103 protein-coding genes, 1 tRNA gene and 1 pseudogene (2 of these 105 cut by a window edge) are annotated in these 112,770 nt (G+C 72.3%); 73 read left to right on the top strand and 32 right to left on the bottom strand.

The window, feature by feature from the left end; genetic code table 11:
* On the bottom strand, window positions 1-624 hold the 5' portion of the coding sequence (locus tag DCW30_RS21080) for a DMT family transporter (protein ID WP_167552454.1). It extends 345 nt beyond the left edge of the window; 624 of the gene's 969 nt are visible here — the first part of the coding sequence; the start codon lies at window positions 622-624; its stop codon lies beyond the left edge, outside the window.
* Window positions 625-805: 181 nt separating this feature from the next.
* Here DCW30_RS21080 and DCW30_RS21075 point away from each other — a divergent pair, with 181 nt between their 5' ends.
* The 3 genes from DCW30_RS21075 to DCW30_RS21065 all read left to right on the top strand — a co-directional run bounded on the left by DCW30_RS21075 (window position 806) and on the right by DCW30_RS21065 (window position 5,227).
* On the top strand, window positions 806-2,461 hold the full coding sequence (locus DCW30_RS21075) for an FAD-binding dehydrogenase (RefSeq protein WP_076687004.1): 1,656 nt from the start codon (window positions 806-808) through the stop codon (window positions 2,459-2,461).
* Between the two features lie 169 nt (window positions 2,462-2,630).
* On the top strand, window positions 2,631-3,593 hold the full coding sequence (locus DCW30_RS21070; protein ID WP_076687005.1) for a hypothetical protein: 963 nt from the start codon (window positions 2,631-2,633) through the stop codon (window positions 3,591-3,593).
* A 44-nt stretch (window positions 3,594-3,637) separates the two neighbouring features.
* On the top strand, window positions 3,638-5,227 hold the full coding sequence (locus tag DCW30_RS21065) for an APC family permease (protein WP_076687006.1): 1,590 nt from the start codon (window positions 3,638-3,640) through the stop codon (window positions 5,225-5,227).
* Between the two features lie 19 nt (window positions 5,228-5,246).
* On the opposite strand, the gene DCW30_RS21060 is transcribed toward DCW30_RS21065, so the two are convergent.
* The gene (locus DCW30_RS21060; protein WP_062772240.1) at window positions 5,247-6,644 is read right to left on the bottom strand and encodes a GntP family permease; all 1,398 of its coding nucleotides are present in this window, start codon (window positions 6,642-6,644) and stop codon (window positions 5,247-5,249) included.
* A 94-nt stretch (window positions 6,645-6,738) separates the two neighbouring features.
* Entirely contained in the window at window positions 6,739-7,254 is a 516-nt protein-coding gene (locus DCW30_RS21055; protein ID WP_062772305.1) for a gluconokinase, read from the bottom strand.
* A 138-nt stretch (window positions 7,255-7,392) separates the two neighbouring features.
* On the opposite strand from DCW30_RS21055, the gene DCW30_RS21050 reads away from it, so the two are divergent.
* The 3 genes from DCW30_RS21050 (at window position 7,393) to DCW30_RS21040 (ending at window position 8,764) form a co-directional block, all read left to right on the top strand.
* On the top strand, window positions 7,393-8,094 hold the full coding sequence (locus DCW30_RS21050) for a FadR/GntR family transcriptional regulator (protein ID WP_076687007.1): 702 nt from the start codon (window positions 7,393-7,395) through the stop codon (window positions 8,092-8,094).
* Window positions 8,095-8,135: 41 nt separating this feature from the next.
* Window positions 8,136-8,537 carry a YchJ family protein gene (locus tag DCW30_RS21045; protein WP_076687008.1) on the top strand — a complete coding sequence of 134 codons (402 nt, stop codon included), beginning with the start codon at window positions 8,136-8,138 and terminating at the stop codon, window positions 8,535-8,537.
* A 101-nt stretch (window positions 8,538-8,638) separates the two neighbouring features.
* Window positions 8,639-8,764: a hypothetical protein gene (locus DCW30_RS21040; RefSeq protein WP_309032187.1), complete on the top strand. Its 126-nt coding sequence runs from the start codon at window positions 8,639-8,641 to the stop codon at window positions 8,762-8,764.
* Between the two features lie 197 nt (window positions 8,765-8,961).
* Here the strand turns inward: DCW30_RS21040 and DCW30_RS21035 are convergent, their stop codons facing one another.
* Window positions 8,962-10,020 carry a helix-turn-helix domain-containing protein gene (locus DCW30_RS21035; protein ID WP_076687009.1) on the bottom strand — a complete coding sequence of 353 codons (1,059 nt, stop codon included), beginning with the start codon at window positions 10,018-10,020 and terminating at the stop codon, window positions 8,962-8,964.
* Between the two features lie 166 nt (window positions 10,021-10,186).
* Here DCW30_RS21035 and DCW30_RS21030 point away from each other — a divergent pair, with 166 nt between their 5' ends.
* The 6 genes from DCW30_RS21030 to DCW30_RS21005 all read left to right on the top strand — a co-directional run bounded on the left by DCW30_RS21030 (window position 10,187) and on the right by DCW30_RS21005 (window position 16,152).
* A complete protein-coding gene (locus tag DCW30_RS21030) occupies window positions 10,187-10,561 on the top strand; it encodes a cupin domain-containing protein (protein WP_062772308.1) in 375 nt (124 codons plus the stop codon).
* 54 nt (window positions 10,562-10,615) lie between these two features.
* Complete coding sequence (locus tag DCW30_RS21025; RefSeq protein ID WP_076687010.1) at window positions 10,616-11,338, top strand: bleomycin resistance protein; 723 nt, start codon at window positions 10,616-10,618, stop codon at window positions 11,336-11,338.
* Window positions 11,339-11,549: 211 nt separating this feature from the next.
* Window positions 11,550-11,639, top strand: coding sequence for a K(+)-transporting ATPase subunit F (gene kdpF, locus DCW30_RS21020; protein WP_062772255.1), 90 nt, complete (start codon window positions 11,550-11,552; stop codon window positions 11,637-11,639).
* A 7-nt stretch (window positions 11,640-11,646) separates the two neighbouring features.
* Window positions 11,647-13,311, top strand: coding sequence for a potassium-transporting ATPase subunit KdpA (gene kdpA / locus DCW30_RS21015; protein ID WP_076687011.1), 1,665 nt, complete (start codon window positions 11,647-11,649; stop codon window positions 13,309-13,311).
* Window positions 13,308-15,437 carry a potassium-transporting ATPase subunit KdpB gene (gene kdpB / locus DCW30_RS21010; protein ID WP_076687012.1) on the top strand — a complete coding sequence of 710 codons (2,130 nt, stop codon included), beginning with the start codon at window positions 13,308-13,310 and terminating at the stop codon, window positions 15,435-15,437. The genes kdpA and kdpB overlap by 4 nt, the downstream gene beginning before the upstream one ends.
* Before the next feature lie 37 nt (window positions 15,438-15,474).
* On the top strand, window positions 15,475-16,152 hold the full coding sequence (locus DCW30_RS21005; RefSeq protein WP_076687013.1) for a potassium-transporting ATPase subunit C: 678 nt from the start codon (window positions 15,475-15,477) through the stop codon (window positions 16,150-16,152).
* A gap of 68 nt (window positions 16,153-16,220) precedes the next feature.
* Here the strand turns inward: DCW30_RS21005 and DCW30_RS21000 are convergent.
* Window positions 16,221-16,308: transfer RNA gene (locus tag DCW30_RS21000), tRNA-Leu, on the bottom strand.
* 170 nt (window positions 16,309-16,478) lie between these two features.
* On the opposite strand from DCW30_RS21000, the gene DCW30_RS20995 reads away from it, so the two are divergent.
* The 3 genes from DCW30_RS20995 to DCW30_RS20985 all read left to right on the top strand — a co-directional run bounded on the left by DCW30_RS20995 (window position 16,479) and on the right by DCW30_RS20985 (window position 19,208).
* Window positions 16,479-17,822, top strand: a complete 1,344-nt coding sequence (locus DCW30_RS20995) for a M20/M25/M40 family metallo-hydrolase (protein ID WP_107117623.1) — start codon at window positions 16,479-16,481, stop codon at window positions 17,820-17,822.
* A 190-nt stretch (window positions 17,823-18,012) separates the two neighbouring features.
* The gene (chpH, locus tag DCW30_RS20990) at window positions 18,013-18,246 is read left to right on the top strand and encodes a chaplin ChpH (protein ID WP_062772267.1); all 234 of its coding nucleotides are present in this window, start codon (window positions 18,013-18,015) and stop codon (window positions 18,244-18,246) included.
* Between the two features lie 140 nt (window positions 18,247-18,386).
* Window positions 18,387-19,208: a chaplin gene (locus DCW30_RS20985; protein WP_076687014.1), complete on the top strand. Its 822-nt coding sequence runs from the start codon at window positions 18,387-18,389 to the stop codon at window positions 19,206-19,208.
* A 144-nt stretch (window positions 19,209-19,352) separates the two neighbouring features.
* Here the strand turns inward: DCW30_RS20985 and DCW30_RS20980 are convergent, their stop codons facing one another.
* Window positions 19,353-19,541, bottom strand: a complete 189-nt coding sequence (locus tag DCW30_RS20980) for a DUF5703 family protein (protein WP_062772273.1) — start codon at window positions 19,539-19,541, stop codon at window positions 19,353-19,355.
* Between the two features lie 47 nt (window positions 19,542-19,588).
* Here DCW30_RS20980 and DCW30_RS20975 point away from each other — a divergent pair, with 47 nt between their 5' ends.
* On the top strand, window positions 19,589-20,422 hold the full coding sequence (locus DCW30_RS20975) for a hypothetical protein (RefSeq protein WP_079250185.1): 834 nt from the start codon (window positions 19,589-19,591) through the stop codon (window positions 20,420-20,422).
* A 569-nt stretch (window positions 20,423-20,991) separates the two neighbouring features.
* Here the strand turns inward: DCW30_RS20975 and DCW30_RS20970 are convergent.
* Together DCW30_RS20970 and DCW30_RS20965 are read right to left on the bottom strand one after the other, a co-directional pair.
* Window positions 20,992-23,499 (bottom strand): helix-hairpin-helix domain-containing protein, encoded by a 2,508-nt coding sequence (locus tag DCW30_RS20970; protein ID WP_418347319.1) that lies wholly within the window; start codon window positions 23,497-23,499, stop codon window positions 20,992-20,994.
* Window positions 23,496-24,476: an aldo/keto reductase gene (locus tag DCW30_RS20965; protein WP_076687015.1), complete on the bottom strand. Its 981-nt coding sequence runs from the start codon at window positions 24,474-24,476 to the stop codon at window positions 23,496-23,498. Before DCW30_RS20965 ends, DCW30_RS20970 begins: the two co-directional genes overlap by 4 nt.
* Window positions 24,477-24,811: 335 nt before the next feature.
* Here DCW30_RS20965 and DCW30_RS20960 point away from each other — a divergent pair, with 335 nt between their 5' ends.
* Both DCW30_RS20960 and DCW30_RS20955 read left to right on the top strand, forming a co-directional pair.
* Window positions 24,812-25,867, top strand: a complete 1,056-nt coding sequence (locus tag DCW30_RS20960) for an LLM class F420-dependent oxidoreductase (RefSeq protein WP_076687016.1) — start codon at window positions 24,812-24,814, stop codon at window positions 25,865-25,867.
* 242 nt (window positions 25,868-26,109) lie between these two features.
* Window positions 26,110-26,895: a ferritin-like domain-containing protein gene (locus tag DCW30_RS20955; RefSeq protein ID WP_076689506.1), complete on the top strand. Its 786-nt coding sequence runs from the start codon at window positions 26,110-26,112 to the stop codon at window positions 26,893-26,895.
* Window positions 26,896-26,912: 17 nt separating this feature from the next.
* Here DCW30_RS20955 and corA read toward each other — a convergent pair whose 3' ends face one another.
* Complete coding sequence (gene corA / locus DCW30_RS20950; protein ID WP_062779980.1) at window positions 26,913-27,911, bottom strand: magnesium/cobalt transporter CorA; 999 nt, start codon at window positions 27,909-27,911, stop codon at window positions 26,913-26,915.
* A gap of 98 nt (window positions 27,912-28,009) precedes the next feature.
* Between corA and DCW30_RS20945 the strand changes: the two genes are divergently transcribed.
* The 4 genes from DCW30_RS20945 (at window position 28,010) to mshC (ending at window position 31,574) form a co-directional block, all read left to right on the top strand.
* A complete protein-coding gene (locus tag DCW30_RS20945; protein ID WP_076687017.1) occupies window positions 28,010-28,696 on the top strand; it encodes a histidine phosphatase family protein in 687 nt (228 codons plus the stop codon).
* A gap of 133 nt (window positions 28,697-28,829) precedes the next feature.
* A complete protein-coding gene (locus DCW30_RS20940) occupies window positions 28,830-29,420 on the top strand; it encodes a DUF3090 domain-containing protein (RefSeq protein ID WP_062779984.1) in 591 nt (196 codons plus the stop codon).
* Window positions 29,384-30,205 (top strand): SCO1664 family protein, encoded by an 822-nt coding sequence (locus DCW30_RS20935; RefSeq protein WP_076687018.1) that lies wholly within the window; start codon window positions 29,384-29,386, stop codon window positions 30,203-30,205. The genes DCW30_RS20940 and DCW30_RS20935 overlap by 37 nt, the downstream gene beginning before the upstream one ends.
* 139 nt (window positions 30,206-30,344) lie before the next feature.
* Window positions 30,345-31,574, top strand: coding sequence for a cysteine--1-D-myo-inosityl 2-amino-2-deoxy-alpha-D-glucopyranoside ligase (gene mshC, locus DCW30_RS20930; RefSeq protein ID WP_062779988.1), 1,230 nt, complete (start codon window positions 30,345-30,347; stop codon window positions 31,572-31,574).
* 83 nt (window positions 31,575-31,657) lie between these two features.
* On the opposite strand, the gene DCW30_RS20925 is transcribed toward mshC, so the two are convergent.
* From DCW30_RS20925 to DCW30_RS20880, 10 genes are all read right to left on the bottom strand, one after another.
* Window positions 31,658-32,692 carry a PAC2 family protein gene (locus DCW30_RS20925; protein ID WP_076687019.1) on the bottom strand — a complete coding sequence of 345 codons (1,035 nt, stop codon included), beginning with the start codon at window positions 32,690-32,692 and terminating at the stop codon, window positions 31,658-31,660.
* 175 nt (window positions 32,693-32,867) lie between these two features.
* Window positions 32,868-33,539, bottom strand: coding sequence for a FadR/GntR family transcriptional regulator (locus tag DCW30_RS20920; RefSeq protein WP_076687020.1), 672 nt, complete (start codon window positions 33,537-33,539; stop codon window positions 32,868-32,870).
* A 92-nt stretch (window positions 33,540-33,631) separates the two neighbouring features.
* Window positions 33,632-34,402, bottom strand: coding sequence for a ferredoxin reductase (locus DCW30_RS20915; RefSeq protein ID WP_076689508.1), 771 nt, complete (start codon window positions 34,400-34,402; stop codon window positions 33,632-33,634).
* A 1-nt stretch (window position 34,403) separates the two neighbouring features.
* Window positions 34,404-35,033 carry a sulfite oxidase-like oxidoreductase gene (locus tag DCW30_RS20910; protein WP_076687021.1) on the bottom strand — a complete coding sequence of 210 codons (630 nt, stop codon included), beginning with the start codon at window positions 35,031-35,033 and terminating at the stop codon, window positions 34,404-34,406.
* Window positions 35,030-36,391 (bottom strand): amidohydrolase, encoded by a 1,362-nt coding sequence (locus DCW30_RS20905; protein WP_076687022.1) that lies wholly within the window; start codon window positions 36,389-36,391, stop codon window positions 35,030-35,032. Before DCW30_RS20905 ends, DCW30_RS20910 begins: the two co-directional genes overlap by 4 nt.
* A gap of 22 nt (window positions 36,392-36,413) precedes the next feature.
* On the bottom strand, window positions 36,414-37,217 hold the full coding sequence (locus DCW30_RS20900) for a nucleoside phosphorylase (RefSeq protein ID WP_076687023.1): 804 nt from the start codon (window positions 37,215-37,217) through the stop codon (window positions 36,414-36,416).
* Window positions 37,218-37,311: 94 nt separating this feature from the next.
* Window positions 37,312-38,922, bottom strand: coding sequence for a glycerol-3-phosphate dehydrogenase/oxidase (locus tag DCW30_RS20895; protein ID WP_062780001.1), 1,611 nt, complete (start codon window positions 38,920-38,922; stop codon window positions 37,312-37,314).
* Between the two features lie 4 nt (window positions 38,923-38,926).
* Window positions 38,927-40,471, bottom strand: a complete 1,545-nt coding sequence (gene glpK / locus DCW30_RS20890; RefSeq protein WP_062780080.1) for a glycerol kinase GlpK — start codon at window positions 40,469-40,471, stop codon at window positions 38,927-38,929.
* A 68-nt stretch (window positions 40,472-40,539) separates the two neighbouring features.
* Entirely contained in the window at window positions 40,540-41,331 is a 792-nt protein-coding gene (locus DCW30_RS20885) for an MIP/aquaporin family protein (RefSeq protein WP_076687024.1), read from the bottom strand.
* A gap of 410 nt (window positions 41,332-41,741) precedes the next feature.
* Window positions 41,742-42,506, bottom strand: a complete 765-nt coding sequence (locus DCW30_RS20880) for an IclR family transcriptional regulator (protein ID WP_076687025.1) — start codon at window positions 42,504-42,506, stop codon at window positions 41,742-41,744.
* A 268-nt stretch (window positions 42,507-42,774) separates the two neighbouring features.
* On the opposite strand from DCW30_RS20880, the gene metH reads away from it, so the two are divergent.
* From metH to DCW30_RS20865, 3 genes are all read left to right on the top strand, one after another.
* The gene (gene metH, locus DCW30_RS20875; protein WP_076687026.1) at window positions 42,775-46,314 is read left to right on the top strand and encodes a methionine synthase; all 3,540 of its coding nucleotides are present in this window, start codon (window positions 42,775-42,777) and stop codon (window positions 46,312-46,314) included.
* A gap of 101 nt (window positions 46,315-46,415) precedes the next feature.
* Window positions 46,416-47,111: an HAD family hydrolase gene (locus tag DCW30_RS20870; protein WP_062780010.1), complete on the top strand. Its 696-nt coding sequence runs from the start codon at window positions 46,416-46,418 to the stop codon at window positions 47,109-47,111.
* A 339-nt stretch (window positions 47,112-47,450) separates the two neighbouring features.
* Window positions 47,451-49,058 (top strand): ABC transporter substrate-binding protein, encoded by a 1,608-nt coding sequence (locus tag DCW30_RS20865; RefSeq protein WP_076687027.1) that lies wholly within the window; start codon window positions 47,451-47,453, stop codon window positions 49,056-49,058.
* Between the two features lie 112 nt (window positions 49,059-49,170).
* Here the strand turns inward: DCW30_RS20865 and DCW30_RS20860 are convergent, their stop codons facing one another.
* Together DCW30_RS20860 and DCW30_RS20855 are read right to left on the bottom strand one after the other, a co-directional pair.
* Window positions 49,171-49,842 (bottom strand): response regulator, encoded by a 672-nt coding sequence (locus DCW30_RS20860; protein WP_062780015.1) that lies wholly within the window; start codon window positions 49,840-49,842, stop codon window positions 49,171-49,173.
* Window positions 49,843-49,856: 14 nt separating this feature from the next.
* Window positions 49,857-50,738, bottom strand: coding sequence for a RecB family exonuclease (locus DCW30_RS20855; RefSeq protein WP_076687028.1), 882 nt, complete (start codon window positions 50,736-50,738; stop codon window positions 49,857-49,859).
* Window positions 50,739-51,572: 834 nt separating this feature from the next.
* Here DCW30_RS20855 and DCW30_RS38255 point away from each other — a divergent pair.
* The 3 genes from DCW30_RS38255 (at window position 51,573) to DCW30_RS20840 (ending at window position 54,514) form a co-directional block, all read left to right on the top strand.
* Window positions 51,573-52,703, top strand: a complete 1,131-nt coding sequence (locus DCW30_RS38255; RefSeq protein ID WP_418347320.1) for a site-2 protease family protein — start codon at window positions 51,573-51,575, stop codon at window positions 52,701-52,703.
* Between the two features lie 95 nt (window positions 52,704-52,798).
* Window positions 52,799-53,701, top strand: coding sequence for a tRNA (adenine-N1)-methyltransferase (locus DCW30_RS20845; RefSeq protein WP_062780022.1), 903 nt, complete (start codon window positions 52,799-52,801; stop codon window positions 53,699-53,701).
* A 231-nt stretch (window positions 53,702-53,932) separates the two neighbouring features.
* Entirely contained in the window at window positions 53,933-54,514 is a 582-nt protein-coding gene (locus DCW30_RS20840; RefSeq protein WP_076687029.1) for a hypothetical protein, read from the top strand.
* A gap of 32 nt (window positions 54,515-54,546) precedes the next feature.
* Here the strand turns inward: DCW30_RS20840 and DCW30_RS20835 are convergent, their stop codons facing one another.
* Window positions 54,547-54,861 (bottom strand): ferredoxin, encoded by a 315-nt coding sequence (locus DCW30_RS20835; RefSeq protein WP_062780027.1) that lies wholly within the window; start codon window positions 54,859-54,861, stop codon window positions 54,547-54,549.
* 255 nt (window positions 54,862-55,116) lie between these two features.
* On the opposite strand from DCW30_RS20835, the gene arc reads away from it, so the two are divergent.
* From arc to prcA, 6 genes and pseudogenes are all read left to right on the top strand, one after another.
* Window positions 55,117-56,883: a proteasome ATPase gene (gene arc, locus DCW30_RS20825; RefSeq protein ID WP_062780029.1), complete on the top strand. Its 1,767-nt coding sequence runs from the start codon at window positions 55,117-55,119 to the stop codon at window positions 56,881-56,883.
* Window positions 56,884-57,096: 213 nt separating this feature from the next.
* Window positions 57,097-58,608 carry a depupylase/deamidase Dop gene (gene dop, locus DCW30_RS20820; RefSeq protein ID WP_338400583.1) on the top strand — a complete coding sequence of 504 codons (1,512 nt, stop codon included), beginning with the start codon at window positions 57,097-57,099 and terminating at the stop codon, window positions 58,606-58,608.
* A 123-nt stretch (window positions 58,609-58,731) separates the two neighbouring features.
* On the top strand, window positions 58,732-58,950 hold the full coding sequence (locus DCW30_RS20815) for a ubiquitin-like protein Pup (RefSeq protein WP_062780032.1): 219 nt from the start codon (window positions 58,732-58,734) through the stop codon (window positions 58,948-58,950).
* 105 nt (window positions 58,951-59,055) lie between these two features.
* Window positions 59,056-59,244, top strand: a pseudogene (locus DCW30_RS20810) (endonuclease domain-containing protein); the annotation flags it as partial.
* Complete coding sequence (gene prcB / locus DCW30_RS20805; RefSeq protein WP_062780034.1) at window positions 59,196-60,044, top strand: proteasome subunit beta; 849 nt, start codon at window positions 59,196-59,198, stop codon at window positions 60,042-60,044. The pseudogene DCW30_RS20810 and the gene prcB, both read left to right, overlap by 49 nt.
* Before the next feature lie 49 nt (window positions 60,045-60,093).
* Window positions 60,094-60,843 carry a proteasome subunit alpha gene (gene prcA / locus DCW30_RS20800; RefSeq protein WP_076687030.1) on the top strand — a complete coding sequence of 250 codons (750 nt, stop codon included), beginning with the start codon at window positions 60,094-60,096 and terminating at the stop codon, window positions 60,841-60,843.
* A gap of 69 nt (window positions 60,844-60,912) precedes the next feature.
* Here prcA and DCW30_RS20795 read toward each other — a convergent pair whose 3' ends face one another.
* The gene (locus tag DCW30_RS20795; protein ID WP_076687031.1) at window positions 60,913-61,935 is read right to left on the bottom strand and encodes a LacI family DNA-binding transcriptional regulator; all 1,023 of its coding nucleotides are present in this window, start codon (window positions 61,933-61,935) and stop codon (window positions 60,913-60,915) included.
* Between the two features lie 128 nt (window positions 61,936-62,063).
* On the opposite strand from DCW30_RS20795, the gene DCW30_RS20790 reads away from it, so the two are divergent.
* The 17 genes from DCW30_RS20790 to DCW30_RS20710 all read left to right on the top strand — a co-directional run bounded on the left by DCW30_RS20790 (window position 62,064) and on the right by DCW30_RS20710 (window position 79,227).
* Window positions 62,064-63,323 carry an MFS transporter gene (locus DCW30_RS20790; protein ID WP_076687032.1) on the top strand — a complete coding sequence of 420 codons (1,260 nt, stop codon included), beginning with the start codon at window positions 62,064-62,066 and terminating at the stop codon, window positions 63,321-63,323.
* Window positions 63,324-63,332: 9 nt separating this feature from the next.
* Window positions 63,333-64,694 (top strand): Pup--protein ligase, encoded by a 1,362-nt coding sequence (gene pafA / locus DCW30_RS20785; RefSeq protein WP_055567245.1) that lies wholly within the window; start codon window positions 63,333-63,335, stop codon window positions 64,692-64,694.
* Between the two features lie 158 nt (window positions 64,695-64,852).
* Window positions 64,853-65,851, top strand: coding sequence for an FKBP-type peptidyl-prolyl cis-trans isomerase (locus DCW30_RS20780; RefSeq protein WP_076687033.1), 999 nt, complete (start codon window positions 64,853-64,855; stop codon window positions 65,849-65,851).
* Window positions 65,852-65,909: 58 nt separating this feature from the next.
* Window positions 65,910-66,284, top strand: coding sequence for an FKBP-type peptidyl-prolyl cis-trans isomerase (locus DCW30_RS20775; RefSeq protein WP_062780044.1), 375 nt, complete (start codon window positions 65,910-65,912; stop codon window positions 66,282-66,284).
* A 205-nt stretch (window positions 66,285-66,489) separates the two neighbouring features.
* Entirely contained in the window at window positions 66,490-67,443 is a 954-nt protein-coding gene (locus DCW30_RS20770; RefSeq protein ID WP_062780046.1) for a helix-turn-helix transcriptional regulator, read from the top strand.
* Window positions 67,444-67,458: 15 nt separating this feature from the next.
* A complete protein-coding gene (locus DCW30_RS20765; RefSeq protein ID WP_076687034.1) occupies window positions 67,459-68,499 on the top strand; it encodes a helix-turn-helix transcriptional regulator in 1,041 nt (346 codons plus the stop codon).
* A gap of 11 nt (window positions 68,500-68,510) precedes the next feature.
* Window positions 68,511-68,771, top strand: coding sequence for a hypothetical protein (locus DCW30_RS20760; RefSeq protein WP_076687035.1), 261 nt, complete (start codon window positions 68,511-68,513; stop codon window positions 68,769-68,771).
* A gap of 9 nt (window positions 68,772-68,780) precedes the next feature.
* On the top strand, window positions 68,781-68,978 hold the full coding sequence (locus DCW30_RS20755) for a hypothetical protein (RefSeq protein ID WP_062780052.1): 198 nt from the start codon (window positions 68,781-68,783) through the stop codon (window positions 68,976-68,978).
* A gap of 206 nt (window positions 68,979-69,184) precedes the next feature.
* On the top strand, window positions 69,185-69,469 hold the full coding sequence (gene tatA, locus DCW30_RS20750) for a Sec-independent protein translocase subunit TatA (RefSeq protein ID WP_062780053.1): 285 nt from the start codon (window positions 69,185-69,187) through the stop codon (window positions 69,467-69,469).
* 92 nt (window positions 69,470-69,561) lie between these two features.
* Window positions 69,562-70,455, top strand: coding sequence for a twin-arginine translocase subunit TatC (gene tatC, locus DCW30_RS20745; protein WP_062780081.1), 894 nt, complete (start codon window positions 69,562-69,564; stop codon window positions 70,453-70,455).
* A gap of 22 nt (window positions 70,456-70,477) precedes the next feature.
* Window positions 70,478-71,368 carry a diacylglycerol kinase gene (locus DCW30_RS20740; RefSeq protein WP_076689510.1) on the top strand — a complete coding sequence of 297 codons (891 nt, stop codon included), beginning with the start codon at window positions 70,478-70,480 and terminating at the stop codon, window positions 71,366-71,368.
* Window positions 71,369-71,454: 86 nt separating this feature from the next.
* Window positions 71,455-74,265 (top strand): DEAD/DEAH box helicase, encoded by a 2,811-nt coding sequence (locus DCW30_RS20735; protein ID WP_076687036.1) that lies wholly within the window; start codon window positions 71,455-71,457, stop codon window positions 74,263-74,265.
* Window positions 74,266-74,626: 361 nt separating this feature from the next.
* The gene (locus DCW30_RS20730) at window positions 74,627-76,270 is read left to right on the top strand and encodes a sensor histidine kinase (RefSeq protein ID WP_076687037.1); all 1,644 of its coding nucleotides are present in this window, start codon (window positions 74,627-74,629) and stop codon (window positions 76,268-76,270) included.
* Window positions 76,267-76,674, top strand: coding sequence for a roadblock/LC7 domain-containing protein (locus DCW30_RS20725; RefSeq protein ID WP_062780056.1), 408 nt, complete (start codon window positions 76,267-76,269; stop codon window positions 76,672-76,674). The genes DCW30_RS20730 and DCW30_RS20725 overlap by 4 nt, the downstream gene beginning before the upstream one ends.
* Window positions 76,671-77,081 carry a DUF742 domain-containing protein gene (locus tag DCW30_RS20720; RefSeq protein WP_076687038.1) on the top strand — a complete coding sequence of 137 codons (411 nt, stop codon included), beginning with the start codon at window positions 76,671-76,673 and terminating at the stop codon, window positions 77,079-77,081. The genes DCW30_RS20725 and DCW30_RS20720 overlap by 4 nt, the downstream gene beginning before the upstream one ends.
* Complete coding sequence (locus DCW30_RS20715) at window positions 77,062-77,676, top strand: GTP-binding protein (protein WP_076687039.1); 615 nt, start codon at window positions 77,062-77,064, stop codon at window positions 77,674-77,676. The genes DCW30_RS20720 and DCW30_RS20715 overlap by 20 nt, the downstream gene beginning before the upstream one ends.
* Before the next feature lie 69 nt (window positions 77,677-77,745).
* Window positions 77,746-79,227 (top strand): cytochrome P450, encoded by a 1,482-nt coding sequence (locus DCW30_RS20710; RefSeq protein WP_076687040.1) that lies wholly within the window; start codon window positions 77,746-77,748, stop codon window positions 79,225-79,227.
* Here DCW30_RS20710 and DCW30_RS20705 read toward each other — a convergent pair.
* The gene (locus DCW30_RS20705; protein WP_076687041.1) at window positions 79,208-80,164 is read right to left on the bottom strand and encodes an RluA family pseudouridine synthase; all 957 of its coding nucleotides are present in this window, start codon (window positions 80,162-80,164) and stop codon (window positions 79,208-79,210) included. The genes DCW30_RS20710 and DCW30_RS20705 overlap by 20 nt on opposite strands.
* A 101-nt stretch (window positions 80,165-80,265) precedes the next feature.
* Between DCW30_RS20705 and DCW30_RS20700 the strand changes: the two genes are divergently transcribed.
* Complete coding sequence (locus tag DCW30_RS20700; RefSeq protein ID WP_076687042.1) at window positions 80,266-80,859, top strand: GNAT family N-acetyltransferase; 594 nt, start codon at window positions 80,266-80,268, stop codon at window positions 80,857-80,859.
* A 147-nt stretch (window positions 80,860-81,006) separates the two neighbouring features.
* Here DCW30_RS20700 and DCW30_RS20695 read toward each other — a convergent pair whose 3' ends face one another.
* Window positions 81,007-81,843, bottom strand: a complete 837-nt coding sequence (locus DCW30_RS20695) for a siderophore-interacting protein (protein WP_076687043.1) — start codon at window positions 81,841-81,843, stop codon at window positions 81,007-81,009.
* Window positions 81,844-81,885: 42 nt separating this feature from the next.
* Window positions 81,886-82,833, bottom strand: a complete 948-nt coding sequence (locus tag DCW30_RS20690) for a 5'-3' exonuclease (protein ID WP_241743539.1) — start codon at window positions 82,831-82,833, stop codon at window positions 81,886-81,888.
* Between the two features lie 268 nt (window positions 82,834-83,101).
* On the opposite strand from DCW30_RS20690, the gene DCW30_RS20685 reads away from it, so the two are divergent.
* The 5 genes from DCW30_RS20685 to DCW30_RS20665 all read left to right on the top strand — a co-directional run bounded on the left by DCW30_RS20685 (window position 83,102) and on the right by DCW30_RS20665 (window position 89,473).
* Window positions 83,102-84,235: a quaternary amine ABC transporter ATP-binding protein gene (locus tag DCW30_RS20685; protein ID WP_076689512.1), complete on the top strand. Its 1,134-nt coding sequence runs from the start codon at window positions 83,102-83,104 to the stop codon at window positions 84,233-84,235.
* Window positions 84,228-86,837: an ABC transporter permease/substrate binding protein gene (locus DCW30_RS20680; RefSeq protein WP_076687045.1), complete on the top strand. Its 2,610-nt coding sequence runs from the start codon at window positions 84,228-84,230 to the stop codon at window positions 86,835-86,837. The genes DCW30_RS20685 and DCW30_RS20680 overlap by 8 nt, the downstream gene beginning before the upstream one ends.
* 174 nt (window positions 86,838-87,011) lie before the next feature.
* Window positions 87,012-88,007 carry a hypothetical protein gene (locus DCW30_RS20675; protein ID WP_076687046.1) on the top strand — a complete coding sequence of 332 codons (996 nt, stop codon included), beginning with the start codon at window positions 87,012-87,014 and terminating at the stop codon, window positions 88,005-88,007.
* A 154-nt stretch (window positions 88,008-88,161) separates the two neighbouring features.
* Window positions 88,162-88,737, top strand: a complete 576-nt coding sequence (locus DCW30_RS20670; RefSeq protein ID WP_062780067.1) for a helix-turn-helix domain-containing protein — start codon at window positions 88,162-88,164, stop codon at window positions 88,735-88,737.
* A 1-nt stretch (window position 88,738) separates the two neighbouring features.
* Window positions 88,739-89,473 (top strand): helical backbone metal receptor, encoded by a 735-nt coding sequence (locus DCW30_RS20665; RefSeq protein ID WP_076687047.1) that lies wholly within the window; start codon window positions 88,739-88,741, stop codon window positions 89,471-89,473.
* Here the strand turns inward: DCW30_RS20665 and DCW30_RS20660 are convergent.
* Window positions 89,442-90,584: a TDT family transporter gene (locus DCW30_RS20660; protein WP_076687048.1), complete on the bottom strand. Its 1,143-nt coding sequence runs from the start codon at window positions 90,582-90,584 to the stop codon at window positions 89,442-89,444. The two genes, DCW30_RS20665 and DCW30_RS20660, sit on opposite strands and share 32 nt — an antisense overlap.
* A gap of 70 nt (window positions 90,585-90,654) precedes the next feature.
* Here DCW30_RS20660 and DCW30_RS20655 point away from each other — a divergent pair, with 70 nt between their 5' ends.
* Together DCW30_RS20655 and DCW30_RS20650 are read left to right on the top strand one after the other, a co-directional pair.
* Complete coding sequence (locus tag DCW30_RS20655; protein WP_076687049.1) at window positions 90,655-91,620, top strand: LysR family transcriptional regulator; 966 nt, start codon at window positions 90,655-90,657, stop codon at window positions 91,618-91,620.
* A gap of 189 nt (window positions 91,621-91,809) precedes the next feature.
* Window positions 91,810-92,760, top strand: coding sequence for a phosphotransferase family protein (locus DCW30_RS20650; protein WP_076689514.1), 951 nt, complete (start codon window positions 91,810-91,812; stop codon window positions 92,758-92,760).
* Here the strand turns inward: DCW30_RS20650 and DCW30_RS20645 are convergent.
* From DCW30_RS20645 to DCW30_RS20635, 3 genes are all read right to left on the bottom strand, one after another.
* Window positions 92,744-93,427, bottom strand: coding sequence for a gamma-glutamyl-gamma-aminobutyrate hydrolase family protein (locus DCW30_RS20645; protein ID WP_076687050.1), 684 nt, complete (start codon window positions 93,425-93,427; stop codon window positions 92,744-92,746). The two genes, DCW30_RS20650 and DCW30_RS20645, sit on opposite strands and share 17 nt — an antisense overlap.
* A gap of 67 nt (window positions 93,428-93,494) precedes the next feature.
* Entirely contained in the window at window positions 93,495-94,970 is a 1,476-nt protein-coding gene (gene eat / locus DCW30_RS20640) for an ethanolamine permease (RefSeq protein ID WP_076687051.1), read from the bottom strand.
* A 154-nt stretch (window positions 94,971-95,124) separates the two neighbouring features.
* Entirely contained in the window at window positions 95,125-95,934 is an 810-nt protein-coding gene (locus DCW30_RS20635; protein ID WP_232626636.1) for a FadR/GntR family transcriptional regulator, read from the bottom strand.
* Between the two features lie 75 nt (window positions 95,935-96,009).
* Between DCW30_RS20635 and DCW30_RS20630 the strand changes: the two genes are divergently transcribed.
* The 5 genes from DCW30_RS20630 (at window position 96,010) to DCW30_RS20610 (ending at window position 101,988) form a co-directional block, all read left to right on the top strand.
* Window positions 96,010-97,419 (top strand): glutamine synthetase family protein, encoded by a 1,410-nt coding sequence (locus DCW30_RS20630; RefSeq protein WP_076687052.1) that lies wholly within the window; start codon window positions 96,010-96,012, stop codon window positions 97,417-97,419.
* A gap of 15 nt (window positions 97,420-97,434) precedes the next feature.
* The gene (locus tag DCW30_RS20625) at window positions 97,435-98,850 is read left to right on the top strand and encodes an aldehyde dehydrogenase family protein (RefSeq protein WP_079250188.1); all 1,416 of its coding nucleotides are present in this window, start codon (window positions 97,435-97,437) and stop codon (window positions 98,848-98,850) included.
* A gap of 5 nt (window positions 98,851-98,855) precedes the next feature.
* Window positions 98,856-99,638, top strand: a complete 783-nt coding sequence (locus tag DCW30_RS20620) for a 3-oxoacyl-ACP reductase (RefSeq protein ID WP_062780074.1) — start codon at window positions 98,856-98,858, stop codon at window positions 99,636-99,638.
* Between the two features lie 66 nt (window positions 99,639-99,704).
* A complete protein-coding gene (locus DCW30_RS20615) occupies window positions 99,705-101,003 on the top strand; it encodes an HAD family hydrolase (protein ID WP_076687053.1) in 1,299 nt (432 codons plus the stop codon).
* Between the two features lie 28 nt (window positions 101,004-101,031).
* On the top strand, window positions 101,032-101,988 hold the full coding sequence (locus tag DCW30_RS20610; RefSeq protein WP_103557524.1) for a DUF2510 domain-containing protein: 957 nt from the start codon (window positions 101,032-101,034) through the stop codon (window positions 101,986-101,988).
* Window positions 101,989-102,006: 18 nt separating this feature from the next.
* Here the strand turns inward: DCW30_RS20610 and DCW30_RS20605 are convergent, their stop codons facing one another.
* Entirely contained in the window at window positions 102,007-103,209 is a 1,203-nt protein-coding gene (locus tag DCW30_RS20605; protein ID WP_076687055.1) for an amino acid deaminase/aldolase, read from the bottom strand.
* A gap of 595 nt (window positions 103,210-103,804) precedes the next feature.
* On the opposite strand from DCW30_RS20605, the gene DCW30_RS20595 reads away from it, so the two are divergent.
* The 3 genes from DCW30_RS20595 to DCW30_RS20585 all read left to right on the top strand — a co-directional run bounded on the left by DCW30_RS20595 (window position 103,805) and on the right by DCW30_RS20585 (window position 107,078).
* Complete coding sequence (locus DCW30_RS20595; RefSeq protein WP_237283457.1) at window positions 103,805-105,001, top strand: hypothetical protein; 1,197 nt, start codon at window positions 103,805-103,807, stop codon at window positions 104,999-105,001.
* Window positions 104,998-106,212, top strand: a complete 1,215-nt coding sequence (gene mycP / locus DCW30_RS20590) for a type VII secretion-associated serine protease mycosin (protein ID WP_076687056.1) — start codon at window positions 104,998-105,000, stop codon at window positions 106,210-106,212. The genes DCW30_RS20595 and mycP overlap by 4 nt, the downstream gene beginning before the upstream one ends.
* Before the next feature lie 83 nt (window positions 106,213-106,295).
* Window positions 106,296-107,078, top strand: coding sequence for an SseB family protein (locus DCW30_RS20585; protein ID WP_076687057.1), 783 nt, complete (start codon window positions 106,296-106,298; stop codon window positions 107,076-107,078).
* Window positions 107,079-107,094: 16 nt separating this feature from the next.
* Here the strand turns inward: DCW30_RS20585 and DCW30_RS20580 are convergent, their stop codons facing one another.
* A complete protein-coding gene (locus DCW30_RS20580; protein ID WP_062779364.1) occupies window positions 107,095-107,472 on the bottom strand; it encodes a DUF1844 domain-containing protein in 378 nt (125 codons plus the stop codon).
* 393 nt (window positions 107,473-107,865) lie between these two features.
* On the opposite strand from DCW30_RS20580, the gene infC reads away from it, so the two are divergent.
* The 6 genes from infC to pheS form a co-directional block, all read left to right on the top strand.
* Window positions 107,866-108,528 (top strand): translation initiation factor IF-3, encoded by a 663-nt coding sequence (gene infC, locus DCW30_RS20570; RefSeq protein WP_198504946.1) that lies wholly within the window; start codon window positions 107,866-107,868, stop codon window positions 108,526-108,528.
* 107 nt (window positions 108,529-108,635) lie between these two features.
* Complete coding sequence (gene rpmI, locus DCW30_RS20565; RefSeq protein ID WP_007829094.1) at window positions 108,636-108,830, top strand: 50S ribosomal protein L35; 195 nt, start codon at window positions 108,636-108,638, stop codon at window positions 108,828-108,830.
* 96 nt (window positions 108,831-108,926) lie between these two features.
* Window positions 108,927-109,313, top strand: coding sequence for a 50S ribosomal protein L20 (gene rplT, locus DCW30_RS20560; RefSeq protein WP_062779369.1), 387 nt, complete (start codon window positions 108,927-108,929; stop codon window positions 109,311-109,313).
* A 178-nt stretch (window positions 109,314-109,491) separates the two neighbouring features.
* Entirely contained in the window at window positions 109,492-110,337 is an 846-nt protein-coding gene (locus tag DCW30_RS20555) for a TrmH family RNA methyltransferase (protein WP_062779371.1), read from the top strand.
* 151 nt (window positions 110,338-110,488) lie between these two features.
* Window positions 110,489-111,631, top strand: coding sequence for a sensor histidine kinase (locus tag DCW30_RS20550; protein WP_076687059.1), 1,143 nt, complete (start codon window positions 110,489-110,491; stop codon window positions 111,629-111,631).
* A 148-nt stretch (window positions 111,632-111,779) separates the two neighbouring features.
* Window positions 111,780-112,770 carry the 5' portion of a phenylalanine--tRNA ligase subunit alpha gene (pheS, locus tag DCW30_RS20545; RefSeq protein ID WP_076687060.1) on the top strand. Its footprint extends 143 nt past the window's final position, so 991 of the gene's 1,134 nt are visible here — the first part of the coding sequence; it begins with the start codon at window positions 111,780-111,782; the stop codon falls past the right edge of the window.

Genomic DNA, 112,770 nt, shown 5'->3' with positions numbered 1-112,770 from the left:
GCCGAGCGCGAGCACCCCGTACGGCTGCCACCCCGTGAGCACCTCGGGCAGCCCGCCCGCGGCGAACCGGTCGCCGGTCACCCGCGTCAGCGCGTCCTGCACGCCGTAGAGCAGCCCGGCGGCCAGCGCGAGCAGCACCGGGCCCGCGCCGAGCCGCGACCTCTTGGCGCACGCCGTGAGGACGAGCGCCCCGCCCACCATCACGCCGACGATCAGCCAGTGCCGCAGCGGACTCGTCTCCGCGTCGCCGCCGCGCGGCTCGCCCGCCACGATGAACGCGCTCACGCCGCCCGCGAGCAGCGCGAGCCCCGCCCACCCCTGGCGGCCCAGCGGCTGCCCGGTCTGATACCGGGAGAGGGCGAGGGCGAACAGGAGCTGGGTGGCGAGCAGCGGCTCGACGAAGGAGATCTCGCCCCGGCCGAGCGCGAGCGCCCCGAGCACCATCCCGCAGACCATCAGGCCGATCCCGGCCAGCCAGCGCGGCACCTTCACCAGGTCGATCAGGAGCCGGAAGGAGAGGAAGTCGCTCAGCGGCGCCTGCCGCGCCACGTTCTGCTGGAGCACGAAGCCGAGACCGAGGCAGCAGGCCGCCCCGATGGCGAGGGCGAGAACCAGGACCGACACGTCACACACCTCGGGGCTCGGGCACGAAATGGGACTTCGCCGACGATAACCGCCCATCGCCCGTGCCGCGCACCGGAGCCCGGTGAGTTCGTCCCGACTGCCGGTTGACGTGCGTCATCCCGCTGCCCAGGATCTGACCCATCGGTAACTTCACGGGCCCCTGTCTAGGAGGACGACCCCCATGGCGTACGACGCGGACGTGATCGTGATCGGAGCGGGGCTCGCCGGGCTCGCGGCCACCGCGGAGCTGGTGGACGCGGGCCGCCGGGTCGTCCTCGTGGACCAGGAGCCCGAGCAGTGCATGGGCGGTCAGGCGCACTGGTCCTTCGGCGGCCTCTTCTTCGTCGACTCGCCCGAGCAGCGACGCCTGCGGATCAAGGACTCCCACGCGCTCGCCCTCCAGGACTGGATGGGCACGGCCTCCTTCGACCGTCCGGAGGACCACTGGCCGCGCAAGTGGGCCGAGGCGTACGTGGACTTCGCGGCCGGTGAGAAGCGGTCGTGGCTGCACGGCCAGGGCGTACGGTTCTTCCCCGTGGTCGGCTGGGCCGAGCGCGGCGGCTACGACGCGCAGGGCCACGGCAACTCCGTGCCGCGCTTCCACATCACCTGGGGGACCGGGCCCGGCCTGCTCGCGCCGTTCGTCGAGCGGGTGCGCTCCGGGGTCGCGCGCGGCCTGGTCCAGCTCCGGTTCCGGCACCGCGTCACCGGCCTCTCGCGCAGCGCGGGCGCCCTCGACACCGTCACCGGCGAGGTCCTCGAAGCCTCCGGGATCGAGCGCGGGCAGGCCAGCAGCAGGGAGGTGACCGGCACCTTCGAGTTCCGCGCCCAAGCGGTCATCGTGACCTCCGGCGGCATCGGCGGCAACCACGACCTCGTCCGCGCCAACTGGCCCGCGCGGCTCGGCACGCCTCCCGAGAAGATGATCTCCGGGGTCCCCGCACACGTCGACGGCAAGATGCTCGGCATCGCCGAGCGCGCCGGGGCGCGCCTGATCAACCGCGACCGCATGTGGCACTACACCGAGGGCATCGAGAACTGGAACCCCATCTGGGACCGGCACGGCATCCGCATCCTGCCGGGCCCCTCGTCGCTCTGGCTCGACGCGCGCGGCGACCGGCTGCCCGTGCCGCTCTTCCCCGGCTTCGACACCCTCGGCACGCTCGAACACATCATGGGCACCGGGTACGACCACACCTGGTTCGTGCTCAACCAGCGCATCATCGGCAAGGAGTTCACCCTCAGCGGCTCCGAGCAGAACCCGGACCTGACCGGCAAGTCGGTGCGCGGCGTCCTCGACCGGGCGCGCTCGGCGGTGCCGGGACCCGTCAAGGCGTTCATGGACCACGGCGGGGACTTCGTCGTCGAGAAGGACCTCGGAGCCCTCGTGCGCGGCATGAACGCGCTCACCAAGGAACCCCTCATCGACGAGGCGGCGCTGCGCCGCACCATCGTCGCGCGCGACCGCGGGATAGCCAACCCCTTCACCAAGGACCTCCAGGTCACGGCCATCCGGGGCGCCCGCAAGTTCCTCGGCGACCGCCTCGTCAGGGCCGCCGCCCCGCACCGGATCCTCGACCCCGGGGCGGGGCCCCTCATCGCCGTGCGCCTCAACATCCTCACCCGCAAGACCCTCGGCGGCCTGGAGACCGACCTCTCCGCACGCGTCCTGACCGACGGCGGCCGGCCCCTCGACGGGGTGTACGCGGCCGGGGAGGCCGCCGGGTTCGGCGGCGGGGGAGTGCACGGCTACCGCTCGCTGGAGGGCACCTTCCTCGGCGGCTGCCTCTTCTCGGGGCGCACGGCCGGCCGCGCCGCGGCCCGCCAGGTGGGGTGACGGGGCCGCGCCGGAGCGGCGTCCTCGCACACGAGGTGTGAAGTCCGTGCAAGTCGAGACGAGTTGGTGAAGAAGGCAAGGGCAGGCTGCCCTTGACGGGGAGGGGCCCCTACCGGTTTGCTGTCCGTGATCATCCGCTCGCTGACCGCGCCGGGGAGGACGTCCCGCGGTGTCACCACCCCCACCCCCACTGGGCCGCTCCCGCAGGAAAACGGCCGTACAGGCCTTTGACGCCGCGCTCGACGACAGCGAACTCGTGGCGGCGCGTTCGGCGTTGGCCCAGGGCCGCTGGACCGAGGTCCGCGAGCTGCTCGCCGCCACCGGCGACGACTGGGACCGCAGGGGGCACCGCTTCGACGTCCTCGGCCAGGAACCCGCCACCTCCGCGTGGGCCCGCGACTGGCGGCTCGTCGAGCCCGAGAGCCATGACGCCGAGCTGCTGCTCGCCTTCGCCGCCGTGCACAAGGCGCTGCGGGGCAAGGCGCGTTCGGACAAGGTGCGCGCCCAGTGCCGCGAGGCGGCCACCCGCGTCCCCGCCGACCCCACGCCGTGGCTCGCGCTGCTCGTGCTCGAACGCTCCCTGGGCCGCGAGGAGGACGTCGTACGCCTCTTCGACGAGGTCAGGCACCGCCACCCCGAGCACCACCACGCCCACCACCTGATGATCGCCCGGCTCGCCGAGCGACGCCCCGGCGCGGGCCAGGACCCGCTGCACGAGGTGTACGACTTCGCGTCCTGGGCCGCCGAGCAGGCGCCGCCCGGGTCGCCGCTCGCGGTCCTGCCCGTGATCGCCCACACCGAGCGCTACCGCGTGCTCGCGGGGGCGGGCCTCGAATCCACCGACCCCGCGGCCTCGCGCCACTGGGCGGGGCGGCGCGCCCACGGTGTCATCAAGGCCGCCTTCGACTGGTGGCTGGAGTGGGAGACGCCCGCCCGGGCGTCGCACCCCCGCTGCCACGTGGACCTCAACTTCCTCGCCCACGCCAAGTTCTGCGAGGGCAGGGCGGCCGAGGCCGCCGCGCTCTTCCACCGCATCGGACGGCACGCGACCCCGGCCCCGTGGTCCTATCCGGACCGCGAGCCGCACGAAGCGTTCACGGCCGCGCGCGCCACGGCGCTCGGATCGGCCTGACCACCGAAACCCCCCGACGTACCCCCTGAAAGGACGACCGCGCCATGGCGACGGGCAGTTCGAGCACGAGCGGAACGAGATCACTCGGCGAGCCGGAGGACGGCGGGGGGATCAGCACGTACAAGGGCGAGGAACGCGCGCTGCGGGCCGGCCGGCTCGGCACGGCGGGCCTGCTGCTCTCCGTGCTCGCCGCGACCGGGCCCCTGATGGTCGTCGCTGGTGTCATGCCCACCACATACGGCGTGATGGGCGTGGTCGGACAGCCGCTCCTCTTCCTCATCCTCGGCGTCGTCCTCGCGCTCTTCAGCCTCGGATACGCCGAGATGAGCCGCCACGTGCACAACGCGGGCGCCTTCTACGCCTACATATCCCGCGGGCTCGGCGGCACCGCGGGCGCGGGCGCCTCGCTGGTCGCCCTCGTCGCCTACAGCTCCCTGCAGGCCGGCCTCTACGGACTGCTCGGCTTCGAGGTGTCCGGGCTCATCGAGACGTACTTCGACGCCGAGGTCGCCTGGTGGATCCCCGCGCTCGTCGCCGTGGCCGTCGTCGCCGTCCTCGCCTGGCTGAAGATCGACCTCAACGCGCGCGTGCTCGGCGTCCTGCTGATCGTCGAGGTGGTGCTCGTCGTCATCTTCGACATCGCGGCCGTCGCCGACCCGGCCACGGAGGGCCTGTCGCTGCACGCCTTCAACCCGGACACGCTCACCGGGGCGGGCGTCGCCACGTCCCTGTGCTTCTGCATCGCCGCCTTCACGGGCTTCGAACAGGCCCCCGTGTACGCGGAGGAGACCAGCCGCCCGCAGGTCGTCGTGGCGCGCGTGATGTTCTTCGCCGTCGGGTTCGTCGCCGTCTTCTTCGCGCTCAGCTCCTGGGCGCTGACCGTCGCCGCCGGCCCCTCGGGAATCGTGCCCGCCGCGCGGGAGCAGAGCGCGGGGCTGCTCTTCGGCCTCACGGAGTCGCGGCTCGGCGGGACCTTCACCGACGTCATGCACGTGCTGTTCGTGACGGGCATGTTCGCCGCGATCCTCAGCTTCCACAACGTGGTCGCGCGCTACGCCTTCGCGATGGGGCGCGAGGGGCTGCTGCCCGCCGCGTTCGGGCGCACCAACACCTCCACGGGCGCGCCGGGCACGGGTTCGCTGCTCCAGACCGTCGTCTCGGTCGTGGTCGTCGTGGGCTTCGCCGTCACGGACGACGGCCCGGCCGGCGACCCGACCGCGCCCGTCCTGCACCTCTTCACCTGGGGCGGCAACATCGGCGCCCTCGGCGTGATCCTGCTGATGGCCACGGCGTCCGTGGCCGTCATCGTCTTCTTCGCCCGCAGGGGCGCCGCCCGCGCCCAGGCCTGGCGCATCGCGGCCTCCGCGCTGGCGGCGGTCGGGCTCCTGGTCATCGCCGGCTACACCGTCAAGGACTTCGACGTCCTGGTGGGCGCGGGCCCCGACTCCGCCCTGAGCTGGGCGCTGCCGGGGATCATCTTCGCCGCGGCGGTGGTCGGCGTGGCGTACGGGGCGATCCTGCGGGCGAGGAACCCCGCGGCCCACGCCAGGATCGGCCTGGGCAACGAGGCCTTCCAGCTGGAGAAGGCCTCGGGTTCGCCGGAAGGGCCGGGGAAGGGCCCCTCCGGCGACTGAGCGGTACCTCGGCGGGGGGCTAGATGATCAGGGACAGCAGGAGCACCAGGCCCCCCGCCACCACGGAGATGATCGTCTCCATGATGGACCACGTCTTGATCGTCTGGCCGACGTCCAGCCCGAAGTACTCCTTGACCAGCCAGAACCCGGCGTCGTTGACGTGCGAGAAGAACAGCGAGCCGGCGCCGATCGCGAGGACCAGCAAGGCCGTGTGCGAGGTCGACATGTCGGCCGCCAGCGGGGCCACCAGGCCCGCGGCCGAGATCGTCGCCACCGTCGCCGAACCGGTCGCGAGGCGGATGGCCACCGCGATCAGCCAGGCGAGCAGCAGCGCGGGGATCGACCAGTCCTTGGAGAAGTCCAGGATCATCTGGCCCACGCCCACGTCGATGAGCGTCTGCTTGAAGCCGCCGCCCGCGCCCACGATCATCAGCACGCCCGCGATCGGGGCGAGGGACTTCTCCACCGTGCTCGACAGGCGGTCCTTGGCGAAACCGGCCGCGCGGCCCAGCGTGAACATCCCGACGATCACCGCGGCGAGCAGGGCGATCAGCGGCGAGCCGATGACGTCGAAGACCCGCTGCACGGTGCTCTCGGGGTCGTCGACCACGATGTCCACCAGGGCCTTGGCCAGCATCAGGACGACCGGCAGCAGCACGGTGGCGACGGTCGCGCCGAAGCCGGGGCGCTTGTCCAGGTCCTCCGAGGGACGCTGCGGGATCATCTTCTCGGGGGCCGGCACGTCGACCCAGCGCGCCGCGACCTTGGAGAACAGCGGCCCGGCGATGATCACCGTCGGGATCGCCACGAGGACGCCGAGCGCCAGCGTCACACCGAGGTTGGCCTTGACCGCGTCGATGGCGACGAGCGGGCCGGGGTGCGGCGGGATGAGGCCGTGCATCACGGAGAGCCCGGCGAGCGCGGGGATGCCGATCCGCATCAGCGAGTAGTTGCCGCGCTTGGCGACCATCAGGACGACCGGGATCAGCAGCACGATGCCGACCTCGAAGAAGAGCGGCAGACCGATCACCGAGGCGATGAGCACCATCGCCCAGGGCATGGCGCGGCCGCCCGCCTTGGCGAGGATCGTGTCGACGATCTGGTCGGCGCCCCCGGAGTCGGCGAGCAGCTTGCCGAGGATCGCGCCGAGCGCGATGAGGACGCCCACGCCCGCGACGGTCGAGCCGAGCCCGTCGGTGAAGCTCGTGATGGCCTTGTCGAGCGGCGCGCCCGCGAAGGCGCCCAGCGCGAGCGACCCCACGGTCAGCGCGAGGAACGCGTGCAGCTTGAACTTGGTGATGAGCAGGACGATGACGGCGATGCCCGCGAGGACGGCGATCCCCAGCTGGGCATGGCCCGCCGAGGTGATCGGCTCGACGGGGTCCGCTGCCAGCATCTCGACGCTGAGATGGGTCACGGTGCTTTCCTTGTGACGAGGCCCCGGGAGGGGCGCGGGGAACTGCGCGACCGCCATGGGCGGCCCGCAGTCGGAGAACTACTGGCGGGAGCGCTCAGCCCAGACGGCTGAGCGCCTCGACGGCCCGGTCGGCGATCTCCTCCGGGCTGCCGGCGACGTCGACGGCGACACCCGCCTCGTCCGCCCCGAGGGGCTGGAGCGTGGCGAACTGCGAGTCGAGGAGCGCGGTCGGCATGAAGTGGCCCTGCCGGTGCGACATCCGGTCCTCGATGAGCTTCCGGTCACCGGTGAGGTGGACGAAGACGGCCTCCGGGGCCGCGGCGCGCAGCCGGTCGCGGTAGCTGCGCTTCAGCGCGGAGCTGCTGACCACACCGCCCTTGCCGGCCCGGCCGTCCGCCCAGGCGCCGATCGCGTCGAGCCAGGGCCACCGGTCGTCGTCGGTGAGCGGCGTCCCGGCCGACATCTTCTCGATGTTCGCCGGGGGGTGGAAGTCGTCGCCCTCGGCGTACGGCACGCCGAGCCGGTCCGCGAGCAGGGGCCCGACCGTGGTCTTGCCCGTCCCTGCCACGCCCATGATCACGACGACGTGGGGGGTGCGCCGTTCCTTCATCGCGTCCTGCCTCGCTGTCTTCATCGACATCGGTCCTTCGTTCACGTCACTGAAACCTATTAGGTCTGACGAATTCAAGAGTCTGTGACATAAAAGTCTGACTTATTGTTCACGCCGCATCCCTCGTAGGCTTCCCTCATGACCGATCGGGCCCGAGGGCTGCACTCCCGCGTACTGGAAAGCCTCGGGCCCGCCATCACGGCCGGCGAGTACCCGGCGGGCAGCGTCCTGCGCACGGACGAGCTGGCCCAGCGCTTCGAGGTGTCGCGCTCGGTGATGCGCGAGGCGGTCCGGGTCCTGGAGTCCATGCGCCTCGTCGCGTCCCGACGCCGCGTGGGCGTGACCGTCCTGCCCATCGAGCAGTGGAACGTCTACGACCCGCAGGTCATCCGCTGGCGCCTGGCCGGGGCCGAGCGCCCGCGCCAGCTCCGCTCGCTGACCGTGCTGCGCTCCGCCATCGAGCCGGTCGCCGCCGGACTCGCCGCCCGGTACGCCACGGCCGCCCAGTGCGCGGAGCTCACCGAGTGCGCGCTCGGCATGGTCGCCCACTCGCGCGGCCACCAGCTGGAGGGCTATCTGCGCCACGACGTGGCCTTCCACCGGGTCATCCTCAACGCCTCGGGCAACGAGATGTTCGCCCGGCTCGGCGACGTCGTCGCCGAGGTCCTGACCGGACGCACCGCCCACCAGGTGATGTTCGAGGACCCTGACCCGCCCGCCGTGACCCTGCATCTCAAGGTCGCCGAGGCGGTCAGGGAGGGCGACGTGGCCCGCGCCGAGGCCCTGACGCGGGAGATCGCCCTGGGCGCCCTCGAAGAGCTGGACATCCTGGCGCCCTGACCGAGGGCGAGGTGCGCGCGCGGGTCGGCGACAATGGACGCATGTCCCGACGCGCCACACGCCCCACGCCCTGCCCCTGCGGCCACCTGCGGCCGTACGACACGTGCTGCGGCAGGCTGCACCGGGGCGAGGCCGCCGCGAGCACGCCCGAGGAGCTGATGCGCTCGCGCTACAGCGCCTTCGCCGTGCGGGACGAGGGTTACCTGCTGCGCACCTGGCACCCGCGCACCCGCCCGCCGCGCGTGGAGTTCGACCCGGCGCTGCGCTGGACGGGCCTGGAGATCGAGGAGACCACCGAGGGCACCGCGTTCCACACCACGGGCACGGTGACCTTCCGGGCGCGCTACACCGACGGTGGCCGCCCCGACTCGCTGCACGAGCGCAGCCGCTTCGAACGGCTCGACGGGGCGTGGGTGTACGTCGACGGCGCGTTCATCGACTGAGGTCCCCGGAGCCCCGCCCGGAGTCCCGCCCCATCCTGACGGCCGACTTCCGCCCCGGGATCTCCACCCCGCTCGGCATCGACCGGGTGCAGAAGGGCGGCATGAACACCGTCCTGCTGCGGCACTGCCCCGAACTCGCCGGCCTCCTCCCGCGCGGGGCCGGCGCCGTCGCGCCCTGGCGGCACGTACAGCCGGTGACCGGCGGCGACGGCCGCGCCCAGGGCTGAGGGCGGCCGAGACGGGCCGTCCGGGACTCACGGCCCGGGCGGCCCCGGGCGGGCGTGACGGCGGGTCGGCGGCCGAGCGGTGGCGGCCGGCAGGCGGTGAGCGGCGGTCCCGGCTCCGTGGGACCCCGCTCCAGGGGCGCCGCGAACTCCTCCGCCGCGGCCGGTGCGCGGGGCAGGCCGGTCCTCACGGCCGGTCTTCACGGGGTGCGGGCCGCGACGGCAGCCGCGATCCGCCCGGCCGCCGGGGTCCCGCCGGGGCCGAACCTGCGCCGGTAGTCCGTGGGGCTGAGGCCCGTCTCGCGGCGCAGCCTGGCCCGCAGGTTCGCGGCGGTGCCGAGGCCGCTGCGGTGCGCGACGACGTCGAGGCGTTCCTCGCCCCGTTCGATCAGGCGGCAGGCCAGGGCCACGCGCTCGCCCGTCAGCCAGGCCAGCGGGGTCGTGCCGAGCTGGGCGCGGAAGCGGCGGTGCAGGGTGGCCGGGCTGACCCCGGCGCGGGCCGCGAGGCCGGCCACCGTCAGGCCGGAGCCGAGCCGCTCCTGCGCCCACCCGAGCAGCGGCGCCAGCGAGGCGTCGGGCACCGGCGGAACGGGCCGCTCCACGAACTGCCGCTGGCCGCCGTCCCGGTGGGCGGAGAAGACGAGTCGCCTGCTCACGGAGTTGGCGACCTCGGCGCCGAAGTCCTTGCGGACGATGTGCAGGCCCAGGTCGAGCGCGGCGGCGCTGCCCGCGGCGGTGAGGATGTCGCCGTCGTCCACGAAGAGCACGTCCGGTTCGAGCCGCACGGCCGGAAACCGCTCCCGGAAGGAGTCCGCCCACTGCCAGTGCGCGGTGGCCCTGCGTCCGTCGAGCACCCCCGCCTCGGCCAGGGTGAACGCCCCGCTGCAGAAGCCGACCAGGCGGGCGCCGCGCGCGTGCGCCCTGCGGACGGCGGCGAGGACGGCGGGCCGCCGCGGCACGTCGGTGTCCGGCCGGTTCGGCACGATGACCGTGTCGGCCCGGTCGGCCGCGTCGAGTCCGGCGACCCCGCTGAGCGTGAAGAACCCGTCCCGCATCAGCGTGGCGGGCTCGGCGGAGCAGAGCGCGAAGTCGTACAGGTCGCGGCCGAGTTCGGGCCTGCGGAGCCCGAAGACCTCGGTCGCGCAGCCCAGCTCGAAGGGGTTGGAGTTCTCGTCCACGATGACGGCGACGCGGTGCGGGCGTTCGGGGGCGGACGCCGGTCCGTGGCCGGGCTCCGGTTGAGAGGATTCTTGCGGCATGTGCGATTTCTAGCACTCGCGGGCACCGCCCGTCACGGCCGAGGATCGGTCCATGACCACCGAATCCCCCGCCGCCGAGCGGAACCCCGTCCAGGCCCAGGCCGCCGCCGAGCAGCCCCCGGCAGCCGCCGAGCGGCCCCGCGCCGCCGCGCCCGCCGCGCGGCCGATCGACCTCGGCGAGGCCCTGGCCTCCTTCGACGCCCTGTGGAGCCCCCGCATCGTCACCTCCGTCAACGACTACGACGTCCGCGTGACCAAGGTGCGGGGCGAGCACGTCTGGCACGTCCACGACGACACCGACGAGTTCTTCCTCGTGCTCGACGGCGAGCTCCACATCGACCTGCGCGAACCGGCGGGCGAGCGCAGGGTCACGCTGCCCCGGGGCTCGGTCTTCACGGTCCCGCGCGGCACCGAGCACAAGCCGTGCGCCCCGGACGGCGCCCGCATCCTGCTCTTCGAGCCCACCGGCACGCCGACGGTCGGCGACCGCCACGAGGAGGTGCCGGACCACGTGGACGTGACGACGGGCCACGCGCTGTAGGGCGCGAGCCGCGAGGGCCTGCGCCGCTACTCAATTTTGACTAGACTGCGGCGCATGCCCGAGAAAACGATCCCGCTCCTCCCGTGTCAGACGATTCAGCCGGTGGTCGACTTCTACACCGCCCTCGGCTTCGAGACGACGTACCTCCAGAAGAGCCCGTACGCCTACGCCGTGGTCGAACGCGGCGCGATAGAGCTCCAGTTCTACGGCATGAAGCAGTACGAACCCACGGAGTCCCACTCCGGCTGCTACGTCGTCACCGACGACGTCGAGGCCCTGCACACCGCCTTCCGCGCCGGGCTCAAGGCGGCGTACGGCAGGATCCCGACGCGCGGCCTGCCCCGCATCGGACCGCTCAAGGACATGTCGTACGGAGTGCGGCAGTTCCTCATGACCGACCCCGGCGGCAACAGCATCCGCGTGGGGCAGCCCATCAGCGACGACTTCTCGATGCGCCCCGTCCCGAAGGAGACCTTCGCGCGGGCGCTGCACCTGGCCGACCTCTTCGTCGACTCCAAGGAGGACCTGCCGGGCGCCGCGAAGATCATCGACAAGGCGCTCGACCGCACGGACGAGCGGCCCACCCCCGAGCAGGAGCTGCGCCTGCTGGTCCTGCGCGGCGACGTCGCCCAGCGGCTCGGCGACACCCGGCTCGCCGGGACACTGCTGGCCAGGGCCGCGGCGCTCGCGCTCACGGACGCCGAGAGGGAGGCGGCGCGCGACGCCCTCGCACGCCTCGCCGAGCTGACGGCACGGCCGGAGGCGGGGCTGTCGTAAGAGACCCGTCAAGAGGCCCACCGGCGTCGTATGGACGGCGTCAACGGTGGCCGGATGTGGCGTGAACAGCGGTTTCCTTCAACCGTCAGACCAAGCGACCCATCCGTCCACTTCTTCTTCGGGAGCTCACGATGGCCGACGTGGCCTTCGTCGTCACCACACTCGCGGTCTTCGCGCTGGTGGCACTCGTCGCCAAGGGGGTGACGAAGCTGTGACCACCGAGAACATCGTCGGTCTCGTCGTGGCCTTCGCCCTCCTCGGCTACCTCGTCCTCGCCCTCCTCTTCCCGGAGAGGTTCTGAAGCCGGCATGAGCCCAGTCCTCGCCGGGGTGCTCCAACTGCTCGCCCTCATGGCGGCGCTCGCCCTCGCACACCGCCCGCTCGGTGACCACATGGCCCGCGTCTACGGCTCGAAGAGGCACCTTCGCGCCGAGAAGTGGATCTACAAGGCCATCGGCGCCGACCCGGACACGGAGATGCGCTGGCCCGCGTACCTGCGCGGCGTCCTCGCCTTCTCCGTGACCGGCGTCCTCTTCCTCTACCTGCTCCAGCGGCTCCAGGGCACGCTGCCCGGCTCGCTCGGCTTCCGCTCCATCGACCCCGACCAGGCCTTCAACACCGCGGTCTCGTTCGTGGCGAACACCAACTGGCAGTCCTACTCCGGCGAACAGGCCATGGGCCACGTCGTCCAGACCGGCGGCCTCGCGGTGCAGAACTTCGTCTCGGCGGCGGTGGGCATGGCGGTCGCCGTGGCGCTCGTCCGCGGCTTCGCGCGCTCCCGCACCGGCGGGCTCGGCAACTTCTGGGCCGACCTGGTGCGCGGCGTCGTCCGCGTCCTGCTGCCGATATCCGTGCTCGGCGCCCTCGTCCTGGTCGCCTGCGGAGCCCTGCAGAACTTCTCCGGCATCCACGAGGTCGGCCAGTTCGGCGGCGGCTCGCAGCAGTGGAACGGCGGCGCGGTCGGCTCCCAGGAGGTCATCAAACTCCTCGGCACGAACGGCGGCGGCTACTTCAACGCCAACTCCGCCCACCCCTTCGAGAACCCGACCCCCCTCTCCAACCTCTTCGAGGTCTTCCTGATCCTCCTCATCCCCTTCGCACTGCCCCGCACCTTCGGCCGGCTGACCGGATCGCTCCGGCAGGGCCGCGCGATCCTGGCCACGATGGTCACCATCTGGGCCGGCTTCACCGCGCTGATGATGTGGACCGAGTTCCACCACGGGGGCCCGGCGTTCGACCTGGCGGGCGGGGCGATGGAGGGCAAGGAGACCCGCTTCGGGATCGCCGGTTCAGCGATCTTCGCGGTGGCCACCACGCTCACCTCCACCGGCGCGGTGAACTCCTTCCACTCCTCCTACACCGGCTTCGGCGGCGGCCTGGAGATGCTGGGCATGCAGCTCGGCGAGATCGCCCCCGGCGGCACCGGATCGGGCCTCTACGGCATGCTCGTCATGGCGGTCATCGCGGTGTTCATCGCCGGCCTGATGGTCGGCCGCACACCGGAGTACCTGGGCAAGAAGATCGGCACCCGCGAGATCAAGCTCGCGGCCTGCTACCTCCTCGTCACCCCGGCCCTCGTCCTGAGCCTCACCGCCCTGTCGACCGCGCTGCCCACGCCGCGGGAGTCGATGCTCAACTCCGGCCCCCACGGCTTCTCCGAGATCCTGTACGCCTTCACCTCCGGCGCCAACAACAACGGCTCGGCCTTCGGCGGCCTGAGCGCCGACACGACCTGGTTCAACACCACGATCGGCCTCGCCATGCTCCTCGGCCGCTTCCTGCCGATGGTCTTCGTCCTCGCGCTCGCCGGATCGCTGGCCGAGCAGCGTCCCGTGCCAAAGACGGCGGGCACCCTGCGCACCGAGAAACCGCTCTTCACCGGACTGCTGGTCGGCACCATCATGATCATCACCGGTCTCACCTACTTCCCCGCGCTCGCGCTGGGACCGCTCGCCGAGGGACTCGCGTCATGAGCACCGACACCAGGAATCACGAGGCGGCCGAGGCCACCCCCGACCGCGAGGTCCGGGCCGCGCACCCGGCCGCCGGGGCCAAGACGGGCAAGGTCGGCGCCGGTCTCTTCGACCCGGCCCAACTGCTCACGTCGCTGCCCGACGCCTTCCGCAAGCTGCACCCGCGCGTCATGGTCAAGTCCCCGGTCATGTTCGTGGTCCTGACCGGCTCGGTGGCCACCACCGTGCTCGCGGCCCTGGACCCCGCCGACGGCTTCGGCTGGGCGATCACCGCCTGGCTCTGGCTGACCACGCTCTTCGCCAACCTCGCCGAAGCCGTCGCCGAGGGCCGCGGCAAGGCCCAGGCCGACACCCTGCGCAAGGCCAAGACCGACACCGTCGCGCGCCGCCTGACCGACGGCGCGGAGGAGACGGTGCCCGGCACCGCCCTGCGCGTCGGCGACCGGGTCGTCTGCGAGGCGGGCGACGTCATCCCCGGAGACGGGGACGTCGTCGAGGGAGTGGCGTCCGTCGACGAGTCGGCGATCACCGGCGAGTCCGCCCCGGTCATCCGCGAGTCGGGCGGCGACCGGTCCGCCGTCACGGGCGGGACGAAGGTGCTCTCCGACCGCGTCGTCATCGAGATCACGACGAAACCCGGTGAGACGTTCATCGACCGCATGATCAACCTGGTCGAGGGTGCGGCCCGGCAGAAGACCCCCAACGAGATCGCGCTGAACATCCTCCTCGCGTCCCTCACCGTCGTCTTCCTGCTCGCCGTCGTCACCCTCAAGCCCTTCGCCGGCTACGCGGGCGCCGACGGCCAGACCTCGCTGATCGTCCTGACGGCGCTGCTCGTCTGCCTGATCCCCACCACCATCGGCGCCCTGCTCTCCGCCATCGGCATCGCGGGCATGGACCGCCTCGTGCAGCGCAACGTCCTGGCCACCTCGGGCCGGGCCGTCGAGGCCGCGGGCGACGTGTCGACACTGCTGCTCGACAAGACCGGCACCATCACGCTCGGCAACCGCAGGGCCGCCGAGTTCCTGCCCGTACGCGGCGCCACCGAGGCCGATCTCGCCGACGCGGCCCAGCTCTCCTCACTGGCCGACGAGACACCCGAGGGCCGTTCCGTCGTCGTCCTCGCCAAGGAGAAGTACGGGCTGCGCGAACGCCACCCGGGGGAGCTGACCGGCGCGGCCTGGGTGCCGTTCACGGCACAGACCCGCATGTCGGGCGTGGACGTCGGGGGACGCGCGGTCCGCAAGGGCGCGGCGGCCTCGGTGCTCGCCTGGGTCGAGCGGCGCGGGGGAGCGGTCCCCGACGACGCGCGGACCATCGGTGAACGGATCTCCCGGGCGGGCGGCACCCCGCTGCTCGTCGCGGTGGAGGACGGCGACGGCGCCCGGGTCCTGGGCGCCGTCCACCTCAAGGACGTCGTCAAGGACGGCATGCGCGAGCGCTTCGACGAGCTGCGCCGCATGGGCATCAGGACCATCATGATCACCGGCGACAACCCGCTGACCGCCGAGGCCATCGCCGAGGAGGCGGGCGTCGACGACTTCCTCGCCGAGGCCACGCCCGAGGACAAGATGGCGCTGATCAAGCGCGAGCAGGCCGGCGGCAAGCTCGTCGCGATGACGGGTGACGGCACCAACGACGCCCCCGCCCTCGCCCAGGCCGACGTCGGCGTGGCCATGAACACCGGCACCTCGGCCGCCAAGGAGGCCGGGAACATGGTCGACCTGGACTCCGACCCCACCAAGCTCATCGAGATCGTGGAGATCGGCAAACAGCTCCTGATCACCCGCGGGGCCCTGACGACCTTCTCCATCGCCAACGACGTCGCCAAGTACTTCGCGATCATCCCGGCCATGTTCGCGGTGGCCTACCCGAGCCTCGACAAGCTCAACATCATGGCACTGGCCTCGCCGGAGTCCGCGATCCTCTCGGCGGTGATCTTCAACGCCCTGATCATCGTCGCCCTCGTGCCGCTCGCCCTGAAGGGCGTGCGCTACCGCCCGATGAGCGCCGACCGCCTGCTCCGCCGCAACCTCGGCGTCTACGGCCTCGGCGGCCTCGTCGCCCCCTTCGCCGGCATCAAGGCCATCGACATGCTCGTCTCCCTCATCCCCGGCCTGGGCTGACCCGGTCCCCGCCGACCAGAAAGCGTGCTGAGTCACCATGAACAACTCCGTAGCGAACACCGCACGGCTGCTCGGCGCGGGAGCCCGCGCCCTGCTCGTCCTCACCCTGCTCTGCGGCGTCCTCTACCCGCTGGCGGTCACCGGCGCCGCCCAGGCCCTCCTGAGCGACAAGGCCAACGGCTCGGAGGTCCGGGCGGACGGCGCGACCGCCGGCTCCTCCCTCATCGGCCGGCGTCATGACCTGCCGCCGCGCGCGGGGCAGGAGACGGCGGAACCGGATCTCCGCTGGTTCCAGCCGCGCCCCTCGAACGGCCTCGGCGCCAACACGGTGAACAGGCAGTACGACCTTCTCGTCTCCGGCGCCACGAATCTCGCCGGTGACAGCGAGGAACTGATCGAGCAGGTGAAGGCGGCCAAGGCGGCCGTGATCGCGGACAACTCCACGCCGGGCCACCGGGTGAGGCCCTCCGACATCCCCGCCGACGCGGTCACCTCCTCGGGCTCGGGCCTCGACCCGCACATCTCCCCGGCGTACGCGGACCTCCAGACCCGCCGCGTCGCGGCGCGGAACCACCTGGCGGCGGGCGAGGTCGAGCGCCTCGTCGAGGAGCACACGGACGGCCGCACCCTCGGCTTCATCGGAGAGCCACGGGTGAACGTCCTGGAGCTGAACATCGCCCTGAAGCAGCTCGTCGCGCGGGGCGGGGAGAAGTGAGCGGGGGCCGCGAGGACTGAAGCGACCGCGCACGGACAAGGCCCCAGTTCGAGAACTGGGGCCTTCGCTGGTGTCCGAGGGGGGACTTGAACCCCCACGCCCGATAAAGGGCACTAGCACCTCAAGCTAGCGCGTCTGCCATTCCGCCACCCGGACAAGGTGTCTGTCTTCGCGGGGCGTTTCCCGCGGCGACACAGAGAACATTACCAGGCTTCCGGGGGTGTCCGATCACCCCCGCCACCGCTGTGAACTGCTGATGACGACGCCCGCCCGGCCTTGGGCGCGGAGCCCGGGGGAGAGAGGATGAGGGGGACCACCAGCAGCGAATGCGGGAGGAGCCCAGCGTGAGCGGGTCCAGCACGGGCAAGGCCGTCACCGGTGAGGACGAGGTCGTCGACCTCTGTCGTGAACTGATCCAGATCGATACGAGCAACTACGGCGACCACTCGGGCCCGGGTGAGCGCAAGGCCGCGGAGTACGTCGCCGAGAAGCTCGCCGAGGTCGGTCTCGAACCGAAGATCTTCGAGTCCCACCCCGGCAGGGCCTCCACGGTGGCGCGGATCGAGGGCGAGGACCCGTCGCGGCCCGCGCTGCTCATCCACGGCCACACCGACGTCGTGCCGGCCAACGCCGCGGACTGGACGCACCACCCCTTCTCCGGGGAGATCGCGGACGGCTGCGTGTGGGGCCGGGGCGCCGTCGACATGAAGGACATGGACGCGATGACCCTCGCGGTCGTCCGCGAGCGGATGCGCAGCGGCCGCAAGCCCCCGCGCGACATCGTCCTCGCCTTCCTCGCGGACGAGGAGGCGGGCGGCACGTACGGCGCCCGGCACCTCGTCGACAACCACCCCGGCCTCTTCGAGGGGTGCACGGAGGCGATCAGCGAGGTCGGCGGCTTCTCCTTCACCGTCAACGAGAACCTGCGGCTCTACCTCGTCGAGACGGCCCAGAAGGGCATGCACTGGATGAAGCTGACCGTGGACGGCACCGCGGGCCACGGGTCGATGATCCACAAGGACAACGCGATCACCGAGCTGTCGGAGGCCGTCGGACGCCTCGGGCGGCACAAGTTCCCGGTGCGGGTCACCAAGACCCTGCGGCACTTCCTCGACGAGCTGGGCGACGCCCTCGGCACCGAGCTCGACCCGGAGAACATGGACGAGACGCTCGCCAAGCTCGGCGGCATCGCCAAGCTCATCGGCGCCTCCCTGCAGAACACGGCCAACCCCACCCAGCTCGGCGCCGGGTACAAGGTGAACGTGATCCCCGGCCAGGCCACCGCGCACGTCGACGGCCGTTACCTGCCGGGGTACGAGGAGGAGTTCCTCGCCGACCTGGACCGGCTGCTCGGCCCGAACGTGCGCCGCGAGGACGTGCACGCCGACAAGGCCCTGGAGACGACGTTCGACGGCGCGCTCGTCGACGCCATGCAGACCGCCCTGCGGGCGGAGGACCCGATCGCGCGCGCCGTGCCGTACATGCTCTCCGCGGGTACGGACGCCAAGTCCTTCGACGACCTCGGCATCCGCGGTTTCGGCTTCGCGCCGCTGAAGCTGCCGCCGGAGCTGGACTTCGCGGGCATGTTCCACGGCGTCGACGAGCGGGTTCCGGTGGACGGCCTCAAATTCGGGGTCCGGGTGCTCGACCGGTTCATCGACGCCTCCTGACGTGATTCGGCCTCGAAAGGGCTCGCGGAGGCCCGATTAGGCGCTAAAACGACTCTCCAATAATCGCGAGCCCGTACGTACTTGACTGAAAAGAGTGAAAGAGGTCATCTGCTCGTAGCCCCGCCCCATCCTCCTCGTTACAGGTGATGCAGTCCGCGGCTTGGACTGCGTTTGCCTACTAGGAGGAATAATGATCAAGAAGATCGTCGCCGCTGCGGCTGCCACCGGTGGCCTCGTGCTCGCGGGTGCGGGCATCGCCACCGCCGACGCCGGCGCCCAGGGCGCCGCCGTGCAGTCCCCGGGTGTGCTCTCCGGCAATGTCGTCCAGGTGCCCGTGCACGTGCCGGTGAACGCCTGCGGCAACACGGTCTCCGTGATCGGACTGCTGAACCCCACCTTCGGCAACGCCTGCGTCAACAAGTGATGTTGTCGCGCCCCATCACCCCTTGAGGGTCTGAGTCCGTCGGCCCCGGAGCGCGTGCCATGCGCTCCGGGGCCGACGGCTTACGCGTCCGGGCGAACACGCCCGTACGTTTTCCGGAAGGCAAAAGGCAGGGAACAGCTATGCGACAGGTCACACGCAAAGGCCTGACCATCATGGCCGCGGCGACGGGCGTACTCGCCGTGACCGGGGGCCACGCACACGCGGACGCGGGTGCCGGCGGGAGCAGCTCGAATTCGCCCGGTGTGCTGTCGGGCAATTCCGTGCAGATTCCCGTTGACGCCCCGGTCAACGTCTGCGGCAACACCGTGAACGTCGTCGGGGTGCTCAACCCCGCCGCGGGCAACGCCTGCGTCAACCACGGGAGCGGAAACTCACACAAGCCGTCCGGCGGCTCCGACGCGCACGGCCACGCCAGTGACTCGCCCGGCGTCGGCTCCGGCAACAGCGTGCAGCTCCCCGTGCACGCGCCGGTGAACGTCTGCGGCAACAGCGTCACCATCGGCGGGCTCGCCAACCCCGCGAGCGGCAACGACTGCGCCAACGAGTCCGACGGGCCCTCGAAGCCGCCGGGCCACGAGCACCCCCCGGAGCCCGAGCCCGAGCAGCCGGGTGAGCCCGAGCAGCCGGGTGAGCCGGAGGAGCCCGGCAACCCCGGGGAGCCGGGCGAACCCGGTGAGCCCGGCAAGCCCGAAAAGCCCGGCAAGCCCGAGAACCCGGTCGAGCGACCCCCGGGCCACCCCGGCACGCCGATCGTCACCCCGCCCAAGGGGGGCTCGCAGCTCACGGAGTCCGGCGACGACGCCCCGGTGACGAACCCCGGTCCCGCGAAGGAGCTCGCGGAGACCGGCAGCTCGCTGCCGCTCGGCCTCACGCTGCCGGCGAGCGCGGGCGCGCTGCTCGCGGGCACCGTCCTGTACCGCAGGGCGCGGGCCGCCGCCTGAGCCCCGGCACGTCCGGGCACGGCGGAACGGAGCGGGTCCCGCAGCCGCGGGTCCGCTCCGTTTCCGCCGTTCTCCGGTGGTTCTGTCCGGCGGTTTTCCGTTGTTCCGTTCCGCTGGTCCCGGCTCAGCCGATCCCGTACGAGGTCACCAGGTCGCCCGCAGCTGGCGGATGATCCGTCGCTTCAGCCGCACCCTGCGGCTCCCGTCACGGTGCAGGCTCAGGCGGTCCAACTCCCACAACCCGTACTCCGCGTGGTCCGTCAGCAGGCGTGTGGCTTCCTTGCGGGTGACCCCGCGCGGCACGTACACGTCGACAAATTCGTATTCCGGCATCGCATCTATTGTGCGGGCACGGGCCCGGTACGGATAGCGTCTGCACTATGTCTGATGCTGCGCAGCCAACCGCTGCCGAGGTACGTGCCGCCGCCGAGGCGGTCAAGACCGCGCTCGACCGCCACCTGGCCGCGGTCGAACGCAGGTCGGGCGAGGACGATCCGGCCGTGTACGAGGCGTTCAACGAGCTCGCCGCGGCGGCCGAGGAGTACGACGAACTCCTCTACGACCGCCACGACGAGGTCACTCCCTTCGAGATCCCCGCCGCGGAGGACGCGCTGCCGCCCTACCGCGGCCCGGAGGAGGCGAACGCCCTCAGCGTGCTCATCCGCCGCGACTACGCCGTGACGGAACCCCAACGGCTGCTCGCCCAGGCCCAGCGCGTCTCCGACCTCGACGCGGGCGGGCCGGGGGGCGGTGGCCCCGCCGACACCGTGCACGGGGCGCTCGGCGTCCTCTTCGGGGAGTTCGAACCGGACGAGATCGCCTCCCGGCACAAGGAGTTCGGCCTTGAGGAGGGCGACTCCACGCTCTGGGTGACCGCGTCGGACAGCGCCGCCGAGCCGGGGGAGTGGCTGAGCGCCCCCTTCGACCAGGCCGACCCGCACCGGGTGATCTGCCGCTTCGACGTCAGCGCGGTCTTCGACGACGAACTGGACGACGACGCGCTCGACGGCTCCGACGCCGACCTCGATGTCGACCCGGACGTCGACCTCGATGTCGACCCGGACGTCGACCTCGATCCGGACGTGGCGGTGCCGCTCGACGAGGTCGATGAACTCGATGAGCGTGACGAGGCGGGTGACTCGGACGGTCCCGGCGGCCCGGGTGACGCCGCGGGGCCCGGAGACGGCCGCCGACCCCGCAGAGCCGGGCTCTGACGGCCTACAGGGGCCGAAGCAGGCCGTGGCCGAGCCGAGACAGGCCTGGCTGACCAGAGAAGCGCGCCGCTCCCGACGAGGAGCGGCGCGCTTTCGGGTGCGTGGGGGGGGCGGGCGGGGCGTCGCTGGGCTCCGGGGGCGACGCGGGCACGCGCCGCCGTGCCCGGGGACGCGGGCAGGCACCGCCGTGCCCGCGGCAAGGGCTGGTGTCGCCCCCCCCCGGCCCGGGGCAGGCGTCGCAGCGCCCCGGGCGTCAGGGCAGGCACTGAGTGGCCCGGGGGCGAGGGTGGGCGTGGCGGGACCCCGGGGAGCGGAAACAGGCACCGCGGCGCACCGGGCGTCAGGCAGAGGCACCGCCGTGCCCGGGGACGCCGGTAGGCACCGCCGTCTCTGGGCAAGGGCGTCAGGGCAGGCACCGAGGGCTCGGGGACGCGGGCAGGCGTCGCAGCGCCCCGGGCGTCAGGGCAGGCACCGTCGTGCTCGGGGCAAGGGCAGGTGCGGCGCCCCGGGCAGGGCAGGCACCGCCGCGCCCCGGGCGTCAGGGCAGGGCAGGCGCCGCGGCCCGGCGGTCAGGGGGTCGTCGGTACCTGGGGGCGCAGGAGTGTCTGGAGGCGGGTCGTGCGGTCCTTCCACGGGCGCTCCGCCACCGCTCGCGGCAGCTCCTGCTCGACGCCCTGGACGACCGACAGGTGCCGCTCCGCGCGGCTGAACGCCGTGTAGACCCACGGCCGCGTCAGTGACCGCCCCGCGTCGCCCGGCAGCACCACGACCGCCGCGGGCCAGCGCAGCCCGGCCGCCTGGTGGGCCGTGAGCGCCCAGGCGTGCCGCACCTCACGCTCCACCCGCTCCTTGGCCACGACCACGGGGCCGCCGTCACACTCCAGGTGCAGCCCCTCCGCGTCGGCCCGCACCACCCGGCCCGGCGTCGTACGCCCAGGAGCCGGGACGTGGGCGACCATGTCCCCGGGGTCGAAGCCGCCGAAGCGGCCGGGGCCGGGGTTCAGCCGCTCCTTCAGCGCGGCGTTGAGCGCGCGCGTGCCCGCGGCGCCGCCGTGCCCGGGGGTGATGACCTGGGTCTGCTCGGCGGGCACCCCGATCGCCCTGGGCACCGAGTCCGCGACGAGCTGCACGGTGCGGTGGATCGCCTCGGCGGCGTCGCGCACCGGGACGAGCACGACCTCCTTGCCCGGGGCCTCCACCTCGTTCAGCTCGCCGATACCGATGCCCGAGGTCAGCTCGCCGATGGGGCCGGGGTCAGGGGTGCGGGAGACGATCTGCGGGCAGCAGCGCGCGGCGACGAGGTCCGCGAAGACCCGCCCGGGGCCCGCCGACCACAGCACCCCGGGGTCCCCGGCCAGCACCAGGCGGGCGCCGTCCGGCAGCGACTCCACGAGCATCGCGGCGCTCTCGACGTCCAGTTGCGGGGCGTCGAGCACCACCAGGAGGTCCAGGGCGAAGGCGCCGTCCGCGTCCCGCCCGGGCCCCTGCTCCCCGGAGAGGAGACCGGCCACCGTCACGGCGGCGTCCGCCAGGCCCGTCGCCCGCGCCAGGCGGCGCCTGCCGTCGGCGCTGTGGGCGGCGGCGCACACCCGCAGGCCGAGCGCCGAGGCCGCCTTCACCAGGGCGGCCGGTTCGGCGCGCGCGGCCTCGCCGCCGGAGTGCAGCACCAGGCCGTGCCCGGCGACGGCCCGGATCAGCTCGGCCGTGGAGCCCGACGCCTCGGCGGCCACCGACTCCCACGCCGCCGCGTCCGGCCCCGAGCCGTCCTCCTTCGGCAGGGAGTTGATCACCCGGGCGAGACCGTCGGCGAGGCTCTCCTCCGCCAGGGCGCACCGCTCCAGGCCGATCAGGACGCGCACCGGACGCTCCTGCTCCGCCTCTGCCCCGTCGTCGCCCGCGGCCTCGGCATCCGGACGCCGGATCGGGGCCTCCGCCGTGTCGAGGGCGTCCTGGAAGGCCAGGGCGTCGCCTTCCGCGAGGGCGCTCTGCACCGCGGCGTCCGGATCGGGCACCGCGCGCTGCCCGAGCGCGGCGGTCAGCGCCGCCACGTCGAGCGCGGTGTGCCCCGCGACGGCCGCCTGCTCCAGCAGCCAGACGGTGACCGCGCGGCCCCTGCGCTCGTCGTCGGGGCGGCACTCGGCGCCGAGCAGGGCGCGGGCGAACCCGTCGGCCTGCTCGGGCCGCACGCCCGTGACCCGCAGCAGCTGCCACGGGTCGGCACGCAGCCGCTCCGCCGCGTCCTCGCCGAGCACGGCCGCCGCCGGCGCGGCGAGCGCGTCCGGCGCGCCCCCCTCGGCGAGCACGGCACGCACCGCGTCGACGCTCTCCCCGGAGGGCGCCGCCGACGGCCGCGGCGGGCGGACCGGCTCGGTGGCGGCGGCCGGCGCCGGGCGGCGCGGGGCGGGCTCCGGCTCGCTGAAGGCGCGGGCGAGGGGCTTCTCGCCGCTCTCCACGGCGCGCACCGCCGCCAGCAGGTCGGCCGCCGTGCCGCTCAGCTTCGTCCCGGCCTCGATCGGCCCCTCCTTCGAGGCCTTGCGCTGCTCGATCCGCTCCCGCAGCTCCCGCTGCGCCGCGATCTCGGCCTCGGCCTCGGACAGCTCGGCCTTCGCCGCAGCGTCCCCGGAGGCACCCTCGCCGGTGGCTCCCTCGCCGCCCACGGCCAGGTCGTCCTGGGCCAGGTCGTCGTCGGCCCCGCTGGCCGCGATCCCGTCAGCCGCGTCCTCGGCGGTCCCGTCGGCCGAGCCCCCGACAGCCCCGCCAGCCGCGCTCTCGGTGGTCACGTCGGCCGCGTTCTCGCCGGTGGACTCGGCGGCACCGTCACCGGTGGCTCCCTCGCCACCCTCGGCCAGGTCGCCGTCGGCCCCGTCAGCCGCGTCTTCGGCGGTCCCGTCGGCCGCGCTCCCGTCAGCCGCGTCCCCGTCGGCCGCGCTCTCGCCGGTGGGCTCGGAGGCACCGTCATCGGTGGCCGCCTCGCCGCCCTCGGCCAGGTCGCCGGCGGCCTCCTCGGGGCCGGGCGGCTCCGCCTGCTCCGCGGCAGCGGCCCCGGGGTCCTCCGCGGCAGCGGGTTCCGTACTCACAGCGTGCTCCAGTCGTGATCGGGATAGCGGTGCACGGGCGCCGACACGTCGTCGAGCGCCCGGCAGATCTCGTCAGGAAGACTAAGGCTCTCCACTGACAACGCGGCCGCGAGCTGCTGAGCGTTGCGCGCGCCGACGATCGGCGCCGTCACTCCGGGGCGGTCCCGCACCCAGGCGAGGGCGACCTGCAGGGGGTTCGTGGCGAGCCCGTCGGCGGCCGTGGCGACCGCGTCGACGATGCGGGCCGCCGCGTCGTCCAGGTACGGCGCGACGAACGGCGCCATGTGGTCCGAGCCGCCGCGCGAGTCGGCCGGGGTGGCGTGGCGGTACTTCCCGGTGAGCACGCCCCGGCCGAGCGGCGACGCGGGCAGCAGTCCCACACCGAGGTCGATGGCGGCGGGCAGCACCTCGCGCTCCACGCCGCGCTGCAACAGGGAGTACTCCATCTGGGTGCCCGCGATGCGGGTACGGGCGCCCGGCACCGCGAGCTGCCACGTCGCGGCCTTGGCGAGCTGCCAGCCGCAGAAGTTGGAGACGCCCGCGTACCGGGCGCGCCCGCTGCTGACCGCGATGTCCAGCGCCTGAAGGGTCTCCTCGATCGGGGTCCCCGGATCGAAGGCGTGGACCTGCCAGAGATCCACGTGATCGGTGCCGAGGCGGGCGAGCGAGGCGTCGAGCGCGGCGAGCAGATGGCCGCGCGAGCCGTCGAAGCGCCGCTCCGGGTCCGGCACGCTGCCCGCCTTGGTGGCGATGACCAGATCGCGCCGGGGCACGAGCCGCTCGATCAGCCGCCCGAGCAGATACTCGGCCTCGCCGTCGCCATACACGTCCGCGGTGTCGACCAGGGTGCCGCCCGCCTCCCAGAACACCTTCAGAAGATCGGCGGCGTCGCTCTCCTCGGTGTGCCCCCAGGTGAGGGTGCCGAGTCCGATCCGGGACACGCGCAGGCCGGTCCGGCCGAGATGCCTCTGCTCCATGGGCACGGAGATTACTCACCGGACCCCGCCCGTGGGCCGGCCTGTGGACAAACCGGCGACTGTGGAGAACCCCGTCACCCGGCCCCGCCCGACCGCCCTCCAGGTGCCCCGGCCCCGCCCGACCGCCTCCCAGGCGGCCCGGCCCCGCCCGACCGCCTCCCGGACGACCCGGACCCGGCCACCCGGACCCGGACACCCCCGGCACCCGGCCTCCGGCCAGCCCCGGCCCGCCGGCGCCCCCGCCCGCCCGTCACCCCTGACGGATCACGCGCCCGCGCGCTACAGTCCCCGGCACAGGGACGTTACTCACGAGTACAGCGGTTAGGGGATCGGCCATGCAGCTCGGCATCAACCTCGGTTACTGGGGCGGCGGGATGGACGCGGACAACCTCGCGGTCGCCAGGGAGGCCGACAGGCTCGGCTACGCGGTCTGCTGGGCCGCCGAGGCCTACGGCTCGGACGCCGCGACGGTGCTCTCCTGGGTGGCGGCGCAGACGGAGCGCATCGACGTCGGGTCCGCCATCTTCCAGATCCCGGCCCGTCAGCCCGCGATGACCGCGATGACGGCGGCCACCCTCGACGCGCTCTCCGGCGGCCGCTTCCGCCTCGGCCTCGGCGTCTCGGGGCCGCAGGTCTCCGAGGGCTGGTACGGCGTGAAGTTCGACAAGCCGCTGGCACGCACGCGTGAGTACGTCGAGATCGTCCGCAAGGCCATGTCCCGGGAGCGCCTCACCCACGAGGGCGAACACTGGACGCTCCCGCTGCCCGGCGGCCCCGGCAAGCCCATCAAGCTGACCGTCCACCCGCAGCGTGAGCACATCCCGCTGTACATCGCGGCGATCGGCCCGAAGAACCTGGAGCAGACCGGCGAGATCGCCGACGGCGCCCTGCTGATCTTCCCGGCCGCCGAGCACCTGGAGGAGACCGCGCTGCGGCACCTGCGGGCCGGCCGCGAGAAGGCGGGCAAGACCATGGAGGGCTTCGACGTCGTCCCGACGCTGCCGCTGGCCCTCGGCGACGACGCGCGGGTCGCCGAACTCGCGGACACGTTCCGGCCGTACACCGCGCTGTACGTCGGCGGCATGGGCAGCCGCAAGCAGAACTTCTACAACCAGCTCGCGCAGCGCATGGGGTACGAGAAGGAGGCCGCCGAGATCCAGGACAAGTACCTGGCGGGCGACAAGGAAGGGGCCGCGGCCGCCGTGCCCCAGCAGCTCATCGACTCGACGACGCTGCTCGGCTCGGTGGACCGGATCGCCGACCGGATGCGGGCCTACGCCGACGCCGGTGTCACCACGCTCACGCTGGCCCCCGCGGGCTTCACGCTCGACGAGCGGATCGCGGCGCTGCGGGCGGGCACGGAGGCCGCGGAGCGGGCCGGACTGGCGTAGCGGGCGGAGGAGGAGGTTCTGCGGCCGTGGTGGGGGCTCGGGGGTCTTCCCCGCCACGGCCGTCACTCCAGACAACGCCGGACGGGGCCCGCGGTTACGGCCGTGGGCCCCCGCCGGTCCCACGTTCGGCCGACCGGCCCCGCCCCACCTGTTGCCCGACCGCCCTCCGCGCACTTGACTGTTTCGGTGCGGGGGTCCACGCCGTCGCGGAGGTCCACGCCCGGGTCATGGAGGTGCCGGCGATGCTTTCGGCCAGAAGTGTCTTCGAGGAGATCCTCGGAGACGACGACGCGTTCCGTCTCTTCTGCTCGATCGCCGCCAGTGGAGAGAGCCAGGGCGGCTGGGAGAACGGCCGGATCGCCGCGCTCGTCCCCGAGGCCGAGAGCGCGCTCGCGCCCAAGATCAGCCGGCACGGCGCCGACGAGGACAAGCACGGCAGGATCTTCCGGGCGCTGCTGAGGAAGCGCGGCCTGAGCCCCGTCGACGTACCTCCCGAGACGGATTACACGATGATCCTGGAGCAGCACGGCATCGGCCTCGCGCACGAGAAGCTGAAGGCGGAGAAGCCGCTCACGGTGGCGGACGTCGTCACCTACCTCGCGCACAGCAGGGTCACCGAACAGCGCGCGTCCGAGCAGATGCGGCTGCTCCTGAAGTACTTCGCCGGCCACCCGGACATCGGCCGCGCGGTCCGCGTGATCTCCGCCGACGAGGACAACCACCTCGCCTACTGCCACGAGGAGCTGCTGCGCCTCGCCGCCGCCGGGCACGGCCGCGCGATCCACCGGTCCCTGCGCGAGTGCGCGCTCGCCGAGATCCGCGTCCACCGTGGCGTGAGCCTCGCCGTGATGGACCACATGGGCCGCATCCTCGGCTGGTCCCCCGCCAAGCGGAAGGTGCTCGCCGCGGGAATCCACGCCGCGTACGCGTACGAGCGCGCCGTCGGCTGGCGGCGGATGGTCTCGCTGGCCCCGCCGGAGCGGCGTGACGCCCTGGGCGGCCCCGCGACGGCTGCCGAGTTCGCCTGACGCCGCCCGGCGCGGGCTCACATCCAGCCGCGGCGCTTGAAGAGGCGGTAGAGGACCACTTCGAGGACGACCATGAGGACGATCACGGCCGGGTAGGCCCACACCCAGTGCAGCTCGGGCATGTGGTCGAAGTTCATGCCGTAGACGCCGGCGATCATCGTGGGGACGGCGGCCATGGCCGCCCACGCCGAGATCTTGCGCATGTCGTCGTTCTGCCGCACGCTCATCTGCGCCAGATGGGCGGAGAGGATGTCCGAGACCAGCCGGTCGAGGCCCTCCACCGACTCGTTGACCCGCGTCAGGTGGTCGTGGACATCCCGGAAGAAGGGCTGCGCCGTCTCGTCCACGAACGGCACGGAGGGACCGAAGGGGCCCGCTCCGGAGAGCCGCGCCACCGGCAGCGCCAGCGGCCCGGTGGCCCTGCGGAACTCCAGGATCTGCCGCTTGAAGCCGTAGATCCGCGACGCCGTGTGGCGCGAGCCCCCGTCGTCCGGCGAGAAGACCTCCGCCTCCAGGACCTCCAGGTCGGCCTGCAGCTCGTCGGCGACCTCCAGGTAGTGGTCCACGGAGGCGTCGGCGATCGAGTACAGGACCGAGGTCGGGCCGTGCCGCAGCACCTCGGGCTCGGCCTCCAGCCGGTGGCGCACGGCGCCCAGCGGGGCGCCCTCGCCGTGGCGGACGGTCACCACGAACGAGTCGCCCACGAAGATCATGACCTCGCCGGAGGAGACGGTGTCGCTGTCCGGCTCGTACACGACCGGCTTCAGCACCATGAACAGCGAGTCGTCGTACACCTCCAGTTTCGGCCGCTGATGGGCCTTGAGCGCGTCCTCCACGGCCAGCGGATGCAGCCCGAACTCCTCGCTCACCTTGTCGAACTCCGACTCCGTCGGCTCGTGCAGCCCGATCCAGACGAACGCGTCACCCGTGGCGCGCGCCTCGTCCAGTGCGTCGGAGAAGTCCTGGGGGCCCTCGCTCCTACGGCCTTCGCGGTAGATGGCACAGTCGACGATCATGCAGTGCAGTCTTCCCAGCCACCCCGGACCTCGCACCCCCTGAATGCCGGCGAGTATGCCGGGGACGGGTGTGTGGCGGCAGCGCCTAGGCTGTCCGTATGCCCACGCTGATCCTCGTCCGGCACGGACGCTCCACCGCCAACACCGCGGGGCTGCTCGCCGGGTGGACCCCCGGAGTGGCCCTCGACGAGCGCGGCGCCGCGCAGGCCGCCGCGCTGCCGGACCGCCTCGCCCCCGTGCCCCTCGCCGAGGTCGTCACGAGCCCCCTGCAGCGCTGCCAGGAGACCGTCGCGCCGCTGCTCGCCGCCCGCCCCGGCCTGCGCGCGCACACCGAGGAGCGCATCGGGGAGTGCCACTACGGCGACTGGTCGGGCCGCAAGCTCGCCGAGCTGTCGGGCGAGCCCTTGATGGAGGTCGTCCAGCAGCACCCCTCGGCCGCCGCCTTCCCCGGCGGCGAGTCCATGCGGGCCATGCAGACCAGGGCGGCCGAGGCGGTGCGCGAGTGGAACGCGCGCGTGGAGCGCGACCACGGCGAGGACGCCACGTATCTGATGTGCTCGCACGGGGACGTCATCAAGTCCCTCGTCGCGGACGCCATAGGACTCCACCTGGATCTGTTCCAGCGCATCTCGGTGGAGCCCTGCTCCGTCACCGTCATCCGCTACACGCGGCTGCGCCCGTTCCTCGTGCGCCTCGGGGACACCGGCGACTTCGCCTCGCTCGCCCCCCGGCAGGAGCCGCCGGGAAGCGACGCGACGGTCGGGGGCGGTGCGGGCGCACCGTGATCGTCGCCCGCAGTAGGGTGAAGCGGTTGCAGCGGGTCACCTGACCCGCTGGGCCGGGTCCCCGACCCACCGCCCGCCGCGCCGGAACCGTCGCGGCACCCGTACCCCGCAGTCGATCCCATGGAGACAGGTCGTGTCCCGTCAGGTGTTCCTCTACGACCCCCCGGAGCGTTTCGTCGCGGGGACGGTCGGTCTGCCGGGACGGCGCACGTTCTTCCTGCAGGCCTCCGCGGGCGTCAGGGTGACCAGCGTCGCCCTGGAGAAGACCCAGGTCGCCGCGCTCGCCGAGCGCATGGAGGAGCTCCTCGACGAGGTCGTGCGCCGCAGCGGCGGCAACACGCCGGTGCCGGCCGTCGCACCCACCGAGGTCGTCGACAGCGCCCCGCTCGACTCCCCGGTCGAGGAGGAGTTCCGCGTCGGCACCATGGCCCTCGCCTGGGACGGCGAGCACGAGCGGATGATCGTCGAGGCGCAGGCGCTCGTGGAGCTGGACGCCGACTCCGAGGACGATCTCGCGGAAGCCGAGGAAAGGCTTCTGCAGGACGAGGAGAACGGCCCGCCGATGCTCCGCGTCCGGCTCACCGGGGCCCAGGCCCGCGCCTTCGCCAAGCGGGCCCTCGACGTCGTGAACGCGGGCCGCCCGCCGTGCCCGCTCTGCAGCCTCCCGCTCGACCCGGAAGGACACGTATGCCCGCGCCAGAACGGATACCGCCGGGGCGTGTGACCACCGACCCCGTCGCCCTCCTCACCCACGGGGAGCTCACCGTGCGCGGGCAGATCCGCGAGGCCTCGAACGCGGTGCTGTACTGCACGGTCTCCCACGAGGGCGCGGAGGCGCCCTGCGTCTACAAACCGGTCGCGGGGGAGCGGCCCCTCTGGGACTTCCCCGACGGCACGCTCGCCCGGCGCGAGGTCGCGGCGTACGAGGTGTCGCGGACCACCGGCTGGGACCTCGTGCCGCCCACCGTGCTGCGCGACGGGCCCTACGGCGAGGGCATGTGCCAGCTCTGGATCGAGGACTCCGGGGACGAGGCGCTGCTCGCCCTGGTCGACGGCGACGAGCCGGAGGACGGCTGGAAGGCGGTCGGCCGCGCCCAGGTGGACGAGGACCGCACCGCGCTGCTCGTGCACGCCGACGACGCCAGGCTGCGGCGGCTCGCGGTGCTCGACGCCGTCATCAACAACGGTGACCGCAAGGGCGGCCACCTGCTGACCGCCGGCGGCCGTCTCTACGGCATCGACCACGGCGTCACCTTCAACGCCGACGACAAGCTGCGGACGCTCCTGTGGGGCTGGGCGGGCGAGCCCCTGACCGGTGAGGCCGCCGAGGTCCTGCGGGGCCTCAAGGACGCCCTCAAGGAGGGCGCCGCCCTCGCCGAACGGCTCGCCGCGCTCATCACCGCGGCGGAGACCGAGGCGCTGCGCGCGCGGGTGGCGGCCCTGCTGGAGTCCGGGCGCCATCCGGAGCCGTCGGGGGAGTGGCCCGCGATCCCGTGGCCGCCGGTCTGAGGCAGCGTGCCGAGGCCGCCGCTCGGAGGCCTCCGGTCCGGGCCCCTGCGTGCCGTCCGCCGGGGTCCGTTCCCGGCCGGACGACCTATTCCTTGATCCCCACTCGTATACGGACGCTCCGTCCGGTTAGGCTCAAGGCATGCATGCCTGGCCCGCTTCTGAGGTCCCCGTCCTTCCCGGCAAGGGCCGCGACCTCCGGATCCACGACACCGCGACCGGTGGACTCGTCACCCTCGACCCCGGTCCCGTCGCCCGTATCTACGTCTGCGGCATCACTCCGTACGACGCGACCCACATGGGTCACGCGGCGACCTACAACGCGTTCGACCTCGTGCAGCGCGTGTGGCTCGACACCAAGCGGCAGGTTCACTACGTCCAGAACGTGACCGACGTGGACGACCCGCTCCTGGAACGCGCCAACCGCGACGGAAAGGACTGGGTCGAGCTCGCCGAGGGCGAGACCGCCCTGTTCCGTGAGGACATGACCGCGCTGCGGCTGCTGCCGCCGCAGCACTACATCGGAGCCGTCGAGGCGATACCCGGCATCGTGCCGCTCGTCGAACGGCTCAGGGACATGGGCGCCGCCTACGAACTCCAGGGCGACGTCTACTTCTCCGTGGAGTCCGACAGCCACTTCGGGGAGGTGTCCGGGCTCGACGCCGCCGCCATGAAGCTGCTCTCCGCCGAGCGCGGCGGCGACCCCGAGCGCCCCGGCAAGAAGAACCCGCTCGACCCGATGCTCTGGATGGCGGCCCGCGAGGGCGAGCCGAGCTGGGACGGCGGCAGCCTCGGCCGCGGTCGCCCCGGCTGGCACATCGAGTGCGTGGCCATCGCCCTCGACCACCTGGGCATGGGCTTCGACGTGCAGGGCGGCGGCTCGGACCTCGCCTTCCCGCACCACGAGATGGGCGCCTCGCACGCGCAGGCCCTGACCGGCGAATACCCCTTCGCCAAGGCCTACGTGCACGCCGGCATGGTCGGCCTGGACGGCGCCAAGATGTCCAAGTCCAAGGGCAACCTCGTCTTCGTCTCGAAGCTGCGGTACGCCGGCGTCGACCCGGCCGCCATCCGCCTCGCCCTGCTCTCGCGCCACTACCGCGCGGACTGGGAGTGGACGGACGCGGTCCTCGACGAGGCCGTGGAGCGGCTCGGACGGTGGCGCGCGGCCGTGTCCCGTCCCGACGGGCCGCCCGCCGACGCGCTCGTCGAGGAGCTGCGCGAGGCCCTCTCCCACGACCTGGACTCCCCGACGGCGCTGGCCGCCGTGGACCGCTGGGCGGCCGACCAGGCCGCCTCGGGCGGTACGGACGAGGGCGCTCCGGGTGTGGTCTCCCGGGCCGTCGACGCGCTGCTCGGCGTGGCCCTGTAGCCGCGCCCACGAGGCACGGCTCTCTCATCGCCGAAGGGGTGGCACCCGCGCGGGTGCCACCCCTTCGTGCACACGGAGAACGCTCAGCCGTCCGAGGAATCACCGGATGATTCGGGCGGTCCGGAAGCGTCGTCGCCGCCCTCGTCCTCGCCCTCCGCGCCCTGGCCGGGGCGCTGGGTCGGCTTGGGCTTCGGCGGGCGGGTGCGGTCGCTGGGGGCGTCGCGCAGATAGGCCGCGCCCTCACCGTCCGTCGCGTGCGTGCCGCCCTGCCCGGGGCCGCCGTCGCGACGCCGCAGATAGCGCTCGAACTCGCGGGCGATGGCCTCGCCCGACGCCTCCGGGAGCTCGGCGGTGTCCCGCGCCTCCTCCAGGGACTGCACGTACTCCGCGACCTCGCTGTCCTCGGCGGCCAGTTGGTCCACGCCGAGCTGCCAGGCGCGGGCGTCCTCGGTCAGCTCGCCCAGCGGGATGCGCAGGCCGATCAGGTCCTCCAGGCGGTTGAGCAGCGCGAGCGTGGCCTTCGGGTTCGGCGGCTGCGAGACGTAGTGCGGGACGGCGGCCCAGAGGCTGACGGCCGGGACGCCCGCGTGCGTGCACGCCTCCTGGAGGATGCCGACGATGCCCGTCGGGCCCTCGTACTTCGTCTCCTCCAGGGCCATGGTGCGCGCCAGGTCGGGGTCGGACGTCACGCCGCTGACCGGGACGGGCCGGGTGTGCGGGGTGTCGCCGAGCAGCGCGCCCATGATCACCACGAGCTCCACGCCCAGTTCGTGCGCGAAGCCGAGGATCTCGTTGCAGAACGACCGCCAGCGCATCGACGGTTCGATGCCCCGGACCAGGACGAGGTCACGGGGCTTGTCGCCGCCCACGCGGACCACGGAGAGCCGGGTCGTCGGCCAGGTGACCTTGCGGACACCGTCGTCGAGCCAGACGGTCGGGCGGTTGACCTGGAAGTCGTAGTAGTCCTCGGCGTCCAGCGCCGCGAAGACCTCGCCCTTCCACTCCTTGTCGAGATGCGCGACCGCGGCGGAGGCGGCGTCGCCGGCGTCGTTCCAGCCCTCGAACGCGGCCACCATGACCGGGTCGACCAGCTCGGGAACCCCCTCGAGCTCGATCACCCAGGCCTCCTTCCGATGTTCCCTTGCGTACGCCACAACCTTACGGCTTCGGCGGGCGCCCGACGCAGCCCCCTCGTGTGGGGGAGTGCGTGATCACTGCCCACGCGCGGCGGCGGGAAACAGCCGGTTCGCACGGGCCGGAACGGGCGCCGCCGCCCGGGGCCGCGCGCCGGTGTCACAGCGTGGAGCGCAGCCACTGCTCGACGCTCGCGATGTGCGCCGTCGCCCACGACCGGGCCGCCTCCGCGTCGCGGTCGCGCAGCGCCGTGAGGATCGCGCGGTGTTCGCGCAGCGTGCGGCTGACGGCGTCCTTCTGGGTCAGGCCGCGCCAGACGCGGGCCCGCGTCGTCGGCCCGGAGAGCCCGTCGAGCAGGGAGCACAGCACGGAGTTGCCGGAGGCCTTGACGATGCCGCGGTGGAACTCCAGGTCGCAGGCGACCAGCTCCTCCACGGAAGGGGCGCTGCCCAGGGCGTCCAACTGGTCGCTCAGCTCGTCCAGTTCGTCCTCGGTGATGTGCGCGCAGGCCATGGCGGTGGCCGCGGGTTCGAGGATGCGGCGCACCGCGAGGAACTCGAGCACCGTGTCGTCGCGGTGGAAGTCCACGACGAAGCTCAGGGCCTCGAGGAGGAGTTGCGGGTCGAGGCTGGTGACGTAGGTGCCGTCGCCCTGGCGCACGTCGAGGATGCGGATGAGCGAGAGGGCGCGGACCGCCTCGCGCAGGGAGTTGCGCGACAGGCCGAGGTCGGCGGCGAGTTCGCTCTCCTTGGGCAGCCGGTCCCCGGGGCGCAGGGCGCCCGAGACGATCATTCCCTTGATCTTCTCGATGGCCTCGTCGGTGACAGCCATGGGGACCTCGCCTCAACAGTCAAAAGGGCCGGATCAGACATCCGATGTATCAGGCGATTATGGCCCTCACGACCGCCGTGGCGCACGGGAGTTCAGCCGAAGCGCTCGATCCTGATCCGGTCCACGGGCTGGCCGCCCTCCACCAGGAGGCGCGAGGCGTGCTCGGCGAACCCGTTGGAGCCGCAGACGTACGCCTCCCAGCCGCCCTCGGGCCGCCCCGCCCCCAGGAACGGCGCCAGATGGCCCGCGTTCAGCCGCCCCTCGGCGCGGGTCAGGACGACGGTGGTCTCCTCGCCGTACTCGTCGGCGTAGATCAGGTCCTCGCGCGTGCGGGCCGAGACGACGAGGCGCAGCGGCAGGGCGAGCCCCGCGCGGCGGTGGTGGCGCACCATCGACATCAGCGGCACGACACCGGAACCGGCCCCGAGCAGCAGCGCGGGCCGGTCGCCGGGCCAGGCGAAGAAGCCGGACAGCGGGCCGCGCACCTCCACGGTGTCACCGACCCGGGCGACCTCGTGCAGGTGCCCCGACACCTCGCCGTCGATCACATGGTCGAGGGTCAGCTCGATCTCGCCGCTGTCGTCCGGCGCGGAGGCGATGGAGTAGTGCCGCTGGGCGACGTAGCCGTCCGCCGCCGTGAGCCGCAGCATCAGGTGCTGCCCCGGCAGATGGCCCTCCCACTCGGGCACCTTGAGCCGGAACGTCGACGCGCGCGGGGTCTCCCCGCGGACGCCCGTGATCAGCGCCCGCTGCCACAGGCTCGCGGCACGCTCGCTCACGGCGATCCGGCCGGGCACGGCGAAACGCGTCGGCGGCACGAAGCCCGCCGCCCCTCGCGGAGAACCGTTCTCGTCGTACGGGATGTCAGTCACCTGCGTAACGCTCCTCGGCCCACGGGTCGCCCCGGTGGTGATAGCCGTTCTGCTCCCAGAAGCCCGGCTCGTCGTGGTCCAGGAGCCGCAGCCCCGCGATCCACTTGGCGCTCTTCCAGAAGTACAGGTGCGGGACGATCAGCCGGGCCGGGCCCCCGTGCTCCGGCGGCAGCGGCTCGTCCCCGTACTCCCAGACGATCCACGCCCTGCCGCCCGTGACGTCGGCGAGCGGCAGGTTGCTGGTGTACCCGGTGTGGGAGTACGCGACGACGTGGGACGCTTCGGGCAGCGGGCGGACGGCGGCGAGGAAGCTGTCCAGGCTCACCCCGCCGAAGCGCACCCCGAACTTCGACCAGCTCGTCACGCAGTGGATGTCGCCCCGGTACTCCGCCGCGGGCAGCGCGTGCGCCTCGTCCCAGCCCCAGGTGCGCGGCTCGGCCACGAGACCGTCCACGCGGAACGTCCAGTCGGCGGCGGCCAGGTGCGGCGTCACCTCGGCGGAGAGGACGGGCCAGCCGTCCCGGGCGTCGTACTGGCCGGGCGGCAGGCGCGGGTCGCGGTCGGCGGCGCGGGCGCGGCCGGTGAAGCCGCGGGTGGGTTCGTACTCGACGCCGGGGGTCATGCCGTGCTCGCCTCCTGGTGGGCGCCCGCGACGGCGGTCAGCTCCCGCAGGACGGCGCTCTCGTCGAGGGTGCGCAGAACGCGGTCCCGCATCAGCACGCGCCCGTCCACCACAGTGTCCCGCACGTCACCGGCCGCCGCGGCGTACGCCAGCGTCGACCACGGGTCGTGCCGGGGCGCGAGGTGCGGGCGGCCGAGGTCGACGACGATCAGGTCGGCCCGCTTGCCCGTCTCCAGGGACCCGAGCCGGTCGCCGAGGCCGAGCGCCCGCGCCGCCTCGATGGTGGCCATCCGCACGGCCTGCTCGGCGCCGACCGCCGTGGGGTCGCCGCCCGCCTTGTGCACCAGCGCGGCCATCTTCACCGCGCCGAGCACGTCGAGGGTGTTGGAGCTCACGGCGCCGTCCGTGCCGAGGCCGACCGTGACGCCCGCCGCGAGCAGGTCGGGCACGCGCGCGATGCCGCAGCCCAGCTTCAGGTTCGACACCGGGCAGTGCGCGACGGCCGTGCCCGTGCGGGCCAGCGTCGCGATCTCCGCGTCGGTGAGGTCGACGGCGTGCGCGAGCAGCGTGTCGGGGCCGAGCACGCCGAGTGAGTCGAGCAGCTCCACCGGGCGCATGCCATGCTGTTCGACGACCGTGGCCACCTCGCCCGCGTTCTCGGACGCGTGCAGGTGCAGCAGCGCGCCGTGCTCCCCGGCCAGCGCGGCGATCTCGGTGAGCTGCTCGGGGCCCAGCGTGTACGCGGAGTGCGCGAAGACCACGGGCCGGGTGCCCGCGACCGGGTCGCGGTCCTTCAGGTACGCGCTCGCCCAGGCCATCCGCTCGGCGTAGGGGCGTCCGTCGGGCGGTCCCGGCACGTCCATGAACGTGGGCCCGCTCAGCAGCCGCCATCCGGCCTCCCGCGCCACGGCGTCGGCCGCCTCGTGGAACCAGTACATGTCGAGGGCCGCCGTGACCCCGCCGCGCACCGACTCGGCGATGGCGCCCCGCAGCGCGGTCGCCACCGTCCCGGGGGAGAGGACCTCGGCCTCGCGCGGGATGACGCGGGCCAGGAAGCCCTGGAGGGTCAGGTCGTCGGCGATGCCGCGCAGCAGGTTCATCGCGAGGTGCGTGTGCGTGTTGATCAGACCCGGCAGCACCAGACAGCCCCGGGCGTCGATCTCCCGCGCGGCGTCGTACGTGGCGCGCAGCCGCTCGGCGGGGCCGACCTCCACGATCCGTCCGGCGCGCACGGCCACCGCGCCGTCCGGCACGGCGGTGCCCGCGGCGTCGACGGTCAGGACGTCGCCGCCGTGCACCAGCAGGTCGAGATCCCTGGAGCCGCCGCGGTCCTGGGCCGGCAGGTCAGTGTGGGGCATCGATTCCGCTTCTCCCTGGTCGCTACGGTCGCCGCGCTCGTCCGGTGCCCTGGGCCGGGACCAGGAGGCGCAGCGCGTCCAAGGCTACGCGGGCGCCCCGGTCGACCCCGGCGGCGACCACGTCGCGGTGCGGGTCGTAGCCGCCGGAGGAGAGCGGAGCCTCGTCGTCGACCAGCTCGTCCGCGTTCGCGCCGTCCACCACCAGCGCGCCGCCCGCGGTCAGGCCGTGCGTGGAGGCGAAGACGTACAGCGCCGAGAGCTCCATCTCGATGGCCGCGACGCCCGCCCGCGCGTACGCCTCGCCGGGCAGCGGCAGGAAGCCGGGCTGGAACGCGGCCCGCGTCCACACCACCCCCCGGTGGTAGGGGGCGTCGGCCGCCCGCGCGGCCCGCTGGAGCGCGATGACCGCCTCCGGAGCGGCGAACGCCGGGTACTCCGCGGGGATGAGCTGCCGGCTCACGCCGTCGTCGCGCACCGCCGCGTCCGCGATGACCAGGTCGCCGTCGCGGATGCCTGCCCTGATGGCGCCCGCCGTGCCGAGCCGCACGAAGGTGTGGACGCCGGCCGCGGCCAGCTCCTGGAAGAGCAGCAGGGCGCCGGGCGCGCCGACGCCGTGCGAGGAGACGACGACGGGGGTGCCCTGCCAGTCGCCGGTGAAGGTGCGGTACTCGCGGTGGTACGACACCTCCTTCGCGTCGGCGAGGAGCGCGGCGACGGCCTCGGCGCGGCCGGGGTCACCGACCACGACCGCCCGGGCGGGCAGCCCGGTGCGCGGCACGCGGGTGATGGGCTGGGCCCCGGAGGGCGACGGCACGGAAGAAGTCACGCCGGCGATCGTACGCAGCCCCGGGCACGGGTAAGGGGCGGCCCCCCATGGGAACCGCCCCTTACCCGGCCGCTTCAGGTGAGCCGCTGCGTGCTCAGGCCTTCTTGCCCAGCAGGTCCTCGACCTTGCCGCGCACGTCGTCCGTGGCCAGGCCCCGGATCGTCAGCGTGGTGCGGCGGCGCAGCACGTCGTCCGCCGTCTCGGCCCACTCGTTGTCGCGGGCGTAGACGACCTGCGCCCAGATCTCCGGGGCGTCCGGGTGGACGCGCTCGGCGAGCTCCGGGTTCTCGTTCGCCAGGCGGGCGATGTCGAAGGAGAGCGAGCCGTAGTGCGTCGCCAGGTGCTTGGCGGTGTCGGCGGCCATGCGCGGGCCGGGGGCCGGGCCGTCCACCAGGAGGCGGTGGGCGACGGCGCGCGGGTTGGCGATGCCGGGCAGCGGCAGCTTCTTCGGCAGCTCCGAGATCGGCTCGTAGTCGTCGCCGAGCGGGTGGCCCGGCAGCGACTCCAGCTTCTTCATCACCGTACGGCCGATGTGGCGGAAGGTGGTCCACTTGCCGCCCGCGACCGACAGCATGCCGCCGGGGCCCTCGGTGACGACCGTCTCGCGCTTGGCCTTGGAGGTGTCGCCGGGGCCGCCGGGCAGCACCCGCAGACCCGCGAACGAGTACGTGATCAGGTCGCGCGACAGCTGCTGGTCGCGGATGGAGAACGCGGCCTCGTCCAGGATCTGGGCGGTGTCGGCCTCGGTGACGCCGACGTCCGCCGGGTCGCCCTCGAACTCCTCGTCGGTCGTGCCGAGCAGCAGCATGTCCTCCCAGGGGAGGGCGAAGGTGATGCGGTACTTGTCGATCGGCGTGGCCAGCGCGGCCTTCCAGGGGGCGGTGCGCTTGAGGACCAGGTGCGCGCCCTTGGAGAGGCGGATGGAGGGCGCCGCGTTCGGGTTCTCCATCTTGCGCAGGTGGTCGACCCACGGGCCGGTGGCGTTCAGGACGAGCCGCGCGTCGACGCCGAACTCGTCGCCGCTCATGCGGTCCTTCAGCTCCGCGCCCGTGACCCGGCCCTTGGTGAAGCGCAGCCCGGTGACCTCGGCGTGGTTGAGGACGGCGGCGCCGGCCTCGACGGCCGCGCGGACCGTCATCAGGGCCATGCGGGAGTCGTTCATCTGGTCGTCGCCGTAGACGGCGACGGCCTTCAGGTTGTCGGTGCGCAGCTCCGGCACGTCCTGCGCGGCCTTCGACGGCGAGAGCAGGTGCCCGACGCCGTCACCGAACGCGGAGAGCGCGCTGTAGGCGAACACGCCCGCGCCGAGCTTGGCGGCGCCGTGCGGGCCGCCCTTGTAGACCGGCAGGTAGAAGGTGAGCGGGTTCGCCAGGTGGGGGGCGACCTGACGGGAGACCGCACGGCGCTCGAAGTGGTTCTCCGCCACCAGCTTCACCGCGCCGGTCTGCAGGTAGCGCAGGCCGCCGTGGAGCAGCTTGGAGGAGGCGGAGGAGGTGGCGCCGGCGAAGTCGCCGGCGTCCACCAGGGCCACCCGCAGTCCCGACTGCGCGGCATGCCAGGCGGTGGAGATGCCCAGGATTCCGCCGCCGATCACCAGGAGGTCGTACGTCGCCTTGGAAAGCTGCTCCCGGGTCTCGGCGCGGCTCGGGTTGAGGCCGCCAGCCGGATGCGTCCCGAGGGCAGGGACGCTCTGCAGGGTGGTCATTGTGTTACTCCTCGCCACTCTCGTCGAGCCAACCCATGGACCGCTCGACGGCCTTGAGCCAGCTCTTGTACTCACGGTCGCGGGTTCCCGCGTCCATGTGGGGGGTCCACTCCGCGGCCCGCCGCCAGTTGGCGCGCAGCTCGTCGGTCGAGGACCAGAAGCCGACGGCGAGGCCGGCGGCGTAGGCGGCGCCGAGGCAGGTCGTCTCGGCCACCATCGGGCGCACCACGGGCGCGTCGAGGAAGTCCGAGATGGTCTGCATCAGCAGGTTGTTGGAGGTCATGCCGCCGTCGACCTTGAGGGCCGCGAGTTCGACGCCGGAGTCCTTCGTCATGGCGTCGGTGATCTCACGGGTCTGCCAGGCCGTGGCCTCCAGGACGGCGCGCGCGATGTGCGCCTTGGTGACGTACCGCGTCAGACCGGCGATCACACCGCGGGCGTCGGAGCGCCAGTACGGGGCGAACAGGCCGGAGAAGGCCGGTACGAAGTAGGCGCCGCCGTTGTCCTCGACCGACGACGCGAGCGTCTCGATCTCGGCGGCGGAGTTGATCAGGCCCATCTGGTCCCGCATCCACTGCACCAGCGAACCGGTGACGGCGATGGAGCCCTCCAGGGCGTAGACCGGCTTCTGGTCGCCGATCTGGTAGCCGACCGTGGTCAGCAGGCCCGAGTAGGAGTTGATGGCCTTGTCACCGGTGTTCAGCAGCATGAAGGTGCCGGTGCCGTAGGTGGACTTGGCCTCGCCCTCCTCGAAGCAGGTCTGGCCGAAGAGGGCCGCCTGCTGGTCGCCGAGCGCGGAGGCGACGGGGATGCCGCCGAGCAGGTCGCCCAGCTTGCCGCCGGTGACCTCGCCGTAGACCTCGGCGGAGGAGCGGATCTCGGGGAGCATCGCTGTGGGGACGCCGATGGACTCGCAGATCCGCGCGTCCCACTCCATCTTGTGGAGGTTCATCAGCATGGTGCGGGAGGCGTTGGTGACGTCGGTGACGTGCCTGCCGCCGTTCACACCGCCCGTGAGGTTCCAGATGACCCACGAGTCCATGGTGCCGAAGAGGATGTCGCCGGCCTCGGCGCGCTCGCGGAGACCCTCGACGTTGTCGAGCAGCCAGCGGGCCTTCGGCCCCGCGAAGTAGGAGGCCAGCGGCAGGCCGGTCTCGCGGCGGAAGCGGTCCTGGCCGACGTTGCGCCCGAGCTCCTTGCAGAGCGCGTCGGTGCGGGTGTCCTGCCAGACGATGGCGTTGTGGACCGGCTCGCCGGTGTTCTTGTCCCACAGCAGCGTGGTCTCACGCTGATTGGTGATGCCGATCGCCTTGATGTCGTCGCGGGTGATGCCGGCCTTGGAGACGGCTCCGGCCACGACCTCCTCGACGTTCGTCCAGATCTCGGTCGCGTCGTGCTCGACCCAGCCCGGCTTCGGGAAGATCTGCTCGTGCTCCTTCTGGTCGACGGCGACGATCCGGCCGTCCTTGTCGAAGACGATGCAGCGGCTAGAGGTGGTGCCCTGGTCGATGGCCGCGATGAAGGGGCCTGCGGTGTGTGCGTCGGTCACGGTGTGCTCCAGAAGTTCTTTGCTGTCGGTCTCGGCGTCTGTGCCGGTCATCGGTCGCTGTCGCGGGTCTACTTGAACGCGACGTTGTAGAGACCGCCGGCGATGGCGCCGCCGATCAGCGGGCCGACGACCGGGACCCAGGCGTACGACCAGTCCGAGCTGCCCTTGTTCGGCAGCGGGAGCAGGGAGTGCACGATGCGCGGACCGAGGTCGCGGACGGGGTTGATCGCGTAGCCCGTGGGGCCGCCGAGCGAGAGGCCGATGCCGACCACCACGAAGGCGGTGATCAGGCCGCCGAGGACGCCGAGGCCGTTGCCGCCGTCGTTCAGGCCCTGGGTCAGGATGGCGAGGACCAGGACGACGGTGGCGATGACCTCCGTGAGCACGTTCTGGACGTAGTTGCGGATCTCGGGGCCGGTCGAGAAGATGCCGAGGACCGGGCCCGCCGCGGGGGCGGCCTTCTGGTCGACCATGCCCTCCTCGACGGGCTGCGCCGCGAGGATCTCGGGGTCGGTCAGGTGGGCCTTGAACTGGCCCAGGTACGTGACCCACACCAGTACGGCGCCGATCATCGCGCCGAGGAGCTGCGAGGCCAGGTAGAGCGGAACGTCGCTCCACTTGGTGCCGCCCTCGACGGCGAGGCCGAGCGTGACCGCCGGGTTGAGGTGGGCGCCGGAGACGCCGCCCGCGAGGTAGGCGCCGGTCAGTACGGCGAAGCCCCACCCGAAGGTGATGGCGACCCATCCGGCGTCCTTGGCCTTCGAGCGCTTGAGCGTGACGGCGGCGCACACGCCACCGCCCAGCAGGATGAGCACGGCGGTACCGATGGTCTCGCCGATGAAGATGTCGGAGCTGGACACCCGCGACTCCTTTGTCCTTCGTCCAGGGGAAGGCGAACCCCGGGTCCCTCCGGTGGTCCGCGACCTCATGTGAGGTCGTTGCCGGCCCTTGGCCTTGCCCCACTCTAACGCGTAATGCCGGTAGGTGTTCGACAATGCCGACCGATGGACGCGAGTCTCGCTCCGGGGTTACTCGCTCGTCAAGAGTTCTGTTATTGAAAACACGATCGTTATTGATCGTTTCGACCTATCGGTTACGGCAGGTGGGGGCAGGGGGTGATCGGTCCATCGATGGTCGCCCGGAGCCGGGGCCCGCGCACGTCGGCGCGACGGAGCGCGACGGAGGGCGGCCGTGCGGACCGGACGCGCGGACCCGCGTGGTGGACGCGCGGACCGGCGCGGCGGGTGCGGGGAGCGGCGGCGTCCGGCGCTCAGAAGCGTCCGGCGCCCAGGTCCCTGGAGACGGCGCGCGCGCAGTCGCGCACGGCGGCGATCAGCTCGGGGCGCAGCTCCCCCTCCCGGCAGACCCGCTCCACGGCGCCGGTCACGCCGACCGCGCCGACCGGCATGCGGCGCCGGTCGTGAATGGGGGCCGCGACGGAGGCGATGCCCTCCCAGGTCTCCTCGACGTCGGCGGCGTACCCGCGCGCGCGGGTGAGGTCGAGGACGCCCTCGAACCCCTCGGCGTCGGTCACCGTACGGGCCGTGAGCGGGCGGCGCTCGGCCTCCAGGGCCTCGTTGTGCGCGACCGGGTCGTAGGCCGAGATCACCTTGCCGAGGGCGGTGGAGTGCAGCGGCTGCATGGCCCCGACCTCAAGGACCTGGCGGCTGTCGTCGGGCCGGAAGACGTGGTGGACGATGAGGACGCCCTGCTGGTGCAGCACGCCCAGATGGACGCTCTCGCCGCTGGAGCGGGCCAGGTCGTCGGTCCACACCAGGGCGCGGGCCCGCAGCTCGTGCACGTCCAGGTAGCTGTTGCCGAGACGCAGCAGTTCGGCGCCGAGCTGGTAGCGGCCCGACGCGGGGTCCTGCTCGACGAAGCCCTCGGCCTGGAGGGTGCGCAGGATGCCGTGGGCCGTGCCCTTGGCGAGGTCGAGCGAGGAGGCGATCTCCGAGAGTCCGAGCCGTCGCTCGCCGCCCGCGAGCAGCCGCAGCATGGCCGCGGCCCGTTCGAGCGACTGGATGTTGCGTGCCATCGCAGCCTCTACCTCCGATCCCCAACACCAAAACTCGCCGTTCGGCAATGCTGAACACTATCGGTCGTTGTCGACCTCTCGCTAATGCCCGGACAGCCTGTGTTGCCCCCCTTTCCCCCCTCAGAGACCACTTCACGCCGCGGCAGGCCCGCCCGTCCGCCCCGTGGACGCCTTCCCCGCGCGGCGGAGGTCCCGGCTACCCTGGCCGGGTGCACCTTCCAGCAGAAGGCGCAAAGCCGACAGCCGTCGCACTCCAGGGAGCTCCTCAATGGCCTCGTCGCCTACCCCGTCGTCACACCCCACCACCGTTCCGCCCGAGAGCAGGACCCGGTCCGACGCCCTCCGCGAGGCCCTCGCCACCCGCGTGGTCGTGGCCGACGGCGCGATGGGCACGATGCTCCAGGCGCAGGACCCCACCCTTGAGGACTTCCAGAACCTCGAGGGCTGCAACGAAGTCCTGAACGTCACCCGCCCCGACATCGTGCGCTCCGTGCACGAGGAGTACTTCGCCGTCGGCGTCGACTGCGTGGAGACCAACACGTTCGGCGCGAACTTCGCCGCCCTGAGCGAGTACGACATCCCCGAGCGCAACTTCGAGCTCTCCGAGGCCGGCGCCCGCATCGCCCGCGAGGTCGCCGACGAGTACACGGCCTCCACCGGACAGCAGCGCTGGGTCCTCGGCTCGATGGGCCCCGGCACCAAGCTGCCCACCCTCGGCCACGCCCCGTACGGCGTCCTGCGCGACGCCTACCAGACCAACGCCGAGGGCATGATCGCCGGCGGCGCCGACGCGCTCCTGGTGGAGACCACCCAGGACCTCCTGCAGACCAAGGCGGCCATCCTCGGCGCCCGCCGCGCCCTGGACGCCACCGGCGCCACCCTGCCGCTGATCTGCTCGGTCACCGTCGAGACCACCGGCACGATGCTCCTCGGCTCCGAGATCGGCGCCGCCCTGACGGCCCTGGAGCCGCTCGGCATCGACATGATCGGCCTGAACTGCGCGACCGGCCCCGCCGAGATGAGCGAGCACCTGCGCTACCTCGCCCGCCACTCGCGCGTGCCGATCTCCTGCATGCCCAACGCGGGCCTGCCGGTCCTCGGCAAGGACGGGGCCCACTACCCCCTGACGGCCGCCGAGCTGGCCGACGCCCAGGAGACCTTCGTACGCGACTACGGCCTCTCCCTGGTCGGCGGCTGCTGCGGCACCACGCCCGAGCACCTGCGCCAGGTCGTCGAGCGCGTCCGCGGCGTCGCGACGGCCCCCCGCGAGCCGCGCCCCGAGCCCGGCGCCGCCTCGCTGTACCAGAGCGTGCCGTTCCGCCAGGACACCTCCTACCTCGCGATCGGCGAGCGCACGAACGCCAACGGCAGCAAGAAGTTCCGCGAGGCCATGCTGGAGGGCCGCTGGGACGACTGCGTGGAGATGGCGCGCGACCAGATCCGCGAGGGCGCGCACATGCTCGACCTGTGCGTGGACTACGTGGGCCGCGACGGCGTGAAGGACATGGAGGAGCTGGCGGGCCGCTTCGCGACCGCCTCCACCCTGCCCATCGTCCTGGACTCCACCGAGCTGCCCGTCCTCCGCGCCGGCCTGGAGAAGCTGGGCGGACGCGCGGTCATCAACTCCGTCAACTACGAGGACGGCGACGGCCCCGAGTCCCGCTTCACCAAGGTCACCGCGCTGGCCAAGGAGCACGGCGCCGCCCTGATCGCGCTGACCATCGACGAGGAGGGCCAGGCCCGCACCGCCGAGCACAAGGTCGCCATCGCCGAGCGCATCATCGACGACCTCACCGGCAACTGGGGCATCCACGAGTCGGACATCCTCATCGACACCCTGACCTTCACCATCTGCACCGGTCAGGAGGAGTCCCGCAAGGACGGCATCGCCACCATCGAGGCGATCCGCGAGCTGAAGAAGCGCCACCCGGACGTGCAGACCACGCTGGGCCTGTCGAACATCTCCTTCGGCCTCAACCCGGCCGCCCGCGTCCTGCTCAATTCCGTCTTCCTCGACGAGTGCGTCAAGGCGGGCCTGGACTCCGCGATCGTGCACGCCTCGAAGATCCTGCCCATCGCGCGCTTCGACGACGAGCAGGTCACCGTCGCCCGCGACCTCATCTACGACCGCCGCGCCGAGGGCTACGACCCGCTGCAGAAGCTCATGGAGCTCTTCGAGGGCGTCTCCACCAAGTCGATGAAGGCGGGCAAGGCCGAGGAACTCCTCGCCCTGCCGCTCGACGAGCGCCTCCAGCGCCGCATCATCGACGGCGAGAAGAACGGCCTGGAGGCCGACCTCGACGAGGCCCTGCGGGACACCCCGGCCCTGGACATCGTCAACAACACCCTCCTGGAGGGCATGAAGGTCGTCGGCGAGCTGTTCGGCTCCGGGCAGATGCAGCTGCCCTTCGTGCTCCAGTCCGCCGAGGTCATGAAGACGGCCGTGGCCCACCTGGAGCCGCACATGGAGAAGGTCGAGGGCGCCGAGGGCAAGGGCACCATCGTCCTGGCCACCGTCCGCGGCGACGTCCACGACATCGGCAAGAACCTCGTCGACATCATCCTGTCCAACAACGGCTACAACGTCGTCAACCTCGGCATCAAGCAGCCCGTCGCCGCGATCCTGGAGGCCGCCGAGGAGCACCGCGCCGACGTGATCGGCATGTCGGGCCTCCTGGTCAAGTCCACCGTGATCATGAAGGAGAACCTGGAGGAGCTGAACCAGCGCGGCATGTCCGCCGACTTCCCGGTGATCCTGGGCGGCGCCGCCCTGACCCGCGCCTACGTCGAGCAGGACCTGCACGAGATCTACGAGGGCGAGGTCCGCTACGCCCGCGACGCCTTCGAGGGCCTGCGCCTGATGGACGCCCTCATCGCCGTCAAGCGCGGCGTGCCCGGCGCCACCTTGCCCGAGCTCAAGCAGCGCCGCGTGCCCACGAGCGCCACGGCCGCGGTCCTGGAGGCCGACGTGGAGGAGGGCCCCGCCCGCTCCGACGTCGCCACCGACAATCCCGTGCCCACCCCGCCCTTCTGGGGCACCCGCGTCGTCAAGGGCATCCAGCTCAAGGAGTACGCCTCCTGGCTCGACGAGGGCGCACTCTTCAAGGGCCAATGGGGCCTGAAGCAGGCGCGGACCGGCGACGGACCCTCGTACGAGGAACTGGTCGAGAGCGAGGGACGGCCCCGGCTGCGCGGCTGGCTGGACGAGCTGCACACCAAGAACATGCTGGAGGCGGCCGTCGTGCACGGCTACTTCCCGTGCGTCTCCAAGGGCGACGACCTGATCATCCTCAACGAGGACGGCTCGGAGCGCACGCGCTTCACCTTCCCGCGCCAGCGCCGCGGCCGCCGCCTGTGCCTCGCGGACTTCTTCCGCCCCGAGGAGTTCGGCGAGACCGACGTCGTCGGCCTCCAGGTCGTCACCGTCGGATCGAGGATCGGCGAGGCCACCGCCGAGCTGTTCGCCGCCGACTCCTACCGCGACTACCTCGAACTGCACGGCCTGTCCGTGCAGTTGGCCGAGGCGCTCGCCGAGTACTGGCACGCGCGCGTGCGCGCCGAGCTCGGCTTCGGCGGCGAGGACCCCGCCGAGGTGGAGGACATGTTCGCCCTGAAGTACCGCGGCGCCCGCTTCTCGCTCGGCTACGGCGCCTGCCCGGACCTTGAGGACCGCGCCAAGATCGCCGACCTGCTGCGGCCGGAGCGGATCGGCGTCCACCTCTCCGAGGAGTTCCAGCTCCACCCGGAGCAGTCCACGGACGCCATCGTCATCCACCACCCCGAGGCGAAGTACTTCAACGCGCGCTGATTTCGCGGTCGGTCGTACACTGGTCGGTCCAGTGCGGGCCGGTCGCCCTGCCGTACAGGCGGGCGACCGGCCCTGTCGTCCCTCATGGAAGGTGTGGTCGCATGACCAGTACGGTTCCCGCGCTCGGCACCCGAACGGCCGAAGGGTCGGCGCTGCAGGCCGTCCTCCTCGACATGGACGGAACGCTCGTCGACACCGAGGGCTTCTGGTGGGACGCCGAGGTCGAGGTCTTCGCCCGCCTCGGGCACACGCTCGACGAGGCCTGGCGCGACGTCGTCGTCGGCGGGCCCATGACGCGCAGCGCGGGCTTCCTCATCGAGTCCACCGGCGCCGACATCACCGTCGGGGAACTCACCGTGCTGCTCAACGACAGCTTCGAGGACCGCATCAGCCGTTCGCTGCCGCTGATGCCGGGCGCCGCCCGGCTGCTCGGCGAACTCGCCGCGCACGATGTGCCGATGGCGCTCGTGTCCGCCTCGCACCGGCGCATCATCGACCGCGTCCTCGCCTCGATCGGCGCCCACCACTTCTCGCTGACCGTCGCCGGCGACGAGGTGCCCCGCACCAAGCCCCACCCCGACCCCTATCTGCTCGCGGCCTCGGGGCTCGGCGCCGAGCCCGCCCGGTGCGCCGTGATCGAGGACACCGCGACCGGAGTGGCCGCCGCGGAGGCCGCGGGCTGCCGCGTCGTGGCGGTGCCGTCGGTCGCGCCGATCCCCGCGGTCACGGGACGCACCGTCGTCCCGTCCCTGGAACACGTCAACCTGCCTTTCCTGCAAGGTCTCATGACCCTCTGACAGTTCCGATCCGAACCCCTCCCCGCGTGTGACGTTTCCCACTCGCACGGGGGTCGACAGTGGGGTCGGCGTATGCAGGGCCCCTCTCCGGCACCCCGGGGGGCGTGACGTTGTGTCCTGATTGGTGAGAGCGTGCACGAATCCTTCCGGTGTCGGGTTATCAGTGCGTCCACGCCCGGTTTCACTGCGTGATTGGCACCCGGCGACCACCCGCTCCGGGGCCCGACCGCCGCGGACTAATGTCGTCGCGAGAACATCGCCCCACCCCCCGTGCCCCTATCAACCCTCACCCCGCGTTGCGGGATTCACGGGATCCAAGAGCTCTGGAGAACGTCGAGCATGAACCGCAAGACTTTGGTGCTGCCGGCTGTCATAGGTCTGCTCGCCCCCGCTCTCGCCGCGTGTGGCGGCTCGGGCAGCGGAGACGGTGACGACGCGATCGCTGTCGGCACCACGGACGCGTTCGCCATCTCGAAGGAGGCGCCGGCGCCCTTCGACCCGGCGTACGCCTACGACGCCGGTTCCTGGAGCCTGCTGCGGCAGACCCTCCAGACGCTGATGGCCCTGCCGCGCGCCGGCGGCGACCCCCAGCCGGAGGCGGCCCAGCAGTGCGGCTTCACCGACACGGGCAACGAGCGCTACTCCTGCACCCTGCGCAAGGGCCTGAAGTTCTCCGACGGCGAGCCGCTGACCGCAGCCGACGTGAAGTTCTCCATCGAGCGGGTCCGCGACATCAAGATCAAGGACTCCAGCGGTGTCGACGCCCTGGTGTCGAACGTCGAGGAGATCGAGACGCAGGGCGACCGCGAGGTCGTCTTCCACCTCAAGGCCCCCGACGCGACGTTCCCGTACAAGCTGGCCACGCCCGCCGCGGGCATCATCAGCAAGGACGACTACCCCAAGAACAAGCTGCGTGACGGCTTCGAGATCTCCGGCTCCGGCCCGTACACCGCGGAGCAGGAGGTCGACGGCGACCGCCTGGTGAAGACGGTGTTCAGCAAGAACCCCCACTACAAGGGCGAGTTCAAGCCGCAGAGCGACAAGGTGGAGCTGCGCAGCTTCGCGGACACCAAGTCCATGGGCAAGGCGCTCGAGGACGGCGACATCGACGTGATGGCGCGCACCATGTCGCCCGAGCAGGTCGCCAAGCTCGACGGGTCCTCCGACAAGGAGATCGACCTGGTCGAGATGCAGGGTCTGGAGATCCGCTACCTCGCCTTCAACACCGAGGCCGCCCCTGCCAAGAGCAAGGCCGTCCGTCAGGCCATGGCGCAGGTCATCGACCGCGGCGCGCTGGCCTCCTCGGTGTACGGCGCGACGGCCGACCCGCTGTTCTCGCTGGTGCCGAGCACCATCACGGGCCACGCCAACTCGTTCTTCAACAAGTACGGCGACCCGAGCACGAGCAAGGCCCGCTCCCTGCTGAGCAAGGCGAACATCACCACTCCGGTGAAGATGACGCTGAACTACACCACCGACCACTACGGTCCGGCGACGAAGAAGGAGTTCGAGGTGCTCCAGAAGCAGCTCAACGACTCCGGTCTGTTCGATGTCTCGATCAAGGGAACGCCCTGGGGCACCTTCCGCCCGGCCGAGCGCGACGGCAAGTACGCCGTGTACGGCATGGGCTGGTTCCCCGACTTCCCCGACGCCGACAGCTTCGTGGCGCCCTTCCTCGACAAGGGCAACTTCCTCGGCTCGCCCTACCAGAACGACGAGATCATCGACCAGCTGATCCCGACCTCGCGCCGCGAGGCCGACCGTCTGGCCGCGTCCAAGAGCATCCGCAAGATCCAGGACATCGTCGCCGAGGACGTCCCCGTCCTGCCGCTCTGGCAGGGCAAGCAGTACATCGCCGCGCGGGACGACATCACCGGCGTCGAGTACGCCCTGAACTCCGCCTCCAGCCTCCAGCTCTGGGAGCTCGGCCGGGGCGTCAGCGAGTGACTCTCTGACGCGCCGCTTCCACGGCCCGAGGTGACGAAAGGCGGCCGCCCCTTCCGAGGGGCGACCGCCTTTCGTCGTCCGTGCGCGGCTACTGGTCGTCGTCCGTGCGCGGCTACTGGGCGCCGGGGCGCACCAGACCGCTCTCGTACGCGTACACCGCGGCCTGGACGCGGTCGCGCAGGCCCAGCTTGGTGAGCACATGGCCGACGTGCGTCTTCACGGTCGTCTCGCTCACGAAGAGGTCCGCCGCGATCTCCGCGTTCGACAGGCCGCGCGCCACCAGCTTCAGCACCTCGACCTCACGCTCGGTGAGCGTGTGCAGGGTGTCGGGCACCGGCTCCTCGCCGGAGGGCAGGTGCGCGGAGTACTTGTCGAGCAGGCGGCGCGTGATGCTCGGCGCGAGCATCGCCTCGCCCCCGGCGACCACGCGGATCGCCTGCACCAGCTCGTTCGCCGGGGCGTCCTTGAGCAGGAAGCCGCTGGCGCCGGCGCGCAGCGCCTCCACCACGTACTCGTCCAGGTCGAAGGTGGTCAGGACCAGGACCTTCGCCGGACCGTCCCGGCCGGGGCCGGTGATCTGCCGGGTCGCCTCGACGCCGTCCATCCGCGGCATGCGGATGTCCATGAGGACCACATCGGGCTGGAGCGCCCGCACCTGGTCAAGAGCCTGCAGGCCGTCTCCGGCCTCGCCGACGACCGCGATGTCCTGCTCGGCCTCCAGAATCATCCGGAAACCGGTGCGCAACAGCGGCTGGTCATCGACCAGTAGGACGCGGATGGCCACGTAACTCTCCTTAGCTAGCCCGGCCCCATTCTGCCCTGCTCGTCCTCTGCCGACTCGGGCGCCCTGAGAGGAAGCGGATACGGCGGGGGAGTCCCCCCGAATTCAGGGCATACCGCCTGGTGGTCGCACCAGCCGCACAATTTCGACGGCCGGGGGCGCCACTCGCCCGTCGCGGTCGCCCGCTCGATCGCCTCCCAGAGCGCCAGCAGCTTCCGCTCCACCCGCTCCAGGTCGGCCATCACCGGGTCGTACGTGATGACGTCGCCGCTGCCCAGATAGACGAGCTGGAGGCGGCGCGGGATCACGCCCTTCAGGCGCCACACCACCAGGGCGTAGAACTTCATCTGGAACAGCGCGCCCTCCGCGTACTCCGGGCGGGGGGCCTTGCCCGTCTTGTAGTCCACGATCCTGACGTCGCCCGAGGGGGCCACGTCGACGCGGTCGATGATGCCGCGCAGCCGCAGCCCCGAGGCCAGCTCGGCCTGCACGAACAGCTCGCGCTCGGCGGGCTCGAGGCGCGTCGGGTCCTCCAGGGTGAACCAGCGCTCGACCAGCTTCTCCGCGTCCGACAGCCAGCGCGCCATCCGCTCGCCGCGCGGATCGTCGGCGAACAGCTCGGTCAGCTCCGGTCTGCTCTCGCGCAGCTTGTCCCACTGGGCGGGGATCAGCGACTTGGCGCGCGGCGCCGTCCGCTCGCTCGCCGGCGCGTCGAAGAGGCGCTCCAGGACCGCGTGCACGAGGGTGCCCCGCGTCGCCGCCTCGCTGGGCTTCTCGGGCAGCTTGTCGATCACCCGGAAGCGATACAGCAAGGGGCACTGCATGAAGTCACCCGCGCGCGAGGGCGACAGGGACGCCGGGCGCACGGCCGCCGCGGCGTCCTCGGAGCTGGTTTCCATAGGGACAGACCCTACGACCCGCCACTGACAACGGCCGCATACCATCGACGACGAACCCTCTCGCCCTGCATGATCGTGTGGGCAACCACGCCATACCGGGCGAGGGACGCTTCCGAACGAGGGGACATCGTGGACGAACGCGGCGAGAGCGGCAGGCCGCAGTCCGACGGCGCCGGGGGCCCGCGCCCGAGTGGCACGGCGGGCTCCGCCGAGTCGCCGCGCCCGCTCGACGTGGCCGAGGAGCCCACACGTCCTCCGCGGGGTGCGGCGGACGCGCCCCCGGCCGCGGACCGGCAGCCTGAACCCCGGCCGGCCACCCCGCTCACCAAGACCCCGCGGGCACAGGGCCCTGCGGGGGACGCGACACCTGAGCGGAGCACCACGGAGCGGGAGGCCGCTGACCGGGACGCCACGGAGCCCCCGGCCGAGCCCGCAGCCACCGAGCCGGCAGCCCCTGCGCCGGGAGCCACCGAGGCCGGAGCGACCGAGCCGGCAGCCGCCGAGCCGGCAGCCCCTGAGCCGGGAGCGACCGAGCCGGGAGCCACCGAGGCCGGAGGGGCCGAGCCGGCAGCCCCTGCGCCGGGCGCCGCCGAGCCCCCGGCCGCCATGCCCGCAGCCGCCGGGCCGCGCGCCGCACAGCCGGCAGCCCCTGAGCCGGGAGCCACCGAGGCCGGAGGGACCGAGCCGGGTGCCACCGAGGCCCGCCCCGCCGGCCGGCCGCAGGCCCCCGGCGGCTCCGGGCCCACCGGGACCCGGCCCCCCGCGCCCGGAGCCCGAGGGCGGCGGACCGGGCCTCCCAAGGCGCAGAAGAGGGGACCCGGTGGCGGCCTGCTCATGGGCAGACCGTTCGGCGTGCCGGTGTACGTCGCGCCCAGCTGGTTCCTCGTCGCCGCCCTCATCACCTGGGTCTTCGGCGGCCAGCTCGACCGCGTCCTGCCGGAGCTCGGCGGCGCCCGCTACCTGGTGTCGCTCTTCTTCGCCGTCGCCTTCTACGCCTCCGTGCTCGTCCACGAACTGGCCCACACCGTCGCGGCCCTCCGCTTCAAGCTGCCGGTGCGCCGCATCCAGCTCCAGTTCTTCGGCGGCGTCTCGGAGATCGAGAAGGAGTCGGAGACCCCCGGCCGGGAGTTCGTCCTCGCCTTCGTGGGACCGCTGCTCTCCCTCGTGCTCGCCGGTGTCTTCTACGCCGGCATGCGCGCAGTCGAGCCCGGCACCGTCCCCGGCGTCCTGCTCGCCGGGCTGATGATCTCCAACCTCATCGTCGCCGTCTTCAACCTCCTGCCCGGCCTGCCGCTGGACGGCGGCCGCATGCTCCGCGCCGTCGTCTGGAAGATCACCGGCAAGCCGATGAGCGGCACCATCGCCGCCGCCTGGGTGGGCCGCGCGCTCGCCGTCTCCGTGCTGATCGGCCTGCCCCTGCTCAACCAGTCCGGGGCGCTGGGCGGCGACCCCCAGGAGATCGGCGGCATGAACACCGTCACCGACGCCCTGCTCGCCGCGATCCTCGCCGCCATCATCTGGACCGGCGCGGGGAACAGCCTGCGCATGGCCCGTCTGCGCGAACACCTGCCCGAGCTGCGCGCCCGCACCCTCACCCGCCGCGCGGTGCCCGTCGAGTCCGGCACCCCCCTCTCCGAAGCGCTGCGCCGCGCCAACGACGCGGGCGCCCGCGCCCTGGTCGTGGTCGACCCCGACGGCGACCCCACGGCCGTGGTGCGCGAGGCGGCCATCGTCTCCGTGCCCCAGCACCGCCGCCCCTGGGTCACGGTCAGCGGCCTCGCCCAGGACCTCACCGAGGGGATGCGCGTCTCCGCGGAGCTGGCGGGGGAGGAGCTGCTCGACACGCTCAGGGCCACGCCCGCCACCGAGTACCTGGTGGTCGAGGACTCCGGCGAGATCTACGGCGTCCTCTCCGCGGCCGACGTGGAGCGCGCCTTCGTCAAGGCGATGGCCCGGCCCTCCTAGCCCTGGCCCTCCCAGATCCCGGCGCGGCCGGGCCGGGGGCCCCGGTGGCCGCCGCCGTGGTCGGCGGTGTCCGCCGCGGCCGGTAGGCTGGTCACATGTCCGAACCGACCGGTGCCGCCCGCCGTCGCGGGCCCTTCAAGGTCGGGGACCAGGTCCAGCTCACCGACCCCAAGGGACGCCACTACACGTTCACGCTCGAGGCCGGGAAGAATTTCCACACCCACAAGGGTTCCTTCCCCCACGACGAGCTGATCGGCGCTCCCGAGGGCAGTGTTGTCCGTACCACGGGGAACGTCGCCTACCTGGCGCTGCGCCCCCTGCTCCCCGACTACGTCCTGTCCATGCCCCGCGGCGCCGCCGTGGTCTACCCCAAGGACGCGGGGCAGATCCTGGCCTTCGCCGACATCTTCCCCGGCGCGCGCGTCGTCGAGGCGGGCGTGGGCTCGGGCTCACTGAGCAGCTTCCTGCTCCGGGCCATCGGCGACCAGGGGATGCTGCACTCGTACGAGCGCCGTGAGGACTTCGCGGACATCGCCCGGCAGAACGTGGAGCGCTACTTCGGCGCCCCCCACCCCGCCTGGCAGCTCACCGTGGGCGACCTCCAGGACAACCTCAGCGACACCGAGGTCGACCGGGTCATCCTCGACATGCTCGCCCCCTGGGAGTGCCTGGAGGCCGTCTCCAAGGCGCTCGTCCCCGGCGGCATCCTCTGCTGCTACGTGGCGACCACCACCCAGCTCGCGCGGACCGTGGAGTCCATCCGCGAGATCGGCGGCTTCAACGAGCCGACCGCCTGGGAGTCGATGATCCGCAACTGGCACATCGAGGGCCTGGCCGTCCGTCCCGACCACCGCATGATCGGTCACACCGGCTTCCTGCTCACCGCCCGCCGCCTCGCGGACGGCGTCGAGCCCCCCATGCGCCGCCGCCGCCCCGCCAAGGGCGCGTACGGCGAGGACTACTCCGGACCCAACGCGGACGGCGGCACCCCGCGCTGACCCGCGCGCCGCACCCCGCCCAATGAGCAGGCGCCGCCGCCGAGTTCCCTGACCGACCAGGGAACTCGGCGGCGGCGCCGTTTCGTTGGAGGGGGACCGGCCGGCACGGGAGGCCGCGCGGCGAAAACCGTCCGGGTACCCCCGGACCCCGGTGTTCCACGTCACTGTGACGTATGGCACGATGCTGGCCACCTCCCCCACCGGCACAGCCCTCACAGGAGACACTTCCTCGTGCAGCACCCCGCCGTCCCGGAACTGGCACACACCGCCGCCCGCCCCGTCCACTGGCTGGCCACCGCGGCCGCCCTGGCCGCCGTCGTCGCGGGCTCCGCCGTCCTCCAGCCCGACGCCGCCACCGCCGCCCAGACGGGTCCCGAGACCCGCCCCAGAGCCGCCGCGGGCGTCGCCGCCCCGGCGCCCGACCCCGCGTCCGTGGACTTCCCGCTCGACTGCGGCACGGTGCGGCCCGTCGTGAAGACGAAGGCCTCCGGCGACCTGGACGGCGACGGCCGGGCCGAGACCGTGGCCGTCGTGCACTGCCGCGCCGGTTCGGGCACCCCGCCCGACGGGGTCTACGTGCTCACCCGCCCCGGCACGGGGAAGCCCCGCGTGGTCGCGACGCTCGTCGACCCCGAGGACCGGCTCAACGCCACCGGCCTCGCCGTCCGCGAGGGAGCGGTCACCGCGACCCTGCTCGGGTACTCCTCGCTGGACGCCCCCCGCTGCTGCCCCGACCGAAAGGAAGCGGCCAAGTGGCAGTGGAAGGACGGCGCGTTCGCACGGGCGACGCAGGCCGGAGCGCGCAGCGTCTGACTGACGGGGCCCGCCTCACCGGGGCGGGCCGATCACTCCGCGTCGGGGCCGTAGACCTCGGTCCCGTCCGAGACCCGGCGCACGTGGATGCAGTCGCCCGGGCATTCCTTCGCCGAGTCCGCGACATCGCGCAGGAGCGGCAGCGGCACCGGCGTCGTGGCTCCGGGGGTCTGGAGCAGCTCGTCGTCGCCGCTCTTGACGTAGGCCAGCCCGTCGATGTCCAGTTCGAAGACCTCGGGGGCGTACTGGGCGCAGATGCCGTCCCCGGTACAGAGGTCCTGGTCGATCCAGACCTCCAGCAGATCGTGGCCCTCACTGCCGGTCTCGGCCTCGTGCCGCACGGTCATCTCTCCTGCCGGTAGCTGCGCCGAGCGGCCCGACCACTCGGTAAGTCGGGCCAGCTCTGACGGGTGTTGAACACTTCGACGATACAACCGCCCGCTTTCCGATGTTGTTGGGTGGGTATTCACCTGAGAGTGAGGGAGAGCGCAAGGGTGAAGATCGGACACACCCCCATCGTCTTTGTGATCTAGGGGTTTCAATCGACACCCACCCAGGTAGGGTCTGGAAGCGTCCAGCTCCCCTTGGAGGAGGTGAGGACCGTGGCAGCCCACGACGACGACATCAACCGCGGCATCCGGCCGGGACGAGGGTCTGAAGACCCTGCCGGTCAGGTTGCCTATCTCGAGCAGGAAATCGCCGTCCTGCGACGCAAGCTCGCCGACTCTCCGCGTCATACGAGGATTCTCGAAGAGCGGATCGTCGAGCTGCAGACCAACCTGGCCGGCGTCTCAGCACAGAACGAACGGCTCGCCAACACGCTCCGCGAGGCCCGCGACCAGATCGTGGCCCTCAAGGAGGAGGTCGACCGGCTCGCGCAGCCGCCGGCGGGCTTCGGGGTCTTCCTCGCGGCGAACGAGGACGGCACGGCGGACATCTTCACCGGGGGCCGCAAGCTCCGGGTGAACGTCAGCCCCAGCGTGGAGCTCGAAGAGCTCAGGCGTGGCCAGGAAGTGATGCTCAACGAAGCGCTCAACGTGGTCGAGGCCATGGAGTACGAGAGCGTCGGCGACATCGTCACCCTCAAGGAGATCCTGGAGGACGGCGACCGCGCCCTGGTGGTCGGACACACCGACGAAGAACGAGTGGTGCGGCTCGCCGAACCCCTCCTCGACGTCACCATCCGCCCGGGCGACGCCCTGCTGCTCGAACCCCGTTCCGGGTACGTCTACGAGGTCGTGCCGAAGAGCGAGGTCGAAGAGCTCGTCCTCGAAGAAGTCCCCGACATCAGCTACGAGAAGATCGGCGGCCTCGGCGGCCAGATCGAGATGATCCGGGACGCCGTCGAGCTCCCGTACCTCTATCCCGACCTTTTCAAGGAGCACGAACTGCGGCCGCCCAAGGGCGTGCTGCTGTACGGGCCCCCCGGCTGCGGCAAGACGCTGATCGCGAAGGCCGTCGCCAACTCGCTCGCCAAGAAGGTCGCCGAGGTGACCGGCCAGCCCGCGGGGAAGAGCTACTTCCTCAACATCAAGGGCCCGGAGCTCCTCAACAAGTACGTCGGTGAGACCGAGCGCCACATCCGCCTGGTCTTCCAGCGCGCACGGGAGAAGGCGAGCGAGGGCACCCCCGTCATCGTCTTCTTCGACGAGATGGAGTCGCTCTTCCGCACCCGTGGCTCCGGCGTCAGCTCGGACGTGGAGAACACCATCGTCCCGCAGCTCCTCGCCGAGATCGACGGTGTGGAGGGCCTGGAGAACGTCATCGTCATCGGCGCCTCCAACCGCGAGGACATGATCGACCCCGCGATCCTGCGCCCCGGACGACTCGACGTGAAGATCAAGATCGAGCGCCCGGACGCCGAGGCGGCGAAGGACATCTTCGCCAAGTACCTCACCGAACGGCTGCCGCTGCACGCCGACGACCTCGCCGAGCACAGCGCCGACCGGCGCGCCACGGTGCACGGCATGATCCAGTCCGTCGTCGAGCAGATGTACGCCGAATCCGAGGAGAACCGCTTCCTCGAGGTGACGTACGCCAACGGTGACAAGGAAGTCCTCTACTTCAAGGACTTCAACTCCGGCGCCATGATCGAGAACATCGTGGGCCGCGCCAAGAAGATGGCCATCAAGGCCTTCCTCGAAGCGAACCAGAAGGGCCTCCGGGTCGCTCATCTCCTGCAGGCGTGCATCGACGAGTTCAAGGAGAACGAGGACCTGCCCAACACCACCAACCCCGACGACTGGGCCAGGATCTCCGGAAAGAAGGGCGAGCGGATCGTGTACATCCGCACCCTCGTCACCGGAAAGCAGGGCGCGGACACGGGACGCTCCATCGACACGGTGGCCAACACCGGTCAGTACCTCTAGAACACAGGGCGGCTGCGGGTGTCCTTCACGGGTACCCGCGGCCGTCTGCTTTTCAATGAAGGCAATGATCTCCCCACCAGCGCAAAGGCGTTCTAGTCTCTTCGGTACCGCCGAGTCGCGCAGTGCGGGGACGGGCACCGCACATGCACCGGAGCACCAGCGGTACTTGAGCGCCGTTCCCGGACGGGAGCGCCGCCGGGCAAGGAGGGCCGCATGACCGTACGGCGAGTAATGGGCATCGAGACGGAGTACGGCATCTCCGTCCCCGGCCACCCCAACGCCAATGCCATGCTCACCTCATCCCAGATCGTCAACGCCTACGCCGCGGCGATGCACCGGGCGCGACGCGCCCGCTGGGACTTCGAGGAGGAGAACCCGCTGCGGGACGCGCGAGGCTTCGACCTCGCCCGCGAGGCCGCCGACTCCAGCCAGCTGACCGACGAGGACATCGGCCTCGCCAACGTCATCCTCACCAACGGGGCGCGTCTCTACGTGGACCACGCGCACCCCGAGTACAGCTCACCGGAGATCACCAATCCCAGGGACGCGGTCCTCTGGGACAAGGCCGGCGAACGCATCATGGCCGAGGCGGCCGACCGCGCGGCCCAGCTCCCCGGCGCCCAGCCGATCCACCTCTACAAGAACAACACCGACAACAAGGGCGCCTCCTACGGCACGCACGAGAACTACCTGATGAAGCGGGAGACCCCCTTCTCGGACATCGTGCGGCACCTGACGCCCTTCTTCGTCTCCCGCCAGGTCGTCACCGGCGCCGGACGCGTCGGCATCGGCCAGGACGGCCACGAGCACGGCTTCCAGCTGAGCCAGCGGGCCGACTACTTCGAGGTCGAGGTGGGCCTGGAGACGACCCTGAAGCGGCCCATCATCAACACGCGCGACGAGCCGCACTCGGACGCCGAGAAGTACCGCAGGCTGCACGTCATCATCGGCGACGCCAACCTCTCGGAGATCTCCACCTATCTCAAGCTCGGCACCACCTCCCTGGTGCTCGCCATGATCGAGGACGGCTTCATCGCGGTGGACCTCGCGGTCGACCAGCCGGTGCGCACCCTGCACCAGGTCTCGCACGACCCGTCGCTCAAGCATCTGGTCACGCTCCGCAGCGGCCGGTCACTCACCGCCGTGCAGCTCCAGATGGAGTACTACGAACTGGCCCGCAAGTACGTGGAGGAGCGGTACGGCTCCGACGCGGACGAGCAGACCAAGGACGTGCTCACCCGCTGGGAGGACGTGCTCGGCCGCCTGGAGAGCGATCCGATGAGCCTCTCCGGCGAGCTGGACTGGGTCGCCAAGCGGGAGCTCATGGAGGGCTACCGCCGCCGTGACGACCTCGACTGGGACGCCGCGCGCCTGCACCTGGTGGACCTCCAGTACGCCGACGTACGGGCCGAGAAGGGCCTGTACAACCGTCTGGTGGCGCGCGGCAAGATGAAGCGGCTCCTTGACGAGGCGGACGTGGAGCGAGCGGGCGCCAAGCCGCCCGAGGACACGCGGGCGTACTTCCGCGGCCGGTGCCTGGAGCAGTACGCGGACGACGTGGCCGCCGCCTCCTGGGACTCCGTCATCTTCGACCTGCCCGGCCGTGACTCCCTGCAACGGGTGCCGACCCTGGAGCCCCTGCGCGGGACCAGGAACCACGTCAAGGAGCTCCTGGACCGCTGCCGCTCGGCGGAGGAACTGGTTCGCGTGCTCTCGGGCGGCTAAAGGTCATCGGGGCGGGAATCACAGAGGTGGGTCCCGTGCGTTGCACCAAGTGCGGGGCCGATGTCGGACCCGGCTTGTAGGGTCTGATCAAGAACGTCTAACCGAGCGAGCGGGGTGAGGTAGATGGCGACCAAGGACACCGGCGGCGGACAGCAGAAGGCGACGCGTTCCACCGAGGAGACCGAGGAGCAGGCGCCCGAGGCGCAGGGCTCCGAGGACCTCAAGGAGCGCCAGGAGAAGCTGAGCGACGACGTGGACTCCGTTCTGGACGAGATCGACGACGTGCTTGAGGAGAATGCCGAGGACTTCGTGCGGTCCTTCGTTCAGAAGGGCGGACAGTAGACCCTCTAGGCCTTGGAATCCAAGGTCGCAGTGGATCGGGTGGTTGAGGGGCGGACGCGGAGCGCCGCTGGCGGAGGGCGCTCCGCGTGGCCTGTCCCCATGCCTCCCGCAATCCATGTGGATCACCGCCACGAGGCGGGTAGGGTCCGTGGCGTACTGTGCTTCAACTGCAATTCGGCCATCGGCAAGTTGGGAGACGATCCCGACACAGTTCGTCGGGCTGCCGCCTATTTGGAGGGATCCACGTGGAAGCCAACACTCGTCACACCGGGCGTCTGCCAGCTGCCTTCCTGACGCCTGGTTCGTCGTCCTTCATGGACTTCCTGACCGAGCACCAGCCCGAGATCCTGCCGGGGAACCGCCAACTGCCGCCCCTGCAGGGCGCGGTCGAGGCGCCGCACGGCACGACCATCGTGGCCGTGACGTTCCCCGGCGGCGTGGTCCTCGCCGGTGACCGGCGGGCGACGATGGGCAACATGATCGCGCAGCGCGACATCGAGAAGGTCTTCCCCGCCGACGAGTACTCGGCGGTGGGCGTCGCCGGCACGGCGGGCCTGGCCGTGGAGATGGTGAAGCTCTTCCAGCTGGAGCTGGAGCACTTCGAGAAGGTGGAGGGGGCCACGCTCTCCCTGGAGGGCAAGGCGAACCGCCTCTCCACGATGATCCGGGGCAATCTCGGCATGGCCATGCAGGGCCTGGCCGTGGTGCCGGTCTTCGCGGGCTATGACGTGGACCGCGAGAAGGGCCGCATCTTCTCGTACGACGTCACGGGCGGCCGCTCGGAGGAGCACGTCGGGTACGCGGCGACCGGGTCCGGTTCGGTCTTCGCCCGCGGCGCCATGAAGAAGCTGTACCACGACGGTCTGACCGAGGACGAGGCCACGACCCTGGTGGTCCAGGCGCTGTACGACGCGGCCGACGACGACTCGGCGACCGGCGGCCCCGACGTGGGGCGGCGGATCTATCCCATCGTCACCGTGATCACCGACGACGGTTTCCGCAGGCTCACGGACGACGAGTCCGCGGCGATCGCGCGTTCGATCCTGGAGAGGCGGATGGAACAGCCCGACGGCCCGCGTGCCGCGCTGCTCTGACCGTCCCGAATTCGCCGCCAGTATTTTTTGACAGAAAGGGACGGATCCGGTGTCGACGCCGTTCTATGTATCACCACAGCAGCAGATGGCCGACCGCGCGGAATACGCCCGCAAGGGCATCGCGCGCGGCCGCAGTCTGGTCGTTCTGCAATACGCCGACGGCATCGTGTTCGTCGGCGAGAACCCGTCCCGCGCGCTGCACAAGTTCAGCGAGATCTACGACCGCATCGGGTTCGCGGCCGCCGGCAAGTACAACGAGTACGAGAACCTCCGCATCGGCGGCGTCCGCTACGCCGATCTCCGTGGTTACACCTACGACCGCGACGACGTGACGGCCCGCGGTCTGGCGAACGTGTACGCGCAGACGCTGGGCACGATCTTCTCCAGCGCCGCCGAGAAGCCCTATGAGGTGGAGCTCGTCGTCGCCGAGGTGGGCGTCACCCGCGAGGGCGACCAGATCTACCGCCTGCCGCACGACGGCTCCATCGTGGACGAGCACGGTTCGCTGGCCGTCGGCGGCAACGCCGAGCAGATCAGCACCTATCTGGACCAGCACCACAGCGACAGCATGACGCTGGCCGAGGCGCTCAAGCTCGCGGTGCGCGCGCTGTCGCGGGACACCAACGGCAGCGAGCGGGAGATCCCCGCCGAGCGCCTCGAGGTGGCGGTGCTCGACAGGACGCGTCCGCAGAAGCGGAAGTTCAAGCGGATCGTGGGGCGCCAGCTGTCCCGTCTGCTCGACGAGGGCGGTTCGACGGACGCCCCGTCCGACACCGAGCCCGAGGCCGACGCCGAGTAGCCCGCACGCATGTGCGCCCCGTACCCCCGGCGATCCGGGGGTACGGGGCGCACATGCGTGCGGGGCCGGTCAGCGTGCGGGGCCGGTCGAGCCCCGTACGACGAGTTCGACGGCCAGCGGCGTGGAGTCGGGGGCGCGGCCCTCGACGACGGCCATGAGGGACTCCATGCCGCGCTCCCCGAAGTGCTCGGCGGGCAGCCGGACGGTGGTGAGCTCCGGTTCCACGGCGGTCGCGAGGGTGAGGTCGTCGAAGCCGGTCACGGAGAGGTCCTCGGGGACGCACAGACCGAGCCGCCGCGCCGCCTTGCAGACGCCCGCGGCGAGGAAGTCGTCGTCGCAGATGACCGCGGTGGGCCGGGGCCCAGGAGCGGCCAGGGCGGCCTCAGCGGCCGTGCGGGCGGCCTCGACGGTCAGGGGGGCGGCCGCGCGGCGTACGGCCGCCCCGGTGCCGCTGAGGGCCGCGGCGAGGGCGTTCGCCCGGACGTCGAAGGTCCAGGAGTCGATGTCGGCGGCGAGGTGCAGGAAGTCGCGGTGGCCGAGGGCCAGCAGATGCTCGGTCACGCGGCGCATGCCGTCGGCGAGATCGAGGTTGACGGTGGCGGCGCCGAGGCTGCGGGCCGGGTCGCTGTCGAGCATCACCAGGGGCAGGTCGTCGCCGCGGATGGCGGCGAGCGCGTGGGAGGCCATGGAGGACGCGAGCACGCCGTCCAGTGAGGCCCGCGCGGAGTCGAAGGGGTCGCGGGCGGGCCCGGCGCCGTCGGGAGAGAGGTAGAGGACGACGCCGAAGCCGTGCCGGGCGGCGACACGGGCGGCCCCGGTGTGGACATGGGCGAAGAACTCGTTGGTGAGGGCGGGGACCACCAGGAGCGCGGTCCTCGTCCTGCCCAGGCGCAGGTTGCGGGCGGCGAGGTTGGGCCGGTAGCCGAGCTCCCGCGCCGTGGTCCTGACGCGCTCGGCGGTCGGCTCGGCGACCCGGCCGCGCCACTTGTCTCCGAGCACCAGGGAGACGGTCGCCTGCGAGACACCGGCCGCGCGCGCGACGTCGCGGCTGGTGGGCCGCGGGCCCCCGGTCTCCTGCTGTGGCCCGGCCACTGCTACCTCCCAGATCGTGTCCGAGGGCGGGAACTGGTGGACCCGCGGACTGCGCTCATGGTACGTATGACACTCGACGTTATACGTAAAACCCCGGTCGGGACGGCGCGGGGGAAGGGCGGGCTTGCATGGCTGCGGGATACGCGGAGATCCTCCGGACGCGCTACGCGACACGGCTGCTCGCCGGCACATTGGTGGGCCGGCTGCCCAACGCCACGGCGCCGATCGCGATCGTGCTGTTCGTCCGCGCGGAGGGCGGCAGCTACAGCCTGGCCGGGGCGCTCGCCGCGGTGTACGGCGTGGCCAACGCCGTGGGGCAGCCGCTGCTCGGCCGCCTCGTCGACCTGTACGGCCAGCCGCGCGTGCAGCTCCCAGCGGCCCTGCTCTCCGCCCTCGGGATGACGTTCTTCGCCTTCACCGGGCCCGACCGGATCGCCCTGGCCCACGCCGCCGTGGCCGCCGCGGGGCTGTTCACACCGCCTCTGGAGGGCGGCCTGCGGGCCCTGTGGCCGAGCGTCCTCGGCAAGGAGGGCCAGGTCCACACCGCGTACGCCATGGACGCCATCGCCCAGGAAGTGATGTTCACCGTCGGCCCGTTGCTCGTGACCGGCTGCGTCGCCCTCTGGTCGGAGCAGGCCGCGCTGCTCGTCATGAACGCCGTCGGCGTCCTGGGCGCCCTCTCCGTGGTGGTGTCCCGGCCCTCACGCGCGTGGCGCTCGGAGCCCCGCGAGGTGCACTGGCTCGGCGCTCTCCGCTCACCGGGGCTCCGCGCCCTCCTCGGCGCGTTCCTCTTCGTCGGCACGGCGCTCGGCGCCATCACCGTCGCCGGCGTGTCGTACGCGGACGAGCACGGCGGCGACGCGGTCTACGGCTGGATGATGGCGGCGCTCGGCCTCGGCGCGCTGATCGGCGGCTCGGTCTACGGCGCACGGCAGTGGCACGGCGTCCCCGAACGGCGGCTCGGCGTCCTGGTGGGGCTCCTCGCGGTCTGCTACGTGCCGTTGACGCTGACCCCCGGCGCGGTCGCCATGACGGCGCTCGCCGCGCTGGCGGGGGTCTTCCTCGCGCCGGCGCTCGCCTGCGCGTTCATCATCGTGGACCGGCACGCGCCGCGCGGCACGGTCACGGAGGCGTTCTCCTGGCTCGTCACGACGTTCACGGTCGGCGCCTCGCTCGGCACGGCGGCCGCGGGGCCGGTCGTCCAGTGGGGCGGGACGGTATGGGGATTCGCGGTGCCGCCACTCGCGGGCGGCGCGGCACTCCTGGTTTTGCTGGCCACCGCGCGGGTACTGGTGAAGCCCGGTGAAACGGGGGTCGTTGCGGGTTCATCGGAAAATGATCGAAACGGTGCCGTCGAACCCGGTTTCAGTGCCGGGCATCAGGCGTAATGTTCAGTCATGGACCGCCGCATTTTCGGGCTGGAGAACGAGTACGGCGTCACGTGCACGTTCAGGGGACAGCGCCGGCTGTCGCCTGACGAGGTGGCGCGCTACCTCTTCCGCCGTGTTGTGTCATGGGGCCGCAGCAGCAACGTCTTTCTGCGGAACGGCGCCCGCCTCTATCTTGACGTGGGGTCACATCCGGAATACGCCACACCCGAATGTGACAACGTGACCGAGCTGGTCACCCACGACAAAGCCGGCGAGCGCATTCTGGAAGGCCTGCTCGTCGACGCAGAACGTCGCCTTCACGAGGAGGGAATCGCGGGCGACGTCTATCTCTTCAAGAACAACACCGACTCGGCGGGAAACTCCTACGGCTGCCACGAGAACTACCTGGTGGCCCGGCACGGAGAGTTCTCGCGGCTCGCGGACATCCTCATCCCGTTCCTCGTCACCCGCCAGCTGCTGTGCGGTGCGGGGAAGGTGCTGCAGACTCCGCGCGGCGCCGTGTACTGCGTGAGCCAGCGCGCCGAGCACATCTGGGAGGGGGTCTCCTCCGCGACGACCCGCTCCCGTCCGATCATCAACACCCGCGACGAGCCGCACGCGGACGCCGAGCGCTACCGCAGGCTGCACGTCATCGTCGGTGACTCCAACATGTCCGAGACGACCATGCTCCTCAAGGTCGGCGCCACCGACCTGGTGCTGCGCATGATCGAGGCGGGCACCGTCATGCGCGACCTCACCCTGGAGAACCCGATCCGGGCCATCCGCGAGGTCAGCCACGACATCACGGGCCGCCGCAAGGTGCGCCTGGCCAGCGGCCGCGAGGCCTCCGCCCTGGAGGTGCAGCGCGAGTACTACGAGAAGGCGGTGGACTTCGTCGACCGCCGCGGCATCCGCACCGGCACCGTCGAGCAGGTGCTCGAACTGTGGGGGCGGACGCTGGACGCGATCGAGAGCGAGGACCTCGACCGCATCGGCACCGAGATCGACTGGGTCATGAAGTACAAGCTCATCGAGCGGTACCGCGCCAAGAACAACATGACCATGTCGCATCCGCGGGTCGCGCAGATAGACCTCGCCTACCACGACATCCACCGCCGCCGGGGGCTCTACTACCTCCTGGAGAAGAAGGGCCAAGCCGCCCGCATCTGCAACGACTTGAAGATCTTCGAGGGCAAGTCGGTGCCCCCGCAGACCACCCGGGCGCGGCTGCGCGGCGACTTCATCCGGCGCGCCCAGGAGCAGCGCCGCGACTTCACGGTCGACTGGGTGCACCTCAAGCTCAACGACCAGGCACAGCGCACGGTGTTGTGCAAGGACCCCTTCCGGTCGGTCGACGACCGGGTCGAGAAGCTCATCGCCGGTATGTGACCGCGGCCCGCCGACCGGGGTGTGTGTGGCCCCGGTGAAACCGGTGGAGCCGTGGGAACGCAACGCGGGCGCCGTACGTTCCTCGTACGGCGCCCTTCTCACGCCGTAGAGTTGCGCGCACGCCAACCCACAAGATCGACCGATACGAGGCCCCCACCGTGCGCCGACGCTCCCTCCTCCTTGCCGTTCCGGCCGGCCTGCTCACGCTCGCAGGCTGTGGTGACGACAAGCCTGACAAGGCCAAGTCCAAGACCAGCGACGCCCCGACGAACTCGCCGTCGGAAGCGCCGAAGGCCAAGATCGTTGACGGGCCGGTGCCCGAGATCACCAAGGGTGACAAGTTCGGCCAGAAGCCGACCGTCGCCAAGGGCTCCGGCAAGCCGTCCCCCGACCTCGCGGTCAAGACCGTGATCGAGGGCAAGGGCAAGGAGGTCGCCAAGGGCGACTACCTCCAGGCGCACTACCTCGGCCAGATCTGGGCGACGGCCAAGGTCTTCGACGACTCCTACAAGCGGGGCAACCCCACCGTCTTCCCGATCGGCGTCGGCCGGGTCATCCCGGGCTGGGACCAGGGCCTCGTCGGCAAGAAGCTGGACAGCCGCGTCGAGCTCGCCATCCCGCCGGAGCTCGGCTACGGCAAGCAGGGCAACAAGGAAGCGGGCATCAAGGGCTCGGACACCCTCGTGTTCGTCGTCGACCTCGTGGACACCTTCAACGCCAAGAGCTCGGCGAAGGGCAAGGAGGTCGCCCAGTCCAACAAGGACCTGCCCAAGGTCGGCACGGACACCGGCGGCAAGGCGCCCTCGATCGACATCCCGAAGACCGACGCGCCCGAGAAGCTCGTCGCGTCGTACATCCTCGAGGGCGACGGCGACGTGATCAAGGAGACCGACAGCCTCCTGTGCCAGTACAAGGGCGTGCTGTGGGAGGGCGGCAAGGAGTTCGACTCCTCGTACCAGCGGAAGGAACTCGCGCAGTTCCAGCTCGCGCAGGTCGTCAAGGGCTGGGCGCAGGGTCTGACCGGCAAGAAGGTCGGCAGCCGCGTCCTCATCGTCATCCCCCCGAAGCTGGGCTACGGCGACCAGCCGCCGCAGGGCAGCCCCATCAAGAAGGACTCCACCCTCGTCTTCACCGTGGACATCCTCGCGAAGTCGTGAGGCCCGGGGGATGTAAGACTGTCCGCGCTGACTTTCCGTACCAAGCAGGAGCATTTTCGTGAGCATTGACAAGCCCGAGGTCGACTTCCCGGGCGGCGAGCCGCCGGCCGAGCTCAAGATCAGGGACATCTGGGAGGGCGAAGGACCGGTCGCCAAGGCCGGCGACTTCGTCAAGGTCCACTACGTGGGTGTGGCCTTCAGCACGGGCGAGGAGTTCGACGCGAGCTGGAACCGCGGCAACCCGCTGGAGTTCCAGCTCGGCGCCGGCCAGGTCATCTCCGGCTGGGACCAGGGCGTCCAGGGCATGAAGGTCGGCGGCCGTCGCGAGCTGATCATCCCCGCCCACCTGGCCTACGGCGACCGCGGCGCCGGTGGCGGCCGCATCGCCCCCGGCGAGACGCTGATCTTCGTCTGCGACCTCGTCTCGGTCTGAGGTCCGCTCGACCGGGTCGCGGGCCTTCGGCCCCGTGACCTGACCCGACGCGACCCGTCCGCCGAGGGCCCATGCCTCACCGGGCATGGGCCCTCGGCTTTTGCCGCGACACCCCGGGGCGGTACGGTCATCGGTCGGAAGCATTGTGTGCTCGCAAGCGTTGCCTGTTCGAGAACCATGTGTGTGAGGCCGAGAAAGGGCGTCCATGGCCATTGCCAAGGCCGAGCGGCTGATGAATCTGGCGTTGTGCCTGCTCGGGACGCGTCGGCCGCTGAGCAAGCGCGAGCTGCGCGAGTCCATCGAGGCGTACCTCGAAGCGGGCTCGGACGACTCCTTCAACCGGATGTTCGAGCGTGACAAGGACGATCTGCGCGAGCTCGGCCTGGTCATCGAGACCGTGGAGAACCTCGACGGCGACGTCGGCTACCTCGCACGGCGCGACAGCAACCGTCTGCCGCCCATCACCCTCGACGCCGAGGAGGCCGCCGCGCTCGGCCTCGCCGCCAAGGTCTGGCAGCAGGCCCGCCTCGCCGGAGCCGCCAGCGGCGCCCTGCAGAAGCTGCGCGCCGCCGGACTGCCCGAGGAAATGGACCCGTACGGCGCGCACAGCGCCCTGGAGCCCCGCATCCCCGCGCACGAGGCGTCCTTCGAACCGCTGATGCTGGCCTGCCGCGACCGCAGGCCCGTCGTCTTCGACTACCGCAAGGCCACCGCCGCGCGCCCCGAGCAGCGGCACGTCGAGCCGTGGGCGCTCGAATGCTGGCGGGGGCACTGGTACCTCGCGGGCTGGGACCGCGACCGGGGCGCCGAGCGCGTCTTCCGGCTCTCGCGGATCACCGGCAAGGTCCGCGCCCGCGCGGGCAAGTACACCGCCGACGTCCCCGACGTGGTCACGGTGCGGGAGACCGTGGCGAGCTGGGCGGGGGAGTCCGCCGACCGCACGGCCCGCATCAGGCTCCGTGCGGGCGCCGGCTACCCGCTGCGGGCCAAGGCGGGCTCGGTGCGGGAACTGGGCGACGGGTGGGACGAGTTGGAGATTCCGTACGGGCACGGGCTCGATGCCTGGCTGGTGGAGTTCGGTCCCGACGTGGTCGTCCTCGAACCGGCCGAGCTGCGGGCCGACGTCGTGGACCGGCTGCGCGCCGTGGCCAAGGGCTGAGGGGACAGAAAGATCATGGCCTCGAACGCCATCGACCAGACGCGACGCATGCTCTCGCTCGTCACCTATCTGCGCGAGCGGCCGGGCGCGCACGTGGAGGACGTCGCCCGCGCCTTCGGCATCACCCCCGACGAGCTGATCTCCGACCTCGACGTGCTGCCCCTGTGCGGGACCAGCTTCCGCGGCGGCGACCTGCTCGACATCGACACCGACGGCGACCGCATCTGGTGGCACAACCCGGACGACGTCGCCGCCCCCCTGCGGCTCGCCGCCGACGAGGCGACCGCGCTGCTCGTGGCCGCCCGCGCCGTGGCCACCCTGCCGGGCCTGCGCGAGAGCGACCGCCTCGCGCTGCTGCGCGCCACCGCCAAGCTGGAGACCGCGGCCGGCGAGACGGCGGGCGCCAGCGCCCGGCTCTCGGTCACCTTCGAGTCCGAGGGAGGCGTCTTCGCCGACGTCGACCGCGCCATCTCCGAGCGGCGCAGACTCTGGATCCGGTACTATTCACCGGCCCGCGACGAGCTGACCGAGCGCGAGATCGACCCGATCCGCCTGGTCAGCGTCGGCCACACGTACGTGGAGGCGTGGTGCCGCCGCTCCGAGGCGCGCCGCACCTTCCGCCTCGACCGCGTCGCCGAGATCAAGATCCTCGACGAGCCGTCCGCGCCGCCCGAGGTCGAGCTGCGCGACCTCTCCGAAGCGCTCGTCCAGCCCGCCGCCGAGGACCCCGAGGTCGTCGTCGAGGTCGGCCCCGGCGGCCGCTGGGTCGCCGAGTACTACCCGCACGACAGCGCCGACGAGCTGGCCGACGGCGGCCTGCGCATCACCCTGCGCACCCCCGACCCCGCCTCCCTGCGCCGCCTCGCGCTGCGGCTGGGCGGCGACGGGCGCATCGTCTCCCCCCGCCCGCTCGCGGACAGCGCCCGGCAGGCGGCGCGAGAGGCACTCGCGGCCTACGACGGCACGTATGCCGAAGGACCCGCCGAGCCGCCGTCCGGCGCCTACGATGAGCAGCCGTACGCGCAGGCACATGAACGGCAGGAGCAAGGGCGTTGAGCACACCGACCATGGCCGGGCTGCCCGGAGTGCCGGCCCAGGCCGGGCCCGCCTCGGTCCTCTTCACGGCCGCCTGCCCCGACTGCCGCGCGCGCTTCGAGCTGGCCGCGGGCGCGCTGCGCCTGGTGATCGGCGCCAGCGACCGGACCACCTTCTACTCCTTCACCTGTCCCGAGTGCGAGGTGTCCGTCCGCAAGCCCGCGGGCGAGCGCATCGTCGAACTGCTCACCGGTGGCGGGGTGCGGACCCTGCGTCTGCACTCCACCGTCTAGGCTCGGCACATGTTCTGGGCGATGCTCGCGATCGCGGCGGGCTTCTTGGGCCTCGCCGTCCTCGGCGTACTGGCCGTCAAGGTGTTCGTGGAGGCGCGGCGTCTCGCGCTCCAGGTGAACCGGACCACACAGCAGATCAACCGGGCGGCCGAGGACCTGGAGAAGGCCGCGGCGGCAGTGGCCCGTGCGGGGCACGGGACTCCGTAGCCTCCGCGGCCTGTCACCCGCGGGACGTGGGCGGGTACGCTGCGACGGCGGCCCGGGATCGAGGCGGGGGGCCGTACCCGGAGTATGCGCGGGGATTGCCGAGCGTTTACCCCGGGGGGTTACGATCGCTGCCAGCGCGGAGATCGGATGTATGTCCGGTCCGCAAGCACCAGACTCCTGTCGCCTCGGTGAAGAAGGTATTAGCTATGGGTAGGCTCGGCCCCACCGAGATCGTCCTCATCCTCGTCATTGTCGTCCTGCTGTTCGGCGCGAAGAAGCTGCCCGACATGGCGCGCTCCCTGGGCAAGTCGGCCCGCATCCTCAAGAGCGAGGCCAAGGCGATGAAGTCCGAGAGCAAGACCGACGACGCCGCTCCGGCCGACCCGCCGAGCGACCCCGCCGTCCAGAAGCGCACGATCCAGGCTGCCCCCGGCGACGTGACCAGTTCCCGCCCGGTCACCGAGCCGACCGACCGTACGACGCAGCGCTGATCCAAGGCCGGCGACGGCCGGCCTGCCGCACGAGATGAGGACGTGGGTTGCTCAAGTCTGCCCGCAAGAAGGAGAAGGACCCCGAGGGGCGGATGCCCCTCGGGGAGCATCTGCGTGAGCTCCGCAACCGGCTCGCCAAAGGGCTCCTCGCGATCACGGTCGTGTCGATCGTGGCCGCTTTCTACAGCCAGGAGCTGATGGAGTTCCTCGCCGACCCGGTGCCGCGCTGCGAACCGGGCATGGACCCGACCGGCGGCCACTGCGCGAAGGTGACCTTCAACGACCTGCTGTCACCGTTCACCACCACGGTGAAGGTCAGCCTCATGGTCGGCATCATCGTCTCCAGCCCGGTCTGGCTGTACCAGCTGTGGGCGTTCGTCGCGCCCGGTCTGCACAAGCAGGAGCGGAAGTACACCTACTGGTTCGTGGGCGCCGCCGTGCCGCTCTTCTTCGGGGGCGCCTGGCTGGCGTACACGATCATGCCCGTCAGCATGCGGGTCCTGATCAGCATCACGCCCGATCAGGCAGAGAACCTCCTCGCCATGGACAAGATCCTCGACTTCACCGTCAGGATGGTCCTCGTCTTCGGCGCCTCCTTCGAGCTGCCGCTGCTCCTGGTGATGCTCAACATGACCGGCATGGTGACCGGGCGCCGCATGCTCACCTGGTGGCGCGGCGTGGTCATGGGCGTCTTCGTCTTCGGCGCGGTGGCGACCCCGACCACCGACCCCGTCGGCATGATCGCCCTCGCGGGACCGATCGTCGTCCTGTACTTCCTCGCCGTCGGCATCTCCTTCCTGAACGACCGGCGCAGGCGCCGCAACAACCCCGACGCCGGGCTCGACGACGACGAGGCGTCCGACCTCGACCTCACGCCCGAGGCCGTCGGAGACGTCGAGGCCGTCTCCGCGCCCAGGGCGCTGCCCGAGCAGGCGGGCACCGGCCGGGCCGACCACCGGGTCAACGGTTTCGATGACGTGACCTGATGTGACCTTGCAGGGTCCCGCCGTGACAAGCGAGATCACCCTCTTCGTCAACACCACCGCGGGCCGCGGCCGGGGCGCCCAAGCGGCGCAGCCGGCCGCTTCCGCGTTGCGGGCCCGCGGTTTCTCCGTGCGCACCGTCATCGGTGAGGACGCCCCCGACGCGCTGCGGCGGGCCCGCGAGGCCGTCGCAGCGGGCACCGGGGCGCTGATAGCCGTCGGCGGCGACGGCACGGCCGGCGTGGCGCTCCAGGCGGTGGCGGGGACGCGGACCCCGCTCGGCGTGGTCGCCGTGGGGACGGGCAACGACTTCGCGCGCGCCCTCGGGCTGCCCGTGCGCGACCCGGCCGCCGCGGGGGAGGCCGTGGCCGAGGCGCTCAAGGGGGCGCACGTCAGGGACGTCGACCTGGGGCGCGTCGGCGGCACCTGGTTCGGGACGGTCCTCGCCTCCGGTTTCGACTCCCGGGTCAACGACCGGGGCAACCGGATGCGGTGGCCCGCGGGGCGCCTGAAGTACGACCTCGCGATCCTCGCCGAGCTGGCCGCCTTCCGACCCGTCCCGTACCGGATCACGCTGGACGGCGGTGACGTCCACGAGGTCGAGGCCATGCTGGTCGCGGTCGGCAACGGCACCTCGTACGGCGGTGGCATGCGGATCTGCGCGGACGCCGACATGACCGACGGGCTCCTCGACGTGACCGTGGTGGGGGACTGCGGCCGCGCGACGCTGCTCAGGGTGTTCCCGCGGGTCTACACGGGCACGCACCTCGACCATCCGAAGGTCACCGTGCACCGGCCGGCCCGGGTGGAGCCGGCCGCGCCGGGGATCACCGGGTACGCGGACGGGAAGCCGCTGGGAGCCCTGCCGCTGACCGCCGAGTGCGTGCCGGGGGCGGTGCGGGTCCTGGCCCCCTGAGACCTGGGGGAACGCTTTCCCGGCGTCCCTCGCCTCCCGATAATGATCGTCCGTTGTCAGTGGTGCCCGGTAGTCTCGAAAGCACGATGACAGAGGACCTCTCACCGGCCGAGCGGTACGCGGCGGCGCGCAAGCGCGCTGTCGAGCAGGCCACCGCACTCGCGTCCTTCCGCGAGATGTACGAATTCGGCCTCGACCCCTTCCAGATCGAGGCCTGCCGGGCCCTTGAGGCGGGCAAGGGCGTGCTCGTCGCCGCCCCCACGGGCTCGGGCAAGACGATCGTCGGCGAGTTCGCCGTGCACCTGGCCCTCGGCCAGGGCAAGAAGTGTTTCTACACCACGCCCATCAAGGCGCTCTCCAACCAGAAGTACGCCGACCTCGCCAAGAGGTACGGCGCGGACAAGGTCGGCCTCCTCACCGGCGACAACAGCGTCAACTCCGACGCGCCGGTGGTCGTCATGACCACCGAGGTCCTGCGGAACATGCTGTATTCGGGCTCGCAGGCGCTGGTCAACCTCGGCTATGTGGTCATGGACGAGGTGCACTACCTCTCGGACCGCTTCCGCGGGGCCGTCTGGGAGGAAGTGATCATCCACCTCCAGGAGTCGGTCACGCTGGTCTCCCTGTCGGCCACCGTGTCGAACGCCGAGGAGTTCGGTGACTGGCTCGACACCGTGCGCGGCGACACCGAGGTGATCGTCTCCGAGCACCGGCCCGTGCCGCTCTTCCAGCACGTGCTCGCCGGACGCCGGATGTACGACCTCTTCGAGGAGGGCGAGGGCCGCAAGAAGGCGGTCAACCCCGACCTGACGCGGATGGCGCGCCTGGAAGCCTCCCGCTCGTACAACCCGCGTGACCGCCGCAAGGGCAAGATGATCCGCGAGGCCGACCGCGAGCGCGAGCGCAGACAGCGCTCCCGGGTCTGGACGCCGGGCCGCCCCGAGGTCATCGAGCGGCTCGACTCCGAGGGCCTGCTGCCCGCGATCACGTTCATCTTCAGCCGCGCGGCCTGCGAGGCGGCGGTCCAGCAGTGCCTGTACGCGGGCCTTCGGCTGAACGACGACGCGGCCCGGGCGCAGGTCCGCGAGATCGTCGAGGAGCGCACGGCCTCGATCCCGCACGAGGACCTGCACGTCCTCGGGTACTACGAATGGCTGGAGGGCCTGGAGCGCGGCATCGCGGCGCACCACGCGGGCATGCTGCCCACCTTCAAGGAGGTCGTGGAGGAGCTGTTCGTGCGCGGCCTGGTCAAGGCCGTCTTCGCCACCGAGACCCTCGCGCTCGGCATCAACATGCCCGCGCGCAGCGTGGTCCTCGAAAAGCTCGTGAAGTGGAACGGCGAACAGCACGCCGACATCACCCCCGGCGAGTACACGCAGCTGACCGGCCGGGCCGGGCGGCGCGGCATCGACGTCGAGGGCCACGCGGTGGTGCTCTGGCAGCGCGCCATGAACCCCGAGCACCTGGCCGGCCTCGCGGGCACGCGCACGTATCCGCTGCGGTCCAGCTTCAAGCCGTCGTACAACATGGCGGTGAACCTCGTGGAGCAGTTCGGGCGGCACCGCTCGCGCGAGCTGCTCGAAACGTCCTTCGCGCAGTTCCAGGCGGACAAGTCCGTCGTCGGGATCTCCCGCCAGGTCCAGAAGAACGAGGAGGGCCTTGAGGGCTACAAGGCCTCCATGACCTGCCACCTCGGCGACTTCGACGAGTACGCGCGGCTGCGCCGCGAGCTCAAGGACCGGGAGAACGAGCTGGCCAAGCAGGGCGCCGTCCAGCGCAGGGCCGCGGCCGCCGCCTCCCTGGAGAAGCTGAAGCCGGGGGACGTGATCCACGTCCCCACGGGGAAGTACGCGGGGCTCGCGCTCGTCCTCGACCCGGGGCTGCCCGCCGGGCGTGCCAACGGCCACCGCGGCTTCGACCACGTTGACGGCCCGCGTCCGCTGGTGCTCACCGCCGAGCGGCAGGTCAAGCGGCTCGCCGCGATGGACTTCCCGGTGCCGGTCGAGGCGCTGGAGCGGATGCGCATCCCGAAGTCGTTCAACGCCCGCTCGCCGCAGTCCCGCCGCGACCTGGCGTCCGCGCTGCGCACCAAGGCCGGGCACATCGTCCCCGACCGGCACCGCAGGGGCCGCGCGGCGGCCGCCGACGACCAGGAGATCGCACGGCTGCGCACGGCGCTGCGATCGCACCCCTGCCACGGCTGCGACGAGCGCGAGGACCACGCGCGCTGGGCCGAGCGGTATCACCGGCTCAAGCGCGACACCTCGCAGCTGGAGCGCCGCATCGAGGGGCGGACGAACACCATCGCCCGCACCTTCGACCGCATCGTCGCCCTGCTCGGCGAGCTGGACTATCTGCGGGGCGACGAGGTCACGGAGCACGGCAAGCGGCTCGCCCGGCTCTACGGCGAGCTCGACCTCCTGGCGAGCGAGTGCCTGCGCGCCGGGGTGTGGGAGGGGCTCGGCCCGGCCGAACTGGCGGCGTGCGTCTCGGCGTTGGTGTACGAGGCGCGGGTCGGCGACGACGCGATCGCGCCCAAGGTGCCGTCCGGCGCGGCGAAGGCGGCCCTCGGCGAGATGGTGCGGATCTGGGGCCGGCTCGACGCCCTGGAGGAGGAGTTCAGGATCAGCCAGACCGAGGGCGTCGGCCAGCGCGAGCCGGACCTGGGCTTCGCCTGGGCCGTGTTCATGTGGGCGAACGGCAAGGGTCTGGACGAGGTGCTGCGCGAGGCGGAGATGCCGGCCGGTGACTTCGTGCGCTGGTGCAAGCAGGTCATCGACGTCCTCGGCCAGATCGCCGCGGCGGCCCCGCGCGAGGGCAGCACCGTGGGGAAGAACGCCCGCAAGGCGGTGGACCAGGTGCTGCGCGGAGTCGTCGCGTACAGCTCCGTCGGCTAGCCGCCGCCGCTTGTCGCCCGCCGGGCCGCCCCCATCAGGGGCACCCGGCGGGCATCGCTGTTTCCGGGGGCCGGTGGGGCGCGGAGCCCCCGTGCGTTACCGCACGTGTTCGAACGACCGCGAGCCGTGTAAATGGGGCGAGTGTATGCCTCTGTCGCAGTCGTCGCAGAGGGTTGCCGAATATCACTCCGCGCTGTTTTCGGCGGACTAAGCTCGCCCGGAGCGCGGCGAGTTCACATGAGTTGTGGCGTATTCGCGCGCTTGTTCCCGAAAGATTCGATAGTTCGCTTGACTCCCCTTGCTCCACCCGCGTGCTTCCCGCACGCCCCCCTTCCCCAAGACGAGTGTTCAGAGGGCATACATGGTGAGTGTTCAATCGCCTCCCGGTGGCCGAGAAATCCCTTACGTCCGTGCTCTGCTGCTGCCCGCGACCCTGATGGCCGCGGCGACCGGAGCGGCCGTCGCCACCGTGACGGAACCGGCCCGGCCCGCCGTCATCTGGTGCGGCGCCTTCGCGACCCTCCTGGTCGTCCTGGTCGGCGCGGAAGTCGTGCGGCGCGGCCGCACCATCAAGGGGCAGCGCGCGCAGTTCGCCCAGCGGCTCGCCCACCTGGAGCGGCGCATCGCGTCCCACGACGACGAGACCGTACGTCTGGGCCGGGACATCCTGCCCGAGGCGCACTGGCGGCTGCAGCAGGGCGAGCCACCCGCCGAAGTGATCCGCAACGTCGTCGACAACGACGAGGCGTACCGCGAACTTCCCCGCCCGCAGCGGCTGTTGCTCCGCGACGTCCTGGAAATCCTGGACCACGAGGAGGCGATGCGCGAGTCGGCGCAGCGCGCCTTCGTGAACATCGCACGCCGCGTCCAGTCGATCGTCCACCAGCAGGCGGCGGAACTCCGTGAGATGGAGGAGTTCCACGGCCGCAACCCCGAGGTCTTCGACGACCTGCTCCGCATCGACCACGGCACCGCCCTGATCGGCCGCCTCGCCGACTCCATCTCGGTGCTCGGCGGCGCCAGGCCCGGCCGCCAGTGGCCCAAGCCCGTACCGCTGTACAGCGTGCTGCGCGGCGCGATGTCCCGCATCCTCGACTACCCCCGCGTCGAACTGCACTCGATCGCCAAGGTCGCGATCCACGGCACGTCCGTCGAGCCGCTGATCCACGCCTGCGCCGAGCTGCTCGACAATGCGACGCGCTACTCGCCGCCCCAGACCAAGGTGCACGTCACCGCCGTCGAGGTGCAGAGCGGCATCGCCGTGGAGATCGAGGACGGCGGCGTCAGCCTCAGCGAGGAGGCCCGCGAGCGTGCCGAGCGCATGCTCGCCCAGGCGCAGGCCGGCATCGACCTCAACGACCTGGGCGAGAGCCCGCGCCTCGGCATGGCCGTCGTCGGCCGCCTCTCGCAGATGTACAACATGCAGATCTCCCTGCGGCAGTCCGCCTACGGCGGCGTCCGCGCGGTGCTCATCGTGCCGCGCGAGATGATCACCACGGGCCCGGCGCCCGGACTCGCCCACGGCATCGGAGCCTCCGCGGTGCCCCGCGTGGACGACGGCGGCAACCTCATCGAGGAGCCCGAGCGCAACATCCGCCGCAAGAAGCCCCGCGTCGTCACCGCGGGCCCGCCGCTGCGCGCACCGCTCACCGCGGCCATGGAGGACGAGGTCCCCGAGGTCACCGAGTGGACGCCGGGCGGCCTGCCGCAGCGCCGCAGCCGCGTCACGATGTCGCTCAGCGAGCGCTACGCGATGGAGGCCGAGGCCCAGCGCGCCGCAGAGGCCCATGCCGCCGCGACCGCGCCGCCGCCGGTGCCCGCGCAGAAGAAGCACGAGACCGAACCCGGCCTGTGGATCGAGGCGTTCATGAAGGGCGTCAAGGGCGACCCCGCCGCTCCGGGCCAGACACCGCCGCAGGGCGCCGATCCGGCCCAGGGGACCACCCCCGCGCAGGAATCCCACCGGAACAACCACGGCATCGCCGACGAGGGGGGCTGGCAGTGATCCAGCAGCGCGCCAATTTCGACTGGATGCTGAAGGAACTCGCCGACGGCGTCCCGCAGACCCGGCAGATCGTCGTCCTCTCCGCGGACGGCCTGCGCATCGCCCGCTACGGCGGCGACCCCGACGCGGCCGACCGCATCGCCGCGGCCTGCGCCGGACTGCAGAGCCTGGCCGCCGCCGTGGCCACCGAGATCCCGCGCAGCGACGGCGGCATGAAGATGGTCATCATCGAGATCGACGGCGGCTACTTCTACATGATGGCGGCGGGCGCCGGCGCATATCTCGCCGTGCTCGCGGACGAGACCGTCGACGCGGGCCTCATCGGCAACCGCATGCGCGACCTCGTCGTGCGGATCGGGGCCCATCTGACGAGCCCGCCACGCCGTGACGGGCAGGCCGTATGACTCCTCCGCAACAACCTCCGCACGGAGCTTCCCCCGGGGAGGAGCCGGGAGGAGAAGCACCCCCCCAACGTGAACGCCGCGACCCGGACAACCCCGAACGGCTCTACGTCCTGACCGGTGAGGACTCCGAGCGGGCCCCCCTCGACCTCGTCACGCTCATCGTGGCGCGGGGCGAGGCGGCCCCGACGGCACAGCCCGAACACTCCGCGGTGCTCCGGCTGTGCAGGACCCCGATCTCCGTGGCCGAGCTGTCGGCCTATCTGGCGCTGCCGTTCAGCGTCGTGACCGTCGTGGTGACGGAGCTGCTCGGGTCCGACCTCGTCCAGGCGCGCGCCCCCATCGTGCGATCCGCGCTGCCCGACCGATCCCTTCTCGAAGCGGTGATGCATGGACTTCAAAAGCTCTGACACGATCACCGGCCCGCGCAGCGAGGACGTCCTTCCGCACACGGCCGCGGCCGCGGTCAAGGTCGTCGTCGTCGGCGGGTTCGGGGTCGGCAAGACCACGATGGTCGGCTCGGTCAGCGAGATCCGCCCGCTGACCACCGAGGAGACGATGACCCAGGCGGGCATCGGCGTCGACGACGACTACGGCTCGGAGAGCAAGACGGCGACCACCGTGGCCATGGACTTCGGCCGGATCAGCATCTCCGAGGAACTGGTCCTCTACCTCTTCGGCACGCCGGGCCAGGAGCGCTTCTGGTTCCTGTGGAACGGGCTCTTCGAAGGCGCGCTCGGCGCGGTCGTCCTCATCGACACCCGCCGCCTGGAGGTCAGCTTCGACGTGATCGGCCGCCTGGAGGAGCGCGGCGTGCCGTTCGTCGTCGCCGTCAACGAGTTCCCCGACGCGCCCGACCACGGCATCGAGACCCTGCGCAGGGCCCTCGACCTGGAACCCGCGGTGCCGATCATGCCGTGCGACGCGCGCCGCAGGGAGTCCAGCAGGGACGTCCTGATGACCCTGATGCGCTATCTGCACTCCCTGACGGCCACCCGTGTCTGACCACTCCCGCGACCGCGACCTGCCCCCGTTATCCCGGAACCCCTCGATGCGAAACCCGGAGCGACGACCGTGACGACTCCCCAACCCCCCTGGCCGGGCACCGACGACCCCCTGGCGCCCCCGCCCGGCTGCCCCGCCCACGGCCTCGGCCCCGGCGGCGTGCGCCGCCTCCACGGCCCCGAGGCGGAGGCCGACCTGGCAGGACTGTACGAGAAGCTGCGGGCCGAGCACGGCCCGGTGGCGCCCGTCCTGCTCCACAACGACGTCCCCATCTGGGTGGTCCTCGGGCACAGCGAGAACCTCCACATGGTCCGCACGCCCTCGCAGTACACCCGCGACTCGCGCATCTGGCGCGCCGTCCGCGACGGCAGCGCGGGCCCCGACCACCCGCTCGCGCCCGTCTTCACCTGGCAGCCCATGTGCAGCTTCGCCGAGGGCGCCGAGCACCAGCGGATGCGCGGCGCGGTCACCGGCGCCATGGCGAACATCGACCACCGCGGCATCAGGCGCTACATCAACCGCTACACGAACCTGCTGCTCAACGACATCTGCCAGGACGGCCAGGCGGACCTGGTCAGCCGGTTCGCCGAGCATCTGCCCATGATGGTGATGTGCCACGTCCTCGGCATGCCCGAGGAGTACAACGAGCGGATGGTGCAGTCGGCCCGCGACATGATCAAGGGCACCGAGACGGCCATCGCCAGCAACGCCTACGTCATGGAGGTCCTGATGGGCCTCGTGGCGCGGCGGCGCGCCCAGCTGGAGGAGGACTTCACCAGCAGCCTCATCGCGCACCCGGCGGAGCTCACCGACGACGAGGTCGCCGCCCATCTGCGCCTGGTCCTCATCGCCTCCTACGAGGCCACCGCCAACCTCCTCGCCAACGTCCTGCGGATGGTCCTCACCGACCCCCGCTTCCGCGCCCAGCTCAGCGGCGGGCAGATGACGGTCCCCGAGGCGGTCGAGCAGTCCCTGTGGGACGAGCCGCCCTTCAGCGCCATGGTCGGCTACTTCGCCAAGCAGGACACCCAGCTGGGCGGGCAGCGGATCAGGGCGGGCGACGGGCTGATCCTCGGCATCGCGCCGGGCAACGTCGACCCGGTCGTACGCCCCGACCTCGCCGCCAACATGCGGGGCAATCGCTCGCACCTCGCGTTCAGCGGCGGGCCGCACGAGTGCCCCGGCCAGGACATCGGCCGCGCCATCGCCGACATCGGCGTCGACGCGCTCCTGCTGCGGCTGCCGGACGTCGAACTCTCCATCGACGAGAGCCAGTTGCGGTGGAGGTCGACGATCCTCTCGCGGCACCTGGTGGAGCTGCCGGTGCACTTCGCGCCCAGGCCGCCGCAGGACGTCATGGCCCGGCCGGCCCCGAACGCCCCGAGGCCGCGCGGCGACTGGCACGTCTCCTCGCCGCCGGTCCGGCCGCCCGCCGCCCCGGTCCCGCCGCGGGAGCCGGCCGACCGCGCGCCGGCCCCCGTGGCCGGGTCGGCCGCGCCGGCCGCGCCCAAGGGGTCCTGGCAGCGGTTCGTCACCTGGTGGCGGGGCTAGCCCAGTCGTCGTACGCCGACCAGGCGCCCAGCGTCCGCCCGCTCACGAAGCGGTGTGCGACGCCCGTGACCGGGTCGGTGAACGCGAGGACGCGCGCCAGGAGCTGGAGTGGCCGCCGGAAGTCGTCCGGCGCGGCCGGGGCGGCGACCTCCGGGTAGAGGGGGTCGCCGAGGATCGGCAGGCCCAGCGCGTTCATATGGACGCGGAGCTGGTGGGTGCGGCCGGTGTGCGGGGTGAGCCGGTAGCGGCCGAGGGCGCCGCGGCGCTCGACGAGTTCGACATGGCTCTCGCTGTTCGGCTCGGCGCCCGCCACCTCGTACGCGGCGATGACCCCGCGCTCCTTCACGATGTGGCTGCGTACGGTGCGGGGGAGCGGCACGTCGGGGGAGTACGGGGCCACGGCCTCGTACTCCTTGTGCACGCGCCGGCCGCTGAACAGGGTCTGGTAGGCGCCGCGCTCCTTGGAACGCACGGTGCACAGGAGCAGTCCGGCGGTCAGCCGGTCGAGGCGGTGCGCGACGCCGAGCGCCGGGATGCCGAGCTGCTCGCGCAGGCGGGCGAGGGCGGTCTGCGTGACGTGGCCGCCGCGGGGCATGGTGGCGAGGAAGTGCGGCTTGTCCACGACCACGATGTGCTCGTCCCGGTGGACGACGTCGATCGCGAACGGCACGGGCGCCTCGGCGGGCAGGTCGCGGTGGAACCACACGTAGGCGCCCGGCGCGTAGGGGGTGGCACGGGTGACGGCCGTCCCGTCGGCGCCGACGATCCTTCCCTCCCGCACCATCGCGTCGATGACGCCGGGTCCCGCCGCGAGGCGTTCGACCAGGTGGTCGCGGACGGTCGGCCACGGCCCGTCCTGCGGCAGCCTGACCCGGACGGGGTCGACGCCGGCGCGCTGGGGCAGCGGGGCGGGCGGGATGCGGGGCTTGCGTCTCATCAGGGGGCCAGCGTAAGCCCGGCCGGAGTGCCTTCCGGCGGTCGTGGCCCCGGGAAGGAAATTCACTGCCCTCCGCCCGCCGCCGCTGCCACGATGGGGCCATGCCCTCCAAGATCCCCGACGTGGTCGCCCCCGGCACCCTCGCCCACCGGGAGCAGCCGGTGCTCCCCGCCCCCGGCGGGCTCGTCATCCGCCCCTGGCGGCCCACGGACGCACTCTCGGTGTACGAGGCGTTCCAGGACCCCGCGTTGCAGCGCTGGCACGCGCGCGTGGCCGACTCCGAGAGCGAGGCGCGCGGCTGGATCGAGGAGTGGCGCGCGGCCTGGGCGGGGGAGCGCGACGCGTACTGGGCGATAGCCGACGCGGGGACGGACGCCCTGGTGGGCAGGATCGCCCTGCGGCTCATCGTCCTCGCCGACGGACAGGCGGAGGTCGCGTACTGGACGGTGCCGGCGGCCCGGGGGCGCGGGGTCGCCACGAGCGCCGTGGAGACCCTGTCCCGCTGGGCCTTCGACGAGGTGGGCCTGCACCGCCTGGAGCTGACCCACGCGACGGCCAACGAGGCGTCCTGCCGGGTGGCGACGAAGTCCGGCTTCCCGGCGGAGGGCACGAAGCGGAGCGCGGTGCTGCACGAGGACGGCTGGCACGACATGCACCTGCACGCCCGGATCGCGGGGCCGGGCGTAGAGGGCTGAGGGGCGGCGGGGCCGTGCCGTGTGCGTACCCGGGGGCCATGCCCGTACCCGGGGGCCGCCGTGGGCGCCCCGCACGGGTGCCTCGTACGCCGGGAGGCGGTCACCCCGGAGTGGGATGACCGCCTCCCTCCGCCGACGTCCGCGGCGTTACGCCGTCTGCTCCTGCTCCGCCTCCACCTGGGCGTTCCACTCCCGCTTCGACGCCTGCCAGCCGTCCTCGTTGTGGCCGAGGCGCCAGTAGCCGGAGATCGAGAGATTGTCGCGGGGGATCTCGCGCTCCACGCGGAGGTGGCGGCGGAGCTCCTTCACGAAGCCCGCCTCGCCGTGGACGAAGGCCTGCGGGGCGCCTTCGGGGAACTCCAGGGCGCGCACCGCCTCGACCAGGGCCCGGCCGACCGGGCGGCCCGCGCGGTGGAGCCAGACCACCGGGACGTCCGTCTCGATCTTCTGCTCCTCCTCGGGGCCCTCGACCTCCACGAAGACATGCGCGGTCGCGCCGGCGGGCAGCGCCTCTGCCGCGGCGGCGATCGCGGGCAGGGCGCTCTCGTCGCCGGCGAGCAGATGCCAGGCCGCGTCGGCCTCGGGGGCGTAGGCGCCACCGGGGCCGAGGAAGCGGATCGTGTCACCGGGCCTGGCGTCGCGCGCCCACGGCCCCGCTAGGCCCTCGTCGCCGTGGACCACGAAGTCGACCGTCAGCTCACCGGCCTCGGCGTCCCAGCGGCGCACCGTGTACGTGCGGGTCACCGGCCACTGCTCGCGCGGGAACTCCTCCCTGACGCGCTGCATGTCGAACGGCTCGGGATAGGTGACGCCCTCGGCGTCGAAGAGCAGTTTCACGTAGTGATCGGTGCAGTCCCCCGCCGTGAACTCGGCGAGGCCGTCACCGCCGAGGACGACGCGCTGCATGTGCGGGGTCAGCCGCTCGGAGCGCACGACGCGTCCGACGTGAGCCTTCGGTGCTTTGCGTGCCGGACGTTCTGCCATGGCGACGGCCTCCCCTTCAACAGCTACTTAGGTTTACCTAAGCTAACACTCTCGGCTGTGCAGCGTGCTGACCAGGCGCTGGAGCGAGCCACCCAGGTTCCACTGCTCCGCCAGCGCGTCGAGCGAGGCGGGGTCGCGCGGTTCGCGGGGGAGCGCCACGTCGACCTCGGGCAGCGGCACGTCGTCAGCGACCCGGACGACCTTCGGCGCGACCGCCACGTACGCCCGTGACTCGTCGAGCCGCTTGCGCTGCGACGGCGTCAGCTTCGACGTCGGGTCGTCGACCGCGGCCATGATCCCGGCCAGGTCGCCGAAGGCGTCCAGGAGCTTCGCCGCCGTCTTCTCGCCGATGCCGGGCACGCCGGGCAGGCCGTCGCTCGGGTCGCCGCGGAGCAGGGCGAGGTCGACATAGCCGGAGCCGTCCACGCCGTACTTCCCGCGCAGCCACGCCTCGTCCGTGAGCTGGAGGGCGCCGACGCCCTTGAGGGGGTAGAGCACGCGGACGCCCCGCTCGTCGTCCACCAGCTGGTAGAGGTCGCGGTCGCCGGTGACGATGTCGACCGGGCCCGTCGCACGGGCGGTGAAGGTGCCGATCACGTCGTCCGCCTCGTACGACGCCACGCCCACGCGCGCGATGCCGAGCGCGTCGAGGACGTCCTCGATCACCGGCACCTGGGGCGCGAGCGTGTCGGGGACCTCCTCGGCGTCCGGCCCCCGCTCCGTCTCCTCGGCGACGCGGTGCGCCTTGTACGAGGGGATGAGCCGGACCCGCCAGTCCGGGCGCCAGTCCGCGTCCATGCACGCGACCAGGTCGTCCGGGCGGTGGTCCTGGATGAGGCGGGCGATGAAGTCGAGGAGCCCGCGCACCGCGTTGACCGGGGTGCCGTCCGGGGCCTTCACGGATTCCGGCACGCCGAAGTACGCCCGGAAGTACAGGGAGGCCGTGTCGAGCAGCATGAGGCGCCGTGTTCGCTGAGTCACGTTGCGCATCATGCCGCACGGCGCCGACAGCCGCCCGGACGGCGGAGGCGAGGGGAAGGGCGGGCGTTGCGCATGACGGCTGCTGGTGCCGAGAGCGCAACATGTGTGAGCTGGGTCACTCTTTAGTTTGGCCTGAACCAGTCTGGGCAGGCGCGCAGCCGGAGCGGGGCCGGTCGCACTTTCAACTATTCGATCGGGTAAGTGGCCCGAAGCCATCACGCTCCACGGCCCGCCGGCGGGGGAGGCGGGCCGTCTTGGTTCAACCCGAGAGGTGTATGTGTCCAGGCTTCAGGCCGAGCGCTTGTACAAGGTGTTCGGCAGACGACCCGATGACGCGGTGGAGAAACTCCGCCACGGAGCCGACCGGGAGGAGCTGCGCGCCGACGGCACCACAGCCGCGGTGATCGACGCCTCCTTCGAGGTCGAGCCGGGCCAGATCTTCGTCGTCATGGGTCTCTCCGGATCCGGCAAGTCCACGTTGCTGCGCATGCTCAACGGGCTGTCGGAGCCGACGGCCGGTCACGTCCGCTTCGACGGCCAGGACCTCACCGAGCTGAGCGCCCGCGAGATGCGCGAGGTGCGCTCCAAGAAGATCAGCATGGTCTTCCAGCACTTCGCGCTCTTCCCGCACCGCAGCGTCCTGGAGAACGCCGGCTACGGCCTGGAGGTGCAGGGCGTCCCGCGCGCCGAGCGCGAGAAGCGCGCCACCGAGGCGCTGGAGCTGGCAGGGCTCAAGGGCTGGGAGAAGTCCTGGCCCGACGAGCTGTCCGGCGGCATGCAGCAGCGCGTGGGCCTGGCCCGCGCGCTCGCCACCGACGCCGACCTGCTCCTCATGGACGAGTCGTTCAGCGCGCTCGACCCGCTGATCCGCCGCGACATGCAGGACCAGCTCCTGGTGCTCCAGAAGCGGCTGAAGAAGACCATCGTCTTCATCACCCACGACCTGAACGAGGCCATGCGCCTGGGCGACCAGATAGCCGTCATGCGCGACGGCCGCATCGTCCAGATCGGCACCTCCGAGGACATCCTGGTCACCCCGGCCAACGAGTACGTCGCCTCGTTCACGCAGGACGTCGACCGCTCCCGGGTCCTCACGGCGGGCGCCATCATGGCCGACCCCGAGGACGGCTTCGTGCGGGCCGACGCGCCCGCGACGGTCACCGAGGACACCCCCATCATCGAGCTGTTCACGCCCTGCTCCACCAGTGAGGCGCCGGTGGCGGTGACCGACGGGGACGGCACGCTCGTCGGGGTCGTGCCGCGCTCCCGGCTGCTCGCCGTGCTCGGCGAGCCGATGGAGTCGGAGCCCGGGTCGGAGCCGCGGGACGCGGACGCCCCCGGTGCGGACACGGCGGGCGAGAGCGCGCAGGACGGCGGCAAGAGCGTGGGCAAGGTGAGCAGCGGTGCCTAGGATTCCCTTCGGTGACTGGGTCAATGACTCGGTCGAGTGGCTCAGAACCCACATGGACTGGCTGTTCGACTTCATCAAGACCCTCTTCCAGAACATGTGGGACGGCGTCTACGACGTCCTCTCCGCCCCCGAGCCGCTGCTGATGGCGGGCATCCTCGCCGTCATCGCCTTCTGGCTGCGCGGCGTGGCCGGCGGCGTCCTGTCCTTCGCGGGCTTCGCGTTCATCGTCTCCCTCGAACTGTGGGACAACGCGATGATGACGCTGTCCCTGGTGCTCGTCTCGACCTTCGTGGCGCTGGTCATCGCGGTGCCCGTGGGCATCTGGGCGGCGCGCTCCAAGACGGTCAGCGGCATCGTCAGGCCCGTCCTCGACTTCATGCAGACGCTGCCCGCGATGATCTACCTCATCCCGGCGCTGCTGTTCTTCCGGATGGGCGCCCCCGCGGGCATCGTCGCCACGATCGTCTTCGCGCTCGCCCCCGGTGTGCGCATGACCGAGCTGGGCATCCGGCAGGTCGACAAAGAGCTGGTCGAGGCCGCCGACGCGTTCGGCACCACGCCCCGCAACACCCTCTTCCGCGTCCAGCTGCCGCTCGCGCTGCCGACGATCATGGCCGGTGTCAACCAGGTCATCATGCTGGGCCTGTCCATGGCGGCCCTGACCGGCATGGTCGGCACCCCGGGCCTCGGCGCCGACGTCAACGCGGCCATCGGCCAGCTCGACGTCGGTCTCGGCGCGGAGGCGGGCGTCTCCATCGTGATCCTCGCCATCTACCTGGACCGCGTCACCAGCGGCCTGGGCGGACAGGTCTCCCCGCTCGGCCGCCGCGCGCTCGCCAAGCTGCGGGCCGCGCAGGGCCTGAACCTGTGGAACTACCGCCCCCGGCCCGTCGTCGCGGCGGTCGGCGTCGTCGTCCTCGCGCTCGTCGCGGGCGGCATGGGCATCTTCAGCGGTGACAAGACCGAGTCCGTGGCCGACTCCGAGAACGTCGGCCAGGGCAAGGAAATCAACATCGGCTACATCAACTGGGACGAGGGCATCGCCTCCACCTTCCTCTGGAAGGAGATCCTGGAGCAGCGCGGCTTCAAGGTGAACGCCAGCCTCCTCGACGCGGGGCCGCTCTACACCTCGCTCGCCCAGGGCGACGTCGACTTCCAGACGGACTCCTGGCTGCCGACGACGCACGCCACGTACATGAAGAAGTACGGCGACAAGCTGGAGGACCTCGGGTCCTGGTACGACCAGACGTCCCTGGAGCTGACCGTCCCCGCCTACATGGACGGCGTCGACTCGCTCGCCGACCTCAAGGGCAAGGGCGACACGTTCGGCGGCAAGATCATCGGCATCGAGCCGAGCGCCGGTGAGATGCAGCTCCTGAAGAGCAAGATCCTCAAGGAGTACGGCCTCGACAAGGAGTACAAGGTCGTCGACGGCTCCACCACCGCGATGCTGTCCGAGCTGAAGGCGGCGTACGCGAAGAAGGAACCGATCGTCGTCCCGCTCTGGTCGCCGCACTGGGCGTACAACGACTTCAAGCTGAAGAAGCTCAAGGACCCGAAGGGCGCCTGGGGCAAGGGCGACGGCGTGCACTCGCTGGCGCGCAAGGGCTTCTCGGAGGAGAACCCGCGCGTCGCCGAGTGGCTGAAGGACTTCTCGATGGAGGAGAAGCAGCTCACCAGCCTCGAGGCGGAGATCAACAAGGCCGGCAAGGGCAAGCAGCAGGAAGCCGTCCGCACCTGGCTGAAGGACAACCCGAAGGTCGTCGACGAGCTGGCCCCGCTGCCGAAGAACACCGGCGGCGAGGAGAAGAAGCGTCCGCTGAAGGCCGCGTACTTCGCCTGGGACGAGAACATCGCCGTCACCAACCTGTGGAAGCGCGTCCTGGAGAAGCGCGGCTACAAGATGGAGCTGACGCCTGCTGATGTGGGCCCGGCCTACACCGGTCTCGCGCAGGGCGACATCGACCTCAACCTCGACGCCTGGCTGCCCACGGCCCAGAAGTCGTACTGGGACAAGAACAAGGCGAACCTGAAGGACCTCGGTTCCTGGTACAGCCCCACCTCCCTTGAGGTCGCCGTCCCGTCCTACGTCAAGGACGTGAAGTCGCTCGCCGACCTCAAGGGCAAGGGCGACAAGTTCAAGGGCAAGATCATCGGCATCGAGCCGGGCACCGGCGTGATGCAGGCGCTCAAGGACAAGGTCCTGCCCGGCTACGGCCTGGAGGACGAGTACGAGATCGCCGCGGGCTCCACCCCGGCGATGCTCACCGAGCTGAAGGCCGCGTATGCCAAGAAGGAGCCGATCGCGGTCCTGCTCTGGTCGCCGCACTGGGCCTACAGCGAGTACAAGCTCACCAAGCTGGAGGACCCCAAGGGCGGCTTCGGCAAGGGCAACACGATCCGCACCCTCTCCGGCAAGGACTTCCCGAGCCAGTACCCGCAGCTCACGAAGTGGCTCAAGAACTTCAAGATGAGCGAGCAGGAGCTGGCGAGCCTGGAGAACGAGATCAACAAGGCGGGCAAGAACAACGAGCCCGAGGCCGTCGACGCCTGGCTGAAGAAGAACCCGGGCTTCGAGGAGAAGATGACCTCCGCGACGTAGGTCACCCGGTCACTCCGCGAGGGGTGGGCATCGCCCTGTGGCGAAGCCCACCCCTCGCGGCGTTCCCGTGGGCCGCCCCGGCGCCTAGGGTCGACGGGGCCTGCACCCTCCGGGACAGACCCCACCGCCCACCCGCAGAACCACCGGACAGAACCACCGAACGTGAGACCCGCCGTGACCGCTCGGCAGCCGGGCACGGCCCGCCTCCACATCGCCGCCGCCCTCGCCCTGGCCGCCTCCCTGCTCGTCGCCCAGCTCGCGCGGGCCGACGCCGCCCCCGCCTCCGCTTCCACCGCCCGCCTCGCCGCGCTCGCGGAGGACGTCACCGCCGCCGACGGGCACCGCTACGACGTACGCGACCACACCGGACGCACCATGGACGCCGCGCAGATCGAGCAGGCGCAGGACGGCCGCTACCTCGCCGTCTACCACACGCTCCTGGCCGACGGCCGCTTCCACGCGGCCGTCGCCACCTCCACCGACCTGCGCCACTGGCAGCGCCGGCACGACTTCGGCCCCGGCACCCACCAGGCCTCCCTCGCCCACGACGGCCGCGGCGGCTACGTCCTCGCCGTCGAGAAGGACCCGCGCAACCACATCGCCGTACGCGCGTACGAGGATGTCGCGGCGCTGCTCACCGGCCGCGCCCGGCACTCCTTCGACGCGCCGCTCACCCTGTCGCGCTGCGCCGAGGGCACCCCCAGCATCACCGCCGTGCGCGGCGCGACCGTCCACCTCACCGGGCACTACCGCGCGGGCTGCGACACCGACCGTCAGCTGACGGCCACGCTCACCGGCTTCCGCCACTGGCACGCCGAACCCGACCGGCGGCTCGACCGGGCCGTGCGGTCCCGGGGCAACAGCGGCAACATCGGCGACCGCGCGCCGGTGGAACTCGGCGGGCGGCGGGTGGTCCTCGTGGAGGGACAGGGGCGGCGCGGGGACTTCGGGAGCTGGGCCACGTACGCCTACGATCCCCCGAGTGGACGCGCCGACCGCCTGGACATCCGCACCCACGGGGGCAGCCGCGCCTTCGCCAACCCCTCCGCCACCCTGCTGACCGGGCCGCGGGGCGCACCGGCTCTCCTCATGAGCGTGTTCGTGCCCCGTGAGGGCGCCGCCCCCGGCGAGTCAGGACAGCTGCTCTACTGGCGCGGACTCGGGACGTAGGGTCGGCGCACGGAGCTTTTCGGCACGCGCGGCGGAAGACGGGGGACGGGCGGTCCCGGCAACGGGGCAGAACCGTCCGGCGAACATGCGTAGGGTGCAGACAACCCCTCATCAGGGTTCGGAGTGGACCGATGCGCCGAAGGGAGCCGAGGCGATGGACGAGCACAAGGAGACCCTCCGGGTGGGCTCGGCCGTGCGGCGCCGCCGCCGACAGCTCGAACTGACCCTCGCCGTCGTCGCCGAGCGCAGCGGCCTCTCGGTGCCGTTCCTCAGCCAGATCGAGAACGAGCGCGCCCGGCCCAGCATGCGCTCCCTGCAACGGGTCGCCGACGCCCTGTGCACCACCGACGTGGAACTCCTCGCCGCCGCCGACCCGGCCCGCACCGTCGAGGTCGTGCGCGCCCACGACGACACCGACCTGGACCACTCCACCCCCGAGGCGCGCGTGCGGGAACTGGCGCGCGGCCACCACCAGCTGCACGCCCTGGAATTCATCGGCGACCACGACGAGGGCCGCGAATTCCAGCACCGCAACGACGAGTTGATGTACGTGATCGAGGGCGCCGTGGAGATGGAGGCGGAGGGCCGCGCCCACCGGCTCGGGCGCGGCGACTCCCTGTTCCTCACCGGTGGTGTGCGCCACCGGTGGCGGGCCACCGTGCCGGACACCCGGGTCCTGGTGGTCGCCGTCGGGGACCACATCGAGGCGGTGGACGACGGGGGGCGCTGACGTGCCGCGCCGCTCGCCGCGAGTGGTCTCCCTGGTGCCCTCGCTGACCGAGGCCGTCGCCGTCACCGTGCCGGGGGCGCTGGTCGGGGCGACCGACTGGTGCACCCACCCGGCGGACCTCGACGTCGCCCGGGTGGGCGGCACGAAGAACCCCGACGTGCCCCGGATCGCGGCCCTCGCGCCCGACCTGGTGATCGCCAACGAAGAGGAGAACCGCGCCCCCGACCTGGCGGCGCTGCGGGCGGCGGGCGTCGAGGTCCTGGTGACCGAGGTACGCACGCTGCCCCAGGCCTTCGCGGAGCTGGAGCGGGTCCTCGCGGCCTGCGGCGCGGAACGCCCCCGCTGGCTCGGCGAGGCCGAGACCGCGTGGCGGGCGCTCCCGCCCCCGGCGGCCCGGTCGAGGGCGGCCGTCCCCGTCTGGCGGCGGCCCTGGATGGTCCTCGGCCGTGACACGTTCGCGGGCGACGTCCTGGCGCGCCTCGGCGTCGACAACGCGTACGCCGCTCATGCCGAGCGCTACCCGAGGGTCGGAATCGAGGAACTGCGGAGCCCGGACCTGGACCTGCTGGTGCTGCCCGACGAGCCGTACCGCTTCACGCCCGACGACGGCCCCGAGGCGTTCCCCGAGGCCCGCGCGATCGCCCTGGTCAGCGGCCGGCACCTCACCTGGTACGGGCCCTCGCTGGCGGCGGCGCCCGCGGTGCTCAGCGCGGCGCTGCGAGCAGCGAGCCGTTGAGGAGACCGCGCAGGGTGTGCGTGAGCGCCACCGCGCAGGCGGCGACGAGGGCGGCGAAGAGACCGGTCGCGAGCCAGTCGTAGGCGGCGAGCCCGGTGTGGCGCGCGAGGCCCTCGGCCCCGGTCACACAGGTGCCGACGGGGAAGGTGAACGCCCACCAGGTCATCGCGAAGCCCATGCCGTGCCGCCGGGCGCGCAGCACCATGGCCGCCGCGAGGGCCAGCCAGAGCAGGGCGAAGCCGAGCACGGGCACTCCGTAGAGCACGGCGAAGACGAGGAAGCCGCGGTCGAGCGGGGCGGGCAGCACGCCGGGCGCGGCGTCCGCGAACTTCCCGGCGGCGGTCGTCGACTGCCCCAGGGGGCCGAGCACCAGGAAGAGCGTGGGGGTGAGGGCGGTCGGCAGCGGGCCCGCGGTCACCAGACGGGCGAAGATCACCGGCAGCATCACCAGCGTGGCGAGCAGGCTCAGGCCGAACATCGCGCAGCAGGCGTACAGCAGCGTCTGCTGCGCCTGGTCCGCGGGCAGGTGCGGGACGAGCGCCGGGCCTGCGGCGGCCGACACCATCGGCGCGACCACGGGCAGCAGCCAGACCGGCGACGCCTGGTCGGCGGTGATGCGGTGCCGGACCACCATCAGATACGGCACGACAACGGCGGCGGTGAGGCCGATGGCCGTGCCGAGGGTGAACAGGACGGCGTCGAGCGCGAGGGCCGCGCCGGAGCCCAGCCAGTCCGCGCCCACGGCCGGCGCGCCCGCGCCGACCGCGAGCAGGGCCATGGACAGACAGCCGTAGAACGGGGCGACGGCCGGGTCGAGGAGGTGGGCGCGGGCCTGGTCGCGGTGGCGGAGCCAGTGCGCGGCGCGGGCGGCGAGCAGGACGGCGAGCATCACCAGCGCGAGCGCCCAGACGGCCGTGCAGGCGGTGCGCAGCCCGGGTAGCCGGTGGGGCAGGGCGACGCCCGCGGTGGCGACGACGGCGGTGCCCATGACGCACGCGTACCAGTTGGGCCCGAGATGACGGACGCCCGGCAGGCGGACGGCGGCTTCGGGGAGCGGGCTCGGGGCCGTGGCGCGGGAGGCGGTCCGTGACGGGGGGAGGGCGGTGACCATGGCTCCACCCTCGTGCGGGGCGGGGGACGTCACCAGGAGTCACCCTCCTATGAGCACATAAGCTGGCTTTATGAGCTCGTCCCCCGTGCCGCCGTCCCGCCCCTTCGACCCCGCCTCGTCGGCTGCCTCGCTCGCCCACCGGGTGCCCGACCTCGGGGCGCTCCAGCTCCTGCTCGCCGTGGCCCGCCTCGGCAGCCTCGGGCGGGCCGCGCGGGAGCTGGGCATCACCCAGCCCGCCGCGAGCAGCAGGGTCCGCGCGATGGAGCGGCAGCTCGGCGTGGCCCTCGTCGACCGGTCGCCGCGCGGCTCGCGCCTCACCGACGCGGGGGCCCTGGTGACCGACTGGGCGGGGCGGATCGTGGAGGCCGCGGAGGCCTTCGACGCGGGGGCGCAGGCGCTGCGCGACCGGCGGGACTCGCGGCTCAGGGTGGCGGCCAGCATGACCATCGCCGAGTATCTGCTGCCGGGCTGGCTCATCGCCCTGCGCACCCAGCGGCCCGACACGGCGGTGTCGCTCCTCGCGGGCAACTCCGCCGCCGTCGCCTCCCGGCTGCTCGCGGGCGAGGCGGACCTCGGCTTCGTCGAGGGGCTCACCGTGCCGGGCGGCCTCGACGAGGTGGTCATCGCGCACGATCGCCTGGTGGTGGTGGCGGCCCCCTCGCACCCGTGGGCGCGCCGCGACAAGCCGCTCGACCCGGCCGAGCTCGCGGCCACGCCGCTGATCCTCCGCGAGGAGGGCTCCGGCACCCGCCAAGTGCTCGACGCGGCGCTCGGCGGCCTCGCCCGCCCGCTGATCGAACTCTCCTCCACCACGGCGGTCAAGGCGTCGGCGGTCAGCGGCGCGGGCCCCTCGGTGCTGAGCGAGCTGGCGGTGGGCGAGGAGCTCGCGGCCCGCCGCCTGGTGGAGATCCCCCTGCGGGACATGCGCCTGCGCAGGGAACTCAGGGCCGTCTGGCCGACGGGGCACCGCCCCGCGGGCCCGGGGCGCGACCTGCTGTCACTGACGCGCGGCGGCACCGGTACGCGCGGGGCGTGAGCGGCGGCCACCCCTCCGCCGGCTCGTCCGCGTCCTCACGGGAGGCCGGTCCGCCGCGTACGGGGGGTGCGGGCGACCGGTGCGAGGCCTCATGGCGGTCGGTGCGAGGCCTCATGGCGGTCGGCGCGCGGTCTTATGCGGCGGTAAATGCCTGGCGGCGGAAGCCGTCAGGCCCTCACCATGGACCGCATGCATCCGCTCGCGCCTCCGGCCACCGGCGTCCGCACCCCCTGGCACCAGCTCCCCGCGTCCGTGCGGGACGGGCTGGAGACCGGACTGGGGGCGGGTGTCGTGGACGCGGTGACGCAGCACGGCGGGTTCTCGCCGGGGGTCGCCGCGCGCGTGCGGCTCGCGGACGGGCGGCGCGCCTTCGTCAAGGCCGTCAGCGCCGAGACCAACGCCGCGAGCCCCCGGATGCACCGCGCCGAGGCCCGCTGCTCCGCCGCCCTGCCGGACACCGTGCCCGCGCCCCGGCTCCTCACCTCGTACGACGACGGCACCTGGGTCGCGCTCGCCTTCGAGGACGTCGATGGGCGCCAGCCGCGACTGCCGTGGCGTGCCGAGGAGTTCGGGCGGGTGCTCGACGCCGTGGACGCCCTCGGCCGCGTCCTGACGCCCGCGCCCTACGACGCCCCGTCCGTCGCCGAGGCGAAGGCCGGACACTTCCGGGGCTGGCACAAGCTGATCGAGGCGGGCGCCGAGGACGACGACCGGCTCGACCCCTGGGTCCGCGCCAACCTCCGGACGCTGGCCGGACTGGCGGAGCCCTGGGCGGAGCACGCCGCGGGGGAGACCCTCGTCCACGGCGACCTCCGCGCGGACAACATGCTGGTCACCGCCGACGGCCGGGTCGTCTTCGTCGACTGGCCGCACGCCGTGCGCGGCGCTCCCTGGCTCGACCTGCTGATCATGCTGCCGTGCGTGCGCGCCCAGGGCGGCCCCGACCCCGAGGACGTCTTCACCGCACGGCCCTCGGGACGGGCCGCCGACCCCGAGGGCGTCACCGCCGTGCTCGCCGCCCTCGCCGGATACTTCGTGCGGCAGGCCTCGCTGCCGGGACCGCCGGGGCTGCCGACCCTGCGCGCCTTCCAGGGCGCCCAGGGCACGGCCGCCGTCGCCTGGCTCAGGAAGCGGCTCTGACCAGAGCTTCCATCACCCGCGTGTCGTCGCCCATCTCCGGGTGCCACTGGACGCCGAGCGCCCACGCGGGACGGGGGAGTTCGATGGCCTCGGGGGTGCCGTCGTCGGAGTGGGCCGAGACGACGAGGTCCCTGCCGAGGCGGTCCACCGCCTGGTGGTGGTAGGTCGGGACGCCCGTGGTGGCCTCGGGGGCGATCGACGCGTAGAGGGTGCCCATGACCGGCATGACCGCGTGCGTGCCGAACGCGCCCACCTTCTCCGAGTGTCCCTCCAGGTGCTGCACCAGCGTCCCGCCCAGCGCCACGTTCATCAGCTGCATGCCCCGGCAGATGCCGAGCAGGGGCGTCCCCGACCGCAGCGCCGCGTCGATCAGGGCGAGTTCCCACGCGTCCCGCCGGTGCGCGGGCGGGCCCGTGCGCTCCTCGCGCTCGGCGCCGTAGCACGCGGGGTCGACGTCGGGGCCGCCCGCGATCACCAGGCCGTCGAGCCGGGCGACGGTTGCCGCGGCGCGCTCCGGGCCGTCCGGCGGCAGCATTGCGGCGAGGCCGCCCGCCGACTGCACCAGGAGGGGATATCCGGCGGGCAGCAGGGCCGCGGGCAGCTCCCACACCCCCCAGCTCGCCTTCTGCTCCCAGTAGGTGCTGATTCCGATCAGTGGCCTGTTCACTGCGTCCCGTCTCCTCGGATGCGTGCCGTTCCCGTGTCTACGCCCGTTCCCTGTGTCCGCGCGGCGGTCAGTCGCGTGCCAGCTCCGCCTCGGCCGCGGCAAGGGCGGCGAACTCCTCCTCGGGGGCGCGGGCCACCAGGTGCTTGCGGCTGTAGAGGCCGAAGTAGGCGATGGCGACCCCGTACACACCGAGCGCGATGAACGCCGCCGTCACGTCCACCAGGAACGTGGCGACCAGCGCCGCGCAGGCGAGGACGAGGGCGACGGAGGAGGTGAGGACGCCGCCGGGGGTGCGGTAGGGCCGTGCGAGGTCCGGCTCGCGGCGGCGCAGGACGATGTGCGAGAGCGACATCAGGGCGTAGCTGATAGTGGCGCCGAACACCGCGACGTTCAGCATCCTGGCCCCGTCCCCGGTGGCCGCCGCGAGCCCGAAGCCGATCGCGCCGGGGACGAGCAGGCCGAGGTAGGGGGCCTTGCGGCTGCTGGTGAGCGAGAGGAAGCGGGGCAGGTAGCCGGCCCGGGAGAGCGCGAAGAGCTGGCGGGAGCCCGCGTAGATGAGGGAGAAGAAGGAGGCCACCAGGCCCGCGAGCCCGGCGTAGTTGACGACGCGGCTCAGACCGGTCGCCTCGCCGTCCGGCTGCAACGCCTCGACCAGCGGGTTGCCCGCCGACTGGATGGCCGCCGAGCCGCGCGCGCCCGCCGCGGCGAAGAAGGTCAGCAGGGCGAGGAGGACCAGGATGCACAGGGACCAGCGGATCGCCTTCGGCAGCGTGCGCGCCGGGTCCTTGGTCTCCTCGGCGGCCAGCGGCACCCCTTCGACCCCGAGGAAGAACCACATGCCGAACGGGAACGCCGCCCAGATGCCGAGCAGCCCCAGCGGCAGCCACGAGTTGGCGCCGAAGGCGTCCGCGTCCACGGGGATGTCGTCGAGGCGGGAGGCGTCGAACTCCGTGAACGCGCCGACCGCGAAGACGAGCAGCGCCACCACCGCGATGCCGGTCACGACGAAGCTGAACCGCAGCGCCTCGCCGACGCCCCAGAGGTGGATGCCGATGAAGACGACGAAGCAGGCGAGGTGGACCGGCCAGCCCGAGGTCAGCCCGAAGAGGCCGAGCGACTCCACGTAGTCGCCGATGAAGATGGAGATCGCGGCGGGCGCCAGGATGTACTCGATGAGGATGGCCGTGCCGGTCAGGAAGCCGCCCAGGGGGCCGAGCGCCCGGCGCGCGAAGCCGTAGCCGCCGCCGGCCGTGGGCAGTACGGAGGAGAGCTCGGCCAGCGAGAAGACCATGCAGGCGTACATCACGCCCATCAGCGCCATGGCGATGCCGAGGCCGCCGAAGCCCCCTTCCGCGAGGCCCGAGTTCCAGCCGGAGTAGTCGCCGGAGACGACGTAGGCGACGCCGAGGCCGGTGAGCAGCACCCAGCCCGCGTTGCCCCGGCGGAGCGTCCTGCGCTCCAGGTAGTCGTCCCCGGGGCCGGCGGGGCCCGGCTCAGCGGGACGTGGTTCGGCGGGGCTCGGTCCGGAGGACTCCACGGTCATGGCACGGCTCCTAGCGGCGGCACTGCGGCGGACGACTCAATGGAACGGAGCCATACCTTTGCGGGCCCCCATGGGGGATGGCAAGACCCGTGCGCCACTCCGTCGGCGACGCGGGGCCCGTCACGCCCGCCGTGTCCGGCCGCCCCGGCGACCCTCACGTCAAGAATCCCCGCAAAAGCGCCGCCGTACCCGCGCAGTGCTCGCGCATCATCTCCCGCGCCCCGTCCGCGTCCCCGTCGAGCACCGCCTCCACGAGCGCGGTGTGCTGGCGCTGGGAGTGCTCCAGGTTCCGCACCAGCAGCGGGATGCAGTCCAGGAGGTCGTTCACGGTCGCCCGCACCGCCGCGTACTGCGCGGCCAGCGTCGGCGACCCGCACAGCTCGGCGAGCGTCAGGTGCAGCAGGGTGTCCAGGCGGCGGTACTCCGCCAGCGGCGCGTCGTGCGTGCGCGCCAGCGCGTCCCGCAGCCGGTCCGCCTGCCCCGCGTCGAGGCCGTGCGCCGCGCAGAGCCCGGCCGCGCCCACTTCGAGCACCTCGCGGAAGCGCAGCGCGTCCTCGACGTCCACGTGCGCGACCCTGCGGCGCAGTTCGTCCTCGCCGGCCGCCTCCGGTCGCCTGCGCACGAAGGTGCCGCCGTACCGCCCGCGCCGCGACTCGACGAGGCCCTGGTCCTGGAGCACCTTCAGGACCTCGCGCAGCGTGACGCGGCTGATGCCGAGGCGGTCGGCGAGCTCCCGCTCCGAGGGCAGGCGCTCGCCGCCGGGCACCAGACCGAGGCGTACCACCTGGAGGATCTGCTCCAGGGCCTCCTCGAAGCCGTTGCCGGCGCGCACCGGACGCAGCACCGGGGTCAGCCGGTCGTCGTCCCGGGTGTTCGGCGCACCCCGCGCGCCTCCCGCACTCCGCGCGTCCCCCGTGCCCCGTCCGCCCCGCGCGGGCCGGATGCCCTCTTCCGTGTGCGACATGCCCGCACCCCCTTCCCAAGCAAAGGTTCTCCGCAATACCTTATGGCCCTCGGCTGACCCAAGGAGGCTCTTCCCGTGGCAGACCGCACACCCCCGCTCGCCGTCGAGGAGCTCAAGGCCCTCGTCGCGAGCGGCGAGATCGACACTGTCGTCCTGGCCTTCCCCGACATGCAGGGGCGGCTCCAGGGCAAGCGGTTCGCCGCCCGCTTCTTCCTCGACGAGGTCCTCGAACACGGCACGGAGGGCTGCAACTACCTCCTCGCCGTCGACACGGAGATGAACACCGTCGACGGATACGCGATGTCCTCGTGGGACCGCGGCTACGGCGACTTCGCCATGCACGCCGACCCCGCCACCCTGCGCCGGGTCCCCTGGAACGAGGGGACGGCGATGCTCATCGCGGACCTCGCCTGGAACGACGGCTCGCCCGTGGTCGCCGCGCCGCGCCAGATCCTGCGCCGCCAGCTCGACCGCCTCGCCGGACTCGGCCTCACCGCCCATGTGGGCACCGAGCTGGAGTTCATCGTCTTCAAGGACACCTACGAGCAGGCGTGGGACGCCGGGTACAAGGGCCTGACCCCGGCCAACCAGTACAACATCGACTACTCGGTCCTCGGCACCGGACGCGTCGAACCCCTCCTGCGCCGCATCCGCAACGAGATGGCGGCGGCCGGCCTCGTCGTGGAGTCCGCCAAGGGCGAGTGCAACCCCGGCCAGCACGAGATCGTGTTCCGCTACGACGAAGCCCTCGTCACCTGCGACCAGCACGCCATATACAAGACCGGCGCCAAGGAGATCGCGGCCCAGGAGGGCGTCTCGCTCACCTTCATGGCCAAGTTCAACGAGCGCGAGGGCAACTCCTGCCACATCCACCTCTCGCTCCAGGACGCCGACGGCGCCAACGCCATGGCGGGCACCGCGGACGACCCATGGGGGTCCCCCCTGCTCGAGCGGAGCCGAGAGCTTGGGGGAGGCATGTCGCCCCTCATGCGGCACTTCCTCGCGGGCCAGCTCGCCGCGCTGCGCGACTTCTCCCTGCTCTACGCGCCCCACATCAACTCCTACAAGCGGTTCAGGCCGGGCTCCTTCGCCCCCACCGCCGTCGCCTGGGGCCAGGACAACCGCACCTGCGCCCTGCGCGTCGTCGGCCACGGCCGCTCCCTGCGCTTCGAGAACCGGCTGCCCGGCGGCGACGTGAACCCCTACCTCGCGGTCGCCGGCCTCGTCGCGGCCGGCCTGTACGGCGTGGAGCAGCAGCTCGAACTGCCCGAGGAGTGCACGGGCAACGCCTATGCCGGTGAGTACGCGCACGTCCCCACCACCCTGCGCGAGGCCGCCGAGCTCTGGGACAACAGCCCCATCGCGAAGGCCGCCTTCGGCGACGAGGTCGTCGCGCACTACCGCAACATGGCGCGGGTCGAGCTGGACGCCTTCGACTCCGCGGTGACCGACTGGGAGCTCCGCCGCTCCTTCGAACGCATGTGAGAGGTGAGGAACACCGTGCTGCAGGTACTCAATCCGGCGACCGAAGAGGTCGTCGCGACCATCCCCGCCGCCACCGCGCAGGACGTCGACGTCGCCGTCGCCCGTGCCGCGTGGGCCCAGGAACGGTGGGCCGCCGCAGCCCCCGCCGACCGGGCCAGGCTCCTGCGCCGCTTCGCCGCCCGGGTCGACGACCACCTCGAGGACCTGGCGCGCCTGGAGGTGCGCGAGGCGGGCCACCTCATCGGCAACGCCCGCTGGGAGGCAGGCAACGTCCGCGACCTCCTCGACTTCTCGGCCGGGGGAGCCGAGCGGCTGAGCGGCCGGCAGATCCCCGTACCCGGCGGCCTGAACGTCACCGTCCTCGAACCCCTCGGCGTCGTGGGCGTCATCGCCCCGTGGAACTTCCCGATGCCGATCGCCGCGTGGGGCACGGCCCCCGCCCTCGCGGCGGGCAACGCGGTGATCCTCAAACCGGCCGAGACGACGCCGCTCACCGCGCTGCGCCTCGCCGAACTCGCCCTGGAGGCGGGCCTTCCCGAAGGCCTCTTCCAGGTGCTGCCCGGTGACGGCGGCGTCGCCGGCGCGGCGCTGGTCGAGCACCCCGGCGTGGCCAAGATCGTGTTCACCGGCTCCACCCGCGTCGGCAAGCAGATCATGGCCGGGTGCGCGGACCGGGTGAAGCGGCTGACCCTCGAACTCGGCGGCAAGAGCCCGAACATCGTCTTCGCCGACGCCGACGTGGAGGCGGCGGCCCTCGCCACGCCCATGTCGTACCTGGACAACTCCGGCCAGGACTGCTGCGCCCGCACCCGCGTCCTGGTGCAGCGCTCGGTGTACGACCGCTTCGTGGAGATCGTGGCGCCCGCGGTCGAGTCCGTCGTCGTGGGCGACCCGTCCGACGAGAAGACCCAGATGGGTCCGCTGATCTCCCGGACCCAGCTCGACCGCGTCCGGTCCTACGTCACCCCCGGCGACGGCATCCACGGCACGGCCCCGGAAGGTCCCGGCTTCTGGTTCCCGCCGACGCTGCTCACCGACGTCGACCCCGCGGCCCCGGTGGCGACGGAGGAGGTCTTCGGCCCCGTCGCCGTCGTCATCCCCTTCGACGACGAGGCCGACGCCGTACGTCTGGCCAACGCCACCGACTACGGCCTCTCCGGCTCCATCTGGACCCGTGACGTGGGCCGAGCGCTCCGCGTCTCGCAGGCGGTCAGGGCGGGGAACCTGTCCGTCAACTCGCACTCCAGCGTCCGCTACTGGACCCCCTTCGGCGGCTACAAGCAGTCCGGCCTCGGCCGCGAGCTCGGCCCGGACGCCCTGCACGCCTTCACGGAGACCAAGAACGTCTTCATCAGCACCGAGCAGCCCGAGAACACCGAGAACACCGAGCAGACCGAGCAGACCGAGCGCGCCGAGACCACGGAGGCCTGAGCCACATGACCGACCAGACCATCTGCCGCCGCCTGGTGGGCCGCACCGCCGTCATCACCGGCGCCGGCAGCGGCATCGGGCTCGCCACGGCGCGCCGCCTCGCCTCCGAGGGCGCCCACGTCGTCTGCGGCGACATCGACGAGGCCGCGGGCAAGAAGGCCGCCGAGGAGGTCGGCGGGCTCTTCGTCCGGGTCGACGTCACCGACGCCGAGCAGGTCGACGCCCTCTTCAAGGCGGCCTTCGACACCTACGGCTCCGTCGACGTCGCCTTCAACAACGCGGGCATCTCACCGCCCGACGACGACTCCATCCTCGACACCGGCATCGAGGCATGGAAGCGCGTCCAGGAGGTCAACCTCACCTCCGTCTACCTGTGCTGCAAGGCGGCCATCCCCTACATGCGCCGCCAGGGCAAGGGCTCCATCATCAACACCGCCTCGTTCGTGGCGCGGATGGGCGCCGCGACCTCGCAGATCTCCTACACCGCGTCCAAGGGCGGCGTCCTCGCCATGTCCCGCGAACTCGGCGTGCAGTTCGCCCGCGAGGGCATCCGCGTCAACGCGCTCTGCCCGGGGCCGGTCAACACCCCGCTGCTCCAGGAGCTGTTCGCCAAGGACCCCGAGCGCGCCGCGCGCCGCCTCGTGCACATCCCGGTGGGCCGCTTCGCCGAGGCCGACGAGCTGGCCGCCGCGGTGGCGTTCCTCGCCAGCGACGACTCCTCGTTCGTCAACGCCACCGACTTCCTCGTGGACGGCGGCATCTCCGGGGCGTACGTGACCCCGCTGTAGCCGGAGACCCGGTGCGCGAGGCCGGCACATCGTCACCCGCACAAGACTGATGTACGGTCCACTCACATGCGTACCAGACACCTTGTGGCGCTGACGCTCGCCACGGCCGCCTCCCTGGCGGCCGTGCCCGCAGCATCCTCCGCGGCCGCCGCCACGCCCGCGAACTCCCGTACCACCGCGGCGCACTGCCCGCAGCTCTCGAAGAAACTGAAGTGGCACGGTGACAACCGGGCCAAGCTCCAGCGGATGATCGACGAGCGCGGGCGCTGCGCGCACCCCCACCTCGGACACGGCGGGAAGCGCCCGGTCGCCGCCTTCGACTGGGACAACACCATCACCAAGAACGACGTGACCGACGCGACCATCGCCTGGTCGCTTCGGCACGACAAGATCCTGCGCCCCAAGAGCTGGAAGTCCACCAGCAAGTGGATGACCGACGCCGCGCACCGCGCGCTCACCAAGGCCTGCGGCACGAAGGTCCCCGTCGGCGCGCCGCTGCCCACGTCCACCGACACCGACTGCGCGGACGAGATCTTCGAGATTCGCGAGGACGGCAGGACGATGAGCGGCGCCGCCGCCTTCGCCGGGACGTGGGACCACCGCCACACCGTCCCGCAGTACGCCTGGGTACCGCAGATCTTCGCCGGGCACACCGTCCCCGAACTGGAGTCGTACGCCGCGAAGGCCCGCAAGGAGGCGCTCGCCGCCCCCGTCGGCGCCACGCAGACCGTCGGCACCCACGAGATCCCCGGCTACGTGCGCTACTACGACCAGCAGCGCGACCTGATCCGCACCCTCAAGAAGGCCGGGTTCGACGTCTACATCGTCTCGGCGGGTTCCGAGCCGGTCACCGAGGTCTGGTCGAGGAGCGTGGGCATCGACCGCGCCCACACCGTCGCCATCCGTTCCGTCCTGGACCGCCGTGGCCGCATCACGACCTGGAACCAGGGCTGCGGGGGAGTGCCCGCCAACAAGGGCGAGGCCATCCCGTACATCGACGGCAAGCGGTGCTGGATCAACCAGGAGATCTACGGCGTCAAGGGCGAGGCGGCCTGGCAGAAGCAGGACCGCGCCCACCGCATCGCGCTCGGCGGCGGTGACGCCGACACCGACGTGACCTTCGTCGGCGACGCCACCGGCGCGCACCTCGTGCTCAACCGCAACAAGGCCGAGTTCATGTGCCGCGCGTACGACAACGCCGACGGCCGCTGGGTCGTGAACCCGATGTTCATCGAGCCGCTGCCGCGCAAGTCCGGCGCCTACCCGTGCTCCACCGCCGCGTACAACGAACACGACGGCGCCAAGGGCCCGGTCCGGCACGCCGACGGCTCGGTCGTGCCCGACCAGCGGGACTCGGTGTACTGACCTCCGCGCCACGTCCTACAGTTCCGGGATGAGCATGTCGCCTCCGCCCGGCTGGTACCCGGACCCGCACCAGAGCGCCGTCGAGCGCTGGTGGGACGGGACCGCGTGGACCGAGCACCGGCGTACCCCCGAGGTTCCCCAAGCGGCCCCGGCGGCGCAGGGCTTCGGCCCCGCGCCCGACCCCGCCGCGACGGCGGTGATGGCGCCGGCGTCCTCCGGCGGCGGCCGCGCGAAGATCCTCGCGCTGGCCGCCGCCGGAGTCGTGCTCGTCGCGTCGATCGTCACGGGCGTCGTCGTCCTCGGCAAGGACGACGACGGCCCCGGGGCCGTGGCCGCGCCGAGCACGGAGGCGGAGACCGGTCCCGCGCCGACCCCCACGGAGAAGGAGACGCGGTCCCCGACCGCCGACCCCGACCCGGACACCCTGGTCGACGACCTCAACGGCATCACGCTGCCCGTGCCGAAGGGCTGGGAGAAGGACGACGACACCGTCGGCGGCGGCGCGACGATCCAGACGCCCGACATCGTCGACTGCCCCGGCGACTCGGGCCTCTGCCGCCACGGCACGGTCACCTCGAACACCGCCACCGGCACGAACGAGACCGACCCCAAGGCGCTCGCCCTCGGAGACATCGAGGACGCGGCGGAGGCCGCCTACGACAAGGACAAGCTCGACCGGCAGCCCTACGGCGGCGTGACCGGCCACGAGCAGGTCAAGGCGGGCCAGGTGGCGGTCGCGGGCCGCGCGGGCTACTACGTGCGCTGGCGCGTCCACACGGCGAAGGGACCGGGCGGCTACGTCCAGTCCCTCGCGTTCGCCTCCAGTGTCGGCTCCGAGTCGATGATCATCGTCCGCTTCGCCGTCGGCGCGGCCGACGGCGCCCCGCCCGTCTCCGACATGGACGAGATCACGGCCGGCATCCGGTCCGTGGACGACAGCGAGTCGAGCGGCGGTGTGGGAAGCGGGGTCACGCCCGCGCCGTGACGGGGCGCCGAGGCGCCGTCAGAGGAAGGTGTGCCCCTCGCCCCGGTAGGTCGGGACGCTCGCCGTGACGGTGTCCCCCTCCACCAGGCGCAGGGTGGCGAAGCGTTCGCACAGCTCCCCGGCCTTGGCGTGCCGGAACCATACCTTGTCGCCGATCCGCAGATCGTCCGCGGCCGGTCCGCGCAGCGGGGTCTGCACCTCGCCCGCGCCCTCCTGCGGGTCGTACCGCAGCCCCTCGGGCAGGTACGGCGCCGGCGAGCGGTCCGGGCCCGCGACCCCCGACGCGGGGTAGCCGCCGCCGAGCACCGTCACGACGCCCGGTCCCGGCCTGCGCACCACGGGCTGGGCATAGAGCGCCGCCGGACGCCCGTGGAAGGACGTGTAGTTGTCGAAGAGACGCGGCACGTAGAGACCCGACCCGGCGGCGATCTCCGTCACCGCCCGCTCGGCCGCGGTGTGCTGCACGCTGCCCGTGCCGCCGCCGTTCACGAACTCCAGGTCACCGGCGGCCTCGCGGACCGCCGCGATGGTCCGCGCCCTGCGCTCCGCCAGCTCCTTGCGGGCCGCCGCCTGCATCAGCCTGATCGCCCGGGAGCGCGCGGGCCGCCCCTCCACCGCGTCACCGACACCGGCCACATGACCCTCGTACGCCATGACGCCCACGAGCCGGAACCCGGGCCGCCGGGCGATGGCGCGGGCCAGGGCGGAGACCTGCGCGGGCGAGTGCAGCGGGGAGCGCAGGGCGCCGACGCGCACATGGCCGCCGAGGGCGCGCAGGGAGGTGTCCAGTTCGAGGCAGACCCGGATCTCCTCGCGCCCGCCGCCCCGCGCCTCGTCGATCAGCCGGAGCTGGGCGGGGTCGTCGACCATCACGCTGACCCTCGCGGCGAGCTTCGGGTCGGCGGCGAGTTCGGCGAAGCCGGACCGGTCGGCGGAGGGGTAGGCGAGCAGCACGTCGTCGAAGCCGGAGCGGGCCAGCCACAGGGACTCGGCGAGCGTGAACGACATGACCCCGGCGAAACCGTCGCGGGCCAGGACCCGTTCGAGCAGGGCCCGGCAGCGGACGGACTTGCTCGCGACCCGGATCGGCTTGCCGCCGGCACGGCGCACCAGATCGTCGGCGTTGGCGTCGAACGCCTCCAGATCGACGATCGCGACGGGGGCGTCGAGGTGCGCGGTGGCCCGGTCGTAGCGGGCCCGGTCTGCGGCGAGGGCAGTCATGGGCGAAGCCTGCCAGACACGATTACCCGAGGGTAGGGGGAGGATCCGGGCAGATCACCCGGCGGCGCGAACCGGTTCCCGCGCGGCCCGCGTCTGCCCGTAGAGTGACGCGCACGGAGCCTCGCCGGGCCGAGCGCTCCGGCACCGGAGCGCGAGGAGACGGGGGAGCATGAGCACGGAGGCGCGTCGCACCCCGATCCCCCCGGCCCCCGCCACGCCACCCCTCCCGACGCTCCCGCCGGAACCCCCGCCGCCCCCGTCGGCCCGCTTTCCCGACGTGCGCCCACCGGTGGACGAGGACTGGCTCCTGAACGCCCCGTGCCCCACGGAGGAAACCCCCGCCGACGCGGCACACCCCCCGGTGCCCGACGCCCCGGCCGGACCCACCCCTGACGCGGGGGCACCCCCCGTTCCCTCGGCGCGTTTTCCCGACGCTCGTCCGGTGGTTGTGGAGGTTCCTCGTCAGGCCGTTGAGGGTCCGGGCGTCGCGGCTGGGGGTGCGGGCGGGGGTGAGGTCGGTGCGGTCACCGAGGCGCCCCCCGTTCCCTCGGCGCGCTTTCCCGACGCTCGTCCGGCGGTCGTCGGCGTTCGTCCGGTGGACGTCGACGGTCCGGACGACGGCGACGATCGCGCCGCCCGCATAGAGGATCTCCTCGCTCCCTTCGAACGCGTCCGCACGCCCCGTGAGGCGCCGCCTCCGCCGCCCCCGGCGTCGGCCCGGCTGCCCGACGCGCCCCCGGAGGCGCCGACCGGTGACGCCGTCAAGGCGTCGGCGCGCCCCGCCGTGCCGCCGCAGCCGTCCGCCGAGGCCGTCACCCCCGCCGAGACCGAGGTGCCGACGCCCGAGGAGACCACCGCCGCCCCGCGGCCCGCCGCCGATGACGCGCCCCCGCGCGGCGACCGGTCCCGCGCCACCGCCGCCCGGCGTGCCGTCGGAGCCGTCGACCTGACCCCGGGGCCGGGAGCGGGACGCCCCTTCGTCGTGCTCGCGCCGCCCGCCCTGTACGACGGCACCACCACCCGGCAGCGCCGCGTCGGCGCCTGGGCGCGCCCCCGCGTGGCCGCCGCCGCGGCCTGCGCGGTCGTCGGGCTCGGCCTCATCGGCGGCGCGGTGACCGGCAGTTGGCTGACCGGCGAGTCCGCGGCGAGCGGCAGCGACCGCAGCGCCTACGAGGTCACCGGCGCGCTCTGGCACAGCGTCCCCGTGGACCGGCTCTTCCCGCCCACCCTCAAGGGCGGCGGCGCGGGCCCCGGCGGCGCCGACCGCTCCTGGACCCGCATCGCCGTCGCCCCCGACAGCGGCTGCCGGGCCGCCCTCGACCCGCTGCTCGCCAAGGCCCTCGCCCCGGCGGGCTGCCTGCGGCTGCTGCGCGCCACGTACGCCGACGCCACGCGCAGCCATGTCACCACGGTGGGACTGATGTTCGCCAAGGCGGACGCCGACGCCATGCGGGCGCTGCGCGAGCGCGTCACGGAGGAGGGGCTCGACCGGCGCGCCGACCTGATGCCCCGCACCTACGCCGCCGACGGCACGCTCGCCGAGGACTTCGGCGACGCCCAGCGCGCGGCCTGGACGCTGTCGGTGCTGCCGGACGCGCCCGTCATCGCGTACGCCGTGTCCGGCTTCGCCGACGGCAGGGCCGCCACCAACCCCGAGCCCGCCGCCGAGGCGATGAACGGCAACGACTCCGCGCCCGCCCAGTCGGGCCTCGGCCACGAGGCCAAGGGCATCGCCGACCGCGTCGAGCGCGGCCTGCGCAAGACGATCGCGGACGCGGAGAAGGACGCATGAGGATCACCGGGCCCCGGCGGGGGCGACGGCGCGCCCGGCGGGCCCTCGTCACCGCGCTCGCCGCCACACTGGTGCTCGCCCCCGCGGCCACCGCCCGCGCCGACGACGGCATCCGCGTCCAGCAGTGGGGCCTCGGCGCCATGCGCACCGACCAGGTCTGGCAGACCACCAAGGGCGGCGGCGTCACCGTCGCCGTCCTGGACACCGGCATAGACGACCAGCACCCGGACCTCGCGGGCAACGTCCTCGAAGGCAAGGACATGGTCGGCTTCGGCGCCTCCCGCGGCGACCGCCCCTGGGCCCGGCACGGCACCGCCATGGCGGGCATCATCGCGGGCCACGGACACGGCGTCGGCCGCGGCGACGGCGTGCTCGGCGTCGCGCCGGAAGCGAAGATCCTGCCGGTCCGCGTGATCCTGGAGGACGGCGACCCCGCCCGCAAGAGGGCGCGCAACACCCGTGGCAACGCCCTCGCCGACGGCATCCGCTGGGCCGCCGACCACGGCGCGGACGTCATCAACCTCTCCCTCGGCGACGACTCCAGGTCCGCCCACCCCGAGCCCTCCGAGGACGCCGCCGTGCAGTACGCCCTGAAGAAGGGCATCGCCGTCGTCGCCTCCGCGGGCAACGCGGGCGAACGCGGCGACCACATCTCCTATCCGGCCGCCTACCCCGGCGTGATCGCCGCCACGGCCGTCGACGAGCAGGGCGCCCGCGCCTCCTTCTCCACCCGCCGCTGGTACGCCACGGTCGCCGCGCCGGGCGACGACATCGTCATCGCCGACCCCGACCGCAAGTACTACGAGGGCTGGGGCACCAGCGCCGCCGCCGCCTTCGTCTCCGGCGCGGTCGCCCTGATCCGCGCCGAGCACCCGGACCTCGCGCCCGCGCAGATCAAGCGGCTCCTGGAGGACACCGCCCGCGACGCCCCGCCCGGCGGCCGTGACGACGCCCGCGGCTTCGGCCTCATCGACCCCGCGGCGGCCCTCGCCCGCGCCGGGAAACTCACGCCGGACAAGCTGCGGGCCGCGGCGTACGGGGAGACGTACTTCGGCCGGGGCCCCGACGCCCACCGGCGCGACGACGACCCCGCGGCCTGGGTGGGCCCGGTCGCGGGCGTCCTCGGCGTCGCCCTGCTCGCGGCGGCGGTCCACCTGTGGCGAGGCCGCCGCCCCTCCCCGACGGGGCGCGGCCCGAAGCCGCCCCTGTGACACGGGTCGCCGCCCGTGTGAGCGGGCCCCGGCCCGGCCCACCTGCCGCCACGGCCCCCGCCTGGCCTCTGTAGGGTCGGACCGTGGCGAACAAGAACATTCCCGACCCCGGTTTCTCCGACGACGACGGGTCGGCCGACCCCGCGCTCGCCGCGGCGCTCGCCGCCTGGTCGAAGGACCGCACGGCCCACGTGCCCGTCCTGAAGGCCCTCGCGGGAGCACGGCTCCTCGTCCCCGTCGTCGCCGTGCTCGGCGAGGTCGAAGAGGACGGGCAAGAGGGGAGCGAAGCTCCGCATGAGGGCGGCGGTGGGAGACGGGGGGGCGGCCTGCGCCGTGAGAAGACCAGCGACATGGCGGTGCCCACCCTGAAGGCCGGCGACCGCAAGGCCCTGCCCGCCTTCACCTCCACCGAGGCCCTCGCCCTGTGGGACCCGGCCGCCCGCCCGGTCGCGGTCCCCCTGCACCAGGCGCTCCAGGCCGCCGCCCACGAGCAGGCCGACACCATCGTCCTCGACCTCGCGGGCCCCGTCCCCTACGAACTGGGCAGGACGGCGCTGCTCGCCCTCGCCGAGGGCCGCGCCGACGCGGACCCGCTGGCCGACCCCGCCGTGCGCGAGGCCGTGCGCGCGGCCGTCGCCGCCGAGCCCGCGGTGGTCAGGGCCCACCTCGGCCCCGGCTCGTCCGACGGCATCCTGGCGCTGGTCCTCGACGCCTCCGCCGAGCCGGCCGAGGCCGCCGGGCGTGTGGCGCGGCTCATCGCCGCCGACGAAACACTGAGGGCCCGCCTGGTGCGCGGCCTCGACCTGGCACTCCTGCCGGCCGAGGCGACGCCACCGGGCGAGCCCCTCTACGTACGCACGGTCTGAGACCGCGCAGCCCGGCTCAGCCGAAGACCGGGCCCGTGTACTTCTCGCCGGGGCCCTGGCCCGGCTCGTCCGCCACGATCGACGCCTCGCGGAAGGCGAGCTGCAGGGACTTCAGGCCGTCCCGCAGCGGCGCCGCGTGGAAGGAGCTGATCTCCGTGGCGCTCGCGTCCATCAGACCGGCCAGGGAGTGGATCAGCTTGCGGGCCTCGTCGAGGTCCTTGTGGCCCTCGCCGCCCTCGGCGAGGCCGAGGTTCACGGCGGCGGCGCTCATCAGGTGGACCGCCACCGTGGTGATCACCTCGACCGCCGGGACGTCCGCGATGTCACGGGTCATGGTGTCGAAACTGGGGGAGTCACCCGCGGGGGACTCGGGGGTGGGGGTCGTGTCGCTCATGTCCCACACGATAAGCCGCGGCGGGAGCGGACCCCGCGCCGGGCGCTGGGGCCCCATGGGTTCGCCCCACCCCGGCGGAGCTGCTAACCTTGTGTAACGACCGGCCGGACACCCGTGTGCCAACGCACGAGGATCCGGCCCACAAGTGGAGGCTCCGTTCTCCCACCTGACCGCTCCCCGGAGCGGCGGGTCACCGGTCAGGCGGCCGAAGTCCCCAGGGCTTCGGGTCGCCCGATGTGCGCCCCGCGATCACCGCGGAGGTGCTCCGGTAGTACATGGAGCCCCTTCAGTGATCGGTCGGGGCATTTTTTGTGGCTCCGCGCGGTTGGTCGAGTTAACAGACGTAACGCGGCTGTCCGCCAGACGGTCGCGTGGTGCTACCGAGGAGGATCCATCAGCGCCGAGCCCCGCATCAACGACCGGATTCGCGTTCCCGAGGTGCGACTTGTCGGCCCCAGCGGCGAGCAGGTCGGAATTGTTCCGCTTGCCAAGGCCCTGGAGCTCGCGCAGGAGTACGACCTTGACCTGGTCGAGGTCGCGGCGACCGCCCGGCCGCCCGTGTGCAAGCTCATGGACTACGGGAAGTTCAAGTACGAGTCGGCCATGAAGGCCCGTGAGGCGCGCAAGAACCAGGCGCACACGGTCATCAAGGAGATGAAGCTCCGGCCGAAGATCGACCCGCACGACTATGACACCAAGAAGGGTCACGTCGTCCGGTTCCTCAAGCAGGGCGACAAGGTCAAGATCACGATCATGTTCCGTGGTCGCGAGCAGTCCCGCCCCGAGCTGGGTTTCCGACTGCTGCAGCGTCTCGCTTCGGACGTCGAGGACCTCGGGTTCATCGAGTCGAACCCGAAGCAGGACGGCCGAAACATGATCATGGTTCTCGGTCCGCACAAGAAGAAGACCGAGGCGATGGCCGAGGCCCGTGAGGCCCAGGCGGCCCGTAAGGCGGACGCGAAGGCCAACCCGGGCCGCTCGCAGAACTCCGCCGAGGGTGAGGAGCACGACGAGGCTCCCGCCGAGGCCCCGGCCGAGGCTCCCGCCGAGGCCTGATCCCCCGGACGCGAGTCCAGGGGATCGCCAACTGACACATATGGCTCCCGGATGCCCGGTTTCACGACCGGGCATCGGAGTGCCACTGACGAGGAGAGAACGGCGCTATGCCGAAGAACAAGTCGCACAGCGGTGCCAGCAAGCGCTTCAAGGTCACCGGCTCCGGCAAGGTGCTCCGCGAGCGCGCCGGCAAGCGCCACCTGCTCGAGCACAAGTCGTCCCGTCTGACGCGTCGCCTCACCGGCAACGCCGAGATGGCCCCGGGCGACGCCAAGAAGATCAAGAAGCTTCTCGGCAAGTGAGCCGGGGCGCGCACCGCGCGCCCGAGCTCTGACCGGGACCCAATCGATATCGGGTCGTGTGAGTCCAACCACGGCCCCGCTGCAAGGAGTTAACAAGTGGCACGCGTCAAGCGGGCAGTCAACGCCCACAAGAAGCGTCGGGCGATCCTCGAGCAGGCCAGCGGCTACCGCGGCCAGCGTTCGCGCCTGTACCGCAAGGCCAAGGAGCAGGTCACCCACTCCCTGGTCTACAACTACAACGACCGCAAGAAGCGCAAGGGCGACTTCCGTCAGCTGTGGATCCAGCGCATCAACGCCGCTGCCCGCGCCAACGGCATCACCTACAACCGCTTCATCCAGGGTCTGAAGGCCGCCAACATCGAGGTGGACCGCAAGATCCTCGCGGAGCTCGCCGTCAACGACCAGAACGCGTTCGCCGCGCTGGTCGAGGTCGCGCAGAAGGCTCTGCCGTCGGACGTCAACGCGCCCAAGGCCGCCGCCTGAGCCGTGCGTCTCTGAGCGCCCCCCGGACCCGTAGGCCACCCTGTGGCTTGCGGGTCCGGGTGCGTCCGCCGTCTTTTCCCGCGGGCCGGTGGGGGCTTGTCGCGCAGTTCCCCGCACCCCTGACGGGGCCCTCCTGCCCGCGCCCCTTACGGGGCCCCACATCCCCGAAGGTGAGTTCATGCCCGCCGCTCCTGAGTTGATCTCTCCCAAGTCGCCCCGTGTGAGTGCCGCGCGGCGGCTGGCCAAGCGGAACTTCCGGGGGAAGGAGCGGCTGTTCCTCGCCGAGGGACCGCAGGCCGTGCGGGAGGCCGCGGGGCACGCGGAGACGCTCGTCGAGCTGTTCGCCACCGTCGACGCCGCCGAGCGGTACGCCGACATCGTGGGGGAGGCCCGCGCCGCCGGAGCGCGCGTCCACCTCGCCGACGAGGACGTCATCGCCGACATCTCCACCACCGTGACCCCGCAGGGCCTCGTCGGGGTCTGCCGGTTCCTCGACACCCCGTTCGCGCGCATCCTCGCCGCGCGGCCGAAGCTCGTCGCCGTCCTCGCCCACGTACGCGACCCCGGCAACGCGGGGACCGTGCTGCGCTGCGCCGACGCGGCGGGCGCCGAGGCGGTCATCCTCACGGACGCCTCCGTGGACCTGTACAACCCCAAGTGCGTACGGGCCTCCGTCGGGTCGCTGTTCCACCTCCCGGTGGCCGTCGGCGTACCCGTCGAGCAGGCCGTGCAGGGGCTCAAGGACGCCGGCGTGCGCATCCTCGCCGCCGACGGCGCGGGCGAGGACGACCTCGACACGGAGCTCGACAAGGGCGCCATGGGCACCCCCAGCGCCTGGGTCTTCGGCAACGAGGCCTGGGGCCTGCCGGAGGAGACCCGTGCCCTCGCCGACGCCGTGGTGCGCGTGCCGATCCACGGCAGGGCCGAGAGCCTCAACCTCGCCACGGCCGCCGCCGTGTGCCTCTACGCGTCCGCCCGTGCACAGCGTGCCGCCGGAGGGTGCCGCTCCGTCACATCGAGCTAGTAGTGTGACGGGCTCGGGGGCCATCCCCATCTCCGCGGTCGCTCCCCCATGTTCTCGGTTCCGCTCGGATGTTCCGGTTCCGCTCGAACAGAGGGAGGCCGCCGAGCAGGGAGGCATCCGCACCGGAAGTGCGAGAGGCGGAGTACGGGGAATGAGCGTCGGCACGAGCAGAGCACCGGGAGCACCGGACGTCGTCCGTGCCCGCGCGGACCGCGACGGTTCCGGTGACCTCGGCGGCCTCGGCCTCGACCCCGACGAACTGCCCGACGGGCTCGTCGTGGCGGACGAGACGGGCCGGATCATCTGCTTCAACGCGGCGGCGGCGCGCATCACCGCCGTCCGCGCCGACGAGGCCATCGGCACCCCCCTGGAACGCGCGCTCCCTTTGGAGGACCTCGAAGGCCGCCGCTGGTGGCAGCTGACCGATCCCTACGGAGGCCTCGCCATCCGCGTCGGCCAGCCCGAGCGGAACCTGCTGCTCCCCGGCGGCCGTGAGGTCCTGGTCTCCGCCCGCTACCTGCGCACCCACCGCACCGGACCCGTGCGCCGCGTCGTCGTCTCGCTGCGGGACACCGAGGCCCGCCGCCGCACCGAGCGCAGCCACGCCGAGCTGATCGCCACGGTCGCCCACGAGCTGCGCTCCCCCCTCACCTCCGTCAAGGGTTTCACGGCGACGCTGCTCGCCAAGTGGGAGCGGTTCACCGACGACCAGAAGAAGCTGATGCTGGAGACCGTCGACGCCGACGCGAACCGCGTCACCCGGCTGATCGCCGAGCTCCTCGACATCTCCCGCATCGACTCCGGGCGCCTGGAGCTGCGCCGCCAGCCCGTGGACATCGGCGCGGCCGTCGGGCGGCACATCCAGTCCCACGTCGCGTCGGGCCAGGACGCCGACCGCTTCCTCCTCCGGGTGCAGCAGCCGCTGCCCGACTGCTGGGCGGACCCCGACAAGATCGACCAGGTGCTCAGCAACCTGCTGGAAAACGCGGTGCGCCACGGCGAGGGAACCGTCACCATTGGGGTGGCGCCCTCCTCCTCGCCGCGCGAGCGGGGCGGCGCCGAGACCGCCGTGACCGTGAGCGACGAGGGTCCCGGCATTCCGGAGGAGTCGATGGGACGCGTCTTCACCCGCTTCTGGCGGGGCAGCAAGCGCGGCGGCACGGGACTGGGGCTGTATATCGTGAAGGGCATCGTGGAGGCGCACGGCGGGACGATCACCGTCGGCCGCGCGCCCGGCGGCGGCGCCCAGTTCCGATTTACGTTGCCCGTGGGGGCCCCGGCGTATCTCCAGTAGGACGCCGCGAGCGGCCCGCGGGCTCATTCGTTCACCACACCCCCGTTAGACTCGGTCGTTGGCACTTTGTGTCCCCATGTCCGGGACAGCTTGTCTCCGAGTTGTTGACGGGGACCCATCCGCCAGCCAATCGGAAGCACGGGAAGAGATGTCGGCACCGAACAAGTCGTACGACCCTGTTGAGGTCGAGGCACTGAAACCTGAAGAGATCGAGCGCATGCGGGACGAGGCGCTCGCCGCCTTCGCCGCCGCGGACACGCTCGACGCGCTCCAGGAGGCCAAGGTCGCGCACACCGGCGGCACCTCGCCGCTGGCGCTCGCCAACCGCGAGATCGGCGCGCTGCCCCCGCAGGCCAAGGCCGAGGCGGGCAAGCGCGTGGGCATGGCCCGCGGCGCCGTGAGCAAGGCGCTCGCCGCCCGCCAGGCCGAGCTCGAGGCCGAGCGGGACGCCCGGGTCCTGGTCGAGGAGGCGGTGGACGTCACCCTGCCCCACGACCGCACCCCGGCCGGCGCCCGCCACCCGCTGACCACGTTCATGGAGCGTGTCGCGGACGTCTTCGTCGCCATGGGCTACGAGGTCGCCGAGGGCCCCGAGGTCGAGGCGGAGTGGTTCAACTTCGACGCCCTGAACTTCACGCCCGACCACCCGGCCCGGCAGATGCAGGACACCTTCTTCGTCCAGGGCCCCCAGGGCGCCGACGCCGGGGGAGAGTCCGGCGTCGTACTGCGTACGCACACCTCGCCCGTGCAGGCCCGCGCGCTGCTCGAACGCCGTGAGCCGCCGGTCTACATCGTCTGCCCCGGCCGTGTGTACCGCACGGACGAGCTGGACGCGACGCACACCCCGGTCTTCCACCAGATCGAGCTGCTCGCCGTCGACGAGGGCCTCACCATGGCCGACCTCAAGGGCACCCTCGACCACATGGTCCAGGCGCTCTTCGGCGCTGACATGAAGACCCGGCTGCGGCCGAACTACTTCCCGTTCACCGAGCCGTCCGCCGAGATGGACATGGTGTGCTACGTCTGCCGCGGCGAGTCCGTGGGCAACCCCGACCGCCCCTGCCGCACCTGCGGCAGCGAGGGCTGGATCGAGCTCGGCGGCTGCGGCATGGTCAACCCCAAGGTGCTCACCGCCTGCG

Source organism: Streptomyces alfalfae, assembly GCF_004127445.1.
In the GTDB taxonomy this organism is placed as follows: domain Bacteria; phylum Actinomycetota; class Actinomycetes; order Streptomycetales; family Streptomycetaceae; genus Streptomyces; species Streptomyces alfalfae.
The sequence above is the reverse complement of the archived record's forward strand: the minus strand, read 5'-3'. Positions and strand labels throughout refer to the sequence as shown.

What these genes read in the sequence shown, in the direction of transcription:
- DCW30_RS21075 (WP_076687004.1), top strand. Translation starts at nt 806, where the DNA reads ATGGCGTACGACGCGGACGTGATCGTGATCGGAGCGGGGCTCGCCGGG.
- DCW30_RS21065 (WP_076687006.1), top strand. Translation starts at nt 3,638, where the DNA reads ATGGCGACGGGCAGTTCGAGCACGAGCGGAACGAGATCACTCGGCGAG.
- DCW30_RS21055 (WP_062772305.1), bottom strand. Translation starts at nt 7,254, where the DNA reads ATGAAGGAACGGCGCACCCCCCACGTCGTCGTGATCATGGGCGTGGCA.
- DCW30_RS21050 (WP_076687007.1), top strand. Translation starts at nt 7,393, where the DNA reads ATGACCGATCGGGCCCGAGGGCTGCACTCCCGCGTACTGGAAAGCCTC.
- DCW30_RS21045 (WP_076687008.1), top strand. Translation starts at nt 8,136, where the DNA reads ATGTCCCGACGCGCCACACGCCCCACGCCCTGCCCCTGCGGCCACCTG.
- DCW30_RS21040 (WP_309032187.1), top strand. Translation starts at nt 8,639, where the DNA reads ATGAACACCGTCCTGCTGCGGCACTGCCCCGAACTCGCCGGCCTCCTC.
- DCW30_RS21035 (WP_076687009.1), bottom strand. Translation starts at nt 10,020, where the DNA reads ATGCCGCAAGAATCCTCTCAACCGGAGCCCGGCCACGGACCGGCGTCC.
- DCW30_RS21025 (WP_076687010.1), top strand. Translation starts at nt 10,616, where the DNA reads ATGCCCGAGAAAACGATCCCGCTCCTCCCGTGTCAGACGATTCAGCCG.
- kdpA (WP_076687011.1), top strand. Translation starts at nt 11,647, where the DNA reads ATGAGCCCAGTCCTCGCCGGGGTGCTCCAACTGCTCGCCCTCATGGCG.
- kdpB (WP_076687012.1), top strand. Translation starts at nt 13,308, where the DNA reads ATGAGCACCGACACCAGGAATCACGAGGCGGCCGAGGCCACCCCCGAC.
- DCW30_RS21005 (WP_076687013.1), top strand. Translation starts at nt 15,475, where the DNA reads ATGAACAACTCCGTAGCGAACACCGCACGGCTGCTCGGCGCGGGAGCC.
- DCW30_RS20995 (WP_107117623.1), top strand. Translation starts at nt 16,479, where the DNA reads ATGCGGGAGGAGCCCAGCGTGAGCGGGTCCAGCACGGGCAAGGCCGTC.
- chpH (WP_062772267.1), top strand. Translation starts at nt 18,013, where the DNA reads ATGATCAAGAAGATCGTCGCCGCTGCGGCTGCCACCGGTGGCCTCGTG.
- DCW30_RS20985 (WP_076687014.1), top strand. Translation starts at nt 18,387, where the DNA reads ATGCGACAGGTCACACGCAAAGGCCTGACCATCATGGCCGCGGCGACG.
- DCW30_RS20980 (WP_062772273.1), bottom strand. Translation starts at nt 19,541, where the DNA reads ATGCCGGAATACGAATTTGTCGACGTGTACGTGCCGCGCGGGGTCACC.
- DCW30_RS20975 (WP_079250185.1), top strand. Translation starts at nt 19,589, where the DNA reads ATGTCTGATGCTGCGCAGCCAACCGCTGCCGAGGTACGTGCCGCCGCC.
- DCW30_RS20965 (WP_076687015.1), bottom strand. Translation starts at nt 24,476, where the DNA reads ATGGAGCAGAGGCATCTCGGCCGGACCGGCCTGCGCGTGTCCCGGATC.
- DCW30_RS20960 (WP_076687016.1), top strand. Translation starts at nt 24,812, where the DNA reads ATGCAGCTCGGCATCAACCTCGGTTACTGGGGCGGCGGGATGGACGCG.
- DCW30_RS20955 (WP_076689506.1), top strand. Translation starts at nt 26,110, where the DNA reads ATGCTTTCGGCCAGAAGTGTCTTCGAGGAGATCCTCGGAGACGACGAC.
- corA (WP_062779980.1), bottom strand. Translation starts at nt 27,911, where the DNA reads ATGATCGTCGACTGTGCCATCTACCGCGAAGGCCGTAGGAGCGAGGGC.
- DCW30_RS20945 (WP_076687017.1), top strand. Translation starts at nt 28,010, where the DNA reads ATGCCCACGCTGATCCTCGTCCGGCACGGACGCTCCACCGCCAACACC.
- DCW30_RS20935 (WP_076687018.1), top strand. Translation starts at nt 29,384, where the DNA reads ATGCCCGCGCCAGAACGGATACCGCCGGGGCGTGTGACCACCGACCCC.
- mshC (WP_062779988.1), top strand. Translation starts at nt 30,345, where the DNA reads ATGCATGCCTGGCCCGCTTCTGAGGTCCCCGTCCTTCCCGGCAAGGGC.
- DCW30_RS20920 (WP_076687020.1), bottom strand. Translation starts at nt 33,539, where the DNA reads ATGGCTGTCACCGACGAGGCCATCGAGAAGATCAAGGGAATGATCGTC.
- DCW30_RS20910 (WP_076687021.1), bottom strand. Translation starts at nt 35,033, where the DNA reads ATGACCCCCGGCGTCGAGTACGAACCCACCCGCGGCTTCACCGGCCGC.
- DCW30_RS20905 (WP_076687022.1), bottom strand. Translation starts at nt 36,391, where the DNA reads ATGCCCCACACTGACCTGCCGGCCCAGGACCGCGGCGGCTCCAGGGAT.
- DCW30_RS20895 (WP_062780001.1), bottom strand. Translation starts at nt 38,922, where the DNA reads ATGACCACCCTGCAGAGCGTCCCTGCCCTCGGGACGCATCCGGCTGGC.
- DCW30_RS20880 (WP_076687025.1), bottom strand. Translation starts at nt 42,506, where the DNA reads ATGGCACGCAACATCCAGTCGCTCGAACGGGCCGCGGCCATGCTGCGG.
- metH (WP_076687026.1), top strand. Translation starts at nt 42,775, where the DNA reads ATGGCCTCGTCGCCTACCCCGTCGTCACACCCCACCACCGTTCCGCCC.
- DCW30_RS20870 (WP_062780010.1), top strand. Translation starts at nt 46,416, where the DNA reads ATGACCAGTACGGTTCCCGCGCTCGGCACCCGAACGGCCGAAGGGTCG.
- DCW30_RS20865 (WP_076687027.1), top strand. Translation starts at nt 47,451, where the DNA reads ATGAACCGCAAGACTTTGGTGCTGCCGGCTGTCATAGGTCTGCTCGCC.
- DCW30_RS20855 (WP_076687028.1), bottom strand. Translation starts at nt 50,738, where the DNA reads ATGGAAACCAGCTCCGAGGACGCCGCGGCGGCCGTGCGCCCGGCGTCC.
- DCW30_RS38255 (WP_418347320.1), top strand. Translation starts at nt 51,573, where the DNA reads ATGGGCAGACCGTTCGGCGTGCCGGTGTACGTCGCGCCCAGCTGGTTC.
- DCW30_RS20845 (WP_062780022.1), top strand. Translation starts at nt 52,799, where the DNA reads ATGTCCGAACCGACCGGTGCCGCCCGCCGTCGCGGGCCCTTCAAGGTC.
- DCW30_RS20835 (WP_062780027.1), bottom strand. Translation starts at nt 54,861, where the DNA reads ATGACCGTGCGGCACGAGGCCGAGACCGGCAGTGAGGGCCACGATCTG.
- dop (WP_338400583.1), top strand. Translation starts at nt 57,097, where the DNA reads ATGACCGTACGGCGAGTAATGGGCATCGAGACGGAGTACGGCATCTCC.
- DCW30_RS20815 (WP_062780032.1), top strand. Translation starts at nt 58,732, where the DNA reads ATGGCGACCAAGGACACCGGCGGCGGACAGCAGAAGGCGACGCGTTCC.
- DCW30_RS20790 (WP_076687032.1), top strand. Translation starts at nt 62,064, where the DNA reads ATGGCTGCGGGATACGCGGAGATCCTCCGGACGCGCTACGCGACACGG.
- pafA (WP_055567245.1), top strand. Translation starts at nt 63,333, where the DNA reads ATGGACCGCCGCATTTTCGGGCTGGAGAACGAGTACGGCGTCACGTGC.
- DCW30_RS20770 (WP_062780046.1), top strand. Translation starts at nt 66,490, where the DNA reads ATGGCCATTGCCAAGGCCGAGCGGCTGATGAATCTGGCGTTGTGCCTG.
- DCW30_RS20765 (WP_076687034.1), top strand. Translation starts at nt 67,459, where the DNA reads ATGGCCTCGAACGCCATCGACCAGACGCGACGCATGCTCTCGCTCGTC.
- DCW30_RS20760 (WP_076687035.1), top strand. Translation starts at nt 68,511, where the DNA reads ATGGCCGGGCTGCCCGGAGTGCCGGCCCAGGCCGGGCCCGCCTCGGTC.
- DCW30_RS20755 (WP_062780052.1), top strand. Translation starts at nt 68,781, where the DNA reads ATGTTCTGGGCGATGCTCGCGATCGCGGCGGGCTTCTTGGGCCTCGCC.
- tatA (WP_062780053.1), top strand. Translation starts at nt 69,185, where the DNA reads ATGGGTAGGCTCGGCCCCACCGAGATCGTCCTCATCCTCGTCATTGTC.
- tatC (WP_062780081.1), top strand. Translation starts at nt 69,562, where the DNA reads ATGCCCCTCGGGGAGCATCTGCGTGAGCTCCGCAACCGGCTCGCCAAA.
- DCW30_RS20735 (WP_076687036.1), top strand. Translation starts at nt 71,455, where the DNA reads ATGACAGAGGACCTCTCACCGGCCGAGCGGTACGCGGCGGCGCGCAAG.
- DCW30_RS20730 (WP_076687037.1), top strand. Translation starts at nt 74,627, where the DNA reads ATGGTGAGTGTTCAATCGCCTCCCGGTGGCCGAGAAATCCCTTACGTC.
- DCW30_RS20720 (WP_076687038.1), top strand. Translation starts at nt 76,671, where the DNA reads ATGACTCCTCCGCAACAACCTCCGCACGGAGCTTCCCCCGGGGAGGAG.
- DCW30_RS20715 (WP_076687039.1), top strand. Translation starts at nt 77,062, where the DNA reads ATGGACTTCAAAAGCTCTGACACGATCACCGGCCCGCGCAGCGAGGAC.
- DCW30_RS20705 (WP_076687041.1), bottom strand. Translation starts at nt 80,164, where the DNA reads ATGAGACGCAAGCCCCGCATCCCGCCCGCCCCGCTGCCCCAGCGCGCC.
- DCW30_RS20700 (WP_076687042.1), top strand. Translation starts at nt 80,266, where the DNA reads ATGCCCTCCAAGATCCCCGACGTGGTCGCCCCCGGCACCCTCGCCCAC.
- DCW30_RS20695 (WP_076687043.1), bottom strand. Translation starts at nt 81,843, where the DNA reads ATGGCAGAACGTCCGGCACGCAAAGCACCGAAGGCTCACGTCGGACGC.
- DCW30_RS20690 (WP_241743539.1), bottom strand. Translation starts at nt 82,833, where the DNA reads ATGCGCAACGTGACTCAGCGAACACGGCGCCTCATGCTGCTCGACACG.
- DCW30_RS20670 (WP_062780067.1), top strand. Translation starts at nt 88,162, where the DNA reads ATGGACGAGCACAAGGAGACCCTCCGGGTGGGCTCGGCCGTGCGGCGC.
- DCW30_RS20660 (WP_076687048.1), bottom strand. Translation starts at nt 90,584, where the DNA reads ATGGTCACCGCCCTCCCCCCGTCACGGACCGCCTCCCGCGCCACGGCC.
- DCW30_RS20655 (WP_076687049.1), top strand. Translation starts at nt 90,655, where the DNA reads ATGAGCTCGTCCCCCGTGCCGCCGTCCCGCCCCTTCGACCCCGCCTCG.
- DCW30_RS20650 (WP_076689514.1), top strand. Translation starts at nt 91,810, where the DNA reads ATGCATCCGCTCGCGCCTCCGGCCACCGGCGTCCGCACCCCCTGGCAC.
- eat (WP_076687051.1), bottom strand. Translation starts at nt 94,970, where the DNA reads ATGACCGTGGAGTCCTCCGGACCGAGCCCCGCCGAACCACGTCCCGCT.
- DCW30_RS20635 (WP_232626636.1), bottom strand. Translation starts at nt 95,934, where the DNA reads ATGTCGCACACGGAAGAGGGCATCCGGCCCGCGCGGGGCGGACGGGGC.
- DCW30_RS20620 (WP_062780074.1), top strand. Translation starts at nt 98,856, where the DNA reads ATGACCGACCAGACCATCTGCCGCCGCCTGGTGGGCCGCACCGCCGTC.
- DCW30_RS20615 (WP_076687053.1), top strand. Translation starts at nt 99,705, where the DNA reads ATGCGTACCAGACACCTTGTGGCGCTGACGCTCGCCACGGCCGCCTCC.
- DCW30_RS20610 (WP_103557524.1), top strand. Translation starts at nt 101,032, where the DNA reads ATGAGCATGTCGCCTCCGCCCGGCTGGTACCCGGACCCGCACCAGAGC.
- DCW30_RS20605 (WP_076687055.1), bottom strand. Translation starts at nt 103,209, where the DNA reads ATGACTGCCCTCGCCGCAGACCGGGCCCGCTACGACCGGGCCACCGCG.
- mycP (WP_076687056.1), top strand. Translation starts at nt 104,998, where the DNA reads ATGAGGATCACCGGGCCCCGGCGGGGGCGACGGCGCGCCCGGCGGGCC.
- DCW30_RS20580 (WP_062779364.1), bottom strand. Translation starts at nt 107,472, where the DNA reads ATGAGCGACACGACCCCCACCCCCGAGTCCCCCGCGGGTGACTCCCCC.
- rpmI (WP_007829094.1), top strand. Translation starts at nt 108,636, where the DNA reads ATGCCGAAGAACAAGTCGCACAGCGGTGCCAGCAAGCGCTTCAAGGTC.
- DCW30_RS20555 (WP_062779371.1), top strand. Translation starts at nt 109,492, where the DNA reads ATGCCCGCCGCTCCTGAGTTGATCTCTCCCAAGTCGCCCCGTGTGAGT.
- DCW30_RS20550 (WP_076687059.1), top strand. Translation starts at nt 110,489, where the DNA reads ATGAGCGTCGGCACGAGCAGAGCACCGGGAGCACCGGACGTCGTCCGT.